Annotated in this window: 101 protein-coding genes (2 of these 101 only partly in view); 42 read left to right on the top strand and 59 right to left on the bottom strand. The window is 63.7% G+C overall.

Annotated features, from left to right (window positions below):
• On the bottom strand, positions 1-444 hold the 5' portion of the coding sequence (locus ACWGTO_RS21160; protein WP_454576748.1) for a hypothetical protein. 435 nt of this gene lie to the left of the window's left edge; only the first 444 of its 879 coding nucleotides appear in the window; its start codon is at positions 442-444; its stop codon lies off the left edge, out of view.
• A 63-nt stretch (positions 445-507) separates the two neighbouring features.
• A complete protein-coding gene (locus ACWGTO_RS21165) occupies positions 508-1,290 on the bottom strand; it encodes a hypothetical protein (protein WP_454576749.1) in 783 nt (260 codons plus the stop codon).
• A 150-nt stretch (positions 1,291-1,440) separates the two neighbouring features.
• On the opposite strand from ACWGTO_RS21165, the gene ACWGTO_RS21170 reads away from it, so the two are divergent.
• Genes ACWGTO_RS21170 through ACWGTO_RS21200 form a run of 7 tightly spaced genes read left to right on the top strand, consistent with a single transcriptional unit; the run spans position 1,441 to position 7,758 of the window.
• Positions 1,441-2,073 carry a DUF4129 domain-containing protein gene (locus ACWGTO_RS21170; RefSeq protein WP_454576750.1) on the top strand — a complete coding sequence of 211 codons (633 nt, stop codon included), beginning with the start codon at positions 1,441-1,443 and terminating at the stop codon, positions 2,071-2,073.
• Complete coding sequence (locus ACWGTO_RS21175) at positions 2,070-3,275, top strand: DUF4350 domain-containing protein (protein ID WP_454576751.1); 1,206 nt, start codon at positions 2,070-2,072, stop codon at positions 3,273-3,275. The genes ACWGTO_RS21170 and ACWGTO_RS21175 overlap by 4 nt, the downstream gene beginning before the upstream one ends.
• Positions 3,262-4,218 carry an AAA family ATPase gene (locus tag ACWGTO_RS21180; RefSeq protein WP_454576752.1) on the top strand — a complete coding sequence of 319 codons (957 nt, stop codon included), beginning with the start codon at positions 3,262-3,264 and terminating at the stop codon, positions 4,216-4,218. Before ACWGTO_RS21175 ends, ACWGTO_RS21180 begins: the two co-directional genes overlap by 14 nt.
• Positions 4,215-5,525: a DUF58 domain-containing protein gene (locus ACWGTO_RS21185; protein ID WP_454576753.1), complete on the top strand. Its 1,311-nt coding sequence runs from the start codon at positions 4,215-4,217 to the stop codon at positions 5,523-5,525. The genes ACWGTO_RS21180 and ACWGTO_RS21185 overlap by 4 nt, the downstream gene beginning before the upstream one ends.
• Positions 5,522-6,541, top strand: a complete 1,020-nt coding sequence (locus tag ACWGTO_RS21190) for a stage II sporulation protein M (RefSeq protein WP_454576754.1) — start codon at positions 5,522-5,524, stop codon at positions 6,539-6,541. Before ACWGTO_RS21185 ends, ACWGTO_RS21190 begins: the two co-directional genes overlap by 4 nt.
• Positions 6,528-7,394, top strand: a complete 867-nt coding sequence (locus tag ACWGTO_RS21195; RefSeq protein ID WP_454576755.1) for an RDD family protein — start codon at positions 6,528-6,530, stop codon at positions 7,392-7,394. Before ACWGTO_RS21190 ends, ACWGTO_RS21195 begins: the two co-directional genes overlap by 14 nt.
• 13 nt (positions 7,395-7,407) lie before the next feature.
• Complete coding sequence (locus ACWGTO_RS21200) at positions 7,408-7,758, top strand: hypothetical protein (RefSeq protein ID WP_454576756.1); 351 nt, start codon at positions 7,408-7,410, stop codon at positions 7,756-7,758.
• Between the two features lie 20 nt (positions 7,759-7,778).
• Here ACWGTO_RS21200 and ACWGTO_RS21205 read toward each other — a convergent pair whose 3' ends face one another.
• On the bottom strand, positions 7,779-8,465 hold the full coding sequence (locus ACWGTO_RS21205; RefSeq protein WP_454576757.1) for a D-lyxose/D-mannose family sugar isomerase: 687 nt from the start codon (positions 8,463-8,465) through the stop codon (positions 7,779-7,781).
• Between the two features lie 143 nt (positions 8,466-8,608).
• On the opposite strand from ACWGTO_RS21205, the gene ACWGTO_RS21210 reads away from it, so the two are divergent.
• Positions 8,609-9,667: a D-TA family PLP-dependent enzyme gene (locus ACWGTO_RS21210; RefSeq protein ID WP_454576758.1), complete on the top strand. Its 1,059-nt coding sequence runs from the start codon at positions 8,609-8,611 to the stop codon at positions 9,665-9,667.
• Between the two features lie 21 nt (positions 9,668-9,688).
• Here the strand turns inward: ACWGTO_RS21210 and ACWGTO_RS21215 are convergent, their stop codons facing one another.
• From ACWGTO_RS21215 to hutI, 8 genes are all read right to left on the bottom strand, one after another.
• Positions 9,689-10,441: a heme ABC transporter permease gene (locus ACWGTO_RS21215; RefSeq protein ID WP_454576759.1), complete on the bottom strand. Its 753-nt coding sequence runs from the start codon at positions 10,439-10,441 to the stop codon at positions 9,689-9,691.
• Positions 10,442-10,607: 166 nt separating this feature from the next.
• Positions 10,608-12,380 carry a glucan ABC transporter ATP-binding protein/ permease gene (locus tag ACWGTO_RS21220; RefSeq protein ID WP_454576760.1) on the bottom strand — a complete coding sequence of 591 codons (1,773 nt, stop codon included), beginning with the start codon at positions 12,378-12,380 and terminating at the stop codon, positions 10,608-10,610.
• 343 nt (positions 12,381-12,723) lie between these two features.
• Positions 12,724-21,303 (bottom strand): GH36-type glycosyl hydrolase domain-containing protein, encoded by an 8,580-nt coding sequence (locus tag ACWGTO_RS21225; protein WP_454576761.1) that lies wholly within the window; start codon positions 21,301-21,303, stop codon positions 12,724-12,726.
• Between the two features lie 311 nt (positions 21,304-21,614).
• On the bottom strand, positions 21,615-22,193 hold the full coding sequence (locus ACWGTO_RS21230; protein WP_454576762.1) for a HutD/Ves family protein: 579 nt from the start codon (positions 22,191-22,193) through the stop codon (positions 21,615-21,617).
• A 12-nt stretch (positions 22,194-22,205) separates the two neighbouring features.
• Positions 22,206-23,876 carry a urocanate hydratase gene (gene hutU / locus ACWGTO_RS21235; RefSeq protein WP_454576763.1) on the bottom strand — a complete coding sequence of 557 codons (1,671 nt, stop codon included), beginning with the start codon at positions 23,874-23,876 and terminating at the stop codon, positions 22,206-22,208.
• A gap of 28 nt (positions 23,877-23,904) precedes the next feature.
• The gene (gene hutG, locus ACWGTO_RS21240) at positions 23,905-24,717 is read right to left on the bottom strand and encodes an N-formylglutamate deformylase (protein WP_454576764.1); all 813 of its coding nucleotides are present in this window, start codon (positions 24,715-24,717) and stop codon (positions 23,905-23,907) included.
• Position 24,718: 1 nt separating this feature from the next.
• Positions 24,719-26,257 carry a histidine ammonia-lyase gene (gene hutH / locus ACWGTO_RS21245; RefSeq protein ID WP_454576765.1) on the bottom strand — a complete coding sequence of 513 codons (1,539 nt, stop codon included), beginning with the start codon at positions 26,255-26,257 and terminating at the stop codon, positions 24,719-24,721.
• Entirely contained in the window at positions 26,254-27,489 is a 1,236-nt protein-coding gene (gene hutI, locus ACWGTO_RS21250) for an imidazolonepropionase (RefSeq protein WP_454576766.1), read from the bottom strand. Before hutI ends, hutH begins: the two co-directional genes overlap by 4 nt.
• 88 nt (positions 27,490-27,577) lie before the next feature.
• Between hutI and ACWGTO_RS21255 the strand changes: the two genes are divergently transcribed.
• Together ACWGTO_RS21255 and hutC are read left to right on the top strand one after the other, a co-directional pair.
• Positions 27,578-28,930, top strand: a complete 1,353-nt coding sequence (locus tag ACWGTO_RS21255) for a formimidoylglutamate deiminase (RefSeq protein WP_454576767.1) — start codon at positions 27,578-27,580, stop codon at positions 28,928-28,930.
• Positions 28,927-29,661, top strand: coding sequence for a histidine utilization repressor (hutC, locus tag ACWGTO_RS21260; protein WP_454576768.1), 735 nt, complete (start codon positions 28,927-28,929; stop codon positions 29,659-29,661). Before ACWGTO_RS21255 ends, hutC begins: the two co-directional genes overlap by 4 nt.
• A 125-nt stretch (positions 29,662-29,786) precedes the next feature.
• On the opposite strand, the gene ACWGTO_RS21265 is transcribed toward hutC, so the two are convergent.
• Positions 29,787-30,131, bottom strand: coding sequence for a RidA family protein (locus tag ACWGTO_RS21265; protein WP_454576769.1), 345 nt, complete (start codon positions 30,129-30,131; stop codon positions 29,787-29,789).
• 207 nt (positions 30,132-30,338) lie between these two features.
• Between ACWGTO_RS21265 and ACWGTO_RS21270 the strand changes: the two genes are divergently transcribed.
• Positions 30,339-30,677, top strand: coding sequence for a TIGR01244 family sulfur transferase (locus tag ACWGTO_RS21270; protein WP_454576770.1), 339 nt, complete (start codon positions 30,339-30,341; stop codon positions 30,675-30,677).
• Here the strand turns inward: ACWGTO_RS21270 and ACWGTO_RS21275 are convergent.
• Entirely contained in the window at positions 30,674-31,141 is a 468-nt protein-coding gene (locus ACWGTO_RS21275) for an Lrp/AsnC family transcriptional regulator (RefSeq protein WP_454576771.1), read from the bottom strand. The genes ACWGTO_RS21270 and ACWGTO_RS21275 overlap by 4 nt on opposite strands.
• A 139-nt stretch (positions 31,142-31,280) precedes the next feature.
• Here ACWGTO_RS21275 and hppD point away from each other — a divergent pair, with 139 nt between their 5' ends.
• Together hppD and ACWGTO_RS21285 are read left to right on the top strand one after the other, a co-directional pair.
• On the top strand, positions 31,281-32,396 hold the full coding sequence (gene hppD / locus ACWGTO_RS21280; protein WP_454576772.1) for a 4-hydroxyphenylpyruvate dioxygenase: 1,116 nt from the start codon (positions 31,281-31,283) through the stop codon (positions 32,394-32,396).
• 64 nt (positions 32,397-32,460) lie between these two features.
• Positions 32,461-32,649, top strand: a complete 189-nt coding sequence (locus ACWGTO_RS21285; protein WP_454576773.1) for a type II toxin-antitoxin system Phd/YefM family antitoxin — start codon at positions 32,461-32,463, stop codon at positions 32,647-32,649.
• Here ACWGTO_RS21285 and ACWGTO_RS21290 read toward each other — a convergent pair.
• From ACWGTO_RS21290 to hmgA, 5 genes are read right to left on the bottom strand one after another with little or no spacing between them, the layout of a single operon-like run.
• Positions 32,646-33,182 (bottom strand): DinB family protein, encoded by a 537-nt coding sequence (locus ACWGTO_RS21290; protein WP_454576774.1) that lies wholly within the window; start codon positions 33,180-33,182, stop codon positions 32,646-32,648. The two genes, ACWGTO_RS21285 and ACWGTO_RS21290, sit on opposite strands and share 4 nt — an antisense overlap.
• On the bottom strand, positions 33,179-33,475 hold the full coding sequence (locus ACWGTO_RS21295; RefSeq protein ID WP_454576775.1) for a hypothetical protein: 297 nt from the start codon (positions 33,473-33,475) through the stop codon (positions 33,179-33,181). The genes ACWGTO_RS21290 and ACWGTO_RS21295 overlap by 4 nt, the downstream gene beginning before the upstream one ends.
• 15 nt (positions 33,476-33,490) lie before the next feature.
• Positions 33,491-34,504, bottom strand: a complete 1,014-nt coding sequence (locus ACWGTO_RS21300; RefSeq protein WP_454576776.1) for a fumarylacetoacetate hydrolase family protein — start codon at positions 34,502-34,504, stop codon at positions 33,491-33,493.
• On the bottom strand, positions 34,501-35,388 hold the full coding sequence (locus ACWGTO_RS21305) for an MBL fold metallo-hydrolase (protein ID WP_454576777.1): 888 nt from the start codon (positions 35,386-35,388) through the stop codon (positions 34,501-34,503). The genes ACWGTO_RS21300 and ACWGTO_RS21305 overlap by 4 nt, the downstream gene beginning before the upstream one ends.
• A gap of 10 nt (positions 35,389-35,398) precedes the next feature.
• On the bottom strand, positions 35,399-36,712 hold the full coding sequence (hmgA, locus tag ACWGTO_RS21310; protein ID WP_454576778.1) for a homogentisate 1,2-dioxygenase: 1,314 nt from the start codon (positions 36,710-36,712) through the stop codon (positions 35,399-35,401).
• 128 nt (positions 36,713-36,840) lie between these two features.
• Between hmgA and ACWGTO_RS21315 the strand changes: the two genes are divergently transcribed.
• Entirely contained in the window at positions 36,841-37,278 is a 438-nt protein-coding gene (locus ACWGTO_RS21315) for a MarR family winged helix-turn-helix transcriptional regulator (RefSeq protein ID WP_454576779.1), read from the top strand.
• A gap of 203 nt (positions 37,279-37,481) precedes the next feature.
• Here the strand turns inward: ACWGTO_RS21315 and tdh are convergent, their stop codons facing one another.
• Positions 37,482-38,516, bottom strand: a complete 1,035-nt coding sequence (gene tdh, locus ACWGTO_RS21320) for an L-threonine 3-dehydrogenase (RefSeq protein WP_454576780.1) — start codon at positions 38,514-38,516, stop codon at positions 37,482-37,484.
• 45 nt (positions 38,517-38,561) lie between these two features.
• Positions 38,562-39,749, bottom strand: coding sequence for a glycine C-acetyltransferase (locus ACWGTO_RS21325; protein ID WP_454576781.1), 1,188 nt, complete (start codon positions 39,747-39,749; stop codon positions 38,562-38,564).
• A 312-nt stretch (positions 39,750-40,061) separates the two neighbouring features.
• Between ACWGTO_RS21325 and ACWGTO_RS21330 the strand changes: the two genes are divergently transcribed.
• Positions 40,062-42,128, top strand: coding sequence for a putative bifunctional diguanylate cyclase/phosphodiesterase (locus ACWGTO_RS21330; RefSeq protein WP_454576782.1), 2,067 nt, complete (start codon positions 40,062-40,064; stop codon positions 42,126-42,128).
• Positions 42,129-42,150: 22 nt separating this feature from the next.
• Here the strand turns inward: ACWGTO_RS21330 and ACWGTO_RS21335 are convergent, their stop codons facing one another.
• Entirely contained in the window at positions 42,151-42,555 is a 405-nt protein-coding gene (locus ACWGTO_RS21335; RefSeq protein ID WP_454576783.1) for a MarR family winged helix-turn-helix transcriptional regulator, read from the bottom strand.
• A gap of 190 nt (positions 42,556-42,745) precedes the next feature.
• On the opposite strand from ACWGTO_RS21335, the gene ACWGTO_RS21340 reads away from it, so the two are divergent.
• Entirely contained in the window at positions 42,746-43,153 is a 408-nt protein-coding gene (locus ACWGTO_RS21340; RefSeq protein ID WP_454576784.1) for a hypothetical protein, read from the top strand.
• Between the two features lie 154 nt (positions 43,154-43,307).
• On the opposite strand, the gene ACWGTO_RS21345 is transcribed toward ACWGTO_RS21340, so the two are convergent.
• A complete protein-coding gene (locus tag ACWGTO_RS21345; RefSeq protein ID WP_454576785.1) occupies positions 43,308-45,353 on the bottom strand; it encodes an oxidoreductase in 2,046 nt (681 codons plus the stop codon).
• Between ACWGTO_RS21345 and ACWGTO_RS21350 the strand changes: the two genes are divergently transcribed.
• Together ACWGTO_RS21350 and queF are read left to right on the top strand one after the other, a co-directional pair.
• Positions 45,343-45,480, top strand: coding sequence for a hypothetical protein (locus ACWGTO_RS21350; protein WP_454576786.1), 138 nt, complete (start codon positions 45,343-45,345; stop codon positions 45,478-45,480). The genes ACWGTO_RS21345 and ACWGTO_RS21350 overlap by 11 nt on opposite strands.
• A gap of 62 nt (positions 45,481-45,542) precedes the next feature.
• Complete coding sequence (gene queF, locus ACWGTO_RS21355; protein WP_454576787.1) at positions 45,543-46,004, top strand: preQ(1) synthase; 462 nt, start codon at positions 45,543-45,545, stop codon at positions 46,002-46,004.
• Positions 46,005-46,207: 203 nt separating this feature from the next.
• Here queF and ACWGTO_RS21360 read toward each other — a convergent pair whose 3' ends face one another.
• The 5 genes from ACWGTO_RS21360 to ACWGTO_RS21380 form a co-directional block, all read right to left on the bottom strand.
• Positions 46,208-47,182 carry an IS5 family transposase gene (locus tag ACWGTO_RS21360; protein WP_454576788.1) on the bottom strand — a complete coding sequence of 325 codons (975 nt, stop codon included), beginning with the start codon at positions 47,180-47,182 and terminating at the stop codon, positions 46,208-46,210.
• Positions 47,183-47,401: 219 nt separating this feature from the next.
• Complete coding sequence (locus tag ACWGTO_RS21365; RefSeq protein ID WP_454576789.1) at positions 47,402-48,013, bottom strand: hypothetical protein; 612 nt, start codon at positions 48,011-48,013, stop codon at positions 47,402-47,404.
• Positions 48,013-48,492, bottom strand: a complete 480-nt coding sequence (locus tag ACWGTO_RS21370) for a DUF3828 domain-containing protein (RefSeq protein WP_454576790.1) — start codon at positions 48,490-48,492, stop codon at positions 48,013-48,015. Before ACWGTO_RS21370 ends, ACWGTO_RS21365 begins: the two co-directional genes overlap by 1 nt.
• 94 nt (positions 48,493-48,586) lie before the next feature.
• Positions 48,587-50,236, bottom strand: a complete 1,650-nt coding sequence (locus ACWGTO_RS21375; protein WP_454576791.1) for an ABC transporter substrate-binding protein — start codon at positions 50,234-50,236, stop codon at positions 48,587-48,589.
• A 75-nt stretch (positions 50,237-50,311) separates the two neighbouring features.
• A complete protein-coding gene (locus ACWGTO_RS21380; protein ID WP_454576858.1) occupies positions 50,312-51,352 on the bottom strand; it encodes a trans-3-hydroxy-L-proline dehydratase in 1,041 nt (346 codons plus the stop codon).
• Between the two features lie 238 nt (positions 51,353-51,590).
• On the opposite strand from ACWGTO_RS21380, the gene ACWGTO_RS21385 reads away from it, so the two are divergent.
• Positions 51,591-52,274 carry a GntR family transcriptional regulator gene (locus tag ACWGTO_RS21385; protein ID WP_454576792.1) on the top strand — a complete coding sequence of 228 codons (684 nt, stop codon included), beginning with the start codon at positions 51,591-51,593 and terminating at the stop codon, positions 52,272-52,274.
• Between the two features lie 52 nt (positions 52,275-52,326).
• On the opposite strand, the gene ACWGTO_RS21390 is transcribed toward ACWGTO_RS21385, so the two are convergent.
• The gene (locus ACWGTO_RS21390) at positions 52,327-53,874 is read right to left on the bottom strand and encodes a trimethylamine methyltransferase family protein (RefSeq protein ID WP_454576793.1); all 1,548 of its coding nucleotides are present in this window, start codon (positions 53,872-53,874) and stop codon (positions 52,327-52,329) included.
• Positions 53,875-53,966: 92 nt separating this feature from the next.
• On the opposite strand from ACWGTO_RS21390, the gene ACWGTO_RS21395 reads away from it, so the two are divergent.
• The 3 genes from ACWGTO_RS21395 (at position 53,967) to ACWGTO_RS21405 (ending at position 57,117) form a co-directional block, all read left to right on the top strand.
• Positions 53,967-54,869: a LysR substrate-binding domain-containing protein gene (locus tag ACWGTO_RS21395; protein ID WP_454576794.1), complete on the top strand. Its 903-nt coding sequence runs from the start codon at positions 53,967-53,969 to the stop codon at positions 54,867-54,869.
• A 74-nt stretch (positions 54,870-54,943) separates the two neighbouring features.
• Positions 54,944-56,791, top strand: coding sequence for a DNA mismatch repair endonuclease MutL (gene mutL, locus ACWGTO_RS21400; protein ID WP_454576795.1), 1,848 nt, complete (start codon positions 54,944-54,946; stop codon positions 56,789-56,791).
• Positions 56,792-56,937: 146 nt separating this feature from the next.
• The gene (locus tag ACWGTO_RS21405; RefSeq protein ID WP_454576796.1) at positions 56,938-57,117 is read left to right on the top strand and encodes a DUF1905 domain-containing protein; all 180 of its coding nucleotides are present in this window, start codon (positions 56,938-56,940) and stop codon (positions 57,115-57,117) included.
• 40 nt (positions 57,118-57,157) lie between these two features.
• Here ACWGTO_RS21405 and ACWGTO_RS21410 read toward each other — a convergent pair whose 3' ends face one another.
• Both ACWGTO_RS21410 and ACWGTO_RS21415 read right to left on the bottom strand, forming a co-directional pair.
• Positions 57,158-57,970 carry a hypothetical protein gene (locus tag ACWGTO_RS21410; RefSeq protein ID WP_454576797.1) on the bottom strand — a complete coding sequence of 271 codons (813 nt, stop codon included), beginning with the start codon at positions 57,968-57,970 and terminating at the stop codon, positions 57,158-57,160.
• Positions 57,971-58,063: 93 nt separating this feature from the next.
• A complete protein-coding gene (locus ACWGTO_RS21415) occupies positions 58,064-58,957 on the bottom strand; it encodes a DMT family transporter (protein WP_454576798.1) in 894 nt (297 codons plus the stop codon).
• 93 nt (positions 58,958-59,050) lie between these two features.
• Here ACWGTO_RS21415 and ACWGTO_RS21420 point away from each other — a divergent pair, with 93 nt between their 5' ends.
• Positions 59,051-59,977 (top strand): LysR substrate-binding domain-containing protein, encoded by a 927-nt coding sequence (locus ACWGTO_RS21420; RefSeq protein ID WP_454576799.1) that lies wholly within the window; start codon positions 59,051-59,053, stop codon positions 59,975-59,977.
• Between the two features lie 16 nt (positions 59,978-59,993).
• On the opposite strand, the gene ACWGTO_RS21425 is transcribed toward ACWGTO_RS21420, so the two are convergent.
• Positions 59,994-60,593 (bottom strand): hypothetical protein, encoded by a 600-nt coding sequence (locus ACWGTO_RS21425; protein WP_454576800.1) that lies wholly within the window; start codon positions 60,591-60,593, stop codon positions 59,994-59,996.
• Between the two features lie 130 nt (positions 60,594-60,723).
• On the opposite strand from ACWGTO_RS21425, the gene ACWGTO_RS21430 reads away from it, so the two are divergent.
• Positions 60,724-60,957, top strand: coding sequence for a DUF2093 domain-containing protein (locus tag ACWGTO_RS21430; RefSeq protein ID WP_142866990.1), 234 nt, complete (start codon positions 60,724-60,726; stop codon positions 60,955-60,957).
• 25 nt (positions 60,958-60,982) lie between these two features.
• Here the strand turns inward: ACWGTO_RS21430 and lpxK are convergent, their stop codons facing one another.
• The 7 genes from lpxK to epmA form a co-directional block, all read right to left on the bottom strand.
• Positions 60,983-62,011, bottom strand: a complete 1,029-nt coding sequence (gene lpxK, locus ACWGTO_RS21435) for a tetraacyldisaccharide 4'-kinase (RefSeq protein ID WP_454576801.1) — start codon at positions 62,009-62,011, stop codon at positions 60,983-60,985.
• Position 62,012: 1 nt separating this feature from the next.
• Positions 62,013-63,329, bottom strand: coding sequence for a lipid IV(A) 3-deoxy-D-manno-octulosonic acid transferase (gene waaA / locus ACWGTO_RS21440; protein WP_454576802.1), 1,317 nt, complete (start codon positions 63,327-63,329; stop codon positions 62,013-62,015).
• Positions 63,326-64,114, bottom strand: a complete 789-nt coding sequence (locus ACWGTO_RS21445) for a lysophospholipid acyltransferase family protein (protein WP_454576803.1) — start codon at positions 64,112-64,114, stop codon at positions 63,326-63,328. Before ACWGTO_RS21445 ends, waaA begins: the two co-directional genes overlap by 4 nt.
• Positions 64,115-64,119: 5 nt before the next feature.
• Complete coding sequence (locus ACWGTO_RS21450; protein WP_454576804.1) at positions 64,120-64,365, bottom strand: DUF4170 domain-containing protein; 246 nt, start codon at positions 64,363-64,365, stop codon at positions 64,120-64,122.
• 68 nt (positions 64,366-64,433) lie between these two features.
• Positions 64,434-65,234, bottom strand: a complete 801-nt coding sequence (locus tag ACWGTO_RS21455; protein ID WP_454576805.1) for a 3'(2'),5'-bisphosphate nucleotidase CysQ — start codon at positions 65,232-65,234, stop codon at positions 64,434-64,436.
• A complete protein-coding gene (locus ACWGTO_RS21460; RefSeq protein ID WP_454576806.1) occupies positions 65,221-66,564 on the bottom strand; it encodes a TldD/PmbA family protein in 1,344 nt (447 codons plus the stop codon). The genes ACWGTO_RS21455 and ACWGTO_RS21460 overlap by 14 nt, the downstream gene beginning before the upstream one ends.
• Positions 66,565-66,755: 191 nt before the next feature.
• Positions 66,756-67,796: an EF-P lysine aminoacylase EpmA gene (gene epmA / locus ACWGTO_RS21465; protein ID WP_454576807.1), complete on the bottom strand. Its 1,041-nt coding sequence runs from the start codon at positions 67,794-67,796 to the stop codon at positions 66,756-66,758.
• 144 nt (positions 67,797-67,940) lie between these two features.
• Between epmA and efp the strand changes: the two genes are divergently transcribed.
• From efp to ACWGTO_RS21480, 3 genes are all read left to right on the top strand, one after another.
• Entirely contained in the window at positions 67,941-68,510 is a 570-nt protein-coding gene (efp, locus tag ACWGTO_RS21470; RefSeq protein ID WP_454576808.1) for an elongation factor P, read from the top strand.
• A 71-nt stretch (positions 68,511-68,581) separates the two neighbouring features.
• A complete protein-coding gene (locus ACWGTO_RS21475) occupies positions 68,582-70,042 on the top strand; it encodes a phospholipase D-like domain-containing protein (protein ID WP_454576809.1) in 1,461 nt (486 codons plus the stop codon).
• 81 nt (positions 70,043-70,123) lie between these two features.
• Complete coding sequence (locus tag ACWGTO_RS21480) at positions 70,124-70,924, top strand: endonuclease/exonuclease/phosphatase family protein (protein WP_454576810.1); 801 nt, start codon at positions 70,124-70,126, stop codon at positions 70,922-70,924.
• Position 70,925: 1 nt separating this feature from the next.
• Here the strand turns inward: ACWGTO_RS21480 and ACWGTO_RS21485 are convergent, their stop codons facing one another.
• The 6 genes from ACWGTO_RS21485 to ACWGTO_RS21510 form a co-directional block, all read right to left on the bottom strand.
• Positions 70,926-72,929, bottom strand: a complete 2,004-nt coding sequence (locus ACWGTO_RS21485) for a glycoside hydrolase family 127 protein (protein WP_454576811.1) — start codon at positions 72,927-72,929, stop codon at positions 70,926-70,928.
• A 28-nt stretch (positions 72,930-72,957) separates the two neighbouring features.
• Positions 72,958-73,815, bottom strand: a complete 858-nt coding sequence (locus ACWGTO_RS21490; protein ID WP_454576812.1) for a carbohydrate ABC transporter permease — start codon at positions 73,813-73,815, stop codon at positions 72,958-72,960.
• On the bottom strand, positions 73,815-74,741 hold the full coding sequence (locus ACWGTO_RS21495; RefSeq protein ID WP_454576813.1) for a carbohydrate ABC transporter permease: 927 nt from the start codon (positions 74,739-74,741) through the stop codon (positions 73,815-73,817). The genes ACWGTO_RS21490 and ACWGTO_RS21495 overlap by 1 nt, the downstream gene beginning before the upstream one ends.
• 177 nt (positions 74,742-74,918) lie before the next feature.
• Entirely contained in the window at positions 74,919-76,160 is a 1,242-nt protein-coding gene (locus tag ACWGTO_RS21500) for an ABC transporter substrate-binding protein (protein WP_454576814.1), read from the bottom strand.
• A gap of 70 nt (positions 76,161-76,230) precedes the next feature.
• Positions 76,231-77,280, bottom strand: coding sequence for a LacI family DNA-binding transcriptional regulator (locus ACWGTO_RS21505; RefSeq protein WP_454576815.1), 1,050 nt, complete (start codon positions 77,278-77,280; stop codon positions 76,231-76,233).
• Between the two features lie 188 nt (positions 77,281-77,468).
• Positions 77,469-78,362 carry a LysR family transcriptional regulator gene (locus tag ACWGTO_RS21510; RefSeq protein WP_454576816.1) on the bottom strand — a complete coding sequence of 298 codons (894 nt, stop codon included), beginning with the start codon at positions 78,360-78,362 and terminating at the stop codon, positions 77,469-77,471.
• 122 nt (positions 78,363-78,484) lie between these two features.
• Between ACWGTO_RS21510 and ACWGTO_RS21515 the strand changes: the two genes are divergently transcribed.
• From ACWGTO_RS21515 to ACWGTO_RS21535, 5 genes are all read left to right on the top strand, one after another.
• Positions 78,485-78,880 (top strand): (R)-mandelonitrile lyase, encoded by a 396-nt coding sequence (locus ACWGTO_RS21515; protein ID WP_454576817.1) that lies wholly within the window; start codon positions 78,485-78,487, stop codon positions 78,878-78,880.
• A 103-nt stretch (positions 78,881-78,983) separates the two neighbouring features.
• The gene (locus ACWGTO_RS21520) at positions 78,984-79,355 is read left to right on the top strand and encodes a DUF2255 family protein (protein ID WP_454576818.1); all 372 of its coding nucleotides are present in this window, start codon (positions 78,984-78,986) and stop codon (positions 79,353-79,355) included.
• Between the two features lie 11 nt (positions 79,356-79,366).
• Positions 79,367-80,356 carry an aldo/keto reductase gene (locus ACWGTO_RS21525; protein ID WP_454576819.1) on the top strand — a complete coding sequence of 330 codons (990 nt, stop codon included), beginning with the start codon at positions 79,367-79,369 and terminating at the stop codon, positions 80,354-80,356.
• A gap of 32 nt (positions 80,357-80,388) precedes the next feature.
• Positions 80,389-81,615, top strand: coding sequence for an arabinose transporter (locus ACWGTO_RS21530; protein WP_454576820.1), 1,227 nt, complete (start codon positions 80,389-80,391; stop codon positions 81,613-81,615).
• On the top strand, positions 81,609-82,625 hold the full coding sequence (locus ACWGTO_RS21535) for a zinc-dependent alcohol dehydrogenase family protein (RefSeq protein ID WP_454576821.1): 1,017 nt from the start codon (positions 81,609-81,611) through the stop codon (positions 82,623-82,625). Before ACWGTO_RS21530 ends, ACWGTO_RS21535 begins: the two co-directional genes overlap by 7 nt.
• Before the next feature lie 51 nt (positions 82,626-82,676).
• Here the strand turns inward: ACWGTO_RS21535 and ACWGTO_RS21540 are convergent, their stop codons facing one another.
• The gene (locus tag ACWGTO_RS21540) at positions 82,677-84,122 is read right to left on the bottom strand and encodes a hypothetical protein (protein ID WP_454576822.1); all 1,446 of its coding nucleotides are present in this window, start codon (positions 84,120-84,122) and stop codon (positions 82,677-82,679) included.
• A gap of 280 nt (positions 84,123-84,402) precedes the next feature.
• On the opposite strand from ACWGTO_RS21540, the gene ACWGTO_RS21545 reads away from it, so the two are divergent.
• Entirely contained in the window at positions 84,403-84,939 is a 537-nt protein-coding gene (locus tag ACWGTO_RS21545) for a dihydrofolate reductase family protein (RefSeq protein WP_454576823.1), read from the top strand.
• A 41-nt stretch (positions 84,940-84,980) separates the two neighbouring features.
• Here ACWGTO_RS21545 and ACWGTO_RS21550 read toward each other — a convergent pair whose 3' ends face one another.
• The 5 genes from ACWGTO_RS21550 to ACWGTO_RS21570 form a co-directional block, all read right to left on the bottom strand.
• The gene (locus ACWGTO_RS21550) at positions 84,981-85,841 is read right to left on the bottom strand and encodes a patatin-like phospholipase family protein (protein ID WP_454576824.1); all 861 of its coding nucleotides are present in this window, start codon (positions 85,839-85,841) and stop codon (positions 84,981-84,983) included.
• Complete coding sequence (locus ACWGTO_RS21555) at positions 85,838-87,079, bottom strand: M16 family metallopeptidase (protein WP_454576859.1); 1,242 nt, start codon at positions 87,077-87,079, stop codon at positions 85,838-85,840. The genes ACWGTO_RS21550 and ACWGTO_RS21555 overlap by 4 nt, the downstream gene beginning before the upstream one ends.
• A 274-nt stretch (positions 87,080-87,353) precedes the next feature.
• Positions 87,354-88,709 (bottom strand): M16 family metallopeptidase, encoded by a 1,356-nt coding sequence (locus tag ACWGTO_RS21560; protein WP_454576825.1) that lies wholly within the window; start codon positions 88,707-88,709, stop codon positions 87,354-87,356.
• Between the two features lie 96 nt (positions 88,710-88,805).
• On the bottom strand, positions 88,806-89,360 hold the full coding sequence (rsmD, locus tag ACWGTO_RS21565) for a 16S rRNA (guanine(966)-N(2))-methyltransferase RsmD (RefSeq protein WP_454576826.1): 555 nt from the start codon (positions 89,358-89,360) through the stop codon (positions 88,806-88,808).
• A 47-nt stretch (positions 89,361-89,407) separates the two neighbouring features.
• A complete protein-coding gene (locus ACWGTO_RS21570; RefSeq protein WP_454576827.1) occupies positions 89,408-91,675 on the bottom strand; it encodes a pseudouridine synthase in 2,268 nt (755 codons plus the stop codon).
• A 179-nt stretch (positions 91,676-91,854) separates the two neighbouring features.
• Here ACWGTO_RS21570 and ACWGTO_RS21575 point away from each other — a divergent pair, with 179 nt between their 5' ends.
• Positions 91,855-92,307 carry a nucleoside deaminase gene (locus ACWGTO_RS21575; protein WP_454576828.1) on the top strand — a complete coding sequence of 151 codons (453 nt, stop codon included), beginning with the start codon at positions 91,855-91,857 and terminating at the stop codon, positions 92,305-92,307.
• 27 nt (positions 92,308-92,334) lie between these two features.
• Here ACWGTO_RS21575 and ACWGTO_RS21580 read toward each other — a convergent pair whose 3' ends face one another.
• The 4 genes from ACWGTO_RS21580 to ACWGTO_RS21595 all read right to left on the bottom strand — a co-directional run bounded on the left by ACWGTO_RS21580 (position 92,335) and on the right by ACWGTO_RS21595 (position 98,246).
• On the bottom strand, positions 92,335-93,018 hold the full coding sequence (locus tag ACWGTO_RS21580; protein WP_454576829.1) for a hypothetical protein: 684 nt from the start codon (positions 93,016-93,018) through the stop codon (positions 92,335-92,337).
• Between the two features lie 201 nt (positions 93,019-93,219).
• Positions 93,220-96,141: an isoleucine--tRNA ligase gene (gene ileS, locus ACWGTO_RS21585; protein WP_454576830.1), complete on the bottom strand. Its 2,922-nt coding sequence runs from the start codon at positions 96,139-96,141 to the stop codon at positions 93,220-93,222.
• Positions 96,142-96,367: 226 nt separating this feature from the next.
• The gene (locus ACWGTO_RS21590) at positions 96,368-97,171 is read right to left on the bottom strand and encodes a MipA/OmpV family protein (RefSeq protein ID WP_454576831.1); all 804 of its coding nucleotides are present in this window, start codon (positions 97,169-97,171) and stop codon (positions 96,368-96,370) included.
• 184 nt (positions 97,172-97,355) lie between these two features.
• A complete protein-coding gene (locus tag ACWGTO_RS21595; RefSeq protein ID WP_454576832.1) occupies positions 97,356-98,246 on the bottom strand; it encodes a LysR family transcriptional regulator in 891 nt (296 codons plus the stop codon).
• Between the two features lie 134 nt (positions 98,247-98,380).
• Between ACWGTO_RS21595 and ACWGTO_RS21600 the strand changes: the two genes are divergently transcribed.
• From ACWGTO_RS21600 to ACWGTO_RS21615, 4 genes are all read left to right on the top strand, one after another.
• Entirely contained in the window at positions 98,381-99,520 is a 1,140-nt protein-coding gene (locus ACWGTO_RS21600) for an aldo/keto reductase (RefSeq protein WP_454576860.1), read from the top strand.
• Positions 99,521-99,557: 37 nt separating this feature from the next.
• On the top strand, positions 99,558-100,547 hold the full coding sequence (locus tag ACWGTO_RS21605; protein ID WP_454576833.1) for an aldo/keto reductase: 990 nt from the start codon (positions 99,558-99,560) through the stop codon (positions 100,545-100,547).
• A gap of 14 nt (positions 100,548-100,561) precedes the next feature.
• Positions 100,562-101,152 carry a flavodoxin gene (locus ACWGTO_RS21610; RefSeq protein WP_454576834.1) on the top strand — a complete coding sequence of 197 codons (591 nt, stop codon included), beginning with the start codon at positions 100,562-100,564 and terminating at the stop codon, positions 101,150-101,152.
• A gap of 87 nt (positions 101,153-101,239) precedes the next feature.
• Entirely contained in the window at positions 101,240-101,794 is a 555-nt protein-coding gene (locus ACWGTO_RS21615; protein WP_454576835.1) for an HdeD family acid-resistance protein, read from the top strand.
• A 12-nt stretch (positions 101,795-101,806) separates the two neighbouring features.
• On the opposite strand, the gene ACWGTO_RS21620 is transcribed toward ACWGTO_RS21615, so the two are convergent.
• Both ACWGTO_RS21620 and ACWGTO_RS21625 read right to left on the bottom strand, forming a co-directional pair.
• Positions 101,807-102,790: a bifunctional riboflavin kinase/FAD synthetase gene (locus tag ACWGTO_RS21620; RefSeq protein ID WP_454576836.1), complete on the bottom strand. Its 984-nt coding sequence runs from the start codon at positions 102,788-102,790 to the stop codon at positions 101,807-101,809.
• A 10-nt stretch (positions 102,791-102,800) separates the two neighbouring features.
• Entirely contained in the window at positions 102,801-103,661 is an 861-nt protein-coding gene (locus ACWGTO_RS21625; protein ID WP_454576837.1) for a TIGR01459 family HAD-type hydrolase, read from the bottom strand.
• Between the two features lie 341 nt (positions 103,662-104,002).
• On the opposite strand from ACWGTO_RS21625, the gene ACWGTO_RS21630 reads away from it, so the two are divergent.
• The 3 genes from ACWGTO_RS21630 (at position 104,003) to ACWGTO_RS21640 (ending at position 108,821) form a co-directional block, all read left to right on the top strand.
• A complete protein-coding gene (locus ACWGTO_RS21630) occupies positions 104,003-105,922 on the top strand; it encodes a pilus assembly protein TadG-related protein (protein ID WP_454576838.1) in 1,920 nt (639 codons plus the stop codon).
• A gap of 200 nt (positions 105,923-106,122) precedes the next feature.
• On the top strand, positions 106,123-108,084 hold the full coding sequence (locus ACWGTO_RS21635) for a pilus assembly protein TadG-related protein (protein ID WP_454576839.1): 1,962 nt from the start codon (positions 106,123-106,125) through the stop codon (positions 108,082-108,084).
• Positions 108,085-108,188: 104 nt separating this feature from the next.
• Positions 108,189-108,821 (top strand): LysE family translocator, encoded by a 633-nt coding sequence (locus ACWGTO_RS21640; RefSeq protein WP_454576840.1) that lies wholly within the window; start codon positions 108,189-108,191, stop codon positions 108,819-108,821.
• 20 nt (positions 108,822-108,841) lie between these two features.
• Here ACWGTO_RS21640 and ACWGTO_RS21645 read toward each other — a convergent pair whose 3' ends face one another.
• Positions 108,842-109,666 carry a DUF2189 domain-containing protein gene (locus ACWGTO_RS21645; protein WP_454576841.1) on the bottom strand — a complete coding sequence of 275 codons (825 nt, stop codon included), beginning with the start codon at positions 109,664-109,666 and terminating at the stop codon, positions 108,842-108,844.
• A 416-nt stretch (positions 109,667-110,082) separates the two neighbouring features.
• On the opposite strand from ACWGTO_RS21645, the gene ACWGTO_RS21650 reads away from it, so the two are divergent.
• On the top strand, positions 110,083-110,565 hold the full coding sequence (locus ACWGTO_RS21650) for a CAP domain-containing protein (protein ID WP_454576842.1): 483 nt from the start codon (positions 110,083-110,085) through the stop codon (positions 110,563-110,565).
• A gap of 15 nt (positions 110,566-110,580) precedes the next feature.
• On the opposite strand, the gene ACWGTO_RS21655 is transcribed toward ACWGTO_RS21650, so the two are convergent.
• Positions 110,581-113,202 (bottom strand): EAL domain-containing protein, encoded by a 2,622-nt coding sequence (locus ACWGTO_RS21655; RefSeq protein WP_454576843.1) that lies wholly within the window; start codon positions 113,200-113,202, stop codon positions 110,581-110,583.
• A gap of 357 nt (positions 113,203-113,559) precedes the next feature.
• On the bottom strand, positions 113,560-113,929 hold the 3' end of the coding sequence (locus tag ACWGTO_RS21660; RefSeq protein ID WP_454576844.1) for a DHA2 family efflux MFS transporter permease subunit. It continues 1,166 nt past the right edge of the window; 370 of the gene's 1,536 nt are visible here — the last part of the coding sequence; its start codon lies beyond the right edge, outside the window — the gene reads right to left on this strand; the stop codon is at positions 113,560-113,562.

Raw genomic sequence — 113,929 nt, forward strand, 5'->3', positions numbered from 1 at the left:
CGCCATCACGAAAACAGCCACCACCAGGGCGAGGATGACGAGGATGCCGATGCCGAGTGTCGGCAGGAAGCTGCGCAACGCTATCTGCATGCAGTCGCCGACTGCCGGCCGCTTGCCGTTCAGATCCTCGATGGTCGCCCTCACCAGCGCCGCCTGCACCAGCAAAGCCAAGGTGAAGATGATCGCGCCGGCAATCAGCGACACGGTCGAATAATTCTCGGCAGCCGCCGTTTCGAAAGCAGCGGCCCCCCCCGCAATGCCTGGATCGAGCATCGCAGCAACCTGGGAGAGGTTCCAGATGTTGTAGAGCAGTGCCGGAAGGGCCGAGAATAGCCCGACCACCACGGCGAGAAAGCCCAGATTGCGGCCGATGACCGCAAAGCTGTTGCTGAAGACCCTGCCGATGCGGAATTTTTCCGGTCGTTGCTGCGCCAGTGACGTCACGATGCCCCCTGCCCTGACAAACGCCTTGGCCCGATCGGGCCAAGGCGGCGCCAAGCCTTGTCGCTACGAGAATATCTCCGCCAGTTCGTCGACGCTGGTGCCTTCCTTGACTTGGCGCAGCTCGACATAGCTGACCGCGGCGGCGACCGACAGCAGCATCGACATCACGCTCTGCACCAGCCCGGCCACGATGGCCGCGACAATGCCGTGAAACAGGTAGACAACCACGCCAACCGCCCCCTGGATGACCATGGCGATGATGATCAGGACGAGGAACAGGCCAAACAGCGCCCAGCGGCTGCCTTTGGTCAGGGCGCGGCTGCGCGACATGGAGCCGAACACGCCGAGCCGCTCCTGGATCAGAACCGGCACCGAAACCGACCATCCGAGCCACAGGATGATGCCGGGCACGACCAGGGCGATCATGGCCAGGCCCGATGCGAGCGAGACGAGGAAACCTATCCCCAAGGTCGGCAGCAGGAAGCGAATGGCGATCTGGAGACAGTCGCCGATGTTTGGACGCTTGCCATTGAGATCCTCGATGGTGGCCCGCACAAGCGCCGACTGGAGCAGCAACCCGAAAATAGCGCTTATGAAGATGGCGACAAAAGTGACCCAGGAATTGCGCAGCGCAAAGCTCGGATCGGCCGCGGCGCCCGGATCGGCCTGGAGCAGCGCCTCCATGCGCGAGTTGGTCCAGAGTTGGAGGATGATCGTGGGCAGGCCTGAAAACAGCAAGGCCAATCCGCCGGTAAGGACGATGTTACGGCCGATGACGGCGAAGCAGTTGTTGAAGACCCTGCCGATCTGAAATTTCTCAGGCCGTGCAAATGTTGCCGAAGTCATGATGCGCCCCCTGTTTCGTCGCCGAATATTGTCCGGCTACCGCAGCAGTAAATTTGCCAAGTTTAACGACGCTCGTCCAGCCCACTTGCAAATGTTGCGCTGCATTGTCAGTGTCGGCGCGCGAACCGCAGGTTGCATGGGGGCGAAGAGGTGACAGCTGCACAGCCGGACGCTGCGCAAGCCGAATGGCTGGCCAAACTGCACAAGCAGTTGCTGTCGGATGGAACGATCCAGTTCGACCTGCCGGCCTATGTGCAGCCCCAGCCCCCCGAGTGGCTGAAGCCGTTTGGCGAGTTCCTGAAATGGCTTGGCCCCTACATGATCTACCTGTTCTGGGGTGCTGTGATCACAGGCGCTGCGATCATCCTGTTGCTCATCTTGCTCGAGGTGCAAGGCGTTGCCTGGCGCCTGCCCTGGCGGCGCAAGAAGAGCGTGACCGAGGCGGAAGCGACATGGCGTCCCGACGTCGGTGCCGCGCAGATCCTGTTGTCGGAAGCCGATGCGCTGGCCGCCCGCGGCGAGTATGACGAGGCGGTGCATCTCCTGCTTCGCCGCAGCGTCGCCGACATTGCCAGCCGCCTGCCCGACTTCCTGCGTCCGTCGCTGACCGCGCGCGACATCGCCAATGCTGCTTCGATCCCGACGCGGGCGCGCGGCGCCTTCACCCAGATCGCGCGCATCGTCGAAGCGGCGCTGTTCGCGCGCCGGCCGGTCGGACCCGAGGGCTGGCGTGAGGCGCGCGGCGCCTATGAGCGTTTCGTCTTCAGGGATGCCTGGGTGTGAGCGCTTCGACCACCGACATCGCCGAGCAGGAACCGTTCAGCCGAAGGACGCTGTTCTGGGGCATTTTTGCCAGCTTGCTTGCGGCGGCGGGCTTCTTCCTGTTGTCCACCTATGCCCCCGACTTCCGTCAGCCGAACGTCGGCGGCGCAACGCCGTTGTCGAAGAGCGGCATCGGCTATGCCGGCCTGGTCGAATGGCTGACGCTGACCGGCGATGCGCCCGATATGGCACGGTCCGACGGCGACCTTGAGACCGAAATGCTGCTGATCGTCACCATCTCGCCCGACAGCGACCCCGATGCGCTTGCCAACATCGTCAAGCTTCGCAAGGGCATGGATACGCTGTTCGTGCTGCCCAAATGGGCGACCTTGCCGCTGTTCCAGCATGAGGGCTGGGAGATGAAGATCGAGCGGCTGCCGGACGTCGTCGTGAACGACTGGCTCGGCCGGATCACCAAGGCCAAACTCGGCCAGGGCGAGACGACGGTCAAGCAACTCGACGTCTCGGGGCAGATGGTCAACGTTCCCGAACAATTGCAATGGGTAGCCGATGAGCATCCGCTGATGGCCGCCGGCAACGGCAAGGCGGTGCTGACCGAGGTGGAAGACGAGCGGTTCTACATTCTGACTGACCCTGACCTGATCAACAATGCCGCGCTCAAGGATCCCGACAAGGCGGCGGCAGCGCTCAAGCTGATCGAGTTCCTGCAGTCCGAAGAGGGTCCGGTGATGTTCGACCTGACGCTGCATGGCTTCGGGCGGAAATACGACCTCGCGAAGCTGCTGGTCGAACCGCCCTTCCTGGCGTTGACCCTGACCATCCTCGCGGCGGCGGCACTTGCGTTCCTGCATGGCCTTGGCCGGTTCGGCCCACCGCGCGCCGACCAGCGTGCGATCGCCTTCGGCAAGCGCGCGCTGGTCGACACCACGGCGATGCTGTTGCGCCGCGCCGGGCGTCTGGAAGAACTGGGCGACCGCTATGGCGCGCTGGCGCGGGTGCGCGCCGGTGCACTGCTCGGCGCGCCGCATGGTTTGCAGGGCGAAGCGCTCGACCGCTGGCTCGATTCCCGCGATAAGGACGAAACCGGCGGTTTCACGACCCGCCTGAAGGCCGCCGACGCGGCAAAGACCCTGACACAAATGCATGAGGCAGCCGAAAAGCTGCACGACTGGACGGCAAGGAGGCTCGGTGAACGTCGATGATGTAAAGGCCCTGGCGACACAGATCAGGGAAGAGGTGGCCAAGGCCATCACCGGGCAACACGATACGGTCGATCTGATGCTGACCGCATTGTTCGCCGGCGGGCATATATTGCTCGAGGGACCGCCGGGTACGGCCAAGACGATGACGGCGCGCTGCTTCGCCCAGGCGCTTGGCGTCGCCTATGGCCGCATCCAGTTCACGCCCGACCTGATGCCCGGCGACATCGTCGGCTCCAACATCTACAATTTCCAGACCGGGCAATTCACGCTCACGCACGGTCCGATCTTTTGCGATCTGCTGCTAGCGGACGAAATCAACCGGACGCCGCCCAAGACTCAGGCCGCCCTGCTTGAGGCGATGCAGGAGCATGCCGTCACCTTCGACGGCACCACCCATTCGCTCGGCCAGAACTTCATGGTGGTGGCGACGCAGAACCCGATCGAACACCAGGGCGTCTATCCCCTGCCGGAGGCCCAGCTCGATCGCTTCCTGTTCAAGCACCGGGTGAGCTATCCCGACGCGCAAGAGGAAAAGGCGATCATCATCCATCACGGCGGCGGCACCGCCTCGCACGATATCAAGCAATACGGCATCACCGCTCAAGCCGACCGCAAGACGCTGGAAAAGGCGTTGGCGACCGTCGGCGAGGTCACGCTGGTCGACGATGTCGTCGACTATATCGCAAGGCTGGTACGGGCCACGCGCGCCAGCCCCGATCTCGAGGTTGGCGCCAGCCCTCGCGCGGGCGCCATGCTGGCCAGGGCGGCGCGCGCCCGGGCAGCGCTCGACGGGCGTGCCTATGTGATCCCCGATGACGTCAAGGCGCTTGCGGTGCCGGCGTTGCGTCATCGCGTGGTCCTTTCGCCGGCGGCGCAGATCGACGGCCGTCTGGTCGAGCAGATCGTGACCGACCTTGTCGACCAGACGGAAGCGCCACGTTGATCTATCCGAGCGGCCGGGCAGTCTGGGCAGGTGCAGCAGGGGCAATACCGGCCTTTCTGATCGCGCTCGCGCTGCCGTCGCTGTGGTATCTTGGCCTGCTGTGGATCTGCGTGCTGCTTGCCTTCCTGGCGGTGGACGCGGCCGCCGGACGCGGACGAGCCTCCCTGGACGCCACCATCCATGCGCCGCCGCAAGTCAGCGTCGGCGGCCAGTTCACCGTCAATGTCACCGCCAGGCTCAGCGGACGGCCGCGCGCGGTGCAGGCGCGGCTCGGCCATGATGAGCGGCTGGCGCCGATGGGCGGCACCGGCGGCTCGTTGACCGCAAAGGCCGGCAGCGCATCGCTCGACCTCAAATTCCAGACCTTGCGGCGCGGCATGGCCAGGTTCGATCGCCTGTGGGTGCGCTGGCGCGGGCCGTTCGGGCTGGTCTGGAACCAGGTCGTGCTGCCGATGGCGAGCCAGGTCGCGGTGCTGCCCGACGTCAGCAGCGCCCGCGACGAGGCGATCACGCTTCTGCAGCGCCAGTCGCTGCCCGACGGCCATGCGCAACGGCGTGCCGGCCAGGGCCGCGAATTCGAGGCGCTCAAGGACTACCAGCCCGGCATGGGCCGGCGCATGATCGACTGGAAGCGCAGCGCCCGCCACGGCCGGCTTCTGGCGCGCGAATTCCGCATCGAGGAGAACAACAACATCGTGCTGGCCATCGATAGCGGCCGGCTGATGTGCGAGCCCGTCGACGGCGTGCCGAAGGTCGACCGCGCCGTCACCGCCGCCTTGCTGTCGGCGTTCATTGCGCTGAAGGGCGGCGACATGGTCAGCCTGTTCGGCTTCGATGCGCGACCGCGCGTTTCCAGCGGCGCCGTGCGCGGCTCCGCCAGTTTCGCCATGATCCAGAAGCGGGCGGCCGAGATCGACTATTCCACCGAAGAAACCAATTTCACCCTGGCGCTGACGACGCTGGCGGCGCGGCTCGACCGGCGTTCGCTGGTGATCATCTTCACCGACTTCGTCGATCCGATCAGCGCCGAACTGATGCTGCGCACCGTCGGCCGGCTCACCGAACGGCATCTGGTCCTGTTCATGATGATGAAGGATGTCGAACTGGAGACACTGGCCGACATGCCGCCGGACACACCAGAGGACGTGGCGCGCTCGGTCGTCGCCGGCGGGCTGCTGCGCGAAAGGCAGGTCGTCATCGGCAAGCTCAGGCTGCTCGGCGCGCATGTCATCGAAGCCGACCATCAAAGGCTCGGACCGGCGCTGGTCGAGCGCTATCTCGAGCTCAAGCGGGAGGATTTGTTGTGAACGCGGTGGTCGGCAAGGATGCCGTGCGCCAGTCGCTGGCGAGCTTTCGTTCGGAGCGCGAGGCCGACTGGAAGGCGTTCGAGGCGCTACTCGCCCGGGTCGAGAAACGCGCGCCGCGGACATTGTCGGAAGACGAGTTGCTGTCGCTGCCGCTGCTCTACCGCTCGGCGCTGTCGTCGCTGTCGGTGGCGCGGGCGACGTCGCTCGACAATGCGCTGGTCAGCTATCTCGAAGCGCTCTGCCTGCGTGGCTACTTCTACCTCTACGGCGCACGCCGCAGCTTGCGGCAGCGCATCGGCGATTTCTTGCTGCATGACTGGCCGCATGCCATTCGCGATTTGTGGCGCGAGACGGTGCTGTCGGTCGTCCTGACCTTCGTCGGCTTCGGCGCCGGCTACTGGCTGGTGACGAAAGACAAGGGCTGGTACGACGCGATCATTCCGCCAAGCCTGGCCGGCGGGCGCAACCCGGACGCATCGGCCGAAGTGCTGCGGCAGGTGCTTTACGACGGCGCCGACAGCAACTTCCTGTCGGGCTTCGCCGCCTATCTTTTCACGCACAACGTGCAGGTGGCGATCCTGGCCTTCGCCCTCGGCTTTGCCTTTGCGGTGCCGAGCGTGCTCTTGATCCTGATGAATGGCTGCCTGCTCGGCGCGATGTTCCAGATTTACGTCGGCAAGGGGCTCGGCATGGAGCTGGGCGGATGGCTGTCCATCCACGGCACCACCGAGATGTTGGCAATCGCCTTGGCGGGCGCTGCCGGCATGCGCATCGGCACGCGCACAGCCTTTCCCGGCGAATTGACCCGGATGACGGCAGCGGCCAATGCCGGGCGAGTGGCGGCAACCGCCATGGTCGGGGTGACGATCATGCTTTTGGTTGCCGGCCTGCTCGAAGGCATCGGCAGGCAGGTGATAACCAGCGAAGTGACACGCTATGCCATTGGCGGCGGCATGCTGACGCTATGGCTCTGCTATTTCTATTTGTTCAGGGTGGTGCGGCATGGCGACCGCTAGGCGCGCTGCCGTCTCGACGATACGGCCGCTGATCACGCCGGAAGGCGTCGATCTCCGGATCAGGCTCGCCGATGCCGGCACCCGCGCCGCCGCCTTCCTGCTCGACTTTGTCATCATCATCGTCACTGCAATCGTGATCTCGATCGTCGCGCTGTTCGGGCTTGCCGGCCTCAACGGCGAAGGCGCGCAGCCGCTGTTCATCGTCTGGATCATCCTGATCTTCTTCCTGCGCAACGCCTATTTCATCGCCTTCGAGGCCGGCCGCCGGGCCGCCACGCCAGGCAAGCGCATGCTCGGTATCCGGGTGGCGTCGCGCAGCGGCGCCGGCCTGTCGGTCGATCAGGTCATCGCCCGCAATCTGATGCGCGAGATCGAGATCTTCCTGCCGCTGTCGATCATCCTCGGCCGCAGCGAGATGGGGCTCGCCGACACGCTGTCGACGATCTTCGGACTGGTCTGGGCGCTGCTTTTTGCGCTCTTCCCGCTGTTCAACCGCGACCGCATGCGGATCGGCGACCTTTTGGCCGGAACCTGGGTGGTCGAAGCGCCGAAACTGGCGCTGGTCGAGGACCTCTCGCAACGGCAAAACACCACCGCACGAAGCTTCCGCTTCACCCAGGCGCAGCTCGACGCCTATGGCATCGCCGAGCTGCACAAGCTGGAAGAGGTGTTGCGCCGCGACGACTATTTCGCGCTGAAGGCCGTGGCCGGGACGATCGGGCGCAAGATCGGCATGACGATCGAGCCGGTCGATTCTAGGGCCTTCCTCACCGCCTATTATGGCGAGCTGCGGGCCCAGCTCGAACGGAAGCTTCTGCTGGGAACACGCAAGGCGGATAAGTATCAGCGGTAGATCGGGGTTCGGGATGCCGGCTCAACTTAGTGAAGCGGAAGAGGTCAGGATTGAACGCGCCCTTCAGGCCGCAATCTCGGGCTCATGGACCGAATTCAGTAAGCTCACCGATACACCATTTTCCAATGATGCATCGATGATGGAGCAATTCGCAGACTCTTCCCGGCGGCTTCAGGAAGACGGTGGAAATTGGAAAATGAACTCAGCCGCAGGCATCGCGCCTGACGGGACGCGCCTGATTACAGTCATGATCAAAGCGCCGCCCACCGTGGATATTGTCCTGACGCTGCACAGCACGAGCGATCGGGACGACAGCACAATCAGTATCTGGACGTTCCATCAGCAGCTGAACTGGGATGACTAGAGCGTTTTCCCGGAGCCCGCCTACCCCACCCACTTCTCATAGTCGGACACCAGCAGGTGCACCGGAGCGACGTCCTCGTCGATGTTGGAGAAGCGGCCGATCGGCTCGCGGAAGACGTTGTCGGTCAAATCGTCATTGACGGTCGAGACCTCGCCGATCAGCACATCCTTGCCCTCGGCCCAGAAGGCGTGCCAGACGCCGGGCATCAGCGTCACGCTCTGGCCCGGGTCGAGCTTCAGGAGCCCGCCTGCCGGCAGCCTGTGGATGGTGCCGTCGACCGGCACCGACACTTCGGCCTTCGGATCGATGCCGCCGTCGCGATCGTGCATGAACAGTTCGAGCACCAGCTTGCCGCCGCCGCGGTTGATGATGTCCTCGGCCTTGATGTTGTGGCGGTGCATCGGCGACAGCTGGTCCTTGCGCGAGATCATGATCTTCTCGGCATAGAGCATGCCCATGCCCTTCTTCATGTCGGCGTAGACGCCGTTGCGCACGGTGAACAGGAACAGGCCGAGCTCGTCGAATTTCTCCTGGCCGTAATCGGTGATGTCCCAGCCGAGCCGCGAGGTGAAAATGGCGGCGGAGTCAGCCTTGCGCGCCCTCATCTCTTCGGGCGACCAGTAGGCGAAGGGCGGCATGATGTAGCCGAACGAACGGATGAAGGCGTCGGCATCGCGGATGATGTCGTTGACGGTGGAGCGTTTCATGGTCGTGATCCCTTGGCGTCGCGTTCCTGCCCGAAGCGCATAGCCGAACAGCGCCGCGGTGTCGACGCAAACTGCACGCTGGCCCCATGACATCCGTGCGGATCGGGGCCATAAGTCCAGCCAAATTTCCCAAGGTGACATTCATGCAAGGCATAGACGACCTCGATACGCCGGCGATCCTGATCGATGCGGCCCGCGCCGAAGCCAACATCATCAAAGCGCAGGCGCATGCCGACCGCCACGGGCTGAAACTCAGGCCGCACATCAAGACGCACAAGCTGCCCTATTGGGCGAAGACGCAGGTGGCTGCGGGAGCGGTCGGCATCACTTGCCAGAAGATCGGCGAGGCCGAGGTGATGGCCGATGCCGGTCTCTCCGACATTTTTCTGCCCTACAACATTTTAGGCCGCGCCAAGCTGGAGCGCCTCAAGGCGCTGCATGGCCGCGTCACCCTGTCGGTCACGGCCGACAGTCACGAGACGCTGGAGGGGCTCGCCGCTACTTTCACCGATGCCGGCCATCCCCTGCCCGTTCTGGTCGAATGCGACACCGGCATGGGCCGTTGCGGCGTGCAGAGCGCCGCCCAGGCTTTGGCGCTGGCGAAAATGATCGATCAGGCCAAGGGGCTCACCTTCGGCGGACTGATGACCTACCCGGCGGCCGGCCGCGCCGCCGAGGCCGAATCCTGGCTTGCCGGCGCCAAGCAGGTGCTGGCAGCGTCGGGTCTCGCCTGCGAACGCATCTCCAGCGGCGGCACGCCTGACATGTGGCGCTCGGGCGAGGACAGCGTGGTTACCGAATACCGCCCCGGCACCTACATCTATCTCGACCGCTACCAGGTCGCCAAAGGCGTCGGCACGCTCGACGATTGCGCGTTGACCGTGCTCGCCACGGTCGTCAGCCACCCAACGCCGACCCGCGCCATTCTGGACAGCGGCAGCAAGGCGCTGTCCAGCGACACGCTCGGATTGCCCGAGTTTGGCGAGTTGCTCGGTATGCCCGGCGCGCGCGTCACCGGCCTGAGCGAAGAGCACGGCACGGTCACGCTCGCGAATGGCGCGAGCCTGCGCATCGGCGAGCGCGTGCGTGTGGTGCCGGATCATTGCTGCGTGGTGACGAACCTGTTCGACCAGGTGCATCTGATCGACGGCGACAAGGTGCTGGAAACACTGCCTGTCGTGGCGCGGGGGCGGATGGGCTGAAGCCTGGGCGCGTGACGGGCGTCAGTTAGCCTGCCGCGCCGCTACCCTGCGCATGGCAATCACTCGGCGGCGGCGGATTTCGGTACGCATCGCCGTCAGATGCAGCGCGAAGAACAGCACGGTGAAGCCGAGCGCCATCACCAGCAGCGGCCACAGCAGGCTGGGATCGATGGTCGGCCCGCCGAGCCGGAACACCGAAGCCGGCTGGTGCAGCGTGTTCCACCAGTCGACCGAGAATTTGATGATCGGGATGTTGATGAAGCCGACCAGCGTGATGATGGCGGCAGCCCAGGCGGCGCGGCTGGCGTCATCCAGTGCACGCGTCAGCGCGATGATTCCGAGATACATCAGGAAGAGCACGAAGACGGACGTCAGGCGCGCATCCCAAACCCACCAGGTGCCCCACATCGGCTTGCCCCAGATGGAGCCGGTGATCAGCGCAAGCGCGGTAAAAGTTGCGCCGATCGGGGCGGCCGATTTGAGCGCAACGTCTGCCAGCGGATGGCGCCAGACCAGCGTGCCGAGCGCGGCGACAGCCATCACCGTGTAGCACATCATGGCGAGCCAGGCGAAAGGCACGTGGATGTACATGATGCGCACGGTGCTGCCCTGCTGGTAATCCTCGGGCGCGGCAAAGCTCATATAGAGCCCGACGGCAAGCAGGATCGCCGCGATGGCGGCCAGCCACGGCACCAGCCTGTCGGCCAGCCCGACAAAGCGTGTCGGGTTGGCGAGGTCGGCCCAGCCGGTCAGGCGTGAGGAAGTGTCGCTCATACGGTCTAAATAGACCGGCAATGGGTCGGGAGCAATTGGAGGAGTGTCGCAGGCTCTTCACCCTCCCCTTGCGGGAAGGGTCGCTGCGAAGCGGCGGGGCGGGGGCGGTGGGGCACTACCCCACCCGGACCTTCGGTCCGACCTTCCCACAGGGGGAGGTAAAAGCTTACGCCGCTTCGATATTCACAGTGCGGCTGAGGCGGCGGACTTCCTCGTCGTTGAGCAGGCCGCCGGCGCGCAGCAGGCTGGCGAAACGGCCGTTGCGCAGCGACAGTTCGGCGAAGCCGCCCATCTCGACCACCTTGCCCTTGTCCATGAACACGACCAGGTCGGCGTCGCGAACAGTGGTCAGGCGATGGGCGATGATGAAGGTGGTTCGGTTGCGCCGCAGCTCGTCGATGGCTTCCTTGACGCGGTCTTCGGTCTCGACGTCGAGCGCGCTGGTCGCTTCGTCGAGCACCAGGATCGGCGCATTTTTCAGAACGGCGCGGGCAATAGCGATACGCTGGCGTTCGCCGCCCGAAAGCTGGCCGCCGCGCTCGCCGACGACGGTGTCATATCCGCCGCTCTTGGACAGGATGAAATCCTGCGCCGCAGCGGCATTAGCCGCAGCGTGGATTTCGTCGTAGCTGGCCTCGGCGCGACCGACACGGATGTTGTCCTCGATCGAACGGTTGAGTAGGCCGGCATCTTGGAAGACGGTGGCGATCGAGTGGCGCAGCGACTTGCGGGTCACCGTGCGGGTGTCGATACCGTCGATCAGGATACGGCCGCTGGACGGCGTGAAAACGCGCTGCAGAAGGTTGATAAGCGTCGTCTTGCCGGCGCCGGTCGGGCCGACGATGGCAACCGTCTGGCCAGCCTGGACCTCGAACGATACGTCGTCGATGCCGTGACCGGAATTGCCGAACTCGAAGTTGACATTCTCGAACCGGACATGGCCGGTGACATTGGCCAGCTCGCGCAAGCCATCCGGCTCCGCTGTTTCGGCAGCGGAGTCTTCAAGGCGGTAGAAGTCCTCCAGCTTGGCCCTCGCCTCGGAAATCTGAGTGGTGAAGGCCGACACCTGGTCAAGACGGGCAATCAGCATTCCGGCAAAGCCGGTGAAGGCAACGACATCGCCCACGCGGAGCTGGCCACGGGTGACGAGATAGGCGCCAATCGACAGCACGATCATCATCGATATCGTGGACGACAGGCGGTTCAGTGCGTTGGCGATCGCCCACCAGTCGAGCACAGGGTTCTGCGCGTCGAGCAGATCCTTGACGTACCGCTTCAACGTCGCGGTCTCATGGCCGATGCGGTTGTAGCTCTGCAGCACGGCGACATTGCTGACCGAGTCGGACACGTGGGCAAAAACCGTGTGGTAGTGGCGCTCGACGGCGGTCTGGCCCGCCTTGGTGTGGCGCATGACGATACGCCCGATGGCAACGTAAAGCACGCCGAGGCAAAGCAGCACGAGCGACATCCGGATGTCCATGGCGATTGCGGTCGGCACCAGCAGCACCAGCGCGATGGCCGTCGACAGATGCACGCGCATGAATTCAAGCCACAGGCTGAACAGGGTCTCGACAGCGCGCAGCAGCGTGTGCAGCGAATTGGACGTGCCGCGCTGGTGATGCCAGGCAAGCGGCATGGTGATCACGCGCTCGAAGGACTGGCACAGCACTTCGCTGCGCCGCTTGTGGGCAAAACGGTCGGCGCCGCGCGCTACCAATACGAAGGCGACGACGTTGAAGGCGCCCAGAGCTGCCCAGACGGCGAGTGTCGAAAACACCGCGCCCTTTTCCGAGATTGCGCCAATCACGCGACCCAACAGGATCGGCTCGACGATTGCAATCGCCGCGAGCGCAACGTTGGCTCCGCAGATCAGCGCAACGCGCTTCTTGTCGGCAGCCAGATAACCCAGCGCTCTCCAGTAGATTTGCAGAAGTGACACTTCAGCTACTCCGCCAAACATTCATTGTGCAGTGCACCATTTCTTGACACGTACCGGTTAACGGGTCGCAAAACAATGCCCGTCTATCTCTTCCGTTCCCAATCTGCGAACAAAAGATGACGACGTTGCGAAATCTGCCGTGATCACCTAACGGTTTGAGATAAAAGGTGAAATGTCAGCCTTGCGGCAAAATCATGGCACGTGCTCGGCACTGCCACATTTTTAATCAATCACCGCCGGCAACGCCAATACATAAGAAGCGGAGCTGCTTTGCGCCGCACGCATAACCAAATAGAAACGCGCGCCCCTCAGGACGCGCGCCAAAAGCTTCAAGTCATTGATGTTATGCCGGTATCTTGACGACTACTTCGGTCTTTTCGCCGGCTTTCGGTTCAAAACCCGACGACTTTGTCTTCGTTCCATTGACTTCGAGCGCGATGGACTTGGCTTTTTTGTCGCGGATGACACGAACCTTGATCTCTGCTCCCAGCATCTTGAGCGTCGCCGAATAGCCGTCCCAATGTCTCGGCAGTTTCGGCCGGAACGTGATCTGCTTGCCGCGCCGCTCAATGCCCAGAATGCCTTCAACAGCAGCGCGGTAGAGCCATCCGGCCGACCCCGTATACCAGGTCCAGCCACCGCGACCGCCCTTGCCTTCGCCGGAATAGATGTCGGCGGCGACGACGTAGGGCTCGACCCGGTAGTGCTCGGCCGATGCATCGTCGAGCGCGTGGTTGACCGGGTTCAGCATCGAGAAGCAACGATAGGCATCGTCGGTACGGCCCATTTCGGCCAGTGCGATGACGAACCAGGTCGCCGCATGGGTGTACTGGCCGCCGTTCTCGCGCACGCCCGGCGGGTAGCTCTTGATGTAGCCGGGATCCTTTTCCGTGTTCTGGAAGGCCGGGGTGAACAGCTTGACGATCTTGAGCTTGTCGTCGACGAGCAGGTTCGTCGCCTGCTGCATGGCAGTGGTCGAGCGCGCCGGGTCACCCTCGCCGGAGAGCACGCTCCACGACTGGGCAATGGAGTCGATCTTGCACTCGTTCGAATTGTGCGAGCCGAGCGGCGTGCCGTCATCGTAGCTGCCGCGCCGGTACCACTGGCCATCCCAGGCGCTGCTTTCCAGCGCCCGCTTCAGCACGTCAGCGTGCTTCAGCCAGGCCTGCGCCCGCTTGGTGTCGCTTTGCCCCTTGGCGACAGCAGCAAAGTCGCCCAGCGTCTTCAGCAGGAACCAGCCGAGCCATACGCTCTCGCCCTTGCCGGCTTCGCCCACCCGGTTCATGCCGTCGTTCCAGTCACCGCCGAGGATCAGCGGCAGCCCGGCCGGACTGCTGCGCTTGACCGCAAGGTCGAGCGCGCGCGCGCAATGATCGTAGAGCGAGGCATGAGTCTTGGATACTTCAGGGGTGAAGAAAGCGTCGTGCTCGCCCTCGCCCAGCACCTGCCCGTCGATGAATGGCAGTTGCTCCTTGAGGATCCCCGCATCGCCGGTCACTTCGATGTAGCGGTTGGTGGCGTGCGCCAGCCAGACCACGTCGTCGGAGATCATGGTGCGCACGCCGGCGTCGGTGCGCGGCAGCCACCAATGCTGAACGTCGCCTTCTGGGAATTGCCGGCGCGCCGCGTTGAGTATCTGGTCTCGCGCCAGTTTCGGGTCATGCGCCAGCAAGGCCAGCGTGTCCTGCAACTGGTCGCGGAAGCCGAAGGCGCCGCTTGCCTGATAGAAGGCCGAGCGGGCGCGGATGCGGCAGGCCAGGCTCTGATAGGGCAGCCAGTGATTGACCATTGCGTCGAGCGCCTTGTCCGGCGTCTCGACCTGGATGGTGTCGAGGAAGCCGCGCCAGACGCGTTCATTGTCGGCCAGCCGCTGGTCGAAATCCTTGCCCGAATGGGTATGCACCAGCGCACTCGCCTCGGCGGGCGTGGCGGCATCGCCAAGCAGCCAGACGAGCGTGACATCGCCGCCGGCGGGAATTTCGATGTCGCTGGCGAGGGCAGCGCAGGGATCGTCTCCCGCCTCCACGCGGCCCGACAGGCCGGCGCCGCTGACGACGGCATGCGGAAAGGCGCTGGTGCCTTGCCTGCCGATGAACTCGCCGCGGTCGGCCGTCACCGAATGTACCGGACCGGTGGCGGCCAGGAAGGCCACCCGGTCGCCGAAATCGAGCCCGTAGGGGTTTTGCGCCAGAAGCGCCCCGGTCGCTGAATCCCTCGACGGAATGATGGTCGCCGCCGTGCTCGAGCGATGGCTGCCGAGAACCCATTCGGCATAGGCATAGACGCGCAGCCGCGCCGGCGCCGAGCCCGAGTTCTGGATGCGCAGCCGCGTGATCTTCACCGGATCGGTCGGATCGACCACATGCGTCAGATCCATCGACAGCGGACCCCGCTTCGACCGGAACGTCGAAAAGCCCTGGCCGTGCCATGTCTCGTAAGTCATGGAGGGTTCGCGCACCACGGCGGCGAGCGGCGAGAACGCCTTGCCGCTGGCATGGTCGTAGATATAGACGCCCTCGCCCGGCCGGTTGGTGACCGGATCGTTCGACCATGGCGTCAGCTGGTAGTCACGGCTGTTGCGGCTCCAGGTGAAGGCAGCGCCTTCGGCCGAGACATGGAAGCCGAACGAGGCGTTGGAGACGACGTTGATCCAGGGTTGCGGCGTCGTGCGCCGGCCGGCAAGGCGGGTGACGTAGTGGCGGCCATCGCCTTCGAAACCGCCGAAGCCGTTCCATTGGCTAAGCCCGCTGCCGTCGGCACTGCTGTCGGACGCAGCATGGTAAGCGGGCGCCACCGGCACTGGCAGAGAGGTCTCGCGAAGGGTCGCAGCACCTGCCGGCTGCAAGGCATCGCGAGCCTGCAAGGCTGCCCCCTCGGCGCGCTCGATCTGGTCGAAGATGGTGCCATTGCGGGTGTGCAGCACGACGCGGGCAACCGCCAGCAACGTCTTGTAGGTCGACTCATCCATCAGGTCGCGGCGGACCGCGAAGATGTGCTGGCGTGGCCCGAGCTCCTTGCCGCGCAGGCGGCTGTTTTCGCACAGCGTCTCGACCGCGCGCTGCAGATCCTGCACATAGGACGACGCCTGCTCGTTGACGACGACGAAGTCGATCATCATGCCGCGGGCGCGCATATACTCCTGGAAGCGCAGCGCCTGGGCGACGATCTCGAGGTCGGCGACGTCGCCGATCCTGACCAGGAAGATCGGGAAATCGCCGGAGATGCTGGTCGGCCACAGGCTGGACTGCTTGCCCAGCCCCGAGGCGATGGATTCGGCCGGCAGGCGCAGGAACGGATCGGGATAGATCAGATAGCGTGCCAGCTTCTGGACATTGGCGGCGTCGGTCAGGCTCAGACCAAGGTGGCGGGTCTGCACCTGGCTACGGGTCCAGGCGAGCATCGCCTGGCGGGCAAAGCTTTCGGGATGGTCGAGCCTGGCAATGGCTTCGTCCAGTTCGGCGCGGTTGGCGCCGACGGCGGTCCAGAAGGTCAATGAGATCTTCTTGTTGGCCGGAACCCGCACCTGCCGGCGCAGCGCCGCGACCGGATCGAGCGTGAAGCCATGGTGACCACCGAGCTTGGCGCCGGGATCGAAAGCTGCGGCCTCGGCGATGGTGCGGCCGCGGCCGATGAAAGCGCGGCGGTCGGTTTCGGCTTCGGCATCGCGCGCCAATCCCGACGGATCGGTGACGAAATGCACCATGGTGACATCAGGTTCGTTCTTGTCGCGCTTGCGCCTGCTGGCAAAGATGGCGCCGTTATTGGCAGCGATCTCGGTCTCGATGAACATTTTCGAGAACGCCGGATGGGCATTGTCCGAGGCCTCATTGCCCAGCACCAGCTCGGCGAATGAGGTCACCTCGATGTGCCGATCGGTGGCGCCGTCATTGTAGAGCGTGACGCGCCGTCCCTCGCCATTGCCTTCCGAGATGACGATGCACTCGACCTCGGAACGCAGCGATCCAACCGCTTTGACGAAGCTGGCCTTGTCGTCGGAAAACAGCGTCTGCACTCTCTCGCCGGTCGCCTGCTTTGGTTCTGCGGTCGCCGACCACCAGTCGCCGGTGCCGGCATCCCTGAGGAAGATGTAGGAGCCGAGCCGGTCCTCGGTCGGGTCCGGCTGCCAGCGGGTCACGGCGAGTTCGCCCCAGCGGCTGTAGCCGGAGCCGGTGGCGGAGACCATGACCGAATAGCGGCCGTTGGACATGACATTGGTCGAGCGCAACGCCCTTGCCGGGTCGAGAATGATGCGGGAGTCCGGGCTCTCGGTCTCGGTCTCGTCCTTGGAGCGCTCGTCGGCCTCGGTCCTGACGGTGGCGGTCGGGATGTCGCGCGGCGCCCTCTCCTGCAGCAGGAGTTCGGCTGATTCAATCACCGGGTCGCTGTGGAAGCGGTCGCGCAGCCGGCCTTCGAAGATGGCGTCGGCAACGGCGGCGATCGACATGCCGGAATGGTGGGCCATGTAGTTCAGCACCACGGCGTGGTCGGTGCCTTCCGGCACCCGCTGCGGCGTGAAATCGACGGCGTCATAAAAGCCGTGCCTTCCCAGCGCGCCGATCGAACGCAGCCTGACCAGATTCTGCACGGATTCGCGCGGTGTGAACTGTGCTGCGAGGATCGTGGCGTAAGGCGCGATCACGGTGTTCTGGCCAAGACCGCGCTTCAGCCCAAGTCCGGGCACACCGAAATTGGTGTACTGGTAGGTCAGTTCGCGGTCACGGGCGTTGTAGGCCGCTTCCGAAATGCCCCATGGCACGTTCTTCGAGCGGGCATACTGGATCTGGCGCTTGATGATCAGCTTGCTGGTCTGGTTGAGGATCGAGCCTTGCGGCTCCTTCATCACCAGCGGCGGCATCAGATACTCGAACATCGAGCCCGACCAGGACATCAGCGCACCCTGAAAGCCGATCTCGACAATGGGTCGTCCGAGCCGGAACCAGTGCTCGGTCGGCAGGTCGCCCTTGGCGATGGCAAACAGGCTGGTCAGCCGCGCCTCGGACGCCAGCAGATCGTAGCAGCTTTCGTCGAGTTGATGTTCCTCGACACGGTAGCCGATCGAGAGCAGCTTGCGCTCCTGCCGCATCAGGAAGGAGAAATCCATCTCGAAGGCGTAACGGCGGCAGCGTTCGCGCAGCGCCAGCAGCTTGGCGCGCAAGGCTTCGACAGCGTTCTCGTCGCTGTGGGAGTCATGCACATGCGCTTCGCAGGTCGCTTCCAGCCGCGCTGCCCAATCGGCGATCACGTCGCTGCGCTGCGATCCCGCTTCGGTATGGATAGCGGTGGCGAGCTTGCGGATTTCGCCGGCAAGCACGGCCAGATTGATGGTGCGGATCGAGGCCATCTCCGGCTGCGCCTTGATGGTCATCACGGCGCGCCGCATACCGTCGAGACGGTCGGCCAGCCGCTGGCGCAGCGGCCTGAGCTGACGGCGGTCGTCAGGCAATTCCTCGAGGCTCTCGTCAAGGATCGTCACCGTGTCGAGGACGCCTTCGAAATCGCCCTGCAGATGCACGGACGGGGCTTCGGCCCATTCGGCGCAGGCAGCCGCGACCGCGACCAGATGTCCGGCGAGGTTGCCGCTGTCGACGGCCGAAATATACAACGGATAGAGCGGCTTCAGCGTCGTGGTGTCGTACCAGTTGAAGAGATGGCCGCGGTTGCGCGGCATGCTCTCGATGGTGGTCATCGTCGCATCGATGCGGGTGATGGCGTCGGAGAGCGCTATCCAGCCGAAATCCCGCGCCGAGACCACAGACAGGAGATAGACGCCGATATTGGTCGGCGATGTCCGCGGCGCCACCACCGGCGCCGGGCTCTCCTGGAAATTGTCGGGCGGCAGATTGTGATGCTCGGCCGTGACGAAGGTTTCGAAATAGTGCCAGGTGCGGCGCGCCACGGTGCGCAGCGTGTGGATGTCGGCCTGCGAGATGCGCAGGCGGTCCTCGGTCTCGGCCGAGCGGCTGATCCAGCAGGCCACCGCCGGCGAGCCGATCCAGAACAGCGCGAAGAAGAAGGCGACGAAGGCGCCGGTGGAATCGGCCAGCACGGGAATCGCAAGACCGACGACGCCGATGATCACGGCGCCGTACATCATGCTGTAATAGGAGCCGAGATCGTTGTCGCCCCCCTTGTGCGCCTGCGACGCCGTGCGCCATTCCAGAAGGTTCTGGCGGCTGACGAACAGGCGATATAGCGTGCGCACGATGGCGTCGCCCATCATCCAGGCGTTGTGCGCCATCAACAGCACTTTCAGCGCCACGAGCGCCGTGCCGAAGACGGTGTCGCGCGCCAGCGCCGAGAAATGGCCGCGTGGCGTTTGGTCGCCGCTCTTGGGCAGGATGCCGTTGATCACATCGAAAGTCGGCGCCATGAACAGCGATAGGATCAAAAGCGCCTGCCACTGCGCGGCCTGCGTGAAGGGCAGCAGCGTCCAGCCGGCGATCGCCGCCATCACCCAGAAGATCGGGGTCAGCGAACGGCGCAGATTGTCGACCATCTTCCAGCGCGACAGCGCCGGCACGCCGGAACGCGGCGAGAAGATGAAGCGCAGCAGCTGCCAGTCGCCCCGCGCCCAGCGGTGATGGCGCGAGGCGTCGACCGAATAGCGGGTCGGATAGTCCTCGACCAGTTCGACGTCGGTGACGAGCGCGGCACGCGCCAGCGCGCCTTCGAGCAGATCATGGCTGAGGACGGTGTTTTCCTCGATGCGGCCCTTCAGCGCCGCCTCGAAAGCGTCGACATGATAGAGGCCCTTGCCAGTGAAGGAGCCGTCGCTGAAGACGTCCTGGTAGAGATCGGACACGGCAAAGACGTAAGGGTCGAGACCGCTGTTGGCCGAAAAGACGCGCTGGAAGAACGAGGCGTCGTCGCCACTGGTGAGCGAGGCCGTGATGCGCGGCTGCAAGATGGTGTAGCCGGCGGTGACGACACGCTTTGCCGCGTCGAAATGCGGGCGGTTGAGCGGATGGGCGAGCTTGCCGACCAACGACGACACGGCGTCGCGCGTGGTGCGCGTGTCGGCGTCCAGCGTCATGACGTATAGGACCTTTTCCGGCAGCGGCACGTCGAGCGGCAGGAAGGTGGTGTCGCTGTCGCCGCGCAGGAGAAGGTTCAGCTCGTGCAGCTTGCCGCGCTTGCGCTCCCAGCCCATCCACGCGCCTTGCGCCTGGTTGTAGAGCCGGCGCCGATGCAGGATATAAAAACGCGGCGCGCCCTCCGAGGGGTAGCGGGCATTGAGCCTGGCGATCTCGTCGCGTGCATATTGCAGGATTTCGATGTCGGCGGCGTCGATCTCGGTCTTGGAGTCCGGCCAGTCGGACAGCAGCGCGAAATGGATTTCATCCGCCGTATTGGCGAGGTGATGCACCTCGATGTTGCGGATGTTTTCCTCGACATCGTCGCGCGAGCCGATCAGCGAGGGAACCACGACCAGCGTGCGCGCCGCGGCCGGAATGCCGTGCTTGTAGTCATAGCCGACCAGCCGTGTCGGCTTCAGGAACAGCGAAACGACGGTGTTGAAGAAGGCGAGTGCGCCCTCGCTGGCGGGTACCGCAAACAGCGCCAGCATCAACGTGATCGAGGGAACCGACAGGCCGAGATGGGCAAGCGCATTGCCTGAGAGCACCAGCAGCAGCATCGTCAGCAGGAAGACCGGAGCCACGATGCCCAGCCAGCCCGTGGCGGTGAAGGCTCGCTTGAAGGTCACATAGAAAGGCGGCCGGTAACCGATTGCCTTTTCCAGGTCCGGCCGGCGCGGCCCGACGAGGAAGAAACCGACATCGGTATGCATGGCGGGATCGGCAGCTTCATCCGGCACGCCGGACGCATCGGTAACGCCGGGCACATGGCTGGCAAGCTCGATCGCCTTTTCGGCGACGCGGAATTCGGACAGGTCGGAGCGGCGCGCCAGCTGTTCGATCGATGTGCGGTACTGGTCGCGCGAAAAGAAGTCGAGCGCGGCGAAATCGGTGCGCTCGCGCAGCAGCGTGTCGATGCGGCTGACACCCTCGAACCACACAGTCCAGTCGACGTCGTTGATGAGGCGCAGGCCGCGGATGATGTTGCCGGTGGTGACATTGCCGCCGGACAGCGTGCGATGCTCGGAGATGATGATTTCCTCGGCGTCGGAGCCGGTCTTCTCGAGCTCGACCTCCAGCCATTCCAGCGCCCTGCCGGCATTCTGCGAACCGTCGCGCAGGCGGTAGAGCAGTTGGGTGGCGAAGGTCGTGTCCTGGGCATGCGCGCCGTAACTCGACAGGATTTTCTGGCGGTCGGCATTGTCGTCGGTCGCCAGCACGCGGTCGGCGACCTCGTTGGCGATATGGCGCATCTGCCTGGTGCGGTCGACACGCACGGCGATACGGCGCAGGTTTTCGATCAGCACGAAGCGCAGCAGCGACGGCAGCGCCCAGAGCTCGCCGATCTTCAGCGGCTCGACCGACTGGAAACCCTCGACGATGGATTTGAACATGGTCGCCGAGACGGAACTGTCGGAATGGGCGACATAGCTCCAGGCCAGCGCCAGCGCGCGCGGCACGGCGACGCCGTCGGACAGTTTCAGGGTCGGCAACTGCCGGTAGAAACGGCGCGGCAGGTCGCGCTTGACCTGGAAGATGGTCTCTTCGACCAGATAGTTGTTGTCGAGCAACCATTGCGCGGCAGGCGTGATGGTTTCGCCCTTGGCCTGGGCGGCATTGGTCGAGCGGTAGACTTCGAGGATCTTCTTGGCGCTGTCGCGGATGCGGGCCTGGAACTCGAACGGCGCCAGGCCGAACAGGTCCTTGATGTCGCCCTTGGCAAGGCTTTCGCCCAGCGCGCGCAGCCGCTCTTCGGGCAGGAAATTAGAGCGTATCGGCTCTTCGGTAATGACCGGGAACCTGGCGCTGGTCTTTTCGATATGGGCAGGATTTGTCTGGATATTCATTGAAAATTCCGCATGGGGGACGCGATGCGGCGTCACCGCCACGGCAATGTCCCTAAAACCGATTCGAATGCAATTGGTTGCATGATTACACTGGCCGAAAGTTTTGCTTCGCACCACACCAGGGGCGTTATCCCTTCGACATTTCAAGGAGGGGCTTTCGACAACACAAGGACGAGCACCCCTGCTTCCCGTCCGCCGTGGAACGACGGAAGGATTCAGGCTTTTTCGTGATCCAGGCAACAGCTTACGCCAGATTTCTCCGGCCTGCGATCATGTTTGGCAACAGGCGTTAATCGTTGCCGCCGGCGCGGCTAGCCCAGGCTGGCGATCCGGATCACGAACACGGTGGTCCGCCCCGCCGGTTCCAGGCGCAGTTCCGCGACGTCCGAGCCTGTCAGAAGCGCATCGCGCGGCCCCAATTGGACGGTTGTCGGGCCGGTCACGCCGACCTCGCCGTCGAGCGGCAGCATAAGGGTCGTTGCGGTCGTCGGGCGGATATCGATTGGCGCCGACACCAGCAGGCGCTCGACCGTGTGCGTTGCCCGCCCGCGGCGGGTCATGACGTTGAGGTCGGTGATCGGACCGGAGATCAGCGTGGCCTGCGTCGCCACGTCGGCAGGGAAGGAAAGCGGGGCCGACGCCCCGGTCAGCCGCTCCGGTGGCCTGCCGGCAATATCGAGGACGATGCCCTCGCCTTCCAGCACGGCCAGCGTGCGGTCGACTCCGGCAAAGCCCGAGAACGGGCCGCCGCCCTCGACCCGCGCCATCGAGACGCGCCAGTCGAAGTCGTCAAGCCCGGCGCCGTCAGGTGAAACGGCGATCTCGGTCGTCGTGCCGCCGCCATTCTTCCACGGCATGACGCGGTAATCGGCGGCACGAAGGATGCGCATCGGTCCAGCCAATCAACCTAATATGCCGGGCAGGTTGAGCTGGTGCTCTTTCGCGCACTCAATGGCGATGTCGTAGCCGGCATCGGCGTGGCGCATGACGCCGGTCGCCGGGTCGTTCCACAGCACGCGCTCCAGCCGCTTTGCGGCGTCCGCCGTGCCATCGGCGACGATAACCATGCCGGAATGTTGCGAAAAGCCCATGCCGACGCCGCCGCCGTGATGCAGCGACACCCAGGTGGCGCCGGACGCGGTGTTGAGCAGCGCGTTGAGCAGCGGCCAGTCGGAGACGGCGTCGGAGCCGTCCTTCATTGCTTCCGTCTCACGGTTTGGCGAAGCGACCGAGCCGGAATCAAGGTGGTCGCGGCCGATGACGACCGGCGCCTTGAGTTCGCCCTTGGCCACCATCTCGTTGAAGGCAAGGCCGAGCCTGTGGCGGTCGCCGAGGCCGACCCAGCAGATGCGCGCCGGCAGGCCCTGGAACGCAATGCGCTCGCGCGCCATGTCCAGCCAGTTGTGCAGATGGGTGTTGCCGGGGGTCAGTTCACGCACCTTGGCGTCGGTCTTGTAGATGTCCTCGGGATCGCCGGAGAGCGCGGCCCAGCGGAACGGGCCGATGCCGCGGCAGAACAGCGGGCGGATATAGGCGGGCACGAAGCCCGGGAACGCAAAGGCGTTTTCAAACCCTTCGTCCTTGGCGACCTGGCGGATGTTGTTGCCGTAGTCGAGCGTCGGGACACCGGCGTTCCAGAACGCAACCATCGCCTCGACATGCTCGCGCATCGACGCACGGGCCGCCTTTTCGACTGCCTTGGGGTCGCTGACGCGCTTCTCGCGCCATTCGGCCATCGTCCAGCCCTTGGGCAGGTAGCCGTTGACTGGATCGTGCGCCGAGGTCTGGTCGGTGACCATGTCGGGGCGGATGCCGCGCTTGAACATCTCCGGCACGATCTCGGCCGCATTGCCGAGCAGGCCGACCGACTTGGCCTCGCCGGCCTTGGTCCAGCGCTCGATCATCGCCATCGCTTCGTCGAGCGTCTCGGCCTTCTCGTCGACATAGCGGGTGCGCAGGCGGAAATCGATGGAGTCCGGATTGCATTCGATGGCTAGGCAGCAGGCGCCGGCCATGACGGCTGCGAGAGGCTGGGCGCCGCCCATGCCGCCGAGACCGGCGGTCAGGATCCACTTGCCTTTGAGGTTGCCGTTGTAGTGCTGGCGGCCGGCCTCGACGAAGGTTTCATAGGTGCCCTGCACGATGCCTTGCGTGCCGATATAGATCCATGAGCCGGCCGTCATCTGGCCGTACATCATCAGGCCCTTCTTATCGAGCTCGTTGAATTTATCCCAGGTTGCCCAGTGCGGCACGATGTTGGAGTTGGCGATGAGCACGCGCGGGGCGTTGGAGTGGGTTTTGAAAACGCCGACCGGCTTGCCGGACTGGACCAGCAGCGTCTCATCCTCGTTGAGCGTCTTCAGCGAGGCGACGATGCTGTCGAAATCGTTCCAGGTGCGCGCGGCCCGGCCGATGCCGCCATAGACGACGAGCTCGTTGGGGTTTTCGGCGACGTCCGGATCCAGATTGTTCATCAGCATGCGCAACGGCGCTTCGGTCGTCCAGTATTTGGCGTTGAGCTTGTCGCCGCGCGGCGCACGCACTTCGCGGATGTTGTGGCGAGGATTGTTCATCACTGTCCCTTTCGAGTAAGGCGGCGCCTCAGCGCCCGGCCCAGTCAATGGCGGTTTGGAGGATTTTCGTCAGCGTTGCGCGCATCGGCGCGGCAAACGCGGCATCGTAAGGCACCGGCCAATTGTCCGGTTCGCCCTTGCCTTCGGGCTCGCGCAAATAGCCGCGATCGGCAAGTTCCATCTGCAGCGCATGGTAGCCGCCTTGCGGATTGCCGAAGTAGCGTGTGATCCAGCCGCCCTTGAAGCGGCCGTTGATGACGTTGCTTTGACCGCTTTCGGCCATGATCTGGCCGACCAGCGCCTGCAGCGCCGGATCGGCAGTCTGCCCGTCATTGGTGCCGAGATTGAAGACCGGCAGCGTGCCATAGAACAGGCGCGGCAGTACCGACCGGATCGAGTGGCAATCGTAGATGACAATTTTTTCGTGCAGGCCGCGCAACCTGACGGCCTGGGCCGCCAGCATTTCATGGTAGGGCACGAAATACGCCATGCGGCGCTGGTCTATCTCCGACGGCGTCGGTTCGGCGCCGGGCAGATACAGCGGATCCCCGTCGAAGGTCTCGGTCGGGCAAAGCGTCGTCGTCGTCTGCCCGGGATAGAGCGAGGCGCCGGAAGGATCGCGATTGACGTCGATGACGGTGCGCGAGATCGAGGTGTGCACCACCGTCGCGCCAAGGCCGGCGGCGAAATCGTAGAGATTGTCGATCCACCAGTCGCAATCGCGGCGGCCGAGCCAGGGCGAGACCAGCCGGTTGTCGAGGCCGGCGAGATCGATGCCGGTATGCGGGATCGACACCAGGAGCGGTGCCGTGCCTTCCGTCACTGTAAGCCAGTCGGTCATGTCAGGCTCCCGAAATCGAAGGCAGTGTTATCGCGCCGGCCACCTTGACGGCAGCGCCGCTGCGCACCATGGCGATGGCCTTTTCCATGTCGGGATGGAAATGCCGGTCGGTATCGAGATGCGGCACCTCGGCGCGGACCAATTTGCGCACGGCTTCAAGCGCCGCGCTCGATGCCAGCGGCGCATGGAAATCGCAGCCTTGCGCCGCGGCCAAGAGTTCGATGCCGATGACGGCCGTGGCATTTTCCACCATGACGATCAGCCGGCGCGCGCCGTGTGCGGCCATCGAGACATGGTCTTCCTGGTTGGCCGAGGTCGGGATGGAATCGACACTGGCCGGATAGGCCTTCTGTTTGTTTTCGGAGACGAGCGCTGCAGCCGTCACCTGAGGGATCATGAAGCCGGAGTTCAGGCCTGGCTTCGGCGTCAAAAAGGCCGGCATGCCGGACAGCGCGGGATCAACCAGCATGGCGATGCGGCGTTCCGACAGCGAGCCGATCTCGCAGACGGCGAGCGCGATCATGTCGGCGGCGAAAGCCACCGGCTCGGCGTGGAAATTGCCGCCGGAAAGTGCTGTGTCGTCCTCGGCGAAGATCAGCGGATTGTCGGTGACGCCATTGGCCTCGGTGCCGAGCGTATCGGCGGCCTGGCGCAGCACGCTCAGCGCCGCCCCCATTACCTGCGGCTGGCAGCGCAGGCAGTATGGGTCCTGCACGCGTTCGTCGCCGACGCGGTGCGATTCACGGATGGCGCTGCCGGCCATCAGATTGCGCAGCGCTGCGGCCGTCTCGATCTGGCCGGGGTGTTTTCTGAGGAGATGAATGCGCGGATCGAAGGGGGCGTCCGAACCCTTGGCGGCGTCGGTCGACAGCGCGCCGGCAACCAGGGCCGACTGGTAGAGCACTTCGGCCTCGAACAGAGCGGCCAGCGCATAGGCGGTGGAGAACTGCGTGCCGTTGAGCAGCGCCAGACCTTCCTTGGCGCCGAGCGTCACCGGCTCCAGTCCGTGCGAGACGAAGGCGACCTTGGCCGGAAAGCGGCCATGCGGGGTAAAGCATTCGCCGACGCCGATCATGACGGCGGTCATGTGCGACAGCGGCGCGAGATCGCCCGAAGCGCCGACCGAGCCCTGCGCCGGCACCACGGGGATGACGTCGTTGGCGAGCATGGCTTCCAGCAGTTCGATGGTCTGCGGCCGCACGCCGGAGGCGCCCTGCGCCAGGCTGGCGAGCTTCAGCGCCATCATCAGCCGGACCACCGCGACCGGCATCGGCTCACCGACGCCGGCGGCATGCGACAGCACGATGTTGCGCTGCAGGGTTTCGAGATCGGCCGCCGGGATGCGAACGCTGGCCAGTTTGCCGAAGCCGGTGTTGATGCCATAGACCGGCTCACCCTTGGCGACGATGCGGGCGACCGCCTCGGCACTGGCCTTGATCTTTGGGCGGCAGGCGGCGTCCAGCTTCGGCACGGCACCACGATAGATGCCGCGCCAGTCGGCCAGCGTCGCATTGCCGGGCTTCAGAGTGAGTTCGGTCATTGTCCTCTCCAGATGCGGGCATGAAGCGGGTTGAAGCCCATGCGATAGACGAGTTCGGCCGGGCGCTCGATGTCCCAGATCGCCAGGTCAGCGGATTTGCCTGCCTCAAGCGTGCCGGTCTGGCCGAGCAGCCCAAGCGCGCGGGCGGCCTCGCGGGTGGTTCCGACCACGCATTCCTCGACGGTCAGGCCAAACAGGGTCGCCGCCATGTTCATGGTCAGCAGCAGCGAGGTCAGCGGCGAGGTGCCGGGATTGTTGTCGGTGGCGACAGCCATCTTGACCCCGTGCTGGCGAAACAGGCCGATCGGCGGCTTCTTGGTTTCGCGGATGAAATAGTAGGCGCCGGGCAGGATCGTCGCCACGGTGCCGGCCTTGGCCATCGCTACAGCGCCGGCTTCATCGGTGTATTCGAGATGGTCGGCCGACAGCCCGCCATAACGCGCGGCAAGTTCGGCGCCATGCAGGTTGGACAGTTGGTCGGCATGGAGTTTGACCGGAAGGCCGAGCGCCATGGCCTTGTCGAACACGCGCGCGATCTGCTCCGGCGAAAAGGCGATGCCTTCGCAGAAACCGTCGACGGCGTCGGCCAAGCCTTCGGCTGCGATGGCAGGCAGGATCGTGTTGGCGACGAGGTCGACGAAAGCATCTTTGTCGCCCTTCGCTTCCGGCGGCAGCGCATGCGCGCCGAGGAAGGTGGTGCGGACCGTCACCGGGCGCTCCTTGTCCAGGCGCCGCGCGGCGCGAAGCGATTTTTGCTCGTTTTCGAGATCGAGCCCGTAGCCCGACTTTACCTCTACCGTGGTGACGCCTTCCGCCATCAGCGCGTCGAGGCGTGGCAGCGTCTGCGCAACCAGTTCGTCTTCGCTGGCCGCACGCAAGGATTTGACCGAGGAAACGATGCCGCCGCCGGCCCGCGCCACTTCTTCATAGGTGGCGCCGGCAAGGCGCATCTCGAACTCGTTGGCGCGGTTGCCGGCATGTACGAGGTGGGTGTGGCAGTCGATCAGGCCGGGCGTGATCCAGCGACCTTCGCAGTCGGTGATCTCGGCGTCGCGAGCCAGGGCCGACGGCATGTCTGCTTCCGGCCCGGCATAGGCAATCAGACCGTCGCGGGCCACGATTGCGCCCTTTTCGACGATACCCAGTCCGGTTTCGCCTTCGGCCATGGTCGCCAGGCGCGCATTGCGCCAAAGGTGAAGGCCCCCTGCCCGGCTTTTATCTTGTGCCGCCATCATCTTTTCCGTTTGATTGGACGGTGATTATGTATATACATATTGAAACGGACTGCAAGTGCTATTGTTCAGGGAACGGGAGAAAAACGTGACGGCGATCTTTGCGGAACAGGCATTGCTGCCCGACGGCTGGCACGACCATGTCAGGATATCGATCGGCGATGGCCGTATCGCGACAGTCGAGACGCAGGCATCGGCGCAAGCCGGTGATGAGCGTCACGCGATCGTCGTGTCCGGCATGCCGAACCTGCACAGCCATGCCTTCCAGCGCGGCATGGCCGGGCTTGCCGAATTGCGCGGCCCCTCGGCCGACAGTTTCTGGAGCTGGCGTGACGTCATGTATCGCTTCGCGCTGTCGATGACGCCGGCCCAGGTCGAAGCGGTTGCCGCGCAGCTCTATGTCGAGATGCTGGAGGCCGGGTTCTCGCGCGTTGGCGAATTCCACTATCTCCACCACGACCGCGATGGAAAACCCTATGCCAATCTGGCTGAGATGGCCGAGCGCATTGCGGCCGCGGCTGGCGAGACCGGCATCGGCCTGACACTGCTGCCGGTGTTTTATGCGCATTCTTCCTTTGGCGGCGCTGCTCCAAACGATGGCCAGCGGCGATTCATCAACGATGTGAATCGCTTCGGGCGGCTGCTCGAGAAAGCTCGCGAATCCGTTCGCACGTTGAATCAAGGCGTCGTCGGCGTTGCCCCGCACAGCCTGCGCGCCGCAACGCCGGAGGAACTCAGTGCCGTTGCCGCCATGGCGCCGGATGCGCCGATCCACATCCATGTTGCCGAGCAGGTGAAGGAAGTCGAGGACTGCCTTGCCTGGTCAGGCACACGGCCGGTCGAATGGCTGCTTGCCAATGCCGGGATCGACAAGCGCTGGTGCCTGATCCACGCCACCCACATGACCGAGGACGAGACGGTTCGCATGGCCAGGAGCGGCGCCATTGCCGGGCTGTGCCCGATCACCGAGGCCAATCTTGGCGACGGTACCTTTGCCGCGCCACTTTTCATGGACAATGGCGGCCGCTTCGGTGTCGGCTCCGATTCCAATGTGCTGATCGGCCTGCCGGATGAACTCAGGCAACTCGAATATTCGCAGCGTCTGGCGCATCGGGCTCGCAATGTGCTGGCTCCCGCCGGCGGGTCGAACGGGCGCTCCTTGTTCGACGCCGCGCTCGACGGCGGCAGCGCCGCGCTCGGCGCCGGCCCGTCGCGGATCGCAGCCGGGGCGCCGGCCGATTTCGTCTCGCTCGACCAGAACCATCCCTCGCTTGCCGGCAAGAACGGCGATGCCATCCTCGACGCCTGGATCTTTGCCAATGGCAGCAAGGTCGATTGCGTCTGGGTGCATGGCCAAAAACAGGTCAGCGGCGGCCGGCATGCCAGGCGTGAGGCGATCGCCGAGCGCTTTCGCCAGGTGATGATGGCGCTTTCGGCATGAGTATTACAGAGACAGCGGCGGTGGAACTCGGCGGCTCGCTGCACCAGCGCATCCTGTCCGACATCAGCGAGAAGATTTTGTCCGGCGCGTGGGCGCCGGGCCACCGCATCCCGTTTGAGCACGAATTGACGGAACAGTACAATTGCTCGCGCATGACGGTGAACAAAGCGCTGTCGCAGCTGGCCAAGGCCGGGCTGATCGAACGCCGTCGGCGCTCGGGCAGTTTTGTGCGCCAGCCGCAATCACAGGCCGCGGTGCTGGAACTGCATGACATCCGTATCGAGGTCGAGGCGCTGGGCCTGCCCTATCGCTACGAGCGGGTGGCGCGGCAGAAAAGGCGCAGCAGCGCCGAGGACCGTGCACTGCTGGAGCTCTCGGCAGCGGGACCGCTGCTGGCGTTGGAAGGCCTGCACTTCGCCGGAAAGCGGCCATTCGCCCACGAACAACGGCTGATCAACCTCACTGCCGTGCCTGAAGCGGTCGAGGAGGCGTTCTCGGATATCGCGCCAGGCCCATGGCTGATCGGCCGCGTGCCGTGGAGCGAGGCCGAACACCGCATCCGCGCGGTAGGGGCGGACCGGCACATTGCCGAAGCGCTCGACATCCCAACCGGCGCGCCCTGCCTGGTGGTCGAGCGCCGCACCTGGAGCGCGGAGCACCCGGTGACGCAGGTGAGGTTCACTTATCCAGCCGAGAGCCACACGCTGGTTGCAAGGTTCCGGCCGGGGTAGCTGCGCTTACCCTCCCCCTTGTGGGGAGGGTCGGCCGCGAAGCGGCGGGGTGGGGGTGCGGCACCGCTCCCCACCCTGACCTTTGGTCCGACCTCCCCACAAGGGGGAGGTAGAGGGTCAGCGCTTTAAATCGCCGCCGTGACAATAATCTCGACCGTATACTCCGGCCCAGCCAGCTTGGCTTCGCCGGTGGCGCGGGCGGGCGTATTGCCCTGCGGCACCCACTTGTCCCATTCCTTGTTCATCTCGGCGAAGGTGCCCATGTCGGCCAACCAGATGATCGCCTGCAGAATCTTTGTCTTGTCGGTGCCGGCCTTGGCCAGCAATTCATCGATGGTGGCCAGGATCGACTTCGTCTGTTCGCCGACGCTGGCGCCGGGCGTCCCGACCTGGCCGGCCAAATAGACGGTGTCACCGTGAATGACGATCTGGCTCATGCGCGGGCCAACATCGATGCGACGAATGCTCATGGGGAGGTTCCTTCGTTTTGAGGGTCGCGCCTGTTTAGAGTCGCTGCAGGCTTCGGGCAAGGCCAACAGCGCGCATCCGATTGAGCCTGAGTTGGATTTTCCTCCGGGAATGGCTATTTGCGCAAAAGGATTTACTTCTGCGCGGATTGCCGACGTCGTGCGAGAGTGGCAAAACTTTGCGCCAAACCAGATTGCGAGGATGCTGCCATGGAATATCGCGAAATCAGCGAGGACTATTCGGTTTCGGGCCAGATCCAGCCCGAAGATGCCACCGCCATCAAGGAAGCCGGCTTCAAGAGCGTGATCTGCAACCGTCCGGATGACGAGCAGCCCGGCCAGCCTTCGGCCGACAGTGTCAAGGCGGCAGTCGAAGCCGCGGGACTGGCTTTCCGCTACATCCCGGTGATCAGCGGGCAGATCACGGCCGAGAATGTCGAGGACCAGGCCGAGGCGCTCGACGCGCTCGAAGGCCCGGTGTTTGCTTATTGCCGCTCTGGAGCGCGTTGCACCAACCTTTACGGGCTGATCCAGCAGTCGAAGGGTTAAATCGGCAGCGCGCCGGTTTCCTTCAGCGTCTCCAGTACGATCGCCGTCTTCACATGCTGCACGGATTCATGCGGCAGCAGCACGCTGTTGACGAATTCCGACAGCGACTTGAGGTCCGGCGTCACCACCTTCAGGATGTAGTCCATCTCGCCGGTCAGGGCATGCGCTTCCTGCACCTCCGGCAGCCGCGCCAAAAGTTCGCCGAAGCGCCTGGCATTGTCGCGATTGTGGGTCGCCAATGTCACCGAGATGACGTTGACCAGCGAGAAGCCGAGCTTGTCGCGGTCGAGCACCGCGCGATAGCCCTTGATGTAACCGTCTTCCTCTAGCCGCTGGCGGCGGCGCGAGCATTGCGACGCCGACAGGTTCACCCGTTCCGACAGATCGTTGTTGGTGAGCCGCGCATCGCTCTGCAAAAGAGCCATTATCTTGCGGTCGAATTGATCGATACGCGCATCATCCATGGATTTTTCTCCAATCATGCATGAATTACGCGCAAGATGATCATTTCAAGCGTTTGAATGCAAGCACCGTGCGGCCATTCCGCGCTATGATTGGTTATCTCGTGGTCCGATGTGGCCACCATCCGTTTGGAGGAATGCCATGGGTCCCTTCCCGCACGACGCCCCGCCTGCAAACATCAGCAAGGAAAACCCGGCCGGCACCGACGGATTCGAGTTTGTCGAGTTCGCGCATTCGGAGCCGCAGAAGCTTGCCGAATTGTTCACCCGTATGGGTTACATCGCGGTCGCAAAGCACCGCACGAAAGAGATCACCGTCTGGCGCCAGGGCGACATCAACTATGTCGTCAATGCCGAGCCGGGCTCGCATGCGATGAAGTTCGCCGACAAGCACGGTCCCTGTGCCGCCTCGATGGCCTGGCGCGTGGTCGACGCAAAGCATGCGTTCGACCATGCGGTGTCGAAAGGCGCCACGCCCCATGAAGGCGACGACAAGGCGCTCGATGTGCCGGCCATTGTCGGCATCGGCGGCTCGCTGCTCTATTTCATCGACGCCTACGGCAAGAAGGGCTCGGCCTATGACGCCGAGTTCGAGTGGCTGGGCGCGCGCGACCCGCGGCCGCAAGGCGTCGGCTTCTATTTCCTCGACCACCTGACCCACAATGTCTATCGCGGCCAGATGGACAAATGGTGGGACTTTTATCGCGAGCTGTTCGGCTTCAAGCAGATCCATTTCTTCGACATTGACGGCAAGATCACCGGCCTGGTCAGCCGCGCCATCACCTCGCCCTGCGGCAAGATCCGCATTCCGCTGAACGAGTCCAAGGACGAGACCAGCCAGATCGCCGAGTATCTGAAGAAATACAATGGCGAAGGCATCCAGCACATCGCTGTCGGCACCGACGAGATCTACGCCGCCACGGACAAACTGGCAGCCAACGGGCTGAAATTCATGCCCGGCCCGCCGGAGACCTATTACGACATGTCGTATGACCGCGTGAACGGCCATGACGAGCCGATCGAGCGGATGAAGAAGCACGGCATCCTGATCGACGGCGAAGGCGTGGTCGATGGCGGCACGACCAAGATCCTGCTGCAGATTTTCTCCAAAACCGTGATCGGGCCGATCTTCTTCGAATTCATTCAGAGGAAGGGCGACGAAGGCTTTGGCGAAGGCAATTTCCGCGCGCTGTTCGAATCGATCGAACAGGACCAGATCAAGCGCGGCGTGATCAAGGTGGACGGCAAGGCGGCCTGAGATCACATACTGGTTTGCGGCTCTATCGGCTTTGATCTGAGCTCAGATCACAAGAGGTCGAGCCGTGCACGTCTCAATAACAGAAGCCAGGGCCAAACTGTCGGAGCTCGTCAGGCGCGCAAATGCCGGCGAAGAGATCGTAATCACCCGGCGCGGCAGGGTCGTAGCGCGTCTCTTGCCGCCGTCCGGCAAGGACAGACCTATCGGCGTTACCGCTACTCTGAACGAGCCGAGTCGCTTGACGATTAACTAGAGTCCCAGTCGCTCGATCTCTGCACTTCTCAATTTCAAATCATAGTCGAGCAGAAACTCGTCCAGTTGCGGCGGCGCGACCGAGGTGCCGGAGAGCATCGCGTGCACCTGGCCGCGATGATGGATGTCGTGCAGGAAGACGTGGCCGAGGATGTCGCCAATCTTTTCGGGGATCATGCCGTCCTGACGCCGGTCGGTGATGACCTGGCGATCAAGATCGTCCGCCGAAAGGCTGTTGCAAAAGGCGATCAGACGCCGGTCGGCCGCAGTCTGGGTGGCAAACAGCGCCTGCGGTTCATCGAACGGCACGTAATCGTCATGGGCGGCAGCACCCACGCCGCCCTCTTCCAGAAAATCGAGATAGAGATGATCCACTGCAAGGATGTGGTTCAGCGTCGCCTTGATCGACGGGAAGAAGCTGGTGCGTTCGGCTTCGAATTCGCCGGGCTTGAGCTGCAGCACGGCGCGGTAAAGCCGATCGTTCGACCAGAGATTGTTGCCGGCCATGCGGCGCAGATGGTCGAGCAGGGTCACGAGTTCATTCGTCTGACCAGGCCAATGCCTGCCGCCATGACCGCGAAGCCGGCGACAACGATCAGCAAAAGCCGGTTCATGCGCCGGCGCATGGCCTGCGTTTCCACATCGCGCGCCACATTGGTGTTGGTGATGGTGTGGAACATCATCGCCTTGCGCGGGTAGCCGCTGCGGTTGGTCAGATCGGGCGAGCGCGCCTCGATGCGGTAGCTCAGCCGGATCGCCAGGATGAACACCACCAGAATCCCAAGCGCCCATACGCCGGCCAACAGATAGAACGCCTCGCCCGTCATTGCATTGCCCCCCCGTTATGCCTGGTACTTCTCGACCTTCTGCTCGATGGCGCCGAAGATCGAATGTCCCGTCCTGTCCTTCATCTCGATGCGCACCGTGTCGCCGAAACGCAGGAACGGCGTCTTTGGTTCGCCTGATACAATGGTCTCGATCATGCGCAATTCTGCAATGCAGGAATAGCCGGCGCCGCCCGCCGCGACCTCCTTGCCCGGCCCGCCATCAAGCTTGTTGGAGACGGTGCCGGAACCGATGATGGTGCCAGGCGCAAGCGGCCTTGTCTTCGCGGCATGGGCAATCAGCGCCGGAAAATCGAAGGTCATGTCGACGCCAGCATTGGCCCGGCCGAACGGCTTGCCGTTGAGGTCGACGAGCAGCGGCAGGCTGACCTTGCCGCCATCCCAGGCGTCGCCGAGTTCATCCGGCGTCACCGCGACCGGCGAGAAGGCCGAGGACGGTTTCGACTGGAAGAAGCCGAACCCTTTGGCAAGTTCAGGCCCGGTCAGCGCGCGCAGCGTCACGTCGTTGGCCAGCATGACCAGCCGGATCGCTGCGCGTGCCTGGTCGAGGCTAGCGCCCATCGGCACATCGTCGACAATGACGGCGACCTCCGCCTCCATGTCGATGCCATAGGCCTCGTCCGCCATGCGAATCGGATCGCGCGGCGCGATGAAGGAATCGGAACCACCCTGGTAGATCAGCGGATCGGTCCAGAAGCTTGCCGGCATGTCGGCGCCACGGGCTTTGCGGACCAGTTCGACATGGTTCACGTAGGCCGACCCGTCGGCCCATTGATAGGCGCGCGGCAGCGGCGAATGCGCGTCATGCTCGTGGAAGCGAGCCGACGGGACAGCGTTGTTCTCCAGCGATTCGGCGATGGTCGCCAGATGCGGCGAAATCCGCTGCCAGTCGTCGAGCGCGGCCTGCAGCGCGCGCGCCAGGAACGAGGCGTCGGTGAAGCGCGTCAGGTCGCGCGAGACGACGACGAGTTTTCCATCGCGCGTCCCGTCCTTCAATGTGGCAAGCTTCATGCGGTTTCCTCTCCTGATGCGGCTTTGGCGCCGTCTAAGTTCACAACAAGGCCGTCGCGGGCAATCGTCAAGTCACCGGACCACGATTTCCTGACAACAGCCTCCCAATCGGCCTCGCCGATCCCGGGATCGTCGGCCGGAATGAGGTGATTGAGCACCAACTTTTTCACGCCGGCATCGCTGGCAATCCGGCCGGCTTCCTCGGCAAAGCTGTGGCTGGCGAGCAGATGCTCCTTCAGCCGCGCGCCGTTACCGGTTCGGGCCACCAGCCGCTTGATGCCCTCTTCCAGCATGGCTTCGTGGACGAGGATGTCGGCATTTTTGGCGAAGCCGGCGAGCGGCGGGAAGAAAGCCGTGTCGGCCGAGAACACCACGCTTTTGCCCGCGCACTCGAAACGCAGCGCGAAACAGTCGGTCACCGGCGGATGGTCGACGCGCAGCGCCGTTACCTTGAGGCCGTCCTCCTCAAGAACCAGGTCCTCGCCGAATTCGACGATCGAAATCAGCTCGCGGATATCCGGTCGGCCCTCGTCTACGACGCGGATCTTGATGTCGAACTCCATCGCCTCACAGAAGTGCCGCCAGTACTGGGCGGTGCCAAGCGGGCCGAACACGCTGACGGGCGTCGCCAGACCGGCCGTCCAGGCGGTGTGCAGCAACGGCCCCAGTTCCAGCACATGGTCGGAATGCAGATGGGTGACGAAGATGAGGTCGAGCGCCTTCAGGCTGACGCCGGCATCGACCAGGCCGCGCGTGACGCCCAGCCCGCAGTCGACGACGACGGTTCGCCCGCCAAGCTCCAGCAACGAAGAACTCGGCCATGGCCCACCCGGCCGCAGCGCTGGGCCGCCCTTGGAGCCGAGAAGCACCAGCCGGTCGCTCATGGGGCTGATCTCAAGACCAGTCGCCCTCCGGAGTGCCGTTGAAGCGCTTCTTCAGGTCGGACCAGCAGTCGATGTAGTTGTCCTGCCGTGTCTCCAGTTCGGCGCCGTAGCGGGTCAGCATTTGCGGGAATCGGGTCTCGAACATGAACGCCATCGTGTTGTCGAGCTTGACCGGTTTCAGCTCGGAGCGCGAGGCCTTTTCGAAGCCAGGCGCGTCGGGGCCGTGGGCCAGCATCAGATTGTGCAGGCTGATGCCGCCGGGCACGAAGCCTTCCTCCTTGGCGTCGTACTGGCCATGGATCAGGCCCATGAACTCGCTCATGATGTTGCGATGGTACCAGGGCGGCCGGAACGTATCCTCCGCCACCAGCCAGCGCGGCGGGAAGATGACGAAGTCGATGTTGGCGGTGCCTTCCTCGCCGCTCGGCGCGGTGAGCACAGTGAAGATCGACGGATCGGGATGGTCGAACAGAATGGCGCCGACCGGCGAAAACGTCGCCAGATCATATTTATAGGGCGCGTAATTGCCGTGCCACGCCACCACGTCGAGCGGGGAATGGCCAATCTCGGTGACATGGAAATTGCCGCACCATTTCACCGTCAGCCGGCACGGCGTCTCCTTCTCCTCGAACCAGGCGCAGGGCGTCTTGAAATCGCGCGGATTGGCCAGGCAATTGGCGCCGATCGGGCCGCGGTCGGGCAGCGTCAGCTTGGCGCCGTAATTCTCGCAGACATAGCCGCGCACTTCGGCATCGGCGAGTTCGACCTTGAACACCAGCCCGCGCGGCAGCACGGCGATCTCGCCCGGCCACAGTTCGATGACGCCCATCTCGGTGACGAAGCGCAAGGCGCCGACCTGCGGAACAATAAGCAACTCGCCGTCGGCGTTGAAGAAATGGTCGTCGACCATCGAGCGGTTGGCGACATAGACATGCGCCGCCATGCCGCTCTGCCCGAGCACATCGCCGGCCGTGGTGATGGTGCGCATGCCGGCGATGAAATCGGTCGGCTCCTTCGGCATCGGCACCGGGTTCCAGCGATACTGGCCGAGCGCCAGTTCGTGGTCGCCGACATTTGGCGCTGTCTTCCATAGGGGATAGCTCACCGCCTTGAAGCGGCCGGTATGCTTTACACTCGGCCGAATGCGATAGAGCCAGGAGCGCTCGTTGGTGCCGCGCGGGGCGGTGAAGGGCGAGCCGGAAAGCTGTTCGGCATAGAGGCCGTAAGCTGGCCGCTGCGGTGAGTTTCGTCCCTGCGGCAGCGAGCCGGGCAAGGTTTCGGTCTCGAAATCGTTGCCGAAGCCCGGCATGTAGGAAAAGGCCATCCGATCCTCCCTGATCCCGGTCTTGAGCCGCCTGGAACGCGGCTTGCCGACACTGTTGACCAAACTGGTTTCATTTGTAACCATCGAAAATGTAACTATCAACCGCGAATGACGCACAAGGTGCGCAGATGGAAATCCTCGAACTCGAAAGCTTCCTGCCCTACCGGCTCTACCGGCTTGCCGACGCCGTCAGCCGAGAATTCTCGAAGATCTACCGCGACCGCCACGGCCTGACGCGGCCGGAATGGCGCACGCTTTCAGGACTGGGCCAGCGCGGCACGATGACGGCAACGGCGCTCGGCGAGCAGTCGGCAATGCACAAGACCAAGGTTTCGCGGGCGGTGGCCGAACTCGAGCGAAGGCGTTGGCTGGTGCGGACGGCGGACGAGAACGATCGGCGTGTGGAGCACCTGGCTCTGACCAAAGCTGGGCTTGCTGCCTACCGAGAGATGGTGCCCCTGGCGAAGGCTTTTGAACGGGAGTTGCTGGCGAGGCTCAGCGTCGGGGAACGGGCGGCGATTGTCAGTGGTGTGGCGGCGCTGGAGAGGGCGTTATCCGCCTCGTAGCGATCCTGCACACCCCCCTCTGTCCTGCCGGACATCTCCCCCGCAAAGGGGGAGATTGGCAGCTTCGAGGTTACGCCTCTCTGCAGCGTTGGTGATTGGCGAAAGCAGCGGTGACATCAATCTCCCTCCTTGCGAGGGAGATGGCCGGCAGGCCAGAGGGGGGTGCTGTCCCGCCAGCGCTTCTGGATAGTGGGCGCTAACCCTCACCAATCCATCACCACCTTGCCCGAACTGCCGCTGCGCATCGCATCGAACCCGGTCTGAAAATCATCTATGCCGATGCGGTGGGTGATCAGGGCGGAAACATCCAGCGGACCCTGCACCAGCGCGATCATCTTGTACCAGGTCTCGAACATCTCGCGGCCGTAGATGCCCTTGAGATGCAGCATCTTGAAGATGACCTTGTTCCAGTCGATCTCGAAGCCGGTCGGCGCGATGCCCAGGATGGCGATCTTGCCGCCATTGTTCATGGTGTCGATCATGTCGCGGAAGGCGGGGGCTGCGCCCGACATTTCGAGGCCGACGTCAAATCCCTCGGTCATCCCCAGCGCGGGCATGACATCGCGCAGCTTTTCCTTCGAGGCATCGACGACATGCTGGACGCCGAGTTTTTTGGCCAGCGCCAGCCTGACCGGGTTGATGTCGGTGATGACGACCTTGCGAGCGCCGACACATTGCGCCACCAGCGCGCCCATGATGCCGATCGGCCCGGCGCCGGTAACCAGCACATCCTCGCCGACCAGGTCGAAGGACAGGGCGGTGTGGACGGCATTGCCCAACGGATCGAAGATCGCGGCGATCTCGTCGGGCACATCGTCGGGGATCGGCACGACATTGTGCTGCGGGATCGCCAGATATTCGCCGAAGGCGCCGGGGCGGTTGACGCCGACGCCGAGCGTGTTGCGACAGAGATGCCCTCTGCCCGCCCGGCAGTTGCGGCAGTGGCCGCAGACGATGTGACCCTCGCCGGAGACGCGCTGGCCGACCTTGTATTCGGTGACCGCGGCACCGAAATCGGCGACCGTGCCGACGAATTCATGGCCGGTCACCATCGGCACCGGCACCGTCTTTTGCGCCCACTGGTCCCAATTGTAGATGTGCACGTCGGTGCCGCAGATCGCCGTCTTCTTGACCTTGATCAGCACATCGTTGGGGCCGATCTCCGGCACGGGCACCTCTTCCATCCAGATGCCCGGTTCGGCCTTGGCCTTCACCAGCGCCTTCATCATGTTCGACATTCTTTTGTCCCTTGAATCCCTTGATCCGGAGCAGCTTTTGGCGGCTCAGGAGATAACGCCCAGTTCCTTGCCGACTGCCGCGAATGACGCCACGGCGCGGTCGATGTCGGCGCTGGAATGCGCCGCCGACATCTGTGTGCGGATGCGCGCCTGGCCCTTCGGCACAACCGGGAAGGAAAAGCCGATGACATAGATGCCGCGCTTCAGCATCCGCGCCGCCATCTCCTGCGCCAAAGTTGCGTCGCCCAGCATCACCGGAATGATCGGATGGTCGGCCCCGGCCAAGGTAAAGCCGAGCTTACCCATTTCAGAGCGGAAGCGCGCCGCATTGGCATATAGGCGCTCGCGCAAGGCGTCGCCATTGCGGATCAGGTCGAACACCTTGATCGAAGCGCCGGCGATCGCCGGCATCAGCGTGTTGGAGAAGAGATAAGGCCGCGAACGCTGGCGCAGCCAGTCGACAACCTGGCTTTTGCCTGAGGTGTAGCCGCCCGACGCGCCGCCCAGCGCCTTGCCGAGCGTGCCGGTGATGATGTCCACCCTGCCCTCGACGCCGCAATGTTCGGCCGAGCCGCGGCCGTTTTTGCCGACGAAGCCGACGGCATGGCTGTCATCGACCATCACCATGGCATCGTATTTTTCCGCGAGATCGCATACGCCCTTCAGATTGGCGATGATGCCGTCCATGGAGAACACGCCATCGGTGGCAATCAGCCTGAAGCGGCAATCCCTGGCTTCCTTCAGCCGTGCTTCGAGGTCGGCCATGTCGTTGTTGGCGTAGCGAAAACGCTTGGCCTTCGACAGCCTGACCCCGTCGATAATCGAGGCGTGGTTCAGCGCATCGGAGATGATCGCATCCTCCTCGCCGAGCAGCGTTTCGAACAGGCCGCCATTGGCGTCGAAGCAGGAGCCATAAAGAATGGTGTCGTCCATGCCGAGAAAAGCGGAAATCGTCGCCTCGAGCTGCTTGTGCTCTTCCTGCGTACCGCAGATGAAGCGCACCGAAGCCATGCCGTAGCCGTAGCGGTCCAGTGCGCCTTTGGCTGCGTCACGCAATTCGAGGCTGTCGGCGAGGCCGAGATAGTTGTTGGCGCAGAAATTCAGCACCTTGTCGCCGCCGACCTCGATCTGCGCCGACTGGGTCGAGGTGATCACCCGCTCGGATTTATAGAGCCCGGCGGATTTCAGCCCGGCAAGCTCGCTGTCGATGTGGGAAAGGAATGATGCGGTCATGGTTCGGCCTTGTTCGGTTTGCAGCGGACTGTCGCGCCACGCGGGCCAAAAATCCATCGCAAAAGCGACGGCTTCGGTGGCGAGGAGAAAAGCCGGACGCCCATCGTTTGCGCGCCCGGGGGGCACGGCTGCGGAACAATGCCATCAAGTTTCACGTCACACGTGAACACCCTGATAACCATTCCGCCAGCTTTCGTTTACTGTTGAAGCAACAGTTCCGCAGGTTTTCGGACCTGTTAACCCTTTCAAGTCAATGGTGTTCTTGTCATGAATCCGTGGCAGAACTCCGTTCGACCGAGGGTCACCTAGAATATGTCGCAGCAGCCGGCGCAAACCATCTCGGGCAAGCTCATCCTGCTGATCAAGACCGGCTACTGGCTGGCTCTATTGATCATCGCAGCCATGGTCATGGCGTCCTTCATCCTGCTGCAGCAGATGATGGCGGCGCAACAGCACAACCACACGCTGCTCGATATCGTCGGCACCCAGAAGGCGTTGTCGCAGCGCATCGTCTTCCTGGCCAGCGCCACCGGTTCTGCTTCACGCGACAAACAGACAGCCCTGGTCGCAGCACTCAAGCAGGCGACCACAGAGTTCGAGACGAATTACGATCTCCTGCTGGAGGAGACGGGGGCCGACCCGCTGTCGCCAGCCCGGTCGGATCCAAGATCGATCGAGAGCGTGCTGTACGCCAAGCCGTTCCACCTCGACTATTTCTCGGTCGGGCTTGTCGCCAATGGCCAAAGGCTGATCTCGTCCTTTGAAACCCAGCTCAGAAACAACGGCGCCTACAAGGGCGGCGGCGAGCGCGTCAACCTCGACGCCTCCGTCGCCAACGCGACGCTGTCGGGCTATGCCGCACTTGGCCAGCGCATCAACGCCTTTGCCGACGAACGGTCGGAGAAGCTGCTCGATCTTCACCGCACCCTGTTCTACGCCACCATCGGCGTCATCGTGCTGGTCGCGCTTTTCATCTTCCGGCCGATGTCGAAGGCGATCCTGCGCAAGACGCATGAGCTTGTTGATGCCCGCAACTCCATGGCTTTCATCGCCGTGCATGACGGGCTGACCGGCCTGCACAACCGCACCTTCCTGACCGATCATTTCGAAACGCTGATCAAGGGCGCGCATCGCCGGCGCGAAAGGCTGGCGGTGATCCAGCTCGACCTCGACCGGTTCAAGCAGATCAACGACACACTCGGTCACGCCGCCGGCGATTATGTGCTCGTCGTCACGGCGCAGCGGATGCTCGATTCCTGCCGCGCGTCGGATCTGTGCGCCCGGCTCGGCGGCGACGAATTCGTGATGATCCTCAATGGCGCCGGTGGCACCGAGGACATCAACATGCTGGCCAGGCGCATCCTCGAGCAGATCAACGAGCCGATCATGTTCCAGGGCACGACCATACTTCCGGGCGCCAGCGCCGGCATTGCCGTCTATCCCATCGACGCCGACAATGCGGCGGATCTGCTCGTCCACGCCGACCTCGCGCTCTATTCCGCCAAGAAGCTTGGCGGCGGCAACTTCTCGTTCTTCTCAGAGGAACTCAGGCGCGAACTCGATTACCGCAAGCAGCTCGAGCACGACATCAAGGTCGCCATTGCGGAGAGTGCCTTCCAGGTCTATTTCCAGCCGCAGGTGTCGCTGACCAATGGCGCCATTAGCGGCATCGAGGCGCTGGTGCGCTGGAAACATGCCGAGCGCGGCATGATCTCGCCAGGCGAATTCATTCCCGTCGCCGAAAAATGCGGCTTCATGCCCGGGATCGGCCGCATCGTCTTTGCCAAGGCGATCGAGCAGGCAGCCGAATGGGATCGCGCCGGGATCGAGTTCGGGCGGCTTGCCGTCAACGTGTCGGGCACCGAGCTGCGCGAGCCCGATTTCGACCGCTTCCTGTTCGCGACGCTGGAAAAGGCCGGCCTGGCGCCCCAGAAACTGTCGCTGGAGATCGTCGAATCCGTCATTCTCGACGACGAGAAGACCGGCATCGCGGCGAAGCTGAGGCACATCCGCGCCGCCGGTGTCCATCTCGAACTCGACGATTTCGGCACCGGCTATGCTTCGCTCAGCCATGTCAACCCGAACGAGATCGACCGGCTGAAGATCGACCGCCGCTTTGTCCAGAACATCAACGAGAATGGCGACAACAGCAAGATCGTGCGCGCCATCACCGAGCTGGCGCGCGGCCTCGGCATCTCGATCGTCGCCGAGGGGGCGGAAACCGAAGCCGAGCTCGATTCGCTGATGGCGATCGGCTGCGACCAGGTGCAGGGGTATTCCATCGCCTTCCCGATGCCGCAGGACAAGGCGCGCGAATGGCTCCTGGCGCGCAGGCCGAAGAAAGCCAAACTCAAGGTGCTGCAGGGCAATTTAGCCTAGATCTTTGCCACACTGGTGCCGGTCATTTGGCCGGCGCGACATTGGCCCTAAGTGCTGCCAGCACCTCGGCGAACTCGGCCAGCCTGTCGTCCGGCAACCCTGCGCGCAGCCGCTTGTCGAAGATGAGAGCCGCCGCGCGCAGTTTCACAAACATCGCTTCGCCGGCTTGCGTCAACTCGACCAGATGAACCCGGCGGTTGTCGGGATCGCGGCGGCGCGTCAGCAGGCCGTGCGCTTCCATGGCGTTGAGATGGTGGGTCAGCGTGGCGCCCTGGATGCCGATCATGCCGGCAAGCTCGCGTTGATTGGCAAGCTCGCTCGACTTGACCGAAAGCAAGGTCAGCCACACCGGAAGCGTGCCGCCGGCCTCGACCAAAGCGCCGTCAAAAGCCTGCGCCACCAGCTTGGATGTACGCGCGAGATTCATGCCGACGGGCGGGCGGTCAAAGGGAGTCATGAGCCGACAGTAGAACAAGGCACCGAGCGAGGGAACGCGGCATTATTCATTGACATCGAATCATTCGATACCTAACTACCATGCCTGTCGATCTACCGGGCGTATTGTCCTGCATTCGGCAGGACCCGAGGGACAGGCGGCGGGCAACGAGGAAACGGTCATGCAGTATGTCTACATCGTTATTATCGGCCTTCATGTCATGGCCGGCGTTTTCTGGGCCGGCACCACGATCACGCTTGCCCGCGATCCCGAGATCAAGGCGGAGCGCTTCATCGTGCCGCAAATGGGCTCGGCAGGCGTGGTGTTCGTGACCGGCGGATTGCTCTGGTATTTCTTCCACGGCGCCTATTTCGGCTCGATGGAAATGGTGCTGGCGCTGGGCATCCTGGCCGCCTTCGCGGCTGCCGGCGTTCTCGGCGTCGTGGTTCGCAAGACCAGCCGGCAGCTTGCCGGCGCGGACGCCGCCACGGAGAGGGCTTTGCGCGCCAAAATGGCTGGCGGCGAGCGCATCGCCGCCTGGCTGCTGGTGCTCACCGTCCTTTGCATGGCGACCGCCAGGATGATTTGAGCCCTGCCGCGCTTTATCACCCGGTTGAAGCATTCCGCATCGTGCGTCGCCTGGCTCCCGCCGGTGGCGTACGCGGCGCGCAGCTCGGACGGATGTGCAAGGTGGCTCTCCGCACATAGGTTTGGCTGCGCGCCACCCATCGGGCGGAACGGGTTTAGATCCGCAAGCCGAATCTGATGCCGTCATAGATGGCGGCGTGGATGTTGCGTGAGGCGACGGCGTCGCCGATGCGCAAGAGCACGAAGCTGCCTTCGGGGTTGCGTGACGGGAAGATATCGCCGCCGCCGACCAGCCGCTCGTAGTCGACCGCGCCGCCATTCTTCGACAGCGGCTTCAGCGCGAGATAGAGATCGTCGAGCGGGGCTGTGCCATGCTCGACCACCACCTGGTCGACCCGCCTTTCGCCGCGCCAGCCATCGGCAAAGTCGGAGGCCAATTCGGCGACCAGTTGGTTGCCCTCGCGCCGCACCGAGCGCAACCTGGTGTTGATGGTGATGGTGACGCCCTTTTCCTGGAAGGCACGCATATAGGGAACGTGGTTCATGCCGCCCATTTCGGGGGCGAAGAAACGTTCCGGCGAAACCAGTTCCAGCTTTGACCCGGCATTGGCGATCAGCTCCGCCGCGCCCATGCCCTGGTGGCCGCCATTGTCGTCGAAGAGCAGCACATTTTCGGCCGGCTTGACGCTGCCGGCCATGATGTCCCAACTCGAGGTCACGAGATTATCGCCTGATGTCAGCGGCGGGTTTTGCGGCAGACCACCTGTCGCAATCACCACCACGTCGGGCTCCAACGCCAGCACATCGCCCTGCTCGGCCCATGTATCGTAGCGGATCGCGACGCCGAGCCGGTCGAGTTCGGCCAGCCGCCAGTCGATGATGCCGATCAGCTCCTTGCGGCGCGGGTTCTGCGTCGCCAGCCGGACCTGACCGCCGGCCTGGCCGGAGGCTTCGAGCACCGTGACGTCATGGCCGCGTTCGGCCATGACGCGGGCTGCCTCCAGCCCGCCTGCCCCCGCGCCAACGACGACGACTTTCCGCTTAGGCCCTTCTGTCTTGACAATGATGTGCGGAATTTCGGCCTCGCGACCGGTCGCCGCATTGTGGACGCACAGCGCCTCGCCGCCTTCATAGATGCGGTCGAGGCAGTAGGTGGCGCCGACGCAGGGGCGGATTTCGTGCTCGCGGCCTTCCATGACCTTCTTGATGATGTGCGGATCGGCGATATGGGCGCGAGTCATGCCGACCATGTCGAGCTTGCCAGTGGCGATGGCATAGCGCGCGGTGGCGACATCGGAAATCCGCGCCGCATGGAAGGTAGGGAATTTCGTCGCCGCCCTCACCTCACCGGCGAAGTCGAGATGCGGCGACGAGCGCATGCCGGTCACCGGGATGACCTTGGTGAGCGCTGCGTCGGTCTCGATCGAGCCGCGTATGATGTTGAGGAAATCGACCTTGCCGGAGCCGGCGAGCCGCCTGGCGATCTCGATGCCCTCTTCCTTCGACAGGCCTTTCTCAAAATCCTCGTCGGCGACCATGCGGATGCCGACGACGAATTTTTCGCCGACCGCCGCCCGTACCGCATCCAGCACCATGTCGGTGAAGCGCAGCCGGTTGTCGAGCGAACCGCCGAACTCGTCGTCGCGCTGGTTGGTGGCCGGCGACCAGAAGCCGTCCATCAGATGGCCGTAGGATTCGAACTCGATGCCGTCGAGGCCGGCGGCCTGGCAGCGCTGCGCGGCGGACGCATAGTCGGCGACGATGCGTTCGATGTCCCAGTCCTCGATGGTTTTGGGAAAGGCGCGGTGCGCAGGCTCGCGCACCGGCGAGGCCGACAGCACCGGCAGCCAGTCGGCCTTGTTCCAGCCGGTGCGGCGGCCGAGATGGGTGATCTGGATCATCACCTTGCAGTCATGTTCGTGGCAGGCGTCCGCCAGTTCGGCCAGCCATGGCACGATGCGGTCGTCATAGACATGCAGATTGCCGAAGGCGGCCGGGCTGTCGCGCGAGACGATGGCCGAGCCTGCCGTCATGGTCAGCGCCATGCCGCCCCTGGCCTTTTCGGCATGATAGAGCCGGTAGCGCTCCTTCGGCATGCCGTCCTCGGAATAGGCCGGCTCATGACTGGTCGACATCACCCGGTTCTTCAGCGTCAGGTGCTTGAGCTGGTAAGGTTGGAGAAGCGGGTCGTTGCTGGTCATCGTCTTCCTGCCGTTTCAAATTATGTGGGAGCGCAACGCTCCCGCTTCTATTTCACGCAGCGGATTCGTCCGAAAACCGCTGCACGCCTTGCCGTCCGGTGCTAATGAGCGCGCCGCGCCCGATTGAATGCGGCGCCAAATGATTGCGCCGCCGCCCCTCGAACCATCGGCGGCGGCAAGGAGTTGCCCATGACCGACGCCAAAAACCTTACCCAGCTCGGCAAGCACGTCGAGCCGCCACAGAGCCCCGAACAGGCGGTCCTGGAGGCCGTGCCGTTCCAGCGCGGCGATGGCCCGCCGGCGATCGTGCGCTTCACCTGCCCGGAATTCACTTCGCTCTGTCCCGTCACCGGCCAGCCCGATTTCGCCCACATCGTCATCGACTATGCGCCCGACCAGACGCTGGTGGAATCGAAGTCGCTGAAGCTGTTCATGACCTCGTTCCGCAACCATGGCGCCTTCCATGAGGAGTGCACGGTGATGATCGGCCGCCGCATCGTCGAGGTGACGAAACCGCTCTGGCTGCGCGTCGGCGGCTACTGGTTCCCGCGCGGCGGCATCCCGATCGACGTCTTCTGGCAGACCGGCGCCCCGCCCAAGGACGTATGGCTGCCCGATACGGGCGTTGCGCCCTATCGCGGACGGGGCTGAAATCTGTTGCGAGAAGTCGGCGGGACAGCGCCCCCCTCTGTCCTGCCGGACATCTCCCCCACAAGGGGCCTGTTGCGTTATTAGGCTTTGGACGCCCGGAGAGACGGCAGGGGCGCAGCGAGGTGGTTTCCGGCGCGGGTTTGCGGCCGGATGGGGTAGGAGTTGGCGTATTCGGTGGATTTCGGGCGCAGTGCGACCCAGGCTCAGGTGGCCAGCGTCACCCAGCGGCGCATGTTGAACGCCATGGCCGCGATGAGGATCTGTCCTGCCGCCTTGGCCAGGCCGCGATAGCGAATGGCGCAAAGTCGCATGCGGTTCTTCAAGGTGGCGAAGGTCGTCTCGACGGCAAAGCGCTGCCGGGCGATCAGCTGGTTGAACTGCTTCAGGCGCGCCGGCAGGCGCGGATGATGTTTGTTGGCTCGCCGCATCAGCCGCGGCTTGATCCCGCGCTGCCTCAGCGACAGTTCGCGCGCCTTGGTGTGGTAGGCCGCATCCGCCAGCACCGCGCCTTCGTCGCCACAGATCAGATGATCTGCTTCGACCGTGTCGTTGACGTTGGCCGCTGTCGTCCTCACCCGGCGGATCAGACCAGAACCCTGGTCGACACCGACATGGGCCTTGTAGCCGTAGGAGGAGCCAGGCTTGCCCTGCCGGCGCGTAAAGCCGGCATCGGGATCGCCGACCTCGCCCACCTCCTGCGCGGCTCCACCGGGTGGCCGTGCCGCCGCCGTCTCGATCACCGTGGCATCGAGCATCGTGCCGCGCCGCAGGATCAGCCCGGCTTTGTCCAACTGATGGTCCAGTTCGCCAAACAGCTTCTCCAGAAGCCCGGCCTCGACGAGAAGACTGCGAAAGCGGTTGAGCGTGGTGTGGTCGGGCACCGTCTCGTCGAGCGTCAGCCCAACGAAACGGCGGAACGACAGCCGATCGGCGAGTGCCTCCTCCAGTTCGCTGTCCGACAGCCCATACAAGGATTGCAGCAGAAGCGCCTTGAACATCACCAGCGAATTGTACGCAGGCCGCCCTGGCCCAGCCGGCGAGCGCAGCCGCGCCAGGATCTTCTCGAAGCGATACCACTTCACCAGCGACGACAGCCGGTCCAGCCGACCGAGCCGACCAAGACCCTGTGGCAGCAGAGCCTCCACAAAACTGAACTGACCGCTCGGCTTTGTCGTCATCGCAAAATCCCCGTTTCAAAAACAGGGAATCATATCCACCCAATTTTGCAACAGTCCCACAAGGGGGGAGATTGGCAGCTTCGGCGCTCCGCTTATGCTGCACCGTTGGAGGTTGGCGAAAACCAGCGTGACATCTGATCTCCCCCCAAGTGGGGGAGATGGCCGGCAGGCCAGAGGGGGGCGCGAAGGATCGCCGCCCCTGATCTTCAATCACCATCATCACTCGCACTGGTACTGGCTCAGCGCCCATTCGCCGGTCACCGAGAGCAGGTCGGATATCTTCCAGGCGCCGTCGACCTTCTTCAGCTTCCACTCCAGCCGGTGCTGATTGCCTTCGACGACGAAGGCGACCACAACCTTGGCCTGATCACCATTGACGGCCTCGATGCTCTTCAGGCTCTTGTCGATTGCAAGCTTGTCGTAATCGGCATTGTCGAGCGCCATGTTGGCGTCGAGGCATTCGCCCTGCCCCGACGCCCGCAGCGCATCGCTCTTGTCGAGCACGGTCTTGGCTGGATCGACGAAGTTCTTGCGCTGGGTCGGATCGAGCTCCAGCCCGAGACGTTCGTAGAACGGCTTGACGACTGCCGTCGGCGAGCCCGGCAGGACCGGCGCGGCCGGCTCGGATGGCGGCCATGCCAGGGGTGGCGTCGCCGGCTCCACTGCATTGCCAGGTGGATTTGCAGGCTGTGCGCCGTCCGGCACTGTCTCGGCCGGTGCATTTGCCGGTGGCGGACCGAGCAGCCCTTGAGCCAAGGCACCACCGTTCAGCCCTCCTGCCGCCAGCATCGATAGAGTCGGCAACGCCAAAGCGAGACAGCGCGTCGCCATCACTCCGGCGCTTTGTCGGGCATGCATTCGAGCGCGCTCAGCGTCCAGTTGCTGGTCTTGGAGGAGATGTCGGCGACCTTCCATTTGCCGTCGATTTTCTTCAGCGACCACAGCATTTCGCGTTTGGACTCATCGCCTTCCGCAAAAAGGCTGAACGTCGCCGTCACCTCGGCCGTATCGCCGTTGACGGCCTCTGCCAGCTTCAATGTCCTGGCAATCGTCTTCTGGTCGAAATCCTGTGCGTCGAGGCCAGGATCGAAGTCGAGGCAGGCGACCTCGTCGGGCTTGTTCTTCTGCGCCTGGTCGTTGAGATCGAAGAGTTTCGTCACCGGCTCGGTGAAGCGGTCGCGGTATTTGGCGTCGCCTTCGAATTTCACTTCAGGCACATAAAAGAACTTCACGACGTTCGAAGCCGGCCCGGCCAGCGCGGCGCAAGGCAAGGCAATCGACATGGCAGCGGCCAGCACTATCGGTCTCATGCAGGATCTCCGGATGTTCGGCGGCGTGGTGGCAAGATCGCCACCACGCATCCTGCATATCGGCTTTTTTGCGGCTCATGAAGCCTAGGCGCGCTCAGGCATCCAGCCAGACGTTGTGGAAGTCCATTTCGTAGGTCTGGTGCATCGAGTAGTTCTTCACCTTCTTGTTCATATGACAGTAGAGCTTCTGCCAGAACGGCTGGATGATGACGCCGGAGTCCTGCAGGATCGCCTCGACATCCTTCATCACCTCCTTGCGCTTGGCGGGATCGGCCAGCGAAAGCGCCTCCTTGAGCTTGGCGTCGAAGTCCGGATTGGAAAAGGCCGTTTCGTTCCAGGCCTCGCCGCTGCGGTAGCCGAGCGCCAGCACCTGCACGCCGAGCGGGCGCATGTACCAGATGGTCATCGAATAAGGATATTTCGTCCAGTCGTTCCAGAAGGTCGAGCCCGGCAGCACGGTGCGCTTCACCTTGATGCCGGCGTCGCGCAGCTGGCCGGCAATGGCGTCGCCGGTGTTCTTCTGCCATTCGTCCTCGACGGTTATCAGCTCGTGCTCGAAGTCGGCCTGGCCTGCCTCCGCCATCAGCTTCTTGGCGCCGGCGGCGTCGCGCTCCTTCTTGGGCAGCGGGTAGTATTCGGGATGGATCGGGCTGACATGGTGGTTCTCGCCGACCGTGCCGCGGCCATTGTAGCCGAGTTGCATGACCTGGTTGTTGTCGACCGCCATCTGCAGCGCATTGCGCACCCGCTTGTCGTCATAGGGCTTGTGGGTGACGTTGGTGCGGGCAACGAGCGTGGTCGCCGTCGCGACCTCCGACTTCACCAGGCCCATCTTGTCCAGCGGGTCGATGTAGTCGGCCGGCGTTTCGAAATCGACATCGATCTCGCCGGAATCGAAGGCATTGAGCGTGGCGTTGAAGTCGGTGCCGTAGTCGATGAACTCAACGCCGTCGAGCGGCGCCTCGCCACCCCACCACTTGCCGTTCTCGCGGCGCTTGACGACCGCTTTCTGGCCGACATCGTAGGAGACCAGTTCGAATGCTCCGGTGCCGACCGGCTTCTTGATCGGGTCGGCGCCATCCTTGTCGAAGTCGCGATGCACCACCAGCGCCGGATAGTCGGTGAAGCCTGGGATGATGGCGATATCGGCTTCGTTGAGCTTCAGCTTGACCGTGTGGTCGTCGACCTTGGTGATGGCTCCATCCTTGGCCTTTCCGGTCTTGGTGTCGATGAGCGCGCCGACGCGGGCGGCCATGGAATTGCCGGAAGCGCCCTTCTCGCACCAGCGGTTCAGGTTGGCGACGACGTCATCGGCGTTGAAGGCGTCGCCATTGTTCCAGGTGACGCCCTTGCGCAGATGCAGCGTGTATTCGGTGGCGTCGTCATTGATGTCCCAGCTTTCGAGCAGGACCGGCTCGAAAGTGAACTGGTGCGTGTAGCGCACCAGCGGCTCAAGCCAGGTGCGGGTGACGTTCGCCATCTCCGTCCAGTCATAGGTGCGCGGATCCTTCTGCGCCTTGACCGACATGGCGACATGCAGCGTCCCGCCCTTCTTCGGCTCGTCGGCCAGCGCCTTGGTCGGCGCGGCAAGGCCGAGCATGCCATAGGCAAATGCCGTCGATGCGCCAAAGGCGCTGGCCAGCGCCAGGAATTCGCGCCGATCGACGCGGCCCGCCCGCGCCTCCTCGGCCATCGCCTCTATAGCGGCCGGAACCCGGTCACCATTGCTTCTGAAAAGTGTCATTTTCTTCCTCCCATTGTTACAGTCGTAGCTACTTGCTTTGCGATCCCTGGCCAGGTTTACGCCCGCCCGGCAATTTCACACCTTCGTCCGCTTCATCGGCCAAGTGTCCGCCACGCGGTAGCCGGACGGCCAGGGATCCTGAGGGTCGAGCATGTGCTGGTGTATGCCGGTGATCCAGGCGCGGCCGCTGATCTGCGGACGGATGGCGGGCGTTTCGGCAACTTTGCTGGCGCCGAGAATTTTCCCATGAAACTCCGACCCTATGATGGATACGCCGGTAAAATGATCCTCCAATGCCATCTCGCCTTTGGCATGCAGGATTGCCATGCGCGCCGACACCGCCGTTCCGGTCGGCGATCGGTCGAGTTTGCCCGGCTTTATGGAAACGACCGACTTTGCGACGAGGCTGTTGCCGTCACGCGCGATTGCGCCCGCAAAGAGACAAAATGAATGGTGGCGCCAGTCAGGGCGCTCAGGGTGGAAGAATGCCATCTGCTCATTGGCCGCGTCGGTGATGCGCACTCCAAGTTCGGCGAGATCGCGCGCCTCATCGGTTGCCAATGCCAATCCGAGGGCAGACGCGTCCACCACCACGAAACTGTCGCCTCCATAGGCTGTGTCGACCGCGATGGTGCCGAGGCCTTTCACCTCCAGCGGTTCGCCGAGCCTGCTGGCGAAAGACGGTACGTTCTCAACGCTGATGCGCTGGGCTTTGCCCCCAGCACACTCGGCCCGCACGCGCACCAAGCCGCCAGGCGCTTCAAGGACCATTTCCGTCACCGGCTCCTGCATGGGCAGGATTCCCGTGTCCAGAATTACCGTCGATACGCAGATCGAGTTGGAGCCGGACATTGGCGGCGTATCTTCCGGCTCCATTATGATCCAAGCCATCTGCGCGTCGGGATGCTTGGGAGGTACCAGGAGATTGACGTGGCGGAAGACGCCGCCGCGTGGTTCATTGAGGACGAAATTACGAAGTCCGTTGTCTTGCGCAATCCATTTGCGCTGATCCCAGATGGTGCCTCCAGGCGGAGGCGACACACCGCCAACGATCACGTCCCCGACTTCGCCCTCCGCATGGCAGGAAACAACATGGATGACTTTCGTGCTTCGCATTTGCGATATCCAGGGGCGATTTCTTAATGGATATCGTATACGATGTCTGATACCTGTCAAGCTCCGGTTAAAAGCGAGGGTGCCAACCGTGATTGAACGCTCCTGCCTAAAAGAGCCCGACGACAGGCTGCGGCGTCCGAAGACTGGAACTGAGTAAGATCGCGACCGCATTTGATCGCGAACATCGTCTACGATATCTATGCCCTCAAATCCGAAGCGCCTTGCGGAGACCCTGTCCGTGCCATTTGCAGTTGCTGACCTTCCCGATCTGGGGGCCGCGCCGACCGCTTCCGACGTGGTTTTGAAATTCATACGCGGAGCAATCATTTCGGGATCGCTGGATGAGGGCGAGCCAATCAGGCAAGACGACGTTGCCCGCATGTTCAACATCAGCAAGATTCCCGTGCGCGAAGCTTTGAAGCGGCTCGAAGCAGAGGGCTTCGTGGCGTTCCAGCGGAACAAGGGCGCAATTGTCGCCAGCATGTCTGAGCCGGAGATCGTGCAGATCTTCGAGGTCCGGGCGATGCTGGAATCGAACGCAATTCGGCTGTCCCTCCCGCATATGAACGAGAAGACTTTCGAAAAGGCGCAGGCAAGTTGCGATGCCTTCGCGAAGGAAACGGATGTCGGCCGCTGGGCGGAACTAAACTGGGAGTTCCATTCCAGTCTTTATCTAGACGCCGAGCGACCATATCTCCTCCGCATGATCCGGTCGGTGAATGATCGCATTGAACGCTATCTGCGCGTTCAACTGACGATTTCCGGCGGTCATGAGCTTGCGGACCGCGAACATCGCGAAATTCTGGCCGCTTGCCGCGCCGGCGACACCGAGCATGCCGTGAAGTTGGTCCACGATCATATCATGAATGCCTGTCAATCGCTTCAGAAACACCTGGCAGGCCGCCAAGCCCGCGGCGGGTGAGCCACTGGGTTGCCATCAGTCATGATTGCCGACGGCCTCCGCCCATTCTCTATCAACTAACGCTGTCGGGCAGCTTTTCCTCACGCCGCGCGATAAAATCCGCGAGACCCTCGGCAATGCCGTCGTCGAGCCTCGGCTCCTGGTAGTCGGCAAGCATGTTACGGGCTTTCTCGCGGCCGCGCGTGTCGTGGTCCTTGGCGCCTTCGGCCTTCCACTGTTCGTAGGAGTTGAAGTCCATGATCGAGGGCATGAAGAAAGCGGACTCGAAATGCTCGAGCGTGTGCTGGGTGCCGAGGAAATGCCCCTGCGGCCCGACCTCGCGGATCGCGGCAAGCGCTTCCTTGAAGTCGTCGAACGGCAGGCCGCCGGCATATTTGTACCAGCCGACGAGTTGCTCGCAGTCGGTGGCGAATTTCGAGTAGCCGCAGGTGAGTCCCGCCTCCAGCCAACCGGCGGAGTGCCAGATGTAATTGGCGCCGGCGAGGATCGCGGCATGCATCAGCATGTTGGATTCGTAGCCTGCCTGGGCGTCGTTGAGCTTGGAGCCGACATGGAAGCCGGAGGTGCGCCAGGGCAGTTTGTATTTCCGCGCCAGCGCGCCCATCAGATACATCATCTGGGCCGCTTCCGGGGTGCCGCCCATCGGCGCGCCGGTCTTCATATCGACGGTCACCATGAACTGGCCGTAGATCTGTGGCGAACCCGGGCGCAGCAGCTGGGTGAAGGCGACGCCAGCCAGCGCTTCGGCATTGACCTGCGCCACCGCGCCGACAGCCGACGCCGAGGTCGATGCGCCGCACAGCGCGAACGGCGCCAGGATTAGCGGCTGGTTGTGGCGGGCATAGACTTTCATGGCGTCCAGCATGGTTGCGTCCCACACCAGCGGCGAATTGCAGTTGGTGATGGCCACCAGCACCGGATTTTCGCGGACGAACTCGTCTCCGAAGACCAGCCCAGCCATCGCCATCGTATCCTCGGCCCGCTCCTTGGAAGTGACGATGCCCATGAACGGCTTGTCGGAGTGCTTCAGCGCCGAATGGATGATGTGGAGATGCCGTTTCGGCACGGCGATTTCCATCGGCTCGCAAATGATCGAGCTCGACGAATGCAGCGCCGGCGCCATGTAGGCGAGCTTGTGGAAATTGTTGAGGTCTTCAAGCGTGCCGTAGCGCCTGTTGTTGTCGAGGTCGCGCACATAGGGCGCGCCATACATCGGCACGAAGACCGAGTTCTTGCCGCCGACGCGCACGGTGCGTTCGGGATTGCGCGCGTTGAGCGTGAACTCCGAGGGGACCTTCGAGACCAGTTCCATCAGGAGGGCGCGGTCGATGCGGACACGTGTCTCGGACACGTCCGCGCCTGCCGCCTTCCACATGGCAATGGCTTCGTCGTCGCGGAACTCGCATCCGACTTCTTCGAGGATGGCAAGCGATTCCTGGTGGATCAGCTCGACCGCCTCATCCGGGACCATCTGATAGGCAGGGATCTGGCGGACCAGGGTCGGGAATGAGGTGACGGGTGCGCTCCTCAGCGCCTTGCGCCCGAGGCGGCCACCCCCGCGGCGGTGGGTCTGCTCGGTCTCAGCGGCCGGTGCGTTCATGGAACCTCCCTTGCGTCCTATGCAGCCAAGTTAGCGAGACGAAATATGGATGTGACGCTGGAAAATCCTGATCTCTTGTATAAGTTCAGCTTATGCGAAGCCTGCGCCACCTCCTGCCGTCGGCCGGCAGCCTGATCGTCTTCGAGGCGGCGGGCCGGCTGTCGAGCTTCACCGCCGCCGGGCGCGAGCTCGGCATGACGCAGGCCGCCGTCTCCTATGCGGTGCGTGGACTGGAGGAACAACTCGGCGCCCAGCTGTTCCAGCGCCGCCATCGGCAGGTCATCCTGACGGAGGCCGGCGAGCGTTTCCATGCCGATGTCTCGCTCGGTCTGTCGCATATCCGCAAGTCGGCGGAGGACCTTCGGCTGCAGGTGACCGGCGGCCATGTGACGGTTGCGGCGTCGACGGCTTTCGGCTCGTTCTGGATGATGCCCCGCCTGCAACAGTTCCGCGACGAACTGCCCGGTATCGACCTGCGCATCCAGACAGCCGACCGCGACCTCGACATCATCGCCGAAGGCATTCCGCTTGGCGTGCGCGGCGGCCTGCCGAAGCAATGGGCGGACTATCATTCGCTGCCTTTGGCCGCCGAGGAGATCTTCCCGGTCGCTGGGCCCAGCTATCTCGCAAAGTTCGGCCTGCCGGCGACCGTCGCCGAACTGGCCAAGCACCGGCTCATCCATCTGGAAGAGCCCTATCGCGAGGCCGCCAACTGGGACGAATGGTTTCAGTCGGCCGGCGCCAGCCTGAGCGATGCTGGTCGCGGCCTGCGCATCAACGACTATGCGTTGGTGATCCAGGCCGTCATGGAAGGACAAGGCATTGCGCTCGGCTGGCGGCATCTGGTCGAGCGGCTGGTGGCATCGGGTCTGCTGGTGCCGGTGACGGATCATGTGCTCAAGACCGGCAACGTGTTTTACGTGATCTGGCCGAAGAACCGCGAGCTGAGCGAGAATGCGCGCAAGGTCAGGGATTGGCTGGCGGCGCAGGCGTAATGTCGTTTCACTGATCCACCGCCAGCGCAATTCTGCCCCTCCCCCTAAGCCTTCGAATCCGCCTATAGTGCCCGATGCCCATTCGCCAGCTTTCCGAAACGATGATCAACCAGATCGCCGCCGGCGAAGTCATCGAGCGTCCGGCGAGCGTGGTGAAGGAACTGGTCGAGAACGCGCTCGATGCCGGCGCCACGCGAGTCGAGATCGTTACCGCCGGCGGTGGGCTGAACCTGATCCGCGTGACCGATGACGGCTCGGGCATCCCCGAACCGGAGCTTTCGCTGGCGATCGCGCGCCATTGCACCTCCAAGCTTGCCGACAACATTCACGACATCCGCTCGCTCGGCTTCCGCGGCGAGGCGCTGCCGTCGATCGGCTCGGTGGCGCGGCTGTCGATCCGCTCGCGCACGGCCTCCGGTGATGCGGCCGCTGAGATCGGCATCGAAGGTGGCCGGGTTTCGGCGGTGAAGCCAGCGGCTGCCAACCGTGGCACCACGGTCGAGGTGCGCGACCTGTTCTTCGCCACGCCGGCAAGGCTCAAATTCATGAAAGGCGAGCGGGCGGAAAGCTCGGCGACCAGCGATGTGGTCAAGCGCATCGCCATCGCCTTCCCCGCCGTGCGCTTCACGCTGGCCGGCTCCGACCGCTCGACGCTGGAATTGCTGGCGACCGACGACAGCGCGGAAGGCAGCCTGCGCCGCGTCGCCCAGGTCATGGGCGCCGAGTTCCCCGACAATTCCATTGCCATCGACGCCAGCCGCGACGGCGTGCATCTGACCGGCCACGTCTCGATCCCGTCCTTCACCCGCGCCAACGCCCTGCAGCAATATGCCTATGTCAACGGCCGGCCGGTGCGCGACAAGCTGATCGCCGGCGCCATTCGCGGCGCCTTCGCCGATGTGCTGCCGCGCGACCGCCATGCTGTCACCGTGCTGTTCCTGACGCTCGATCCGGCGACCGTCGACGTCAACGTCCACCCGGCCAAGGCCGATGTGCGCTTCCGCGACCCCGGCCTAGTGCGCGGGCTGATCGTCGGCGCCATCCGCGAGGCGCTGGCCGATGCAGGCATCCGCGCTGCCACCAGCGGGGCTGCCGGGATGATGGCAGCGTTCCGGCCGGGTGCTGCGTCGTATGCCCATGCCGGCCCGGCCAATGGTCATCGCAGCTACGACGCGGCCACTCGCGCGTCGGGCTTTGCCGGTTTCGACCGCTCGCCGCAGCGGCCGCTGGATATGGGCTTCGACGGCTTTCGCGAAAACGATCAGGCGGCGTTCGATGCCGGCCCGCTCGCCAGCGCCGACGCGCGTGCCGGCACAGCCGAACCGGCCGAGACGCTGCTTGGCACAGCACTGGGTGCTGCCCGCGCGCAGGTGCATGAGAACTATATCGTGGCGCAAACCAGGGATTCGCTGGTTATCGTCGACCAGCATGCGGCGCATGAGCGGCTGGTCTATGAGGCGCTGAAGAATGCGCTGCATTCGCGCGCGGTGCCGTCGCAGATGCTGCTGTTGCCCGAGATCGTCGACCTGCCGGAGGAGGATGCCGAGCGGCTGGCTTTGCACTCCGAAACGCTGGCCCGCTTCGGCCTCGGCATCGAGCGCTTCGGCCCTGGTGCAGTGGCGGTGCGAGAGACGCCGTCAATGCTGGGCGAAACCGATGTCCAGCAGCTGGTGCGCGACCTCGCCGACGAGATCGCCGACAACGACACGGTCGAGACGCTGAAGGAGCGGCTGGACAAGATCGCGGCCACCATGGCCTGCCACGGCTCGGTCCGTTCCGGCCGCCTGCTCAAACCCGAAGAGATGAACGCGCTGCTGCGCCAGATGGAAGCCACGCCCGGCTCCGGCACGTGCAACCACGGCCGCCCGACCTATATCGAGCTCAAGCTCGCCGATATCGAGCGGCTCTTCGGGCGGCGGTGAGCCTGTGAGCGGTGAGATAGGCTCAACACTCCAATTCAGCTTCGAAGCCGAAGTGATCTACTGGCGGGGGCCCTCGCCATACTTCTTCGCGCCAATCCCCGAGCAGCATGGCGAAGAGATCAAAAAGGTCGCGAAGTTCGCGACCTATGGCTGGGGGGGTGATACCCGTCGAGGCGACTATTGACGGCTTCGTGTTCGGCTCATCGCTGTTTCCCAGAGACGGAAGCTACCTTTTACCGTTGAAGGACGCTGTCCGGCGCAAATGCAATCTGACGGCCGGCGATTTGATTTCCGCTGCCATCGCGATACGCCTTCGCGGACGATAATGGCGCTGCTGGTGGGCAACCAGGCCGAGCGGCGGCGCCGTCATTTCCTCTTGCGGTACTTCTTCGCCTTGGCGCTGTAGACGTATTCTTCCTCATAGCCGGCGCGGCCGTCGCGGAAACTCACGGCGATGATGTCCTTGCCCCGTTCGACGCTCTTCTGGACGTTCCAATAGATCGACGTCATCAGCATGCCGCCATCGCAGTAGTCGTCCTCGCTGACGAACTTGATCGTCTGCACGACTTTTTTCCGCTTCTTGTTGATGACCAGCATCGTCTTCATACAGATCTGGTCGTCGGTCTTGGTGTAGACCCCGGCGAACCTGTCGGTCGCGGTTTGCGTCCAGAACGGTATCTCGACGTTTCCATCGATCACCCCCTCCCCGGTATCGTCAAAGCTCGCGACCTTCTTGAGACTGACCGGCAATTTGTCGGCGCCCTTGTTCCAGCTCCCCGTCAGGACGCCATCGCCGAGTTCGAGAGCAAAAGGGCATCCGGTGACGTCGAAGGGCGTTTTGGAGCCCATGACGATGACGCGCTGGAAGTCCTTGTCATCCGCAATCTCGCAAAGTGAGATGCTGGCGCTGTTGGCTTTGCCGTAGAGCGCGATCGGACTTTGCTTGGCGTCGTAGAAGAGACTGCCCTGGACCGTGAGGCCACTGCCGAACGTGTAGGTCTGCAAGGAGAGATGGACGGGGTTGGGGCCAATGGAGCCTTCATAGTTCTCCACGTGATACCAACCCGCCCAGGCTTTACCGCTGAGCAGCAACAAGCAAAATACGGCCGATACGAACTGCCTTACCATCCCGCCGCCCCCAAGTGAATGCAACTCACCATATCCACCCGGCGGGGTCATGTCTGCATTGCAGCGACACTCGGCTGTCTCGTGAGCCGCCAAACTTCGGCGCGGCTTTCACTTTGATTTGGGAAAGGCGTCCAACCCGCTGATTTAACGCTTCAAATTCACCACGATGACGCCGCCGAGCGCCAGCGCGCCGCCGAGGATGCCGAGCAGCGTCGGGACTTCGCCTAGCCAGAAGAAGCCGATCAGGGCAGACATGGGCGAGACCAGATAGAGGAAGTTTGAAGCGCGCGCCGCCGGGAGACGCGACAGAGCGGTTGCCCAGGCGGCATAGGCGATCAGGCTGGGCACGATGCCGAGAAAGATCACCGCGCCGATCCCGGCTGTATTGGCGACCGCTGCCTGCGCAAAGCCGCTTGGCAGAAAGGGCGCCAGACAAAGAGCACCGAGGATCATGTTCGAGGCCGAGATGGTCAGCGGGTGATGGCGGGCAAACAGCGGCTTCTGGACGATCGTGTTGACGGCCGAGCACAGCGCCGAGCCAAGAACCAACAGCGCGCCGGTGTCGAAATGCAGGCCATTGCCGTCGGCCACGGCGATGATGCCGATGCCGGTAAAGGAAATGGCCGTGCCGAACCAGGCCCAGCCTGAGAAGCGCTCGCCGAGCAATGCCATCGCCATGATCGCGGTAAAGATCGGGCTGACATTGATGATGAAACCGGCGGCACCTGCCGACACGCTCAGTTCGCCGTAGTTGAGCATGACAGTGTAGAGCGCGACGAAGATGGCGCCGCCAAAGACGAGGCGCCACACTTCGTCGAGCCGCGGCAGCGCCGGGCGCTTGACGGCAAGAAAGATGGCCGCCGGCACCGCGGCAATGGCAAAGCGCAGCGCACCGAGTTCCAGCGGCCCGAAGGCGGCGAGGCCGGCCCTGATGGCGGGAAAGGCCGAAGCCCAGCCGACCACCGTCAACGCCACCGCGATGGCTGCCGTGGTGTCCATCCGCTGTGTCGGATTCGACGTGCTGGTGGTTGCGCTCATCTGTCTGTCCTCAGGTTTCTAGGGGGGTTGAAAGGCAGAAAGCGCCTTTTCGGCGCCGTTGACAAACGATCAAATCGAGGATCACCTGTGACTATGGATCACAGCTCAGACACAATGGTTCCGCTCGAGACACTGCGCGCCTTCGATGCGGCGGCACGCACCGGGAGCTTTTCGGCCGCGGCCGAGAAACTCAACATCACCCATGGCGCCGTCAGCAGGCAGATCGCCAAGCTGGAGGACTGGCTGGGTCTGAAAGTGTTCGACCGCGGCGCGCGCGGCGTCTCCCTGACCATCGAGGGCAACCGCCTGCATCTGCGCACGGCGGAAGCCTTTGCTCTGATCTCCACCCATTCCGACCGCTGGGTCGAACCGCGCGGCACCGCCGTGGTGCGGCTGACCTCGATCCCGTCGGTCAGTGGGCTGTGGCTGATGCCGCGCATGGCGGCGCTGGAGAACAATCCCAGCAAGCTGCGCATCGTCCTCGATGTCGACATCCGCCAGGCCGACCTTGCCGATGAAGGCATCGACCTGTCGATCCGTTGCGGCCGTGGCGGCATTCCGGGCCGGATCTCGGTGAAGCTGTTCGAGGAATATGTCTTTCCCGTCGCCGCCCCTGGCCTTGCCCGCGAGATCGGCCGCGGCGACCCGGCCCGGCTGCTCAGATTTCCGCTGATCAACGATTCCGACGCTTCCGGCTGGCGCGCCTGGTTTGCCGCGCAAGGCATGGACTATCGCCCGCGCCCTCAAGACCGCCGTTTCGAGGACTACAATCTGGTGCTTGATGCCGCCGCCTATGGGCTCGGCATCGCATTGGCGCGGCCGCCACTAACCGGGCATCAGCTGGATACGGGCCGCATCGTCGCGGTCGACGAGCGCACCGCGCTCAACCCGGTATCGTATTGGCTCGACCGGCCGCTGGGGCGGCCGCGCACGGCTGCCGCCGAACTTTCGCGCCGCATCGCCGTCGAGGCGGGGCTGGCTTTGGACAAGATGGAAGCGTTCCTCGAAGCCGAACGGTAGGATCAACGTTCGGCACTCAGCGCAGCACCAGAACGAAGCCAGCAACCGCGACGGCCAGAAACCCGACCGCCAGCGCCATCAGGCCGACACGCATCTGCCGCCTGTCTCCGGGCCGCGTCGCGTCATTCACTCGCAACGTCGCCTGCCCGCGCTTCGCCGCAGCGTCGGTGCCAGAGGCGCGGCGTCGAGGTGAAACCTCGGGGACGAGAAAGGCCAGCCATGGCAGGCCTGCGGGTTTTGCGGCGGCGCCGTCGTCGACCCGTGCCGGCGGCATATTCAGACCGCTCTGTGCGTCGTCGTTTGCCGGTGCAGGCGCCGCGACTCTTGTCGGCGGCCCCGCATCATCTGGCGCCTCGGCGCCTGGTTCGGCAATTCCCAGATAGGCCTGCAGGACTTCAGTCGATGCTGTCTGCTGCGCCTTGATGGGGGTGGCGGACCACAGTGCCTGCAGCGCCGGCGTCGCTGTCGGCGGCAAAGCTGCGCCGGACGGAGCCGGCGGCTGCGCCAGCGCCTTCACAAGCGCTGCTTTCGCCGGATCGGCCTTGGCCGACGGCATCGCCGCCAATACCATGGCTTCGCGCAGCAGAGCGGTCAAGCGGGCGGATGAAATGTCCATGCCGGTCCCATGAAAACGGGTTCGCGGCACGACAATAGAGCCTCAGCATTGCGTCAAGCTTGACCTTGCCGGCAATTTATGGCGATGAAATCAGCATGAAGTCAGTCACCGCCCCATTTGGCACCACCCCATGATGAACCGCTTCGAAGGCCCTGGCGGCAAGGAAGCCAGGATCCGCTATCTCGACGGCGACTTCCAGGTCACCAGCCCCGGCGCATTCGTGCGCTGCGCGGTGACAGGTGAGAGCATCCCGCTGGACGAGCTGAAATACTGGAGCGTCGCCAGGCAGGAACCCTATGTCAGCGCCGCCGCCTCGCTGCGCCGCGAGATCGAGACGCATCCGGAAATGCGCAGCCGGCGCTGACGCCAGCCCTCCTGCCGAGCCGAACTCAGCCCCGCAACCTCCGCTGGCGCCAGGCATCGAGCGTCTCGTCGATGATGCGCTCCGGAACGTTGTCGAGCTCGAACGTGGCGTCGATCTCCAGCACGTCGAGCTGGCCAAGGAATTCGGCCGACGCTGCGCCATGGCGCAGCCGGGCGGCGTCCTTGGCGGTGGTGACGAGGCCCAGCCCCTCGCGGCGCGCGGTTGCCGCCAGCTCGGTGAGTTCGTCGGGGGCATAGAAATGGTGGTCGGGAAACGACCGGGTCAGCGCCACGTCTGCGCCGGTGCCGCGCAGCGTGTCGAAGAATTTTTCAGGATGGCCGATGCCGGCAAAGGCCAACAAACGCCGACCTGCGAAGCGTTCCCTGCCGGCTGGCTCGGCATGCGCCTCGAAGATCGGCCGGCCGGCGCGCGCCGCCTGGCGCACGACCTGGTCGGCGGCGGTGCCCTCGCCCATCTTCAGCAGCCCGTCGGTGAACACCAGCTGGTCGACAATGTTGGCTCGCAGCGGCCCGCCTGGAATGACGCGGCCATTGCCGATGCCGTAGCGCGCGTCAACGACGACCAGCGCATAATCGATATGGATGCGCGCGCTCTGAAAGCCGTCATCCATAATCAGGAAATCGCAGCCATGGGCTTCCATAAGCAGTTTGGCGCCGGCGGCGCGGTTGGGGCTCACTGCGACCGGCGCATGCTCGGCCAAAAGCAGCGGCTCGTCGCCGACATGCTTGGCGGCGTCGTGATTGATATCGACGACATGCGGCTGCGCGAACGAGCCGCCATGGCCGCGCGACAGGAAACCGGGATTGAGCTGCATGCGCCTGGCCTGCTTTGCCAGTGCGATCGCTACCGGCGTCTTGCCGCTGCCGCCGACGGTGAAATTGCCGACGCAAAGCACTGGCGCGTCGATCTTTTCGCGCGCCGCCCGACGCATGCGACGGCCGGCGACGAGGGCATAGGCGGCCGATAGCGGCGACAACGCAAAGACCCGCCAGTCCGGGGCTTCCCACCAGAAAGGTGGTGCTTCGGAGGCCATCCTATCGCCCGTCGGCGCCCTTCAGGCGCGACTTTACGATCAGAGGCTGGATGTAGGGCTCAAGCGACTTCAGTGTGTGCGCCAGCGCACCGCGCATCTGGTCGACGGTGGCGGCACCGGCCGCCATCATCTCATGGCGGGCGACTTCATTGCTCAGCAGGAAATTGACGGCGCCGGCCAGCATGTCGCGGTCGCGCACCAGCTTGGCGCCGCCGCTGTCGAGTAGCCGCTGATAGGCTTCGCGGAAATTCTGGACGTTGCGGCCGGCAAGCACAGCGGTGTCGAGCATGGCCGGCTCCAGCGGGTTCTGGCCGCCTTCCGAGGTCAGCGAGCGGCCGACAAAGGCGATTTCCGTCAGCCGGAGATAAAGCCCCATCTCGCCGATCGTGTCGCCAAGCAGGATATCGGTGTCAGCGGTGATCCTGTCGCCCTTGCTGCGCCGCGCCAGCTTCAGCCCCATGCCGGAAATCTGCGCGGCAAGCGCTTCGGCGCGGTCGGGGTGGCGCGGGACGATGATCGTGAGCAGGCCATGGTGGCGCTTGTAGAGCGTGGCGTGGACTTCCGCCGCGACCACTTCCTCGCCGTCATGGGTCGATATCGCCGCCCATGTCGGGCGGCCGGCGATCTGGCGCTTCAGCGTCGCCAGCATCCTTTCGTCGACCGGCGGCGGCAAGGTGTCGACCTTGAGGTTGCCGGACACGGTGACCGGCCTGGCACCAAGCGCGCGAAAACGTTCGCCGTCGACATCCGATTGGGCGACGACATGGGCGAGGTTCTCGAACAGCGCCTCGGCGATGTTGGCGCGCTTCTTCCAGGATTTGAACGAACGGTCGGACAGCCGGCCGTTGACCAGCACCTGCGGCACGCGGCGGGCGCCGAGCTCGAGGATGGTCATCGGCCAGATCTCGGATTCGGCGATGATCGCCAGGTCCGGCCGCCAGTGATCGAGGAAGCGGCTGACCGCCGGCTTGAGGTCGAGCGGGACATATTGGTGGATGATGCGGTCGCCGAGCCGCTCGTCGGCGACCTGCGCCGAGGTCACCGTGCCCGTCGTCAGCACGATGTTGACGCCGTAGTCGAGGATGCTTTGCACCAGGGGCACGACCGCAAGGGTCTCGCCGACGCTTGCCGCATGGATCCAGATTACCGGCCCTTCAGGCCGTGGTCGCCCGGCAACGCCGTAGCGCTCGCGGCTGCGGCTTCGGTCCTCCTTGCCCTGCGACGTGCGCCAGGCGACGTAAGGCCCGATCAGCGGATAGGCAGCCGCACCGGCGAAGCGGTACGCCGTCAGGAAGGCGCGCGCCCAGCGCTCGCTCATGGATTGCCGTCCACGAGGCGATAGGCCTCGGCGGTCGCGGCATTGAGCGCGGCGGTGACTTCCACGCGCTTACGCTCCATTTCGGCCTCGTCGGCATTGGCCGGCACGAACACGGGCGTACCGATGACGATCGAGGAGCGGCCGAACGGCAGGTTGATGGTGGTCTTGTCCCAGCTCCGTTCCAGCACCTTGCGGCGGCTGGTGGCGATGGCGGCAGGCATGATCGGCCGGCCCGAAAGCCGCGCCAGGAGAACGATGCCAAGCCCCGCGTCGCGCGGCGTGCCGTGGGGAATGTCGGCGATCATGGCGACGTTCTTGCCGGCGACGAGTGACTTTTTCAGGGCAATGAGCGCCTTGGCGCCGCCCTTGTCGAGATGCTTCGAGCTGTCGCGACCACCGGAACCGCGCACCGCCTCGATGCCGAATTTTTCGATCATCAGCGCGTTGAGTTCGGCATCGGCGCTGCGCGAGACCATGGCGACCAGCGGCCGCCCCTTAGGATAATAGGCAGGGGTGAGCAAATGCTGGCCATGCCAGAGCGCGATGATGCCGGGCTCGAACTCGGCGTAGGCGCCGCCTGAAAACTTCGCCGAGCCTTCGACCACGCGGTTGGTCAGCCGCACCAGGCGGACGAACCATGCGAGCAGGCTGACGATGATGCTCTTGACGATTCGCGACTGCGCCAACGGCTCGCGGATCTTGCGCCAGAACGTCTTCGTACTGCCGCCGCGTCTTCTTCCGACCGCGGCGCCGGTGGGCTGCCCTTTCACCGCTTCTTGCTCCATCGCTGTCAACTGCCGACCTTGCTTTCAGGGTCGAGCAGCCGGTGCAGATGAACCACGAAATAGCGCATATGGGCGTTGTCCACGCTGGCTTGCGCCTTGGCTTTCCACGCGGTGTGTGCGGTTTGGTAATCCGGATAGACGCCGACAATGTCGAGCGCGTCGAGATCGCGGAACTCGGTGCCACCCAGCTTCTTCAGCTCGCCGCCGAACACCAGGTGCAAAAGCTGTTTCTTTCCGTCTTCCGCGGCCATTTCGGTCCTTCACATATTGTGAGTTTGCGACAGGTCTAGACCAAAGCCGTCGACTTTGGAACCTTCGATCACGCTTCCGTACCGGCAATGACGCCGGCTAGCACGGTCAACAGTTCGCCACTGCCGGCGACCAGCGCTCCGTGGCGGATCATTTCGCCGGCGTAAAGCGGCGCGCGGCCGTGCCCGTCGAGCACGGCGCCGCCGGCCTCGCGCAAGATGAGATCGGCGGCGGCAATATCCCAGTCATGCGCATTGGGCTTGACGAAGGTGGCGTCGAGCGTGCCGTTGGCGACCATCGCCAGCCGGTAGGCAAGCGAGGGAATATGAGCCGCGCGCTGCACCCTGCCCTGCCACTCCGCCGGCATCAGGTCGATCAGTTGCTTTAGCCCGCCGATTTCGACCGTCTCGCCCAAGCGACGCACTGCAATCGGCTTGCCATTAAGGAATGCGCCCTGCCCAGGCATCGCCCAATAGGTTTCGTCCATGGCCGGACATTCGAGCACGCCGGCAAACGTGCCGCCGTCCTCGACCACGGCAACGCTGACGCACCAGGAGCGCAGGCCTTCGAGGAAGCCGCGCGTGCCGTCTATGGGATCGACGACAAAGGTGCGGCGTGCCTGCAGCCGCGCAGGATCGTCCGTCGTCTCCTCCGACAGCCAGCCATAATCCGGCCGCGCCGCAAGCAGGGTTTCGCGCAGATAGGCGTCGGCCGCATGGTCGGCTTCGCTGACCGGCGAGGTGCCCCCCTTCATCCACACTTGCGGGTTCTTGCCGAAATAGCGCATGGCGATGGCGCCGGCCTCGCGGGCGGCATCGCGCAAAAGCTGGAGGTCTTCTGCAGCTGATATGACCGGGTCACGCGCCGGCAAGGGTCATGCCTTCGATCAGCAGCGTCGGTGCGGCGGTGCCGAAATTGCGGTCGAGGTCGCTCGCCGGCACCATGTTGAGGAACATCGTCTTCAAATTGGAGGCAATGGTCACCTCGGCCACCGGATAGGCCAGCTCGCCATTGTCGATCCAGAAGCCCGACGCACCTCGGCTGTATTCTCCGGTCACCATGTCGACGCCCTGGCCGAACACTTCGGTGACATAAAAGCCTGATTTCAGCGACTTGATCAGATCTTCCGGCGTCCTGTCGCCCGGCTCGATGGCGAGATTGGTCGATGACGGCGACACCGAGGAGCCGCTGCGCGCGCCGCGTCCGTTGGTGGTCAGCCCCAATTCCCGCGCCGCGGACGTCGACAGGAACCAGTGCTTCAGCACGCCGTTTTCGACCATCAGCAGCTTTTCGCCTTCGACACCTTCGCCGTCGAAGGGACGCGAGGCCTGGCCGCGACGCCGGAGCGGCTCGTCGGTGACGGTGATGTCAGCCGATGCGACCTGCTTGCCCATCATCTCGCGCAGAAAACTGGTCTTGCGCGCCACCGAAGCGCCGTTGATGGCGCCGGCGAGATGGCCGGCAATGCCGCGCGCGACGCGCGGATCGAACACGACGTTGACCGGACCGGTCGCTGCCTTGCGGGCACCGAGGCGGCGCACGGCACGCTCGCCAGCCTTGCGGCCGATCAGTTCCGGCGCATCGAGATCGGAAAAATGCTGGTGCGAGGAATATTCGTAGTCGCGCTCCATGCCGGTGCCCTCGCCCGCAATCACGCTGGCCGAGCGCGAAAAGCGCGAGGCGACATAGTGGCCGACGAAGCCGTTCGACGTCGCGAGCACCAGTCCGCCGAGACCAGCGCTGGCGCCGCTGCCGGCCGAATTGGTGACGCCCTTGACGGCAAGGGCTGCTTCCTCGGCGGCCAAAGCCGCTTCCTTCAATTGATCGGCCGAGACCTCGGTGGCGTCGAACAGATCGAGGTCGCGCACCTTGCCAACCAGCAAAGCCGGATCGGCGAGACCCTGATAGGGATCCTCGGGCGAGACTTTCGCCATCGCCACGGCGCGCTCGGCCAGTGCCTTGGGGTCTGACGCCGCCGTCGCCGACACGCTCGCCACCCGGTTGCCGATGAAGACGCGCAGCGAGACGTCGTCGCCTTCGGAGGATTCGGTGTTCTCGACCTTGCCCAGTCGCACCGACACGCCGGTCGAGCGGCCGCGCACGGCGACCGCATCGGCGGCGTCGGCGCCGGCCCGCTTGGCAGCCTCGACCAGAGCCGCGACGCGGTCGGTCAGTTTCGCTGCCTCTGATGTATTCGTCATGCGCATGGTCCTGGCTTCAAGCCGCGCCCGGCGGTCGCGGCTGCTGCACCATCTATTGTCCCGCTGCGGCTTGTGCAATGGCGCACCGGCAATTGCGCCGCTGCGGCATAGCGCCCGAGCAGAACGCCAATCTGCTGGAGCGACGGCAGCCGGAAGCGCCGCGGAGGCAGATAGCCGCCCTGCCCCGTTCTTCAGGCGACCGGCGTCCAGATCACGTCGTCGATCCTGGCCGCGCCCGTCGCCAGCATCACCAGCCGATCGAAACCGAGCGCCGAGCCGCTGGCCTGCGGCATTATGGCGAGGGCTGCGAGAAAGTCTTCGTCCAGCGGATAGCGCTCGCCATAAACGCGCTCTTTCTCGTCCATTTCGGCGGCGAAGCGCCGGCGCTGCTCGGCCGCGTCAGTCAGCTCGCCGAAAGCGTTGGCGAGCTCGACGCCGCAGCAATAGAGCTCGAAGCGCTCGGCAACGCGCGGGTCATCGGCGCTCGGCCGGGCAAGGGCTGCCTCCGAGATCGGATAGCGGTAGAGGATGGTGGCTCGCGCCTGCCCCAGCATTGGCTCGACCTTTTCGACCATCACGCGGCTGAACAGATCGGCCCAATTGTCATCCTGTGCCGTGCGCATGCCGGCCTTGACCAGAGCCTCATGGAGCGCGTCGCGGTCGGTGCTCCCGTCCACCGACATCGTGGCGAGAAGATCGATGCCGGCGTAGCGCGTAAAGGCCTCCGCCACGCTGAGCCGTTCCGGGTCGGCAAACGGATCGGCCTCGCGGCCGCGAAATCGGAAGATCTTTGCACCGGCCCGCTCGGCCGCCAGCTTGAGCAGCTCCGCGCAGTCCCCCATCAGGCTCTCATAGGTCTCGCTAACCCGGTACCATTCGAGCATGGTGAATTCCGGATGATGCAAGGGGCCGCGCTCGCGGTTGCGCCAGACGTTACCCAAGCTGAAGATGCGCTTTTCGCCGGCGGCAAGCAGCTTCTTGCACGCGAATTCCGGCGAGGTGTGGAGATAGAGTGGCCGGCGCGCGCCATCGGCGCCGATCGCCTCGGTGGCGAAGGCCGACAGATGCGCCTCGTTGCCGGGCGAGATTTGCAGCGCCGCCGTCTCGACCTCGACAAAATCGCGGCGGGCAAACCAGTCGCGCATGTCGGCTGCGATACCGTTGCGGGCAATCAGCCGCGGCCGACGGTCGGCGTGAACGTCCGGCGTCCACCACGGCGAAGCCTCGGTCATTGGTTTGCAGGACCTGGCTTTGCCGGGCAACGGAATTGCTGACAGGGCTGGCGGTTCGCGCCAAGATGCGCTACGGCGACGGCTCTCGCAGCCGATTTGCGCCGAACAATCGTTTCAGGCCAACGAAGTCTAGGATTGAAAACCGTGGTGAAGGTCATCGCCAGTTCCCTGCGTAAAGGCAACGTCGTCGACAAGGACGGCAAGCTTTACGTGATCCTCTTTGCCGAAAACATCCACCCTGGCAAGGGCACGCCGGTCACCCAGCTCGACATGCGCCGCATCTCCGACGGGGTGAAGGTTTCGGAGCGCTACCGCACCACCGAACAGGTCGAGCGCGCCTATGTCGAGGACCGCGAGCACACCTTCCTCTACGCCGATGGCGAAGGCTATCACTTCATGAACCCGGAGAGCTACGACCAGGTCGCGGTGCCGGAAAGCGTGGTCGGCGACATGGCGCCTTACCTGCTCGAAGGCATGGCGGTGCAGATCTCGCAGTTCAACGGCATAGCGATTGCCCTGGTGCTGCCGCAGCGCGCCACGTTCGAGGTGGTCGAGACCGAGCCGACGACCAAGGGACAGACGGCATCGTCGTCCTACAAACCGGCCGTGCTGTCCAACGGCGTGCGCACGGCAGTTCCCCCGCACATCGCCCCCGGCACCCGCGTGGTGGTGATGACGGCCGACGGCTCCTATGTGGAGCGGGCGAAGGATTGAGGCGCGAGCGCCTCAACCCTGGTTAGTCCCTTGCATTGCCTTCTGCGGCCGCTCAATCGATAGTCCTGCCGATGTGGCAGACCTTTGTGACCTACTGGCCTCTGATCCTCATGATCATTCCGATGCTGATGGCCGCCATCGGCATCGTCCACGCCATCATGACGAAGGAAGACGTCCGCGCCGCCACCGGCTGGGTGGGTGTGATGCTTTTGTCGCCTTTCCTGGGCGCGATCATCTACGCCATTGCCGGCATCAACCGCATCCGCCGCGCAACAATCAGCGCCATGCGGCCCGTGGCCGGCGAAGCCGAGACGGCCAAGCAAGACCGCGACATTGCGCTGGAAGCGCTGATCTCAGCGCAATTCGGCCAACGCTTTGCCGGCCTGAAGACACTGGGCGACCGGGTGGCGCGGCGCGGCCTGCTTTCGGGAAACGCAATCACCATCCTGAAGACAGGTGACGACGCTTACGCGGCAATGCGCCGGGCGATCGACGACGCCAAGCGCAGCGTCCTGCTCGAGACCTACATATTCGACAATGACGAGATCGGGCAGCGTTTCGTCGAATCGCTGGCCGGCGCGGTCCGGCGCGGTGTAACCGTCCGCGTGCTCATCGATGCCGTCGGCGTGCGCTATTCCGTGCCCAGCATTCTCACGACTCTCCGGGAAGCCGGCGTCACCGTCGATCTCTTCAACGGCAACATCGTCATGGGCCTGAGACTTCCCTATGCGAATCTGAGAACCCACAGGAAGATTCTGATCGTCGACGGTGCGGTGGCTTTCACGGGGGGCATGAACATCCGCAAGGGATTCTCGGCCGAATTCGTGGGAACCGCCAGTTCGGCGGATACGCATTTCCTGGCCACCGGGCCGCTCGTGGCCGACCTGTTTGCGGTTGCCGCCGAAGACTGGCGTTTTGCCGGCAACGAAGCCCTCAAGGACGAGGTCTGGCAGGTGGAAAAACCCTCGCCGCCTCCCGGTCAGCCGATCCTGGTGCGGGCCGTGGCGTCGGGGCCGGATGCCAGCAACGAGACCAATCACAAATTGCTGATGGGGGCATTTTCCGTCGCCCGCAAATCGATCCGCATCATGTCGCCCTATTTCCTGCCGGACCGCGAGTTTATCAGCGCGCTGACCACGGCGGCCAGGCGCGGCGTCGAGATCGACATCGTCGTGCCAGCGGTGAACAATCTCTTCCTGGTCGGCCGCGCCATGACGGCGCAATACGACCAGGTGCTGAAGCACTATTGCCGTGTCTGGCGTCATGAGGGATCGTTCGACCATTCGAAGCTGCTGTCGGTCGATGGCGTATGGGCCTATGTCGGCTCCTCCAACCTCGACGCCCGGTCGCTGCGGCTGAATTTCGAGATCGACCTGGAGGTTCTGGATGCAGGCTTTGCCGCCGAGATCGAAGCGCGCATCGGAGCGGCAATCGCTTCGGCCAAACCCGTCACACTCGCAACCCTGAAGGCGCGGCCATTCGTCATCCGTGTCTTTGACCGGTTGCTATGGCTGGGATCGCCCTATCTCTAATGCATGTCGCTCAAAAGTGGTCACGGTTTTGAGATAACGACATGCATAAAACAAAGAATCAGGACATCGAATAGCAGGCCAATGGACATTAACGGACGCAGCCTCCCGGAGACCGTGCTCCTGTCGATCCGCCGCAGGAAAGCGCGCAAGGCGAACGCGACGCCGCGCAAACACGTCGACGGCGCCGAGATGGTGGTCGCCTCCTACAATGTCCACAAATGCATCGGCACCGACCGCAGGTTCGACCCCGAACGGACCGCCCGTGTCATCCGCGAAATCGGTCCCGACGTCATTGCGCTGCAGGAGGCCGACAACCGGTTCGGCGACCGCGCCGGGCTGCTCGATCTTGCCCGGATCGAACACGAAACCGGGCTGGTGCCGGTGCCGGTTTCGGGAAACGGCAAAGGCCATGGCTGGCGCGGCAATGTGCTGTTGTTCAAGCGCGGCACAGTACGCGACGTCCATCAGATCAAGCTGCCGGGACTGGAGCCGCGCGGCGCGCTGGTGGCCGAGATCGACCTCGACGAAACGCGCACGCTGCGCGTCATTGCCGCGCATCTCGGCCTGTTGCGGCGCTCACGCTCCGAACAGGCCCGCGTCGTGCTTGACATTATGAGCAGCCAGGATGAAAGGCCGACCCTGCTGCTCGGCGACCTCAACGAGTGGCGGCTGGGCAACCGCTCGGCGCTGAAGACGCTGCACGCCACCTTTGGCTTCACGCCACCGGCGGTGCCGACATTTCCCTCCGGCCTGCCGGTGCTGGCGCTCGACCGCATCATGGCCAACCGGCACGGCATGGTCTCGTCGGTCGAAGCCCACGACACGCCGCTGTCGCGGGTGGCGTCGGATCACCTGCCGCTGACGGCTTTCGTGAGCCTGTAAGTCACCCGTCCCGCAACCACACAACCATCTCGCCGGGCTCACGATTGTCCCAGGCGTAATAGGGGACGGCCTTGAGCTTCGCCTGCTCGACGGCTGGCGCCTCGGTGCGATAGAGGCCGTTGTCCCAGTTTTCCACCGTTTCCCGGCTGCCGGTGGCCGAGAGGGTGACGACACCGCCGAGGAGGTTCGGCTCTGGATGCGCCTCGATCTCAGCCGTACGCGGCAAGGTGATGCGGTGCAGTTGGCCGGCATTGTCGGTCTCTTCGACGCAGTAAATCAACGGGCCGCGCGCAAGTGCCACGCGGCCGATGTCCTGGCGCACCTGCGGGTTGGCGAACAGGCGCGAGATCGACATGTCGAGGTCGAGTTCGACGCGGTCGCCCTTCTGCCACTCGCGCCGGATCGCCGCGTAGCCATCGTTCGACGCGGCATCGAGGTCGACATGCGCACCGTTGACCTTCAGCGTCGCCTTGCGGCACCAGGACGGCACGCGCAGATGCAGCGTGAACTCAACGGGGGCATCCGGCTCGACCCGGATCGAGACCGCGCCATCCCAGGGATAGTTGCTGGTCTGGACGAGACTGACCGCCTTGCCGGCAATGTCGAAACGCGCCGTCGAGTCGCCATAGAGATGGACGGCCAGCGCATCGTCGGCGAGGCTGTAGAAATAGCTGCCGATCGAGGCCACCATGCGGCCGATATTGGGCGGGCAGCACGGGCAGCGGTGCCATTTCCATCTGTTATGCTTGCCCCGGCTTTCCAGCGGGTTCTCGTAGAAGAACAGCGAACCGTCGAGCGACAGGCCGGAGATCGAGCCGTTGTAGAGCGCCCGCTCCATCATGTCGGCGTAGCGGGCGTTGGGACCCATGCCGAGCATGCGGCTGGCCCAGAACACCAGCCCCACCGAGGCACAGGTCTCGGCATAGGCGGTCTCGTTGGGCAGGTCGTAATCGCTGGTAAAACCCTCATTGTGGGCCGACGGTCCGAGGCCGCCAGTGACGTAGAGGCTCTTGGTGGTGAGATCGTCCCAGAGCCGGTCGAGCGCTACCCGCAGCGTATCATCGCCATATTCGGTGGCGATGTCGGCCATGCCGGAATAGAGGTACATCGCCCTGACCGCATGGCCGACAACCTTGTCCTGCTCGCGCACCGGCCTGTGCGACTGATTGTATTCGTAGGTCTTGAAATGATAGGCCTTCGGGTCGGCGCCGCGGGCGCGCGCCTCCTCGTCGAAATAATGCGGCTCGAGGCCGCGCTGGTCGATGAAGTATTTGGCCAGGTCCATATACTTCTGCTGGCCGGTCGCCCGCGCCAGCTTGACCAGCGCCAGCTCGATCTCCTCATGGCCGCAATAGCCCTTCTTCTTGCCGGGCTCCGGACCGAAATTCTCCGTGATATGATCGACATAGCGGCACATGATGTCGAGCAGCTTGCGCTTGCCCGTGGCCTGGAAATAGGCGACGGCGCCTTCGATCAGGTGGCCGGCACAATAGAGCTCGTGGCAGTCGCGCAGATTGGTCCACCGCTTGCCGGGCTGGATGCGCTGGTACCAACTGGAGAGATAGCCGTCGGATTGCTGCAGCTTGCCATACATGTCGATGACGGCGTCGATCTTCTTCTCCAGATCGTCATTGCGGCGGCGGTAGAGCGAATAGGCGGCGGTCTCGATGGTCTTGCCCCAGTCGGAATCCCAGAACATCTGCGTCGTCACCGTCGAGCCGGTGAAGCCGGGCGTGGCCGCCTCGTCCGGCGACGGCGAATGGAAGGGAATGACGACACCCGGCGACGGCCGGTCCGGATCGATCTGCTCCAGCATGCGCGCCTCCACGCAGCGATCGTAGAGGATGGAGGCGGTGCGAGAGGCGACGGCATCGACACGGTCGCCCCAGAAACCACGCACGTCGACCTGCGGCACGGGCAGCGGCCGGAAGGCGAGGCTCAGTTTGCCGGGCTTTACGGCCTGGCCCGTCTTGCCGGCCTGAATTGCAGATTGCGATGCGGTCATCAACCTAACTCCATTAGAATGCGATTTTTCATTTCACCGCGCCGGCCATCAGGCCGCGTATGTAGAAGCGCTGCAGCAACAGGAAGAGGATGAGGCAAGGCACCATCATCACGGTGACGCCGGCTTGCACGGCGCCCCAGTCGATGGCGCCGAAGCGGCCGGACTGAAGTGCGGTCATCATGATCGGCAGCGTGAATTTCGACTGGTCGGTCATCAGCACCAGGGCGGCCAGGAACTCGTTCCAGGCGCCAAGGAAGGCGAACAGCGCGATGGTGACGATGCCGGGCCAGACCAAAGGCAGCATCACCTTCAGCAGCATGGTGAGATTGTTGGCTCCGTCCATGCGGGCGGCCTCTTCGATCTCGCGCGGCACCGCGTCGAAGGCGTTGCGCATCATGAAGATCGAGAACGGCAGCTGCAGCGTGACATAGACGAAGACCAGCCCGGTCAGCGTGTTGTGCAGGCCGACCTTGGTCAGCACCAGGAAGATCGGCGTCAGGATCGACTGGAACGGGATCATGATCGTCGACAGGATGACGACGAAGAGCAGGTCCTTGAACGGAAAGCGGAAGCGCGAAAAGCCGTAGCCGGCAAGCACGCTGACGATGACGGAAAACACGACCGTCATCACCGAGACGTAGATGCTGTTTTGCGCCGGCAGCCAGAGCCCGTCGCCGAACGTGTTGAGCGTGCCGTAATTCTCGACCGAGAAGCCGGTGGTCGGCCAGGGCGGCAGCGGCGGCAGGCGCGCCTCCTGCGACGGCTTGAAGGCAGACAGCACCGTCCAGACGATCGGCGCCAGGAACAGCACCGAGGCGATCATGCCGGTCGCGTGCTCGGCGATGCCGAGGCGCTGGCGGCTGTTGCGGCTTCTTGCCTGCGCCATCAGTCGACCCCCTCGGGCTTGCGCAGCAGCCAGAGCTGGAACGTGCTGAGCGCGACCAGGATGGCGAGCAGGATCATCGACAGTGCGGCGCCATAGCCCAGCTTGAACGACACGAAGGACTGGTTGAAGATCCAGTAGACGGCGGTCAGCGTCTGATTGCGCGGGCCGCCGCGCAGGATGATGTAGAACTGGTCGAAGGCGAGGATCGAGCCCGCGACCGACAGGATCAGCGCCAGCGCCAGCGTACGGCGCATCAAGGGCAGTGTGATGGCGCGAAAGCGCGCGAACGGCCCTGCCCCATCGATCATCGCCGCCTCCTGCAGATCGGTCGGGATCGACTGCAGGCCGGTCATCAGGATGATCATGGTGAAGCCCGCCACCTTCCACACGACCATGGCGATGATCGACCAGAAGGCCGGCTGGAAGGTGGCCAGAAGGTTGAATTTCTTCCCGGTCAGGCCGAGGTCGTAAGCGGCCGGGCTGAACAGGCCGGAATCGACATTGAGCAGCCACGACCAGAGCAGGCTCGCCGAAGCAAAGCCGATGACGGCCGGCATGAAGAAGGACGTGCGGTAGAAGCCGGTGAGCCGCCGGGGACGCTCGATGAACAGCGCCAGCGGAAAGGCGACGGAAAAGATCGCGATCGTCACCACCACCGTGTAGAGGCCGGTGAAGCGCAGCGCATTCCAGAACCTGGTGTCACGCAGGATCGCCCAATAATTATCGAGGCCGATGTAGCTGTGCTCGCCCATCAGCGGCCAGTTGTGCAACGACATCCACGCCGTCATGCCGAGCGGGATGATGAAAAAGACAACCACCAGCGCGACGGCCGGCGCGACATAGAGCAGGCCGATCCACTGCCGGCGGCCGGCACCGACCAGTTTTCGCGGGCGGGCTGGGGCGGAGGTTGCGGTGATGGCGGTCATGCGGTTCTCTCACTGGCGCTGCGTTCCCCTCCCCCTTGAGGGGAGGGTCCGGCCGCAGGCCGGGGGTGGGGTCCTCTGCGCAGCGCGCCAACGAAAAGTAGCGTCGAGCACTGCGCAGACGACCCCACCCGGACCTGCGGTCCGACCTCCCCTCAAGGGGGAGGTGGGCGGTGTCGCTTATTTCTGCGGCGCCTGGTCGATGATCGACTGCATGGTCTCCTGCGCGTTGGCGATCGCGCCGTCGACATCGTCGCCGAAGAAGACCTCGTTGACCATCTGCGTCCACGGGCCGTTGGCGGAGTTGATCAAATCGTTGAACACAACCGAATAGGGCGTGCGGCCCTTGGCCATCGCCTCGGCGGCGATCTGGTAGCGCGGGTCGAGATCCTTCAGCGCTTCCTTTGCAATGTCGCCGCGCACCGGCAGGCTGCCGTATTTGGCGAGGATCGTCTGACCCTCGAGCGAATAGGCGAAGTCGAGAAACTCCTTCACCACGGCGAGCTTTGTGGTGCCCTTGGTGACGACGAAATTGTCGCCGCCGGCGAAGGATGACCAGCCGCCATCCTTGCCCGGCAGGAAGGTGACGCCGTAATCGACATCAGGATACTGCGTGTTGAGCGCGCCGATGGCGAAGGCGCCGGAGGGCGAGATGCCGATATTGCCGGCGGCGAAGGCGGCAAAGAAATTGGAGCCGGTGTCGGTCTGCGCGCCGGCCGGCACCAGGTCCTTCTTGACCATCGAGCGGTAGAGGTCGATGGCGCCCCGCAATTGCGGGCTGTCCAGCGTCGCCTTGGAGCCGTCCTCGGAGAGGATGTCGCCGCCCGAGGCCCAGACCAGCGGCGTGAAGGTGAAGATGTTGCAGCCGCCGCAATTGCCGGAGAAATAGAAGCCCTTGATGTCGCCCCCGAGCGCGTTGACCTTCTCGGCGTCGGCTTCGATTTCGGCCCAGTTGGTCGGGCCTTTTTCGGGGTCGAGCCCGGCCTGCTTGAACAGCTTCTTGTTCCAGATCAGCACCGAGCTGTCGGCTGAGAACGGCAGGCCGTAGATGCGGCCCTTGTAGGTGCCGGTCTTGACGTGCGCCGGCGACAGGCTGGCGAAATAGGGCAGCGACTTCGCCCAGTCGGTGATGTCTTCCAACTGGCCGGCTGCGGAAAAGGCCGGCGTGTAGATCAGGTCGAGCGACAGCGCGTCTGGCGCGGTGCCGCCGGCGGCCGCGGCGCCATATTTCGGAATGATCTCGGCATTGGGGATGATGTCGAGCTTGATCTGGTTCTCATGTGCCTTGTTGAAGGCATCGACGATGCGCGGCATGAAATTCGAGCCGTCGGCGCGCACCCAGATATTGGCCGTGTCGGCGGCTATGGCGGGCATAGCAAAAATACTCGCCGCAATGGCAAACCCGGCAATCATGGTCTTCATGGTTTTCCTCCTCATGGTTCTCCTCCCTGTTCGGCCGCGCTCCCGGTTGACCGGTAAGCCGCAGCCTGTCTCAGCCGTCTGGCGGACGGCCGCATGACTGACGCACCACCAGCCGGCACGGCAGTTTTCGAATGCCCGGTGCGGCCGGTTGGCCGCCGACGAGCGAAAGCAGCGCAAGCCCGGCCTCGCGGCCAAGCGCTGAAAGGTTCATGTCGACCGAGGTCAGCGGCGGCCGGGTCGCTTCCGCCACGATCTCCCAATTGTCGAAGCCGATGACGCCGACATCGCCGGGCACGCCGATGCCGCGCTCGCGCAGCGCATCGATGACGCCGCGCGCGATCTGGTCGTTGCCGCAGAAGACCGCGTCAGGTTTCTCCCCCCTGCGCGCCGTGCCGTCGAACAGTCTTGCGACCGCCTCATGCCCCCAGGCTTCCGACCAGTGTCCAAGCAGCGGATCGGCAACCGGCAGGCCATGCTCGGTCAGCACCTCGCGGTAGGCCCGGGCGCGCTCATGCACCACGGCGAAGCTCGCGGGACCGCTGACATGGGCAATGCGCCGGCGCCCGAGCGCGCAAAAATGCTCGACCGCCAGCCGCGCCCCGGCGGCATCGTCGGATTCGAAGCCGATGGCGTCGGCATCGGGCTGGGTGAAGGCGTAGATCACCGGGATGCGCAAATTGGCGAGGTCGACCGGCAGGTGTCGGTCGATACGCTTGCCGGTGGCGATGATGCCGTCGACGCGCTTGTCGAGCATGGCCTCGACATGCAGCTGGCCGAGCCGCTGGTCGTCCTCGACATTGCACAGGAATACCGAGACGCCGGCATCGACCAGCGCGTCGGAGACGCCGGCCATCAGCGGCAGCGAGAAGCGGCCATACGTATCGTTGGTGAGCAGCCCGACGGTGAAGGAGCGCTTGCGCAACAGGCTCTGCGCCAGGCTGTTCGGCCGGAAGCCGAGCCGCTGCGCTGTCTCGCGAATACGCTCGCGCGTTTCCGCCGTCATCCGCCCCTGCCCGTTCAGCGCTTTTGAGGCCGTGGCGACACTGACGCCGGCGACTGAGGCCACCTCACGCAAGGTGACCGGTGTCTTGGCGGGCGCTGGCGCGGCATCGGACGACATGGTGTGGGGCGGATTCCTCAGTTGGGAAAAGGTTTTCTCTTGTCGCCCTGCTCAGTACCGACTGGTGAGGGCAGTGGGCGAAGGCGCGGTTTGGGAAAAGGTTTTCTCAAGTGAGATTATGCGAAGGATTCGGCCATGGCAAGAGGCCATCGACATGCCCGGTTTCGCTCGGCGCAGCAATTTCTTGCCTACTGTCGGTAGCGCAGTGCCTCAAGCAGCAACGCGAAAGCGGGCGAAGCCTGGCGACGGTTGGGATAGTAGAGGTGATAGCCCTGGAGCTTCGGGCACCAGTCGGCCAGTACCTCGACCAGTTGTCCGTCGGCGATACGTGGCCGTGCCAGGTCCTCCGGCACAAAGCCCAGGCCCAGACCGTCAATGGCGGCATTGAGGATAGGCACGGCGCTGTTGAAGGTGAGGCTGCCCTCGACCCTCACGCGCAGCTCTCGGCCATTCTTCTCGAACTCCCAGGCATAGAGCCCGCCGGCGCTGTTCAGGCGCTGGTTGATGCAATTGTGGTTGGTGAGATCCTGAGGGGTTTCCGGCTGCGAGCGCCGCTCGAAGTAGGCAGGTGAGCCAACAACGGCAAAACGCCAGTCGGGGCCGATGCGCGCGGCGATCATGTCCTTGCTGACGGCCTCGCCAAGCCGGACACCGGCGTCGAACCGTTGCTCAATGATGTCGGTGAAACCGTAGTCTATGTTTAGCTCGACATGGATGTCGGGATATTCGCGCAGGAAGGTCGCGAGAGTGGGACGGAAGATGGTGTCGATCACATAGTCGTTGCAGGTTATGCGCACGGTACCGGCCGGCTTGTCCCGCAGTTCGCTGAGCGCGACAATTTCGGCTTCGATCTGGTCGAAATGCGGACTGATGGCTCGCATGAGCCGCTCGCCTGCTTCCGTTGGCGCGACGTTACGGGTGGTGCGTGCCAGCAGCCTGATCCCCAACTTCTCCTCCAGGCCCTTGATCGTATGACTGAGGGCCGAAGGCGTCACGCCGAGGTTGGCGGCTGCCCTGGTAAAGCTGCGCTCGCGCGCGACCGCCACGAAAGCGATCATATCGTTAATGCGTTCTCTCGGCATTTATGAATCCTGCTCACAACCGCATGAACATTATACCCACTAATCCGATGGTCCCGCTTTGGCTAGATTCCGATTTCAAAACCGCCCTCACGGAAGGGCGCAAAGGAATTGGAGAAATTCCCATGGAAATCATGCGCGCAGGCTCTCGTCCGTCGAGCAAGGGGCCGACCGACTGGTTCACCGGCACGGTCCGCGTCGACCCGCTGTTCAATCCGCATGCGCCGGAACGCGTCCAGGGTGGGCACGTTACCTTCGAGCCAGGGGCACGCACGGCGTGGCACACGCATGTCCTCGGCCAGACGCTCATCGTCACCTCCGGCGTCGGCCGCGTGCAGCGCTGGGGCGGGTCGATCGAGGACATCCGGCCGGGCGACGTGGTCTGGATCGCCCCCGGCGAGAAGCACTGGCACGGCGCCGGTCCCGAGACAGCCATGACACATATCGCGATCCAGGAGGTTCAGAACGGCAAGGTCGTCGACTGGATGGAGCACGTTTCGGACAAGCAATACGCCGGCTGAGCCAATCAAGCGCCACAAGCTGATCGACACCAGCCTCGGCGTCCTCGGGCACACCGGCTGGTCAGGATCACGATAGAACACCTCGACTGAAAGGAAGCCTGCCATGTCATGGCAAGATCAGGAATTGCAGCGGATCGCGCAAAGCGACGACCTGCATATCGCGCCGTTCCGCGAGGACGGCAAGACCTACGGCACCCCGACCTGGATCTGGTCGGTGGTCGTGGACGGCGATCTCTATGTTCGCGGCTATAACGGCCAGAAATCGCGTTGGTATCAGGCCGCCATCCGCCAGAAGGCCGGATGCATCGCCGCGGCCGGTATGACGAAGGAAGTCTCCTTCGAGCCGGCGGGCGGGGCGGTAAACGATCGGATCGATGAGGCCTACCGCCGCAAATACAGCACGAGCCCATATCTCGCGCCGATGATCAGCGAGCGCGCCCGCGCGGCGACGGTCACGATTACACCGAAGGATTGAGGAGACCCAGCATGCAAAAGCGCAAACTCGGTCAGGGCCTGGAGGTCTCCGCTCTCTCACTCGGCTGCATGGGCTATGGCCAAGCCCGCGAGATAGCAGATCGGGCAGAGATGATCACGCTGATTCGCGAGGCGGTTGATCGCGGCATGGATTTCTTCGACACGGCGGAGGTCTATGGTCCGTTCACCAACGAAGACATGGTCGGCGAGGCGCTGGCACCGATGCGCGACCAGGTGAAAATCGCAACCAAGTTCGGCTGGGATGTCGACGCCGATACCGGCGCAAATCATGGCGGCGTCAACAGCAAACCGGAGCACATCCGGGCAGCAGTCGAGGGCAGCCTTCGTCGCCTGAAGACCGAACATATCGATCTTCTCTACCAGCACCGTGTCGACCCCGACGTGCCGATGGAAGATGTCGCCGGCACGGTCAAGGACCTGATCGGTCAGGGAAAGGTGCGGTATTTTGGGCTGTCGGAAGCCGGCGTGCATTCGATCCGCCGCGCCCATGCCGTCCAGCCGGTGGCAGCGCTGCAAAGCGAATACTCGCTGTGGACCCGTGAACCCGATGCCGAGATCATTCCCGCGCTGGAAGAACTCGGCATCGGCTTCGTCCCGTTCAGCCCGCTCGGAAAGGGTTTTCTGACCGGCAAGATCGATGCGAACACCACCTTCGCTGGCAACGACTTCCGCGGCCAGATTCCGCGATTTGCGCCCGAAGCACGCGCGGCCAATCAGGCGCTCGTCGATCTGATCCGTGGCGTCGGCGAGCGTCATGGCGCGACACCGGCCCAGGTAGCTCTTGCATGGCTGCTGGCACGCAAGCCATGGATCGTCCCGCTGTTCGGGACCCGCAAGCTCGAGCGGCTCGAGGAGAATCTGGGGGCTCTGTCGGTCGCGCTTTCGGACGACGACCTTCATGAAATCGAGACCGGGGCCGCGGCCATCACGATCGAAGGGGCGCGATACCCCCAGGCGATGCTGCGCCGCTCCGGACTTTGAGGGGCAGCCGCCCGGAAAAGAGCGATATGTCGATGACGATGACTCAACGGTCGGTGACCTCGACCAGCAGTTCGCTGTTTCCCTTGATGGCAGCCGTGCTCGTGGTTTTCCTGGTCACGGGTGCGGCGCTGCCGGCCCTGCCGCTTCACATTCATGACAGGTTGGGCTACGGCCCCTTCGCGATCGGTCTCGTTTCCGGGGCGCAATTCGTAGCGGCCCTCGTCGCGCGCCTGTGGTCCGGATCGTTCTCGGACCGGCGCGGGCCGAAGCAGGCGGTGGTGGCCGGGCTGGTGATGGGCGCGGCTTCGGGCCTGCTTTATCTTCTGTCGCTCCTCGTCATCGGCAATCCGCTTTGGTCTGCCATGGTACTGCTGGTCGGGCGGGCGCTGCTTGGCGGCGCCGAAAGCTTCGTCATCACCGGCGCGCAAGCCTGGGGCCTGGCGCTCGCCAATCCCGGCGGCACCGGCAAGGTGATCGGCTGGATGGGCACGGCCATGTATTTCGGGCTGGCCGCCGGCGCACCCGTGGGAAGTCTGCTCTTCAATCGCTTCGGCTTTGCAGCCATCGGGGTGGCCACGCTGCTCGTGCCGATGGCAACGATGCTTATCGTCGCTCCGATGCGCGCCGTGCATCCGCAACCGCAGGCCAAGCACGCATTCGCCAGCGTCGCCAAGGCCGTCTGGCTGCCCGGCATCGGCATGTCGTGCGCCAGCCTGGGCTATGGCGCGATGACGGCATTTTCCGTGCTGTATTTCGCCCAGCAGGGTTGGCAGCCGGCCTGGTTGTCCTTCACCGCCTTCGCGGTGGCCCTGATCTTGGCGCGGCTTGCCTTCGGCGGCCTGCCGGACCGCATGGGCGGAGCTCGCGCCGCAATGATCTTTGTGGTGCTGCAAGCCCTTGGCATGGGTTTGATGGGGCTGTCGCCATCCGCCCTGCCCGGCTTCGTTGGAGCAGCATTGACCGGTTTTGGTTATGCCTTTGTCTATCCGGGCCTCGGGATCGAGGCGGTTCGGCGCGCGCCGGTCGAAAGCCGCGGGCTGGCCATGGGTATTTATACCGCCTTCCTCGATCTCGCGCTGGGCATCCTCGCGCCGCTTCTCGGCCTCGTCGCCAACCTTTACGGGCTCGGATCGGTCTTCATCATCAGCGCGCTTCTGGCGCTCTGCACCGTGCCGATCGCGGCACGGCTGCGGTTCTCCGCACCTCAGACCTCACTCCACCTTAAAACGTCTGCCAACCAAGGAGATATCCAATGCTAGCAACAATGCTCTATGGGCCAGGGGATGTCCGCTATGAGGACGTGCCCGAACCCAGGATTGTTGAGCCGACCGATGCGATCATTCGTCTGTCGGCCACCTGCATATGCGGTTCGGATCTGTGGCCTTTCCGCGGCCTCAATGACACAACCTCGCCCCTGGCGATGGGGCATGAGTATTGCGGCATCGTTGAAGAGGTCGGCAGCGCCGTGCGCAGCGTCCGTAGGGGCCAGTTCGTCGTCGGCTCGTTCTGCCTGTCGGACAACACCTGCCCGCATTGCCGCTTCGGCTTCCAGTCGTCCTGCGAGAAGCGGGAGTTCATGACCGGAGCGCAGGCGCCGCTGGCGCGTGTGCCCCTGGCGGACGGCACGCTGGTCGCAACGGCGGAGATACCCTCCGACGACCTGATCCCCAGCCTGCTGGCGACGTCGGACGTGCTTGGCACAGGCTGGTATGCGGCCAGCGCCGCGCGGGTGCAACCTGGCTCGACGGTTGTCGTCGTCGGCGACGGCGCGGTTGGGCTGATGGCGGTGTTGTCGGCAAAGCAGATGGGGGCCGAGCGCATCATCGCGATGAGCCGTCACAAGACACGGCAGGATCTGGCGCTCGAATACGGCGCGACCGACATCATCTCGGAGCGCGGCGACGAGGGCGTGGCGCGGATCAAGGAATTGACCAAGGGCGTCGGCGCCGAATCAGTTCTGGAATGCGTCGGCACCAAGGAATCGATGATGCAGGCCTTGAACAGCACGCGGCCGGGCGGCTCGATCGGCTATGTAGGCGTCCCACACGGCGTCGAGTTCGACGGGCAGCAGTTGTTCTTCGCGCAGAAGAGCCTGCTTGGCGGCCCGGCCCCGGTGCGTCGCTTCCTGCCGGACCTGATGGACCTTGTGCTCGAGCGTCGGATCAACCCCGGCAAGGTGTTCGATCTGGAACTGCCGCTGGCCGATGTCGCCGAAGGCTACCGCGCAATGGACGAACGCCGGGCGATCAAGACCCTGCTTCGGGTCTGACCTGGTTGCAGGACCCGTCCTGCAATGCTGTCAGCCGCCGTAGCAACGCCGCTACGGCGTGGCGCGCAGGTTGCGGCGCGCGCGGCGGCGGCTTGCGGCGCGGGCGGCTCCCGCCACCGGGCCGTTGATTTCTACCACGACGCCTTCGCGCGGCTTGGCGCTGGCAACCTTGTGCAGGCGCTCAAAGGGCAGCAGTTCCTTGACACGGGCATTGAGAGCCGCGACCTCGGCTCGCAGATCCTCGCATTCCTGCCGCTGGACATCCAACTCCATCTGTACGGAGGCCTGCTGCAGGGAAAGCTGCGATAGATCGGCGTTCGCGGTCGAAAGGCTCATCTTGTCGCTTTCGCTCTCCTTCATAAGAGCAGCCAGCCTTTCGTCCGCGACCTGCTTTTCAGCAACGGCGTCGCCCCATTGAGCCTTGAGCTTGGCGGCCTCGGCTGAGGCCGCACTGCTCTCGTTCGAGGCCAGTTCCAGCCTCGATTGCAGGCTCTGGATCTCGGAACGCAAGCCGCTTGTCTCCAGCTGGTTGCGGGCGAGTTCGGCCTGCGTGTCGGCTTCCATCATGGAAGCCGCTTCAGTCATTTCCGCCAGCTTGGTCTGCGCCTGCTCAAGGGATCTCTGCAACCGCAGTTCCTCCTTCTCGCTCTTGCCGAGTGCCGCCAGCAGTTCCGCAAGCCGCGCCACCTCGGTGGTGTGGATCGCCGAAAGCTCGTCCAGCCTGCGGCGCGCTCCGGTTTCGCGCTTGCGCGCCGTGTCGACATCCATCGCCAGGCTGACATGCTTTTCGCGCAGCAGCTTGTTTTCGCGCGCCCGTCTGTTGGCCTCGACCGTCTTGGCCGTCAGCGCCTTGACGATGTCGCCGAACTCGGCCTCGCGCTTGGCGCTTGCATTGGCTGACTTCACGAGTTCCAGCCTTACCGCGGCAAGTGCCTCGCGAAGTGTCTCCCGGTCCTGGACCAAGCTTGCCTCGCGCTGCTTCAGGACCTCGAAGGCGGCTTCGCGCTCGCGCTGCTTCCTGGTCGCGTCGTGGAGCTGTTCGGACAACGCTCCCTCACGCGCGGTCAGGTCGATGGTTGCCAGCTCCAGCTCGTTGGCGCGAAGAACGTCGCCGTGCAGGAGGTTCAGGTAGTCGCGGGTGAGATTGTGCGAATTCGATATATCCGAGAGTTTCGCGTTGATCTCGTCCAGATAGTCCTGCGCATTGTGAAAGAGCCCATCCACCGCGCTCAATGCGGCCAGCCGGCTTTGCGCATGCGGCGTTAGCCGCCGTGCGTTCTCGGCGGGCGTCGTGCCGTCGTCAGCCCGGGGACTGTCCTCAGGCTGCAAGCGCTCATTGTTTGCGGCAAGGTTCTCGTCGGGGACAGGGCCGTCTTGCGGCGGCGACAGATCGTCCAGTTTAAGACACTCGCCGACCGCATCCGCCAACTCGGCTTCGATCTTCTCAAATGCCTTGTCGGAATTCGCGGCACGCTTCATCAGACTCTTGAGGTTCATGACCTAACACCCTTCGCACTCACTCCAAATTCTATACTTAACGATTTGCTAATGTTCCCTTCTACATCCGCTTGTTCCGTTGGGGAAGCCCTTCCCGGCCAAGCTTGGATAGTCATATTGATCGATGCCTCCGACCCAGCGAGAGGATTTTTTTCCCATTGCCGGACTTTGAAGGCGCGTCGCGCGCTGAGCACGGCCCAACAAGTGCGGGGCTTTTTTTGCCCCAGCGTGTCGGAAAGGGTTGGCGCCATCCGTCTTTTGACAAACAAAGGAGAACGCCGTGCGAAAATTGATCATCACCGAATTCATCAGCGTCGACGGCATTGCCGAGGTCGAGAAGCTGCCCAAAGTGACCTGGAACGACGAAATGCAAAGGTTCAAGGAGGACGAGCTTGCCGACAGCGGCGCCATGCTGTTGGGGCGCACGACCTATGAGATCTTTGCCGGCTCATGGCCGAGTGAAACCGGCGATTTTGCCGACCGCTTCAACGCGTTGCCGAAATATGTCGCTTCGACCAGCCTGAAGGCGTTGGACTGGAAGCCGGCGGAATTGCTGAAAGGGTCATTGCCCGACGCAGTCAGAGCGCTGAAGCAAGGCAGTGGCGGCAACATCTACGTGCATGGCAGCCTCAGTGTCGCGCAGGAATTGCTGCGCCACGGCCTGGTCGACCGCGTCAGGCTGCTGAGCTACCCCGGCACTGTCGGTGAGGGCAAGAAGCTGTTTCCTTCCGATATGCCCGTGGCGCTGGAGCCGATCTCGGCCATGACCTTCAGCAATGGCGTGGTGGCGCTGGAATATGCGGCCGGGAAAAAGTGATTAGCCAATCTCCCCACATGTGGGGAGATCAGCAGCTTCCCTCACCCAGCCTTCTTCCCTCGTTCCCCCTTGGCACGCGCCTCGACCACCCGCTCCACCTCGCGCTTCAGCTCGTCCTTGATCTCCTCGGTCTCGGCCATCAGCGTGTCGATCTTCATGAAATCGAGCACGCGGTATTTCGACACTGGCGGGCGGATCAAGATGTCAGGGGGGCGCTGGTTCAATTTGTGGGCGATGATCGACTGCATCATCAGTTGCGTGGCGCCATACATCAGGTCGACAGTGGTCGGGTGCTTGCGCTCGGCCTCGCTCGGCGCGCCGACGACGTCGATGGCAATGATGATGTCGGCGGCGTTTTCGATCAGATCGAACGGCACCGGATTGTAGATGCCGCCGTCGATCAGCACGCGGTCGTCGCGCGTCACCGGGCGGAAGACGGCGGGAATGGCGGCCGAGGCGGCCAGGGCCGAATGCAGGTCGCCATCGTCGAAGACAGCCAGTTTGTGGCCGAAATAGTCGGTCGCCGTTACCTTGAGCGGGATTTTCAGTTCGGCGAAGGTTTCAGGGATCGCTTCAGGCAGGAATGCCTTCAGGATGCGCTCGATGTTGAACTGGCTGACGCGGATGCCGCCTTGCATCGCCTCGGCGATGGTGCCGGGCCGCGAGCGCCACATCCGCGCTGCCACCTCTGCGCGGCGGCCCAGGATCGAACGGGCATAGTCCTTGATCTCCTTGCCGCTCATGCCAGAGGCCATGCCGGCGCCCATGATGGCGCCGATCGAGGAGCCGGCGATGGCCACTGGCTTGATGCCGAGCTCGTCCAGCGCCTCGACGATGTGGATGTGGGCCAGGCCGCGGGCGCCGCCGCCGCCAAAGGCTATGCCGAAAGTGGGCGCCGTCATTTGGCCTCCAGCTTCGGGCCGATGCTCATGATCGCGGGGGCCGGGGTCAGCAGCTTCTTTGCCGCCGCCTTGACCTGGTCGAGCGTCACGCCGTTGATGAGCGCTGCACGGCGCTGCACGTAGTCGATGCCGAGATTGTCGAGCTGCAATTCCACCAGCGTCGATGCAATGGCGCTGGAAGAATCCAGATTGCTGATGGCGTAGGAGCCGACCATGTATTTCTTGGTCGCGTCCAGTTCGACCTCGGTCGGGCCCTCCTCGGCCATCTTCTTGACCACCTCCTTGACGATGGCGAGCGTCTCGGCCGCGCGGTCCGAACGCGTCGCGGTGGTGATGATCAACGCATTGGAATGCTGGTGATCGACCAAGTTGGAATCGACGCTATAGGCAAGGCCACGCTTTTCGCGCACCTCGCCATAGAGGCGCGAGGTGAAGGTGCCGCCACCGAGAATCTGGTTCATCAGCACCGCCGGGAAGAAATCCGGCGCATCGCGTTTCACGCCGGGATAGGCAAACTGCAGTGAGGTCTGCGGCAGGTCGTAATCGACCTCCAGCTGCTGGCCGAGCTTCAGCTCGGTATCGGCAACCGGCCGCAGCAGCTGCTTTTCCGGCAGATCGCCAAACACGTCATCGAGCTTTCGTTTCAACGTCGCGGCGTCGATGTCGCCGACCACCGCGACATGTAGGCCATTGCGGGCGAAATTGGCCTTGTGGAAGGCAGCCAGATCCGCCGCGGTGATGGTGGCGATACTGTCTTTGGTGCCCTGGTCGGGCCGCGAATAGGGATGGTCGCCATAGATGGCGCGCAGCCATTTGGTCTGGGCGACGGTGTTGGGGTCACGCTCGCTGGCGATGATGCCGGACAGGATCTGGGAGCGGATGCGGTCGATGGGCGCCTGGTCGAAGCGCGGCCTGGTGACCGCCAGCCTGAGCAGGTCGAAGGCGGCATCCTTCTGCTCGGCCAGCATGCGCATCGAGCCATAGGTGCCGTCGCGCGCAGCGTCGAAGCCCATTTCGGCGCCGGCATCGTCAAGCCTGGTCTGGAAGGCCTCGCTGTCAAGATCGCCGGCACCCTCGTCGAACAGGCCGGTCATCAGATAGACCAGCCCTTCCCGCCCCGCCGGATCCTGCGTCGAGCCGCCATCGAAGACGAAGCGAATGGCGATGATCGGAATGGAGTGATCCTCGACCAGCCACGCGTTGATGCCCTTTGACGAGGTCACCGGCTGGATGTCCATCGCGCGAGCCGCAAGCGCCGGCAGGATGAGGAAGAGGATCGAGAGGAACAAAGTGGCGAAGGCGCGCAGCGCGGCGTTCCCTTCTCCCCTTGTGGGAGAAGGTGGATCGGTGCGCAGCGCCGAGACGGATGAGGGGTGGGTGACGGATCGCCGTCCTTGCCAAGCTGGAACACCCCTCTTCCGACCTCGCTTCGCTCGGCCACCTTCTCCCACAAGGGGAGAAGAGGGAGCCCGGTTCGGAGAAGGCACGACGCCAAGCAGGTTCGTCATCGAATCAATTCCCCGCCTGTTGCTGCGGCAAGAGATAGCCGGTGGTCGAACGGTCGAGCAGCAAATAGCGTGCGGCGACCGCCTTGATCTCGTCGGTGGTGACCTTGCGAATGCGGTCCGGCCATTCCTCTATATCCTTGACGTTGCCGCCAGTGGCGAGCTCGGCGCCGTAGAGATTGGCCATCTCGTCCTGCTTGTCGCGGGCGAAGATCATGGCCCTGATGTAGCGAGCCTTGGCCTTCTCCAGTTCGTCGGCGGTGACGCCGTCCTTGACGATGCGGGCGATCTCGGCGTCGACGGCCGCCTCGACGTCGCTCAGCTTGGCGTCACCGCGCGGTGCGCCGTAGACGGTGAAATTGGTGGCGTCGAGCATCGTGCCCTGGAAGAAGGCGCCGGCCCCCGATGCGATGCCTTGCTTGACCACGAGCTGCTGGTAAAGCCGGCTGCGGCTGCCGCCGCCAAGGATCTCTCCCAACAGGTCGAGCGCCTCGGCCTCGCCGGGCTTTGCCGTGTGGTAGGACGGAACCACCCATTGCGTCGAAAAGCTCGGCACCGAAACGCGCGCATCGGTGAGCGTCACCGTGCGCTTGGTGTTCTGCTCGGGCTCGACCGGGCGGATGCGCGGCGGCAGGTCCGGGCCGCGCGCGACCTTGCCATAGGTCTTTTCGGCCAGCGCCTTGACCGCGTCCGGCTCGACATCGCCGGCAACGATCAGCACCGCATTGTTGGGCCGGTAGTACTTGTCGTAGAAGGCAACCGCATCGGTGCGGTTCAGCTGCTCCATCTCCTGCATCCAGCCGATCACCGGAATGCGGTAGGGCTGGTTCTGCCAGAGGGTCGCATCGACCTCTTCGTCGAGCACGGCCTCGGGGTTGCTGTCGATTCGCGAGCGGCGCTCTTCCAGGATCACGTCTCGCTCGGTCTTGATGACCTCGTCGGTCAAGATGAGGTTGCGCATGCGGTCGGCCTCGAAGTTCATCATCAGTTCGAGCGCCGAGGGCGTCACCGTCTCGTGGAAGGCGGTGTAGTCATAGGAAGTGAAGGCGTTGTTGGAGCCGCCTATATCCGAAATGGCGCGGTCGAATTCGCCCGCTGCGTGGTTGGTCGTGGCCTTGAACATCAGATGTTCGAAGAAATGCGCGATGCCGGATTTGCCTGCCGGCTCGTCGGCGCTGCCGATCTTGTACCACACCATATGGGTGACGATCGGGGCACGATGATCGGGGATGACCACCACTTCCATGCCGTTGTCGAGCAGGAAGTTCGCCACCTTGCCATCGTCCGCGGCAAGAGCCGGGGCGGCCACGGTCAGTGCGGTGGCGAGCAACGCGCTCCGCAGCCATTCGGCATGAAGTGTCATTGATGGCTCCGGTTTGTTGTCGCGCGACGATAGGCAGGTTAGCCACCGAGGCAAAGTGAATTGTGCGTCATTTTGAAGGCGCCAACCGCTCCGCCCTCACCGAGCCTCGATGAACCGGATCACCGTCTCGCCGTAGTTGCGTTCATCAACCACCGCGAATTCGGGACCAACCTCGAAGGGCGCCGAGGCGGCTTCCTCGACCACGCAGAGCGCGCCGGGCAGCAGCCAGCCGCCTGCCTTGGCCGAACGCAGCGCGCGTTCGCCGAGACCTTTGCCATAGGGCGGATCGGCGAAGATCAGGCCAAAGGCCGCAAGCGTGCCGGCCTCGCCCAAGGCAGTCGCGTCGCGACGAAAGATCTTGGTGCGGCCGGTGAGACCAAAGGCTTCGACATTGGTGCGGATCAAGCCGCGCCCTTCCGCTGATTCTTCGATGAACACGCCATAGGAAGCGCCGCGCGACAGCGCTTCGAGGCCGAGCGCGCCGGTACCGGCGAAGAGGTCGAGCACACGGGCGCCCTCGAGCTTGGCGGCGAAGCGGTGCGCCAACACGTTGAAGACGGCCTCGCGGGCGCGGTCGGTGGTCGGTCGGATGGCATGGTCGCGCGGCGTCGCCAGCGGACGCCCGCGAAATTGGCCGCCGACGATTCTCATTTAAGCCCGGATCTCATTCAAATACGCGTCTCATTCTGGTCCGGCCCTCATCTGGTCCGGGGCCCCTTGGGACCGTTGCGCGGACGCTCGCCGCCCCGACCGCCATCCGGACGCTCGCCGCGCGGCTTGCCGAATGGTTTCGCGCCTCCCGGTTTGCCATAGGCCGGCTTGAACGAGGCCTTGCGCGCCTTGGCGTCAGCCGCCTTGGCAGCATCGGCTTCCGCCCTGCCCTTGCCGATCGGACGCGCACCCGGCGCCATCCAGACATTGGCCTTGCGCTGGCCCGGCGGCTCGATCGGCCGCTGCTCGCGCTCGGGCTTCTTGCCGCCTCGCGGCTTGTCGCCAAAGGCGCCACGAGGTTTGTCGCCGAAGCCTCCGCGCGGCTTGTCGCCGAAATCGCCACGCGGCTTGCCTGAAAACTCGCTTCGCTCGGGCCGTGGGCCGCGGTCGCCAAAGCTCTTTGCCGGCGCTGCGCCTCTTTCGGGGCTGGTCGACAGCTTGCCCAGCGCCTCGTCGCGGCTGCCCTCACGGCGCTTGCGGTTCTTGATCAGACCGCCCTCGCCGATCGGCCGGCGGTCGCCCTCGCGGGTGAATTTCGGCCGTTCGGGCTCCACTTCGCGCTCACGCCGCACCGGCTGGTTGGAGAACGGCTTGGTGATCTCGGCGTCGAAATTGGCGCCGGAATCCTCGATCAGGCGTTCGCCGAGCTGGTCGCGCAAGACGCGGCCCTTGATCTCCAGCACATGGCCTTCGGCGAGGTCGTCGAGCTGGAACGGCCCGTAGGAGATGCGGATCAGCCGCGTCACGTCGAGGCCGAGCGAACCAAGGATGTTCTTCACTTCCCGATTCTTGCCTTCGCGCAGGCCGATCGTCAGCCAGGCGTTGGTGCCTTGCTCACGGTCGAGCGTCGCCTCGATGGCACCGTAGAAGACGCCATCGACGGCAATGCCTTCACGCAGGCCCGCAAGCACGCTTTCCTCAACCTTGCCATGAACGCGCACGCGGTAACGGCGCAGCCAGCCAGTGGCAGGCAGTTCGAGCACGCGCGACAGCCCGCCATCATTGGTGAGCAGCAGCAGGCCTTCGGTGTTGATGTCGAGCCGACCGATGGTCATCAGCCGCGGCAATTCGGCCGGCAGCACGTCGAACACGGTCTTGCGTCCCTCGGGGTCGCGGTTGGTGGTGACGACCCCGGCCGGCTTGTGGAACAGGAACAGCCTTGTGCGTTCGATCGGCGGAATTTCCATGCCGTCGAGATGGATAATGTCACCGGGCATGACGTTGAAGGCCGGCGAGATCAAAGTCTGGTTGTTGACCTTGACGCGACCGGCCGCGATCAGATCCTCGGCATCGCGTCGCGAGGCAAGGCCAGCGCGCGCCAGCCGCTTGGCGATACGCTCGCCGGCTTCTTCAGCCTCCACGGCGCGCGGACGCGGCTTGAAGCCGTTGCCAGATGCGCCTTGCGGCCGGTCGCCACCGAAATCGCGCTTGGGACGATCCGCGAAGTCACGCTTGGGACGATCTCCGGCGTCGCGTTGTGCGCGATCACCGAAATCGCGCTTTGGCCGGTCGAAACGCTTTTCGCCTTCGGCGGAAGCTGGCCGATCACCGCGCGGTGCGTAGAGCTTGCGCGGACCTTCGCGCTTCTCATAGGGCTTGCCTTCGGGGCGTGGCCCCTTGCTGAACGGCCGGTCGCCGCTTTTGAAGTCGCGCTTCGGCCGCTCGCCATCGGCCGCCATCGGCCGGTCGCCGCGTGGCGCATAAGGCTTGCGCGGACCTTCGCGCTTTTCGAACGGCTTGCCTTCCGGGCGTGGCCCCTTGCTGAACGGCCGGTCGCCGCTTTTGAGGTCGCGCTTCGGCCGCTCGCCATCAGCCGCCATCGGCCGGTCGCCGCGCGGTGCGTAAGGTTTGCGCGGACCTTCGCGCTTTTCGTAGGGCTTGCCTTCGGGGCGTGGACCCTTGCTGAACGGCCGGTCGCCGCTCTTGAAGTCGCGCTTCGGCCGCTCGCCATTAGCCGCCATCGGCCGGTCGCCGCGCGGTGCGTAAGGTTTGCGCGGACCTTCGCGCTTTTCGTAGGGTTTGCCTTCCGGGCGCGGAGCCTTGCTGAACGGCCTGTCGCCGCTCTTGAAGTCGCGCTTCGGCCGCTCGCCTTCAGCCGCTGCCGGCCGCGCGCCGCGCGGCGAATAGGGTTTCTTGGCCCCGAAGGAAGGCTTGCCGCCTTTGCCGGCGGCGCCATCGCGGCGTGGCCCCGCAGCTCTCGGGCCGCTTTTGCCCGGGCCTTTGTGGCGCGGAGATTTTTTGTCGTGGTCGTCCATGTGGCCTTTGTCCGTTTGCGCTGCTACAGCGTGGCGCATCCTTTGGGCGCGCAACGAACGCTATAGCACTTTGATTTGGCGCATGATCATTTCCGAAAATCTGTTCCGATATTCGGGTTGACGCGCTCCATAACAGGATCACCGCTAAGTGGCGAGGAGATAATCGGAATGGAAACCGCGTGAAGCGGCCGGATTTCATGGTGCTGGCGCTGGAAGAGGCGCAAGCCGCCGCCTTGCGTGGCGAAGTCCCCGTCGGCGCAGTCATCGCCAGCGGCGATACGGTGGTGGCATCCGCCGGCAATCGCACCCGCGAACTTGCCGATCCGACGGCGCATGCCGAAATGCTGGCGATCCGCGCGGCCTGCCAGAAGCTCTCGAGCGAGCGGCTGACCGGGCACGACCTCTATGTGACGCTGGAGCCCTGCGCCATGTGCGCCGGCGCCATTTCCTTCGCCAGGCTGCGCCGGCTCTATTTCGGCGCGGCCGACGAGAAGGGCGGCGCGGTGGTCAACGGCGTGCGCTTCTTCGCTTCACCGACCTGCCACCATACGCCCGATATCTATCCCGGCATGGCCGAGGCCGATGCGGCCTTGCTGCTCAAGGAATTCTTCAGGGAAAGACGTGAACCGTAGAGCCTTCAACTGCGAAGGCGACGCTTCCTACCAGGAAGGCAGCCAGTCGAACAGCCCGCCGCTCTTGCTCTTGGCGGCGGCTTCCTTCTTGAGGCGGCGTTCCTTCTTGTATTCATCCTCGCCGAGTTCGCCCTGTGGCGCGGTGTCGGCAGCTGCGCGATAGGCCAGAGGCGGCTCGCTCAGATATTTGCGGCTGGTGGGATCGCCCTGCTTGCCCTCTGCCGAGCGGCGCTGGATCTCGGCGGCGCGGCCCTTGTCCGAATCCAGCGGCGACCAGCGCGGCGGGTGGCTCGAGGCTGAATCCGCCATTGCCTTCTTTACAGCCGCCGGATCGGTCTGCACATCATCTACGATCTGCGACTGGTAGGCCGGGTCGTCCTGATGCGCGGTGGCGTCGGCACGCAGACGGGCGCGTCGCTGCTCGGGCGATTCGGGCCAATCGGTGCTCGCCGTCTCGATGCTTTCCTGCGGCGCCGGCAGCACTTCCTTTTGCCCTGGCGCGGGCTTCACCAGCTCCGGACGCGGCTTGTAGTCGATCTGTTGCTTGCGCTTCGGCGCGATTGAAAAGGCGCCGGAAAGGTCGCCGGCAAGCTGCTCGCCAGCCGTCTTGTCAGTGCCGTAGGTGGGCGAACCCATGCAGCCGGACAGAGCGAGGCCGGACGCGACAAGCGGCGCCAGCAGCGCAACGCGCACGGAAGTTCTGTCGGTCATGCCAAAAAGTCCCACTATAGACAGCCTCTCGATCGTCACCGGCCAAAGGCCCGGTCCCCATCGTCCACGCTCTTGCGACGGAAATCCGGCGACAATTTGTCTTCCGGAGTTTCGCGTGTTTACCTCAACCACTCGTTAAGGGCAACGCGCGTGCGGTTTTCGCCCACGCGGCGTGGCTTTTGTGCACCGGCCTGTGAGCGCTCACAAACGTCCCAGCGCCTGCAGCTCATGCAACACCGCGGCATCGCGGGCCGAAACGTCGGGGAATTCGCCGTCCTGCCCGACATCGGCCGTATAGCGCCACGAGCGGGCGCATTTGACCAGGCCGCGGTCCTCGGCCTTTTCGACCACGACGGCGACACCCTTGACATCGTCGAGCGCAAAGGCGCCTTCCGGCGCCTTGCCATGGGCGATGACGAGATCGCTGGTGATCGCCATTTCGGCCATGTCGACATCGGCGATCGCGGCTTCGAGCGCGGCATCGTCGAGGGTCACGACGGGCACGGCCTCCAGCGATGAGCCGATGACCTTCTGCGCCCGTGCGATCTCAAGGGCGCCGGTGACGACACGGCGGACCTGCCGCACCTTGCGCCATTTCTCCGCCAGCGTCTCGTTCTTCCAGTTAGCTGGAATCTCAGGGAACTGGTCAAGATGCAGCGAGACTGCATCGGGATGACGGTCGAGCCAGGCTTCTTCCGTGGTGAAGGGCAGCATCGGCGCCAGCCACTTCACCAGGCAGTCGAAGAGGTGGCGCACCACTTGCACCGAGGCCTTGCGCTTCACACTGGAAGGCCCATCGCAATAGAGCGCGTCCTTCCTGATGTCGAAATAGAAGGCCGACAGCTCAATCACCATGAAGTCGAGCAAAGTGCGGGTGATGCGCTTGAACTCGAACGCGTCGTAGCCCGAGCGCACGACCTCATCCAGCTCGGCCAGCCGGTGCAGCATCAGCCGCTCCAGTTCCGGCATCTTTTCCAGCGGCACCTCCTCGCCATCGTCATGGGCGAGCGTGCCCAGCATCCACCGGATGGTGTTGCGGAGCTTGCGGTAGGCGTCGATGTTGGTCTGCAGCACGTTCTTGCCAAGCCGCTGGTCTTCCCAATAGTCAGTCGTCACCACCCACAGCCGGAGGATATCGGCGCCTGATTGCTTTATGACGTCCTGCGGAACGACGGTGTTGCCGAGCGATTTCGACATCTTGCGCCCTTCCTCATCCATGGTGAAGCCATGGGTGACGACGGTCTGGTAAGGCGCCCTGCCCCTGGTGCCGCAGCTTTCGAGCAGCGAGGAGTGGAACCAGCCGCGATGCTGATCGGAGCCTTCGAGATAGACGTCGGCCGGCCATTTGAGATCCGGACGGTCCTCGAGCGTGAAGACATGGGTCGAGCCCGAATCGAACCAGACGTCGAGGATGTCCATGACCTGCTTCCATCTGGAAGCATCGTGGTTGCCGAGGAAACGCTCCTTGGCGCCTTCCGCGAACCAGGCGTCGGCGCCTTCCTGTTCGAAAGCGTCCATGATGCGCTGGTTGACCGCCTCGTCCTTCAGCACATTGCCGTCCTCGTCGGCAAAGACGGCGATGGGCACGCCCCAGGCGCGCTGGCGCGACAGCACCCAGTCCGGGCGCTCCTCGATCATGGCGCGGATGCGGTTCTGGCCAGCGGCCGGCACGAAGCGCGTGTCATCGATGGCCTTCAGCGCCCGGCTGCGCAGTGTCGTGCCGTCGCCAAGGTCCTTGTCCATATAGACAAACCATTGCGGCGTGTTGCGGAAGATGATCGGCTTCTTCGAGCGCCAGGAATGCGGATAGCTGTGCTTCAGCCGGCCGCGCGCGAACAGCGCATTGCGCTTGATCAGTTCGTCGATGACGGCCTGGTTGGCGTTGCCCTTCTTGCCGTTGTCGTCGATGACGCGCGCCGCCCCACCTTCGCGATCCGGACCGAAGCCCGGCGCCTCTTTTGTGAAGAAGCCGGCATCGTCCACAGGGAACGGGATTGCCGTATCGATGCCGCGCGCCTGCAGGTCCGACACCGCGTCCGTCCAGGCGTCAAAATCCTCGCGGCCATGGCTGGGCGCGGTGTGGACGAAGCCAGTGCCGGCATCGTCGGTGACATGCTCGCCGGCAATCATCGGCACCGGATATTCATAGCCGCCGCCAAGCCCTTTGAAGGGGTGCGAAAGCGTAAGACTTTCAAGCTGTTCTGCCGAAATGTTGTGAAGGCGATTCAAGGTGACCTTGGCCTTGGCCGCCGAGTCTTCGGCCAGCGCGTCGGCAAAGATCAGCTTTTCGCCCGGCTGCGGTCCAAAGGCGTTCTCAGCTGCGGTAACCTCGTAGAGCCCATAGGCAACCCGCGGCGAATAGCTGACGGCGCGATTGCCCGGGATGGTCCATGGGGTCGTCGTCCAGATGACGACATGGGCATCCCGCAATTCGGGTGACTTCTGCGACACCGGAAACTTCACCCAGATCGTGTCGCTCTCGTAGTCCTGGTACTCGACCTCGGCTTCGGCCAGCGCGGTGCGTTCGACGACGCTCCACATCACCGGCTTGGAGCCGCGGTAGAGCTGGCCCGACATGGCGAACTTCAACAGCTCGCCGGCGATGCGCGACTCGGCGTGGAAGGCCATCGTCGTATAAGGGTTCTTGAAATCGCCGACGACGCCGAGCCGCTGGAATTCGCCGCCCTGCACCGAGATCCAGTGCGCGGCGAAGTCGCGGCATTCCTTGCGGAATTCGTTGACCGGTACCTCGTCCTTGTTCTTGCCCTTGGCACGATACTGCTCCTCGATCTTCCATTCGATCGGCAGACCGTGACAGTCCCAGCCCGGCACATAGTTGGAGTCGTAGCCGCGCATCTGGAACGAGCGGGTGATGACGTCCTTGAGTATCTTGTTCAGCGCATGGCCGATATGGATGTTGCCGTTGGCGTAGGGCGGGCCGTCATGCAGCACGTATTTTTCGCGGCCGGCGGCCTCCTCGCGCAGCTTGCGATAAAGGTCCATGTCCTGCCAGCGCTTCACCAGCAGCGGCTCTTTCTCCGGCAAGCCGGCGCGCATCGGGAAATCCGTCTGCGGCAGGTAAAGCGTCTTGGAATAGTCGATCGTTTCAACAGTGTCGGTCATTGGTCTGCCATGTGCATTGCCCGGCGGCATCGAGGCTCGGGCGTTGAACTATCATGATTTGGAAAAAGCGCGAGGGGGCGCGCAGAAACTCCCGGCGGCTCCGGCGGCGCTCAGGCCACCCGGAACACCGGGCCTGTAATTCGTATCGCGATCGCGAAAAGGCGCGAAAAGCTGGTCATGCCCGGCTTTTAGCCGAAGCCACGGCAGGAATAAAGCGCGGAATCGCCTACATTGAAAAGTTGAAACGGTAGGTGGTCGAGACGCCGACCGTGAACTGGTCGCGCTCGCCGCGCTCCTTGACCAGGCTGGAATCGGCAGCCGGGCCCATCAGGCGCGCATATTCGCCGAACAGGCTGGCGGTCATCGGCTCCGTCACCTTCCAGGTGATGGCGCCGCCGAGGCCGGTGGATTTCAGGCCGCCGCCGGGATGGTATTCGCTGAGGCCCGAGGCTGCGGCCTCCTTGGCGTTGACGCCGTAGTAGGAGTCGAAATAGCCCGACGAGGCGAACGACACGCGCGGGCCGCCCGAAATACGGACCGTCGGCGTGATATCGTAGAAGGCATCGGCGGCGATGTCGGCGACAAAGCCGTCATGGGCACGGATACCGTGACGCAGTTCGGCGCGGGCGCGCAACCAGTCCGTCGGGTAAAACTCGAAGAAACCGCCCACTTCACCGCCCCAACGCACCGGGTCGAGGCCTTTCAGCTCGTCCTTGCTGCTGCGCGAAAACAGGAACTTTCCGGTCAGGCCGGCGCGCACGCCGCCATCGTCGACCAGCGCCAGCGAAATGTTGTCATTGCGCGAGGTGAAGCGCGCGGCGGGACCGACCTTGCCCAGCGAGATGATCGGCGTGGCGCTGAGCAGAAGACTGTTGGAACCTTCGAATTTCGGCGCGACCATGCCGGTGGCGCCAAGCGTCAGATACCAGTCGCCCGACAGCCATCCGAACGTCCCCTCGCCCGCTTTGGCGGTGGACACGGAGAGCAGCGCCGAGGCGAGAAGCAGCGGAATCGTCCTGACAATACGCATCATCACCCCATACGCGAAACAAAGCGGAGAGAACACCCGGCCGCGCCAGAAGCCATGGCCCGGTTCGGTAAAATTTGACTTAAAATCGGTAACAGTGACGGGCAACGGCCATGCTGTTTTGGCGTTGTGGCCTACTTGAACGCGCCGCCATCGGCTGGAAAGCGGCTTTGCCGGGTGGCCACGATCAGCCGCCTCGGTGACGCAGAACATCGACCAGCAGGGATAGAGCCGGCGAGGTGTGACGCCGGCTTGGGTAATACAGGTGATAGCCCGGAAAGTACGGGCACCAGTCCTCCAGCACCCGGACAAGCCGTCCCTCGGCAATGTGCGGAAGCACCTGGTCCTCAGGCATATAGGCTACTCCCAACCCGTCCAACGCCGAATTCAATCGCATTCCTAGGTTGTTGAAGACCAGTTGGCCGTCGCCCCGCACCTTCACCTCGCGGCCGTCCTTCTCGAGTCCCCAAGGGAACAGCCCACCATAGGTCGGCAGCCGCATGTTGATGCATTTGTGCGCGGTCAGGTCCTGCGGGGATTGCGGGGTCGGGAAGCGCTTGAAATATTTCGGCGAACCGACAACGGCCATGCGGATGTCCGGCCCAATACGGACAGCCACCATATCCTTCGCAACCTGCTCGCCCATGCGGACGCCGGCATCATAGCCCTCGGCGACGATATCCGTCAGGCCGTAGTCGACGATGATCTCAACCTGGACGTCGGGATAGTCCAGCAGGAACCGCTTGAGCGCAGGCTGCAGAACGGAAATCGCCGGGTGCTCACCTGCGGTGATGCGGACCGCTCCGGCCGGTTTCTCGCGCAGCTCGTTCAAGGTGGCCAGTTCTGCCTCGATCTCCTCGAACCTTGGGCTCAACGTGCGCAAAAGGCGATCACCGGCTTCCGTCGGTGCGACGCTGCGTGTGGTCCGCGTCAGAAGCCTGAGCCCGATCCGTTCCTCGAGGTTGCGGACCGTCTGACTGAGAGCCGAAGGCGACACCCCTAGTTTGGCTGCCGCACGGGTGAAGCTGCGTTCCCGGGCGACCATCGCGAATGCGGCAAGGTCGTTGAAATTCTGCATGGCGTATATTTGTTAGTCCAGCTAACAGGCTCATGCGAATTATAGCAGGTTTTCGTATGATGCCACAGGCCCTACCTTCTTCGCAGCAGCAACAAAGAAGGAGAGCAGGCATGGAAACCGAGCGAACGTTCAGGATGGGACGCCGCGGTTTTTTGAGCGCGGCAGGGAGTCTCGCAACGACGCCGCTTCTCCTGGCTGCCGGTTCCCAGGCGTCGGCCCAGGAGCCGGCTCAACCGACAGCCCTCAACAGCGCCGAGGCGCTGAACGGGCGGCGGAAGCTGGCATCGCTGGAAGTCTCCAGCCTCGGCATTGGCGTCCAGAACATGAGCCGGACCTATCAGACAACAATCCCGACCCGCCCCGAGATGATCAACATTATCCGGACCGCGTTCGATCGCGGTGTGACGTTTTTCGACGCCGCCGAGGCCTACGGCCCCCATGAAGTCGAGCGGATCCTTGGCGAGGGTATAGCGCCTTTCCGAGACCGCGTCGTGATCACCTCGAAGTTTGGCTGGAACATCGACCTGGAGACAGGCGAGCGGCGCCCTGGCCTGAACAGCCGCCCGGACCACATCAAGCTGGCGGTCGACGGCATGCTCAAGCGCCTGGGTACCGATCGCGTTGATCTGCTTTACCAACATCGGGTCGACCCGGACGTGCCGATCGAGGACGTTGCCGGCGCCGTGAAGGGTCTTATGGACCAGGGCAAGGTTCTGCACTGGGGGCTGTCCGAGATGGGACTGGGCACACTCCGCCGCGCCCACGCCGCGCTGCCGGTCACCGCCGTCCAAAGTGAGTACTCCATGCTATGGCGCGGGCCCGAGAGCGAAGTGCTTCCGGTGTGCGCGGAACTTGGCATCGGCTTTGTCCCATGGAGCCCGCTCGGCGTGAGCTTCCTGACCGGCGCCATCGATGCCAGAACCCGGTTCGCCGACGGAGATATTCGCAAGGTCGAGGGCCGATTCTCAGCGGAGAATCTGCCGCACAATCTGGCGCTGGTCGAGATGATCAAAAGCTGGGCCAGGCGTAAGCAAGCTACCGCCGCGCAGATCGCGCTCGCCTGGCTGATGGCGCAGAAGCCATGGATCGTTCCCATACCTGGGACGACCCAGATGCCCCATCTGCTCGAAAACATAGGCGCCGATACAATCCGGTTCACGCCGGAGGAACTTACGGAACTCAACGCCGCGGTCGGCGCAATCCAGGTTCAGGGCGCGCGCCTGCCCGACGCCGTGCTGGTCTACTCCGGCGTCGAAGCGCCGGAAAAGAGCTGAGCCGGTATTTCCACACGCCATTGCACAGGAGTTCGTTATGAAAATCAGAACGCTCGGAGACCTGCAGGTATCCGCCCTCGGCCTGGGTTGCATGAGCATGACCTCCGCGTACGGGCCGCCAGCCGACAAGTCGGAAATGGTCGGGCTGATCCGTCTCGCGCATGAGCGGGGCGTGACACTGTTCGACACCGCCGAGGCGTATGGGCCTTTCGCCAATGAGGAGCTCCTTGGCGAGGCCCTCGCGCCGATCCGCGATCAAGTCGTCATTGCCACCAAATTCGGGTTTGATATCGACCTTGAGACCCGTGCCCGTAGCGGCGGCACCAACAGCCGCCCCGAGCACATCAAGCGTGTCGCGGACGCGAGCCTCAAGCGTCTGAAAACCGATCGTATAGACCTGTTCTACCAGCATAGGGTCGATCCGAACGTTCCGATCGAGGACGTCGCCGGCGCCATCAAGGACCTGATCGCCCAGGGTAAGGTCAGCCATTGGGGGCTTTCGGAGGCGGGCGTCCAAACCATCCGCCGCGCGCACGCCGTCCAGCCGGTTACCGCGGTGCAAAACGAGTACTCGCTGTTCTACCGTGGCGTCGAAGCCGAATTGTTGCCGGTCTGTGAAGAGCTCGGCATCGGTTTCGTGCCGTTCAGCCCATTGGGCGCGGGGTTCCTGACTGGCAAGATCGACGAGAATACCAAATTCGACCCGACCGATTTCCGTAACAATGTGCCTCGCTTCTCGCCGGAGGCGCGCAAGGCCAACATGGCTCTGGTCGATGTCGTGAGGGGTGTGTCCGAGCGCAAAGGCGCGACACCTGCCCAGGTCGCGCTGGCCTGGCTGCTCGCCCAGCAGCCCTGGATCGTACCGATTCCGGGCACCACCAAACGTCACCGCCTTGAGGACAACCTTGGCGCGATCGACGTGACGCTGACCCTTCAAGATCTGCAGGAGCTCGCCGACGCCTTGGCGGAGATCGACGTCCAAGGCGAACGCCTGCCCGAAGCAGCGCTCAAGATGACCGGGCTCTGATCGGGATCTGCATCATGACCGATGATCAAAAGCCAACCAGGCGCAAGATTCTGATGTCATCCTTGTTGCTTCCGCTCGCGGCGGGGAGTGCATCGGTCGCGCAAACCGAAGCCGCACCTGGCCCGGACGGCAAGTCGTTGGTGGCGTTCTTTTCGCGGAGTGGCAATACCCGCGTCATCGCCGGCCAGCTCAGCCGGACGCTGCCGGCCGATCTCTTCGAAATCGTGCCGGCAACACCTTACCCGGCTGACTACTTCGAAACCGTCGAGCAAGCGCGGCAAGAGCGCGACCGCGGCGACCGGCCGCCGCTCAAAGCCCTGATTGCGAGCACCGCATCCTATGCGCGCGTGTTCCTGGGGTTCCCCATCTGGGGTGAAACCGCTCCGCCCGTAATCCGCTCTTTCCTCACCGCCCACGACCTGGCGGACAAGACGATCATTCCGTTCATCACGCATGGCGGCTTTGGCCTCGGCAACAGCCAGGCCGTTCTGGCCACCCACGCCCCTCAAGCGCGCCTGGAAGAAGGGTTTTCGATGCAGGCTCCGCAAGAGCGGCAGACCATCGAGCGTGTCGCTGGATGGCTGGAGACCCTGAAGTTCCGATAGCGGGCTACTTGCTGGACGGTCAAGGTCGTTGGCGCTAACCTTCGGAATGCGGCATGAAACGCGGCGAACTTCAGAGGAGATGCGGCTATGACCCTGCACGGTGACACCCTGAAGGACGCGATCGGCCGGACACGAGACAAATGGGGGTGGTTCGTCGCGCTCGGCGTGCTGCTGCTCATTTTCGGCGGCATTGCCTTCGGCAATCTGTTCATCGCCACCGTCGCTTCGGTCTATGTCGTGGGATGGCTGATGCTGATGGCCGGCATCATCGAGATCGTGCATGCCTTCGGCGTGAAGAGCTGGAGCCGCTTCTTCTATTGGCTCCTCAGCGGCCTGCTCTATGCGGTTGCCGGCTTCTTCGCGTTCGACAATCCGCTGCTGGCATCGACGGTGCTGACCTTGCTGCTGGCGGTGGCGCTGGTCGCTTCGGGCGCGCTCAGGGCCTGGGTTGGTTACAGCCACCGGCCTGAAAATGGCTGGGGCTGGGTCGTCGCGGCCGGCCTGATCAGCGTGCTGGCGGGCCTGACGATCGCCATAGGCTGGCCGGTCAATAGCCTGTGGGTGCTAGGCCTGTTCCTGGCCATCGACCTGATCTTCCAGGGCTGGAGCTTCATCGCTCTCGGACTGGCCCTGAAGAGGTAAGCGGCCGGAAGCTCAAAAAGCGATCGCGCTGTCCAGGTCTGAAAGTGGCCTGACGCCGGCCAGCAGCGCGCGTGCCTCCGTCTCGTCGCGCTTGATTTGCGCCACCAGCGCATCGAGCCCGTCGAACTTCACCTCGGGGCGCAAAAAGCCGAAGAACGAGACCTCGCAGATCTCGCCATAGAGATCGCCGGAAAAGTCGAAGACGAAGGTTTCGAGCAACGGCGCGCCATTGTCGTCGACAGTCGGGCGGCGACCGAAGCTGGCCACACCGTCATAAAGCGTGCCATCGGCACGGCGGAAGCGGACGGCATAAATCCCTTCCTTCAGAGTCGCTTCCGTAGAAAGCCTCATGTTGGCTGTCGGGAAGCCGAGCGTGCGGCCGAGCTGCTGGCCGCCGATGACTTCGCTTTCGACGGTGAAGCGGTAGCCGAGCAGGCCGGCGGCCTCGGCGACTTCGCCCTCGCACAACAATGCGCGGATGCGGCTCGACGACACCACCTCGGCGCCTTCGTCGCGAAAGGCGTCGACCAGGGTGACGCCAAAACCGTGGCGCTCGCCTGCCGCCATCAGAAAGGCTGGGCCGCCTTGCCGGTCCTTGCCGAAGTGGAAATCGAAGCCGGTGACGGAATGGGTGATGCCGAGGTTCGTCTCCAGCACATCGGTGACGAAAGCCTCGGCCGACAGGCCGGCAAAGGCGCGCGTGAACGGCTGTTCGACGAGCGCTGCAAAGCCCAGATGCGACAACAGCCGCGCCTTCATCGGCGGCGGCGTCAGCACGAACAGCGGCATGTCGGGCCTGAACACCTTACGTGGATGCGGCTCGAAGCTCAGCACCAGCGCCGGCACGCCGCGTCGCCTGGCTTCGGCAAGCGCGCGGTCGAGCACGGCCTGGTGGCCGCGGTGAACGCCGTCGAAATTGCCGATCGCCACCACGCCGCCACGCAAATGCGCAGGCAGCGGCGCCGTCGCGGAAATATGTTCGAAGGCTGCGCTCATGGAAGCGACCCTACCGCAGTCTCGGAATGACGGCGACCGGCCGGTAGCCGTGCTTTTGCAGAAAGGCTGCAAGCCTGGCGGGGTCCAGCTGCATGGCATCGCCATAGTCGCGCGCATGAATGCCGCCCGACACGTAAAGCACGTCTATGCCATTGTCGGTGGCGCCCTTGATGTCGGTCATCATGCCGTCGCCGATGGCCAGCACCTCGGAGCGCTCGACGTCGCGGCCGAGAAGCAAGGCGACCTCTCGCATTGCTGCATCATAAACCGGCGCATAGGGCTTTCCGGCAATCAGCGTGCGGCCGCCGAGTTGGGCATAGTCGCGGGCCAAGGCCCCGGCGCACCAGATCATGCGCTCGCCGCGCTCCACCACGATGTCAGGGTTGGCGCAGATGAAAGGCAGGTTCCTGGCCCGCAGCCGGCGCAGCAGTTCGGCGTAATCCTCAGGTGTTTCCACCTCGTCGTCGAACAGGCCTGTGCAGACGACCCCGGAGGCCTCGAACTCCTCGACGAGCTCGATATCGAGACCGTCATAGAGGGTAAAATCGCGGTCGGCGCCGATGTGGAAGATTTTTCGCGGGCCTTCGGCGATGAGGTCGCGGGTTACATCGCCTGATGTGACGACACGGTCGAAGGCGGCGCTGGGGACGCCGATCGCATTCATCTGCGCCACCACATCGGCATTGCGGCGCGGTGAATTGGTGATCAGGACAACCGGGAGCTTGGCCGCACGCGCGGCGGCAAGCGCCTCGGCAGCCGCCGGGAAATGCCATTCGCCATTGTGGATCACGCCCCAGACATCGCACAGGATGGCCGAGTAGGCTCCCGACAAATCCGCGAGCGAGCCGATGATGTCAGGCGAATCCGCCATGCCGTTTTCCTGATGTGACAATCGTTGCGAAAGCTGCAGCCGACGGTCCGCCGCAACCGGCCCCGCATTAACCGAAGCGTTTCATCCTGTCACCAGCTTTCGGCGTTTTCGACGCGGTCGAGCCATGGGCTGATGGCGGTTGCAACACCCAGCAAGCGCACTTCCCGGAAGCTTCAGTCGATAGAAAAATGTCGCATTGCCGATCACGAGGGCCGAGTGGTTAACGAGCCTTGAAAAGATGGGCCGATCTTGGACGTATTTCAGCAACCTGAATTTTAACGATTTGTGGGCATTTTCGCGCCGATATTCGACATTTTGGTCCTGGCAGGGGTGCTGAAGGCATGATCCGCAGATTTCTGAGTGACAGACGCGGCAATTATGCCTTGATGACAGTGATCGCCATGGTGCCCTTGATGGGCGCCCTGGCGATCTCCATCGACTACACCGAGTTAATCCGCCAGCGCCAGGACACGCTGAACGCGCTCGATGCCGCGGGCATCGCCACCGCCCAGCAGATTGTTTCCGGCGCGACTGACGATGCGGCCAAGGCCTATGCCAAGAATTTCTTCGAAGCGAATCTCGGCCACGTCCAACCGGCCAATACAGCGCTGACCGTGACGCTTCCCAAAGACAACACCGGCGGCGGCACGCTGGTTCTGCAAGCCGCCCTGACGTACAAGCCGTACTTCGTGCCGGTTGCGGCCATGCTGCTTGGCAAGTCGTCCGGCAACACCAACGTCGATTTCACCGCCAGATCAGAGATCCGCCTCAAGAACTCGCTGGAAGTGGCGCTGGTGCTCGACAATTCCGGCTCGATGACCGAACTGGGACACGGCTCGAGCCAGGTGCGGTTCGACCTGTTGAAGAGTGCGGCCAAGCAGTTGGTTGACCAGCTTGCCGGCCAGGCGCAGCTGATGAAACAGGTCTCCAAGCCGGTCCAGTTCAGCTTGGTGCCGTTCGCCGCTTCGGTCAATGTCGGCCCGACGAACGCCGATGCCACGTGGATGGACACGACGGGCGTGTCGCCTCTCGACCAGGAGAACCTCGATTGGTCGACGCTCACTTCGTCCGCCCTCCCAAACCAGTACGCGGTGAAGTCCGGCAACTACTATTACGCGAAGGGCTCGGCCTGGGATGCGACGCAGCTGAACCAGGTGCTGACGCGTTTTTCGCTCTACAAATGGATGAAGCGCATTTCGTCGTGCACAAAAAACTCGAGTAACGTCTGCACGTCCAACATAGTCTACGCACCGATCGCGACCTGGGGCGGCTGCGTCGAATCCCGTCCCTATCCTTACAATATACAGGACATGGCTGCTTCGACCACGACGCCGGCGACCATGTTCGTGCCGATGTTCGCACCTGACGAAACCGACAATGTAGACACCAATTCACGGCCGGCGAACAACAACTGGCACCTCGATGCGACAGTAAGTAATGCAACCGACTCGGCTCGTCAGAAATACATGCCGAAGTATTTCACTCCCGGTACCAAGGTGACGCCGGCCTACGGCTCCAATGCCGGCCCGAACGCTAGCTGCAGCACCACCGCGATCACGCCTTTGACCGACGTATCGGTCGCCGTCGGCCAAACGGCGGTCAAGACAGCCATCGACGCCATGGTCGATGTTGGCGCCACCAATGTTCCGGAAGGCATGGCCTGGGGTTGGCGGACCCTTTCCAACGCCGCACCCTTCAGCGAAGGCCGGCCGGAATCCGAAAAGGGCAACGACAAGGTGTTGATCGTGCTGACCGACGGCGCCAATACCTACTACACGCCCACGTCGGTAACGGCGCAGTCTTACTCGGGCACCAACTACCTGCAGGGCGGCAACGACCTCGCCGGCAGCAAGGCCATCTATTCGTCTCTCGGATATCTCGCCTATCCCAGCCAGACCAAGCCATTCAACAGCACCTATACCTATGGTCGCCCGTTCCTCGGCACCAGCAGCAGCGTCAATAAGACCGACTATTCGAATGCCAATTACACGAAGGCGATGAACGAGCACTTCGCCACGCTTTGCAGCAATGCGAAGACGGCCGGCATGATCGTCATGACGATCGCGTTGGACCTCGACTCCACCAAAACGACCGAAGCGGCACAGATGGCCGCCTTGAAGACCTGCTCGTCGGATTCGCGCTTCCGCAAGGATTCCACTGGCAAGCCGCTCAAGCTGTTCTGGAACTCGACCGGTGCCACGCTGTCGGACGATTTCAAGGAAATCGGCAACGAATTGTCCAACCTGCGCATCGTCAGCTGATCTGCACAATCTTCGAGACGATACGCCCCACCTGTGGCGCGAATATCGTTTTTGACTTCACTCACTCTGCGACGGCACCTTTGGTTAGCGCTTGGTGAAGCGCTGGCAGCGCAATCGAGCGGTTTCCCAAACCCGTCCTTCAGCGTTTTATGAAAGTGTGGCGGCATTGGAGAATCCGCAGGCGGGGCCGCTTACATCACATGCGCAAATTCTGGCGTGACTTCTGGCGTGACCGGCGCGGCAATTATGCTCTCATGACCGTTCTGGCCATGGTGCCGCTGATGGGCGGCGTGGCGATGGCCGTCGACTTCAGCGGCATGGTCAGCGAGAAGCAGAGAGTGGTCAACGCGCTCGACGCCGCCAACTTCGCCACCGCCCGCCGTCTGGTGGAAGGCGCCACAGACGACCAGTTGCGGGCCTATGCGCTCGACTTCTTCAAGGCAAATCTCAACAGCGTCGATCCCGCCAACACGACGCTCGACGTCACGCTGCCCAGCAGCACGACCGGCGGCGGCATCGTCAAGCTTTGCGCCAGCCTGGTCTACAAGCCCTATTTCCTGCCGGCAGCGTCGATGTTGATCGGCAAGACGTCAGGTGACATCGATTACTCCGTGTGCTCGCAGGTGCGATTGAAGAACACGCTGGAAGTGGCCATGGTGCTCGACAATTCGGGCTCGATGTCGACACCCGGCACCGGCTCCGGACAAAAGCGCATCGACCTGCTCAAACAGGCCGCAAAGCAGCTGGTCGACACGCTCGCCTCGCAGGCGGCGATGATCAAGCAGATCGACAAGCCGGTCCAGTTCAGCCTGGTGCCGTTCGCCGCATCGGTCAATGTCGGCGCCAGCAACGACAACGCGTCATGGATCGATGCCTATGGGCTGTCGCCTGTCCACAACGAGAATTTCGACTGGTCGACGCTGAACGCCGCTGACAAATATGCCCAGAAGATCGGTGGCATCTGGTACAAGAAAGGGACTGGCTGGGATGAGCAGGAGGGGCAGATGCTGACCCGCTTCTCGCTTTACCGCGACATGAAGGTGGTCACCAGCCACGAGCGCATCGTCGGCAGCAAGCGTGTCGTGTGCGACGAATACCGCTCCAACCACACCTGCAGGCGCAGCCACGACGAATACGATTACAACGACACATACGGCCCGTTCGCCAGCTGGCAAGGCTGTGTCGAGGTGCGACCCTACCCTTACAATGTCGACGACACGCCGGCGTCCGGCGGCCCAAACAACACCGGCACCAGCGTCGGCGACCCCGCGACCATGTTCGTGCCGATGTTTGCGCCAGACGAGCCAGGCAACCACTGGTATCTGACCCAGGATCCGGATGAGCCGAAGCCGGTGACCTATGGCGCGGTCAACAGCTGGTGGAACGACGATCCGTCGAGCACCACCGGCAAGACCAGGCAGTCCAACATGGCCAAGTATTTCCAGCCACGGCCGATCAATGCGCCGGTGCTATCGACAGGCGCCGGGCCTAACTACAGCTGCACCACGACGCCGATCACGCCGCTGACCGACGTCACCAACGCCGACGGTCTGGCAAAGATCAAGGCCGCGATCGATCTGATGGCGCCCAGCGGCAACACCAATGTGCCGGAAGGCATGGCCTGGGGCTGGCGCACCGTCTCCAGCACCGAGCCCTTCACCGAGGGACGGCCGGAGACCGAGCGCGGCAACGACAAGGTGGTCATCGTGCTGACCGACGGCGAGAACACCTATTCGACGGTGAGCTCCGACCCGGCCGGCAACAAGTCGACCTATGCCGGCTATGGCTATACCGGCGTCGGCTACAACGGCACCTCGGTCACCCGCCTGTTCGGCGGCACGTCGAGCGCCATCGGGCAGTTCAACTATTCTTCGAGCAACTACACCGCCGCGCTCAACGAGCAGATGGCGACTTTGTGCAACAACGCCAAGGCCGCCAACATCATGGTGATGACGGTGGCGCTCGACATGTCGACGACCGACGCCGGCGACAAGAGCGCGATGGACGCGCTGAAGACGTGTTCGTCGGACTCGCGCTTCCGCAAGGATCCGACCGACCCGACCAAGCCTGCAAAACTGTTCTGGAATGCAACGGGCGCCACGCTGTCGGACAATTTCAAGGAAATCGCCAACGAACTGTCGAACCTGCGCGTGGTGAGTTGAGGCGCGTTCGCCGGTTTTGGACACTGGCGTAACGGTCGGCGCCGCCAAGCCCTTGCGCGCCAGTGTCCGGCGAGGCAAAGGTCAAGCGTTTCCCGGAGACACACATGCCCGAAACCGCCAATCATCTCGCCTTCGCGCTTGTCTGCCTCGGCATGGTGCTGACGCCCGGGCCGAACATGATCTACCTGATCTCGCGTTCGCTGTCGCAAGGACCGAAGGCCGGGCTGATCTCGCTCGGCGGCGTGGCGGTCGGCTTTCTGTTCTACGTCGTATCGGCTGCGCTGGGCATCACCGCGCTGCTGCTTGCCGTGCCGTTCGCCTATGACGCGCTGCGCATCGCTGGCGCGCTCTATCTGTTTTGGCTCGCCTGGCAGGCGGTGCGGCCCGGTGGACGCTCGCCGTTCCAGGTGCGCGAACTGCCGAAGGACAGGCCGCGCAAGCTGTTCGCCATGGGCCTGATGACCAATCTGCTCAACCCCAAGGTGGCGGTGCTCTATCTGTCGCTGCTGCCGCAGTTCATCTCGCTGGGCAAAGGCCACGTGCTGTCGCAGCTTCTGGTGCTCGGCGCTACGCAGATTTCGATCAGCCTGACCGTCAATGCCATCATCGCGGTGACGGCCGGTTCAATCGCCACCTTCCTCGCCGGACGGCCGCTATGGATGGTCATCCAGCGCTGGATGATGGGCACGGTGCTCGCCGCGCTGGCGCTCAAAATGGCAACCGACGCACAACGCTGATCGGACGCAGAGCGCCGAGACTACATCGGCCGCCGTATCTGCTGGGCGCGCGCCGGCTCCACCACCTTGCGGTAGAGGTGCCAGGTGGCATGGCCAAGCACCGGCATGACCACGGCGAGCCCGGCAAACAGCGGGATCGAGCCTATCACCAGAAGCACGGCGACCAGGAGCCCCCACAGCAGCATCTCCAGCGGATTTGCCATCACCGCGCGCGCCGAGGTTTCGATGGCCGCTACTGCGCCGACGTCGCGGTCGAGCAGCAGCGGAAATGCAACCACAGTCGTCGCCAGCACGATCACGGCAAAGATGAAACCGGCGGCATTGCCGAACAGGATCAGCGCCCAGCCCTTGCTGGTCGTCAGCACCTCGCTCAGAAATCCGACGATCGAAGCCGGCGGCTGATCGCCGAACAGGCTGGTGTAGATCGACTGTGCGGTGAACATCCACAACAGGAACAGCACCAGCAGCATGACGCCGATCACCGCGATCGACGGCAATGCCGGCGAGCGGCGCACGTCAAGCGCGTGACGCCAGGACGTGTCCATGCCGCGTTCGCGCCGGCGGCTGATCTCGTAGAGGCCGATCGCTGCGAACGGGCCGACCAGGGCGAAGCCCGACATCAGCGGATAGATGAGCTGGAAAGCGTTGGAGCCAGAGGTCCACCGCGTCAGGATCAGGCCGACGACGGGATAAATCAGGCAGAGGAACACGTAGTGCGACGGCTTGGCCCAGAAATCGTCGAGACCGAGCTTGAGCGCATCCCAGAGGTCCGCGGTGGTGATACGACGCACCGTGGGCTGCACATGCAGTCCGTGCGCGTCCGCCATGACATGAAAGCTGGCCATACCCTTCCTCCCGTGTGTCGGGGGCGGTCATCGCCTGGATGGCCGCCCGCAGCTGCCACTTCAAGAACGCCGGCATCATAGCCGACATCGAGGGAAAAGTCGCCGCATCACGCGATCTTCATCGACACTGGGAAATCAGCGCGCGCTCCTATGCCGGCGCGTCGAAGACCGCTTCGATGTGGTCGCGATCCGGATTGACCACGAAGGCGGCATAGTAATGCGGGCCATAGTCAGGGCGCAGGTCCGGCGCGCCCGAGCGCGCTTCCAATTAACCTGGAGCAATCGGCACAATCTCCAACACTTCGATTTTTTCTGCGCGCCCTGCCCGGCAAAAGCCATGATCGCCGCTAAGTCAGGCAGGCATGACACGGATCGGCACCACCAATCATCCGCTCACGCAAACCCGCTCTGGCGCAATGCGTGCAAAACCAAACAGGCGCTTGCTGCTGATCGGCCTTGCAGCCATGGCCGGGCTCGCCGCTTGCAGCACGGTCTCGGTGCCGACCGGGCAAGGCGCCGGTGTCTCGTCCTCCGCCACCGCGACGCTGGCCGGCATCCGCGCCTCGTCCGGGCTGCCGGCGCTGGCGCCGGACGCACAGCTTGAGCAGGCCGCTCTCCAGCAGGCAGGCTATATGGCCTCGCGCGAACGCATGAGCCACACGACAGGCTGGGGCAAGGATTTCGCGTCGCGGATGAAGGACAATGGCGTGCGGGGCGCCGCCGCCGAGAACATCGCCGAGGGCCGGTTCGACCAGCAGAAACTGTTCGACATCTGGATGCATTCGGCCGGCCACCGCCGCAACATGCTCGATCCGGATTTCAGCCGGTTCGGCCTTGCCTATGTGCGCGACGGGCGCGACGGCGCGGTCCGGTACTGGAGCCTGGTGCTCGGAAGATAGGGGCCAGCCGGGCGCTCAACGGTTGCGCGCGATGAGTTCGCGGATATCCCCGGCCGACAGCGGTTTGCTGAAATAGTTACCCTGCATTTCGTCGCAATTGTTGTTGCGCAGGAAGGTGACCTGGTCTTCCGTTTCGACGCCTTCGGCAAGCACCCTCAGATTCAGCTTTTGACCCAATGAGATGACGGCACTGGTAACCGCCTGATCGTTCTCGTCCGTCGCGAGGTCGTCGATAAAGGACTTGTCGATCTTCAGCCTCTGTACCGGAAAGGTCTTGAGCGCGCTGAGGCTGGAATAGCCGGTTCCGAAATCGTCGATCGAGATCTGCACGCCGAGCTTTTGCAGTCCGTTCATCGTTGCAACCGCCAACTCGAAATCCTGCATGATCAGGCTTTCGGTCACTTCGAGCTCGAGATACCTGGCTTCCAGGCCGCTTTCCTTCAATGCGTTGACGACGCGGTCGATCAGGTTCTTCTCCCTGAACTGCCGGGCCGACACGTTGACGCAGACGGTGACGGGCGCCAGACCGGCGCGCTGCCAGGCTTTGTTTTGCCGGCAGGCTTCGTGCAGGATCCAGTCGCCGATCGGCACGATCAGCCCGGTCTCCTCGGCGGTCGGGATGAACATCATCGGCGACACCACGCCTCGCGCCGGGTGGTTCCAGCGTACCAACGCTTCGACGGCCAGGACCTGACCCGACCGCAGATCGACCTGCGGCTGGTAGAGCAGCACGAACTCCGAACGGGCGAGCGCGTTTCGCAATTCCTCCTGAAGCAGGAATTTTTCATGTGCGCTTGAGTTGAACTCAGGGGCATAGAACTGGAAATTGTCGCGACCGAATTCCTTGGCGCGATACATGGCGGCATCGGCATTGGCCAACAGCCTATCCGGGCTCGTCCCGTCCTTCGGGTAATTTGCGATGCCGATGCTGGCCGTTAATCGCAGGCGATGCTCGGCGACAGAAACGGGCTCGGCAATCGCATCCCTGATCGTCTGCAAGGTTTCCGAGATGACATCGACATTGGCGGGTTGATCGAACAGGACGATGACGAATTCATCGCTGCCAAGCCGCACGACGGTGTCGGTCGCCTTCACGCATCCAACCAAGCGGCTCGCGACAGTCTTCAGGAGTTCGTCGCCGGCATTGTGGCCCAACGTATCGTTCACCAGTTTGAAGTTGTCGAGATCGATGAAAACCACCGTCACCCAGCGATTGTATCGCTGCGCGTAGAGGACGGCCTGGGAAAGCCGATCCTCCAGCAAAGCGCGATTGGGCAGCCCGGTCAGCGCGTCATGGTTGGCCATGAAGTGGATCTGGTCTTCAGCCCGTTTGCGCTCGATCGCGATACCGGCAATGTGGGTGGTGAATTCGATCAGGCGAGTCTCGGTCTCGGTCGGCTCGCGCACGCTCATCGAATACATGGCAAAGACGCCCAGCACGACGCCCTGATGCGACAGGATCGGGGTCGACCAGCACGAACGGTAGCCATAGGGCGCCGCGAGGTCGCGGTAATCCTCCCAGAGCGGATCCTGCAGGATGTCGGTGACGACAACCGGTTCGCGCCGGTAGGCGGCGGTTCCGCACGACCCTGTCTTGGGGCCGATGGCAGATCCATCGATGGCGCTCATATAGGCTTTGGCCAGGCTCGGCGCCGCACCGTGCCGCAAATGCATGCCATCCTTGTCGAGCAGCAGGACCGAACCGAAAATCCCCTTCAACTGTGACTCGACCAGGTGCATGAGGCTGTCGAGCACGTTCTCGAGCGGGGCGCTCGTCGCAATCATCTCCAGGATGTTTGCCTGTCCGCTGCGCAGGACATCCGCCCGCTTGCGGGCCGTGATGTCGCGGGCAATGCCAACCAGACCGAAAATCTCGTTTTGAGCATTGCGCAACGGCACCTTGGTCGACGAGAACCATTTTACGGTGCCCGACGCATCGACGACAAACTCCTCCGCATCGATCAAAGGTTGTCCGCTTTCGAGCACCGACTGTTCGACTTGCCGAAACTTCTGCGCAACCTCAGGGGGATGGATATCGAAATCGGTCAAGCCGATCATGTCGGCGGTCTTGTCGCGGCCACTGTCATTCGCAAGTGCGCTGTTGACGACGATGAAGCGGCTTTGCGTATCCTTGACCCAGAGATAATTGGGCACCCAGTCTATCAGTGCCTGCAACGAGAGGCGTTCGTCGACAATCTGTCGATTGGCGATGAGATCGGTAATGTCCTCGTGCGTGGCCACCCAACTGCCGTCGGACATCGGCTGATTGTAAATCTGGATGGTCCGGCCGTCGGCGAGTTTGGCGGTCCAGGTCCTCGGCGCCTTGCCCGAATTGACCGATCTCGTCATCGCCAGATAGGCGTCTGTGGTCAGCGCTGCCGTGCCGGCGGCACTGCGGCGCTCAACGATTTCGCTCAGCGTCAGGCCAGGCCGCAACTGCTCGGGTGCGAGGCAGTAGATTTCCGCATAACGGCGATTGCTCAGGATCAGCCGCTCATCGCGGTCGAAAAAGCAGATGCCTTGCGAAACGTTCTCGATCACCGTCTCGAAGCGCAGCGCCTGTCCTTCAAGTGCGGTGATCGTCGCCCGCAGTTCATGCTCCAGCGACCCATAGGAAACGCCGGCCAGCTTTGCCAACGCAGCCAAGCCGACAGACTGGGTCGTTTCGGGGGATTTCCTGGATGATTTCGTAACCAAACAGACCTTCTCCCAGCTGGGTCTGAAAGAACGCAAAAATCATTTATGGGCCATGCGACAGTCTGTTGATAGTGTTACTTATGTACTAACAGCATATAAACCGAACCGAAATCAGAGGTGAAGGGTCCTGGTTACCTTAAATCCAAATGCCGTCCTCAGATCGCTATTGACGCTATAGAATCGACATTCTCCTATGTCTGGAGAATTTTGCGATCATCCCGAGAATCGCCGGACCTTACATATTCGCAGGGTGCGGCCGACAACATCATCTGATGTCGGCAAATCTCGACGCGCGTGTCAATCCATATGTGCCGCAGGCGCCGCGCCGGCGGCCGGGGCCGTCTTCGGCTTGCGCAACAGAAACACAAACGGGATGGCAATCAGCGTCATCATCATCAGTAGTTTGAAGTCGTTGACGTAGGAGATCATCATCGACTGGATGTTGACCATGCGATCCATCTGCGAAAGCGCCATCGGGTCGCCACCTGCCGCCGCCGATGAGAGCGCCCACAGATTTGGGTTGAACGGGTTGATGAAGGCCGAAAGCTCGGTGTGATTGACCTGCGTGTTGCGCACCAGGAGAACCGTCACCACTGACACGCCGATCGAGGAACCCAGATTGCGCACCAGGCTGAACAGGGCTGTGGCGTCGGTGCGGAAGCGCACG

The organism is Mesorhizobium sp. PL10 (genome assembly GCF_053714315.1).

What these genes read in the sequence shown, in the direction of transcription:
- ACWGTO_RS21165 (WP_454576749.1), bottom strand. Translation starts at nt 1,290, where the DNA reads ATGACTTCGGCAACATTTGCACGGCCTGAGAAATTTCAGATCGGCAGG.
- ACWGTO_RS21195 (WP_454576755.1), top strand. Translation starts at nt 6,528, where the DNA reads ATGGCGACCGCTAGGCGCGCTGCCGTCTCGACGATACGGCCGCTGATC.
- ACWGTO_RS21200 (WP_454576756.1), top strand. Translation starts at nt 7,408, where the DNA reads ATGCCGGCTCAACTTAGTGAAGCGGAAGAGGTCAGGATTGAACGCGCC.
- ACWGTO_RS21205 (WP_454576757.1), bottom strand. Translation starts at nt 8,465, where the DNA reads ATGAAACGCTCCACCGTCAACGACATCATCCGCGATGCCGACGCCTTC.
- ACWGTO_RS21210 (WP_454576758.1), top strand. Translation starts at nt 8,609, where the DNA reads ATGCAAGGCATAGACGACCTCGATACGCCGGCGATCCTGATCGATGCG.
- ACWGTO_RS21215 (WP_454576759.1), bottom strand. Translation starts at nt 10,441, where the DNA reads ATGAGCGACACTTCCTCACGCCTGACCGGCTGGGCCGACCTCGCCAAC.
- ACWGTO_RS21225 (WP_454576761.1), bottom strand. Translation starts at nt 21,303, where the DNA reads ATGAATATCCAGACAAATCCTGCCCATATCGAAAAGACCAGCGCCAGG.
- ACWGTO_RS21230 (WP_454576762.1), bottom strand. Translation starts at nt 22,193, where the DNA reads ATGCGCATCCTTCGTGCCGCCGATTACCGCGTCATGCCGTGGAAGAAT.
- hutU (WP_454576763.1), bottom strand. Translation starts at nt 23,876, where the DNA reads ATGAACAATCCTCGCCACAACATCCGCGAAGTGCGTGCGCCGCGCGGC.
- hutG (WP_454576764.1), bottom strand. Translation starts at nt 24,717, where the DNA reads ATGACCGACTGGCTTACAGTGACGGAAGGCACGGCACCGCTCCTGGTG.
- hutH (WP_454576765.1), bottom strand. Translation starts at nt 26,257, where the DNA reads ATGACCGAACTCACTCTGAAGCCCGGCAATGCGACGCTGGCCGACTGG.
- hutI (WP_454576766.1), bottom strand. Translation starts at nt 27,489, where the DNA reads ATGGCGGCACAAGATAAAAGCCGGGCAGGGGGCCTTCACCTTTGGCGC.
- hutC (WP_454576768.1), top strand. Translation starts at nt 28,927, where the DNA reads ATGAGTATTACAGAGACAGCGGCGGTGGAACTCGGCGGCTCGCTGCAC.
- ACWGTO_RS21265 (WP_454576769.1), bottom strand. Translation starts at nt 30,131, where the DNA reads ATGAGCATTCGTCGCATCGATGTTGGCCCGCGCATGAGCCAGATCGTC.
- ACWGTO_RS21270 (WP_454576770.1), top strand. Translation starts at nt 30,339, where the DNA reads ATGGAATATCGCGAAATCAGCGAGGACTATTCGGTTTCGGGCCAGATC.
- ACWGTO_RS21275 (WP_454576771.1), bottom strand. Translation starts at nt 31,141, where the DNA reads ATGGATGATGCGCGTATCGATCAATTCGACCGCAAGATAATGGCTCTT.
- hppD (WP_454576772.1), top strand. Translation starts at nt 31,281, where the DNA reads ATGGGTCCCTTCCCGCACGACGCCCCGCCTGCAAACATCAGCAAGGAA.
- ACWGTO_RS21295 (WP_454576775.1), bottom strand. Translation starts at nt 33,475, where the DNA reads ATGACGGGCGAGGCGTTCTATCTGTTGGCCGGCGTATGGGCGCTTGGG.
- ACWGTO_RS21300 (WP_454576776.1), bottom strand. Translation starts at nt 34,504, where the DNA reads ATGAAGCTTGCCACATTGAAGGACGGGACGCGCGATGGAAAACTCGTC.
- ACWGTO_RS21305 (WP_454576777.1), bottom strand. Translation starts at nt 35,388, where the DNA reads ATGAGCGACCGGCTGGTGCTTCTCGGCTCCAAGGGCGGCCCAGCGCTG.
- hmgA (WP_454576778.1), bottom strand. Translation starts at nt 36,712, where the DNA reads ATGGCCTTTTCCTACATGCCGGGCTTCGGCAACGATTTCGAGACCGAA.
- ACWGTO_RS21315 (WP_454576779.1), top strand. Translation starts at nt 36,841, where the DNA reads ATGGAAATCCTCGAACTCGAAAGCTTCCTGCCCTACCGGCTCTACCGG.
- tdh (WP_454576780.1), bottom strand. Translation starts at nt 38,516, where the DNA reads ATGTCGAACATGATGAAGGCGCTGGTGAAGGCCAAGGCCGAACCGGGC.
- ACWGTO_RS21325 (WP_454576781.1), bottom strand. Translation starts at nt 39,749, where the DNA reads ATGACCGCATCATTCCTTTCCCACATCGACAGCGAGCTTGCCGGGCTG.
- ACWGTO_RS21330 (WP_454576782.1), top strand. Translation starts at nt 40,062, where the DNA reads ATGTCGCAGCAGCCGGCGCAAACCATCTCGGGCAAGCTCATCCTGCTG.
- ACWGTO_RS21335 (WP_454576783.1), bottom strand. Translation starts at nt 42,555, where the DNA reads ATGAATCTCGCGCGTACATCCAAGCTGGTGGCGCAGGCTTTTGACGGC.
- ACWGTO_RS21340 (WP_454576784.1), top strand. Translation starts at nt 42,746, where the DNA reads ATGCAGTATGTCTACATCGTTATTATCGGCCTTCATGTCATGGCCGGC.
- ACWGTO_RS21345 (WP_454576785.1), bottom strand. Translation starts at nt 45,353, where the DNA reads ATGACCAGCAACGACCCGCTTCTCCAACCTTACCAGCTCAAGCACCTG.
- queF (WP_454576787.1), top strand. Translation starts at nt 45,543, where the DNA reads ATGACCGACGCCAAAAACCTTACCCAGCTCGGCAAGCACGTCGAGCCG.
- ACWGTO_RS21360 (WP_454576788.1), bottom strand. Translation starts at nt 47,182, where the DNA reads ATGACGACAAAGCCGAGCGGTCAGTTCAGTTTTGTGGAGGCTCTGCTG.
- ACWGTO_RS21365 (WP_454576789.1), bottom strand. Translation starts at nt 48,013, where the DNA reads ATGGCGACGCGCTGTCTCGCTTTGGCGTTGCCGACTCTATCGATGCTG.
- ACWGTO_RS21370 (WP_454576790.1), bottom strand. Translation starts at nt 48,492, where the DNA reads ATGAGACCGATAGTGCTGGCCGCTGCCATGTCGATTGCCTTGCCTTGC.
- ACWGTO_RS21375 (WP_454576791.1), bottom strand. Translation starts at nt 50,236, where the DNA reads ATGACACTTTTCAGAAGCAATGGTGACCGGGTTCCGGCCGCTATAGAG.
- ACWGTO_RS21380 (WP_454576858.1), bottom strand. Translation starts at nt 51,352, where the DNA reads ATGCGAAGCACGAAAGTCATCCATGTTGTTTCCTGCCATGCGGAGGGC.
- ACWGTO_RS21390 (WP_454576793.1), bottom strand. Translation starts at nt 53,874, where the DNA reads ATGAACGCACCGGCCGCTGAGACCGAGCAGACCCACCGCCGCGGGGGT.
- ACWGTO_RS21395 (WP_454576794.1), top strand. Translation starts at nt 53,967, where the DNA reads ATGCGAAGCCTGCGCCACCTCCTGCCGTCGGCCGGCAGCCTGATCGTC.
- mutL (WP_454576795.1), top strand. Translation starts at nt 54,944, where the DNA reads ATGCCCATTCGCCAGCTTTCCGAAACGATGATCAACCAGATCGCCGCC.
- ACWGTO_RS21405 (WP_454576796.1), top strand. Translation starts at nt 56,938, where the DNA reads ATGGCTGGGGGGGTGATACCCGTCGAGGCGACTATTGACGGCTTCGTG.
- ACWGTO_RS21410 (WP_454576797.1), bottom strand. Translation starts at nt 57,970, where the DNA reads ATGACCCCGCCGGGTGGATATGGTGAGTTGCATTCACTTGGGGGCGGC.
- ACWGTO_RS21415 (WP_454576798.1), bottom strand. Translation starts at nt 58,957, where the DNA reads ATGAGCGCAACCACCAGCACGTCGAATCCGACACAGCGGATGGACACC.
- ACWGTO_RS21420 (WP_454576799.1), top strand. Translation starts at nt 59,051, where the DNA reads ATGGATCACAGCTCAGACACAATGGTTCCGCTCGAGACACTGCGCGCC.
- ACWGTO_RS21425 (WP_454576800.1), bottom strand. Translation starts at nt 60,593, where the DNA reads ATGGACATTTCATCCGCCCGCTTGACCGCTCTGCTGCGCGAAGCCATG.
- ACWGTO_RS21430 (WP_142866990.1), top strand. Translation starts at nt 60,724, where the DNA reads ATGATGAACCGCTTCGAAGGCCCTGGCGGCAAGGAAGCCAGGATCCGC.
- lpxK (WP_454576801.1), bottom strand. Translation starts at nt 62,011, where the DNA reads ATGGCCTCCGAAGCACCACCTTTCTGGTGGGAAGCCCCGGACTGGCGG.
- waaA (WP_454576802.1), bottom strand. Translation starts at nt 63,329, where the DNA reads ATGAGCGAGCGCTGGGCGCGCGCCTTCCTGACGGCGTACCGCTTCGCC.
- ACWGTO_RS21445 (WP_454576803.1), bottom strand. Translation starts at nt 64,114, where the DNA reads ATGGAGCAAGAAGCGGTGAAAGGGCAGCCCACCGGCGCCGCGGTCGGA.
- ACWGTO_RS21450 (WP_454576804.1), bottom strand. Translation starts at nt 64,365, where the DNA reads ATGGCCGCGGAAGACGGAAAGAAACAGCTTTTGCACCTGGTGTTCGGC.
- ACWGTO_RS21460 (WP_454576806.1), bottom strand. Translation starts at nt 66,564, where the DNA reads ATGACGAATACATCAGAGGCAGCGAAACTGACCGACCGCGTCGCGGCT.
- epmA (WP_454576807.1), bottom strand. Translation starts at nt 67,796, where the DNA reads ATGACCGAGGCTTCGCCGTGGTGGACGCCGGACGTTCACGCCGACCGT.
- ACWGTO_RS21475 (WP_454576809.1), top strand. Translation starts at nt 68,582, where the DNA reads ATGTGGCAGACCTTTGTGACCTACTGGCCTCTGATCCTCATGATCATT.
- ACWGTO_RS21480 (WP_454576810.1), top strand. Translation starts at nt 70,124, where the DNA reads ATGGACATTAACGGACGCAGCCTCCCGGAGACCGTGCTCCTGTCGATC.
- ACWGTO_RS21485 (WP_454576811.1), bottom strand. Translation starts at nt 72,929, where the DNA reads ATGACCGCATCGCAATCTGCAATTCAGGCCGGCAAGACGGGCCAGGCC.
- ACWGTO_RS21490 (WP_454576812.1), bottom strand. Translation starts at nt 73,815, where the DNA reads ATGGCGCAGGCAAGAAGCCGCAACAGCCGCCAGCGCCTCGGCATCGCC.
- ACWGTO_RS21495 (WP_454576813.1), bottom strand. Translation starts at nt 74,741, where the DNA reads ATGACCGCCATCACCGCAACCTCCGCCCCAGCCCGCCCGCGAAAACTG.
- ACWGTO_RS21500 (WP_454576814.1), bottom strand. Translation starts at nt 76,160, where the DNA reads ATGAAGACCATGATTGCCGGGTTTGCCATTGCGGCGAGTATTTTTGCT.
- ACWGTO_RS21505 (WP_454576815.1), bottom strand. Translation starts at nt 77,280, where the DNA reads ATGTCGTCCGATGCCGCGCCAGCGCCCGCCAAGACACCGGTCACCTTG.
- ACWGTO_RS21510 (WP_454576816.1), bottom strand. Translation starts at nt 78,362, where the DNA reads ATGCCGAGAGAACGCATTAACGATATGATCGCTTTCGTGGCGGTCGCG.
- ACWGTO_RS21515 (WP_454576817.1), top strand. Translation starts at nt 78,485, where the DNA reads ATGGAAATCATGCGCGCAGGCTCTCGTCCGTCGAGCAAGGGGCCGACC.
- ACWGTO_RS21520 (WP_454576818.1), top strand. Translation starts at nt 78,984, where the DNA reads ATGTCATGGCAAGATCAGGAATTGCAGCGGATCGCGCAAAGCGACGAC.
- ACWGTO_RS21525 (WP_454576819.1), top strand. Translation starts at nt 79,367, where the DNA reads ATGCAAAAGCGCAAACTCGGTCAGGGCCTGGAGGTCTCCGCTCTCTCA.
- ACWGTO_RS21530 (WP_454576820.1), top strand. Translation starts at nt 80,389, where the DNA reads ATGACGATGACTCAACGGTCGGTGACCTCGACCAGCAGTTCGCTGTTT.
- ACWGTO_RS21535 (WP_454576821.1), top strand. Translation starts at nt 81,609, where the DNA reads ATGCTAGCAACAATGCTCTATGGGCCAGGGGATGTCCGCTATGAGGAC.
- ACWGTO_RS21540 (WP_454576822.1), bottom strand. Translation starts at nt 84,122, where the DNA reads ATGAACCTCAAGAGTCTGATGAAGCGTGCCGCGAATTCCGACAAGGCA.
- ACWGTO_RS21550 (WP_454576824.1), bottom strand. Translation starts at nt 85,841, where the DNA reads ATGACGGCGCCCACTTTCGGCATAGCCTTTGGCGGCGGCGGCGCCCGC.
- ACWGTO_RS21555 (WP_454576859.1), bottom strand. Translation starts at nt 87,079, where the DNA reads ATGGACATCCAGCCGGTGACCTCGTCAAAGGGCATCAACGCGTGGCTG.
- ACWGTO_RS21560 (WP_454576825.1), bottom strand. Translation starts at nt 88,709, where the DNA reads ATGACACTTCATGCCGAATGGCTGCGGAGCGCGTTGCTCGCCACCGCA.
- rsmD (WP_454576826.1), bottom strand. Translation starts at nt 89,360, where the DNA reads ATGAGAATCGTCGGCGGCCAATTTCGCGGGCGTCCGCTGGCGACGCCG.
- ACWGTO_RS21570 (WP_454576827.1), bottom strand. Translation starts at nt 91,675, where the DNA reads ATGGACGACCACGACAAAAAATCTCCGCGCCACAAAGGCCCGGGCAAA.
- ACWGTO_RS21580 (WP_454576829.1), bottom strand. Translation starts at nt 93,018, where the DNA reads ATGACCGACAGAACTTCCGTGCGCGTTGCGCTGCTGGCGCCGCTTGTC.
- ileS (WP_454576830.1), bottom strand. Translation starts at nt 96,141, where the DNA reads ATGACCGACACTGTTGAAACGATCGACTATTCCAAGACGCTTTACCTG.
- ACWGTO_RS21590 (WP_454576831.1), bottom strand. Translation starts at nt 97,171, where the DNA reads ATGCGTATTGTCAGGACGATTCCGCTGCTTCTCGCCTCGGCGCTGCTC.
- ACWGTO_RS21595 (WP_454576832.1), bottom strand. Translation starts at nt 98,246, where the DNA reads ATGCAGAATTTCAACGACCTTGCCGCATTCGCGATGGTCGCCCGGGAA.
- ACWGTO_RS21600 (WP_454576860.1), top strand. Translation starts at nt 98,381, where the DNA reads ATGGGACGCCGCGGTTTTTTGAGCGCGGCAGGGAGTCTCGCAACGACG.
- ACWGTO_RS21605 (WP_454576833.1), top strand. Translation starts at nt 99,558, where the DNA reads ATGAAAATCAGAACGCTCGGAGACCTGCAGGTATCCGCCCTCGGCCTG.
- ACWGTO_RS21610 (WP_454576834.1), top strand. Translation starts at nt 100,562, where the DNA reads ATGACCGATGATCAAAAGCCAACCAGGCGCAAGATTCTGATGTCATCC.
- ACWGTO_RS21615 (WP_454576835.1), top strand. Translation starts at nt 101,240, where the DNA reads ATGACCCTGCACGGTGACACCCTGAAGGACGCGATCGGCCGGACACGA.
- ACWGTO_RS21620 (WP_454576836.1), bottom strand. Translation starts at nt 102,790, where the DNA reads ATGAGCGCAGCCTTCGAACATATTTCCGCGACGGCGCCGCTGCCTGCG.
- ACWGTO_RS21625 (WP_454576837.1), bottom strand. Translation starts at nt 103,661, where the DNA reads ATGGCGGATTCGCCTGACATCATCGGCTCGCTCGCGGATTTGTCGGGA.
- ACWGTO_RS21630 (WP_454576838.1), top strand. Translation starts at nt 104,003, where the DNA reads ATGATCCGCAGATTTCTGAGTGACAGACGCGGCAATTATGCCTTGATG.
- ACWGTO_RS21635 (WP_454576839.1), top strand. Translation starts at nt 106,123, where the DNA reads ATGCGCAAATTCTGGCGTGACTTCTGGCGTGACCGGCGCGGCAATTAT.
- ACWGTO_RS21640 (WP_454576840.1), top strand. Translation starts at nt 108,189, where the DNA reads ATGCCCGAAACCGCCAATCATCTCGCCTTCGCGCTTGTCTGCCTCGGC.
- ACWGTO_RS21645 (WP_454576841.1), bottom strand. Translation starts at nt 109,666, where the DNA reads ATGGCCAGCTTTCATGTCATGGCGGACGCGCACGGACTGCATGTGCAG.
- ACWGTO_RS21650 (WP_454576842.1), top strand. Translation starts at nt 110,083, where the DNA reads ATGCGTGCAAAACCAAACAGGCGCTTGCTGCTGATCGGCCTTGCAGCC.